Genomic DNA, 115343 nt, shown 5'->3' on the forward strand with positions numbered 1-115343 from the left:
CGCGCAGATCTCTTCGCCGCGGCGGCAAAACCGCCGGCAACGGGTTTGGTCGCAGAAGAGCAACTGGCAACCTTCTATGATACGCCACCGCAGGATGAGCAGAATGGAAGCCGCACCTGGTATGTCAGGGGTTGCAATTTCGTCCTCGCTTATTCCGAAACGCAGGACGGGGCGACCCTGGAGCGCAAGGGACAAGCTGACGAATACGTTCTCTATCTTGCCAATCCGGCTGACAGGGCGATCGTCGAGTGGGGTGGTCAGAAGGTCGAGGTTGCGGGTTATTCCATCACCTTCATACCGCCGGGCGATAGCCGGATCGTCCTGCCGTCTGGCGGAAAGCTCGCACGGCTTTTCACCACGGCCTCGAAGGATCTGGTCAAGGCATGCCCCAATGCCGACGCTTACGATGTGCCGCGCCAGCACATCCCCGCATTCGAGCCCTGGCCGGAACCAGTGGGTGGGTGGAAAGTACGCCAGTATTCGCTGAACGTTCCCGATGAGCCGGGTCGTTTCGGGCGAATCTTCCGCTGCACGACATTCATGGTGAATGCCCTTCCGTCCCAGGTCGGACCGCGCGATCCGGCAAAGATGTCGCCGCATCATCACGACGATTTCGAACAGTGCTCGCTGGCATTGGGCGGGAGCTTTACACACTACCTGCGCTGGGCCTGGACGACCGATATGGCCGATTGGCGCGAGGACAAGGCGATTGATGTCGGCTCGCCATCGGTGCTCGTCATCCCGCCTCCGGTCATTCACACGACGCGGGCCAGCAGCGACGGCAACAACGATCTGGTCGATATCTTCTGCCCGCCGCGCGTGGACTTTTCGCTTAAGCCCGGCTGGGTTTTGAACGATGCCGACTATCCAATGCCGGGCACCCGGTAATCCAGCAGGAGAGGGCCAGGCTGGCAGCAGTCGGCCCTCTGCTGGAATGTGCCTGTTCGAAAGTGCGCAAGGCGCTGCCTCGGGCGGGCGTTCCAGCACGGCAGCAAAGCTTCAGCTCTTTAGAAATCAAAGGTCTCAAAAATGTATAAGGTGAATACCGCCGAGGAAGCCGTGCGACGGATACCGGATGGAGCCGTCCTGATGATCGGTGGCTTCGTCGGCATTGGGACGCCTCAGGATCTTGTCGATGAACTGGTCCGTCAGGGAAAGAAGGATCTGACGCTCATCGCCAACGATACAGCGCGCCCGAATGTGGGCGTTGGCAAGCTGATCGACGCCGGGCTGGTGAAAAAGGCCATCGTCAGCCACATCGGCACCAATCCGGTCACGCAGAAGCAGATGATCAGCGGAGCGATCGAGGTCGAACTGGTTCCGCAGGGCACGCTCGCCGAGCGGGTACGCGCCGGAGGTTCCGGGCTTGGCGGCGTGTTGACGCCAACCGGTGTCGGCACGGATGCAGCGATCGGCAAGGAAACGATCGAAATCAACGGTATCGCCTATCTGTTGGAAACGGCGCTCAAGGCTGACTTCGCCCTGATCAAGGCACGCAGCGCGGATTACTCCGGGAACCTCCGCTATTCGCTGACATCGCGTAATTTTAATCCGCTGATGGCCATGGCTGCTGAAATCGTTATCGCGGAGCCGGACGAAATCGTGCCGGTTGGCTGCATCGAGCCCGATGCCGTCGTCACGCCGCATGTTCTTGTTGACTTGCTGATTGCGAAGGGAGCCTCGCTGTGAACGAGAAAGAGATCATCGCGAGGCGGGTTGCTCAGGAACTCAAGGCCGGCACGCTCGTCAATCTCGGGATCGGCTTGCCCACCATGGTCGCCTCCTACCTGCCTGCCGGGCTCGACGTTTCGTTCCAGTCGGAAAACGGCATTATCGGCATGAGCGCTTTGCCTGATCCGGGTCTTGCCGGAAGCAATCTCACGGATGCCGGAGGGACACCTGCAGGCGCGTTGCCGGGAGCCTGTGCCTTCGACAGCGCCATGTCGTTCGCACTGGTTCGCGGCGGCCATCTCGATGTCACTGTACTGGGGGGGCTTCAGGTCGACGAAGAAGGACACCTTGCCAACTGGATGGTGCCCGGCAAGATCGTGCCGGGCATGGGCGGCGCAATGGATCTCGTATCCGGCGCCAAGCGCGTCATCGTTGCGATGACGCATACCGCCAAGGGCGAACCCAAGATCCTGAAGAGATGCACCTTGCCGCTGACATCCGTTCGCCGCGTTGACCTGATTGTCACGGAGATGGGCGTCATCCAGCCAACAGAAGAAGGCCTTGTGCTTCTCGAGACAGCGCCGGGCGTGACAGTCGAACAGATTGTCGCCGCGTCGGAAGCCAAACTGTTAATGCCGAAGGTTCCAGGCGTGATGGGCATCGCAGCCTGAACTATCGGTTCGCGGGAGCGGTGTATCCTCCTCCGTCGCCGCTCCCGCTTCATTCCGCCTCATCCCGAGGCATCATCATGTCCCGGCGTCAGCTTTCCTCTTTCGCCAACGCTACGCCACACCGATCAAGGGTCGCATGCCCGCTATTTCACAATCGGCGCCATTCGGGGGATTTGCGTCTCAAGGTTTGAGCGAGCGCACCATATTGGCCAGCCTTTCGCAGGCACTTTCGAGTTCAGGTTCTGATGCCGCGATCGATAGTCGAATAAAGCCGGGCGCAGCAAACGCAGCCCCCGGCACACTCGACAGGCCGAATGTCTGCAACAGACACGCCGCAAACGCCGTATCGTCGCCGAGAACGTCTCCTTCGGCGGTCTTGCGGCCCATCAGTCGCTGCACGCCGATGAAAGCGTAAAAGGCTCCATCGGGCGCTATGAAATCGATACCCTCGATCTCGGCCAGCCGGCCGGCCACGATCTTCGCGCGCCTGGCAAATGTTCGGGCGCCCTCGCCGACAAAAGCCTGATCTCCGGTGAGGGCCGCGATTGCTGCCGCCTGAGCGACCGGAGAAACACATGAGACGCTTTGCGACTGCATCTTGTTGAGCGTCGAAATCAGCGCTTTCGGGCCGGCGGCATAACCCAGCCGCCAACCCGTCATGGCGTAAGCCTTGGAGACGCCGTTGACGATCAAGGTCCGGTCCCGCAACTGCGGGCAGGCCTTGCCGAAGGAAACGAAGGGCTTGTCGTTCAACAGCACATGTTCGTAGATCTCGTCGGAGACGACGAGCACACGCGGATGGCGCGCCAGCACATCTGCAAGCTTGCGATATTCTTCGCCAGAATAGATCGCTCCTGTCGGATTGGACGGAGAATTCAGCATCAGCCATCTGGTCTTCGGCGTGATCGCTGCTTCGAGCTGCTCGGCCGATAACTTGAAACCGGCATCCGCACCGCAGGTCAGATAGACCGGTGTGCCCCCATGCAGCGAGACGATGTCTCCGTAGGATACCCAGCAAGGTGTGGGAATGATGACTTCATCGCCCGCTTCCAGCGTTGCGAGAAACACGTCGAACAGGATTTGCTTGGCGCCATTGGCAACCATCACCTCGTCGGTGGAATAATCCAGTCCGTTTTCCGTCTTGAACTTCTTCACGATCGCCTGACGCAGGCTTTCCATCCCCGCGGGCGCGCCATAGCGGATACCGCCCTTGCGGATCGCTTCGACGGCCGCTTCCGCAACATGCGGCGGCGGTTCGAAATCCGGCTCGCCCAGTGACAGGTCTATAATGTCACGGCCTTCTGATGCCAGCTTCTTTGCCGCCATGGCAATCGCCATGCTCGGAGACGACTTGATGCCCGCGGCACGGCGGTTCTCGAAACTCATTTTCGGCTTCCCTGGAGGATTTGACTTGATCGAAACCGGGCGAGGCCTCTGCCTCGCCCGACACTCTTGGGAGAGTTATTTCGAAGCGACGTAGTCAAAGGCGATATCGCGTTCTGCCGCAGCGACATCCCGTTTGTCAGCCGACCCGTAACCGCCGCCGCCCGGAAGCTGCAGGATTAGCCTGCGACCGGCCGGAACATGCTGGCGACCCTTGGAAGCGAGACGGGTTCCGTCATCCAGCAGCACGGCACCGGCGGCACCGTTTTCACCACCTTCGCGACCGCGCGGGGGATGATCGACACGGTCGAACATGGCGTTGAAGTGCATCTCGTGACCCTCGGTCGGCGAGATCTCCACCACCTGGCCGAGACCGCCGCGGAACTGGCCGGCGCCGCCGGACCCGTCACGCAGCTCCTTGCGCCAGAAGATGACCGGACCGACATGTTCGGTTGCTTCGATCGACATGGAATGCACGCCGCTCGGGAATGCCGTGGCACTCATTCCGTCGAGTGTCGGGCGCGCACCGGAACCACCGCTGTTGAACAGCAGAACCTCGGCACGCTGGCCGCCATCGGCCGGAGCCTTGTCGCCCTGAAGCGGGCGAACGCTGACATGCAGGTTCCACAGCGCGCCAGCACCTTCCGCCGGTACCTTGCCCGGCAACATCTTGTGCACGGCACCGAGCACGGCATCGGGCACCAGATGGCCAAGCACGTGGCGAACCGAAACCGGAGCCGGATGCTGTGCATTCAGGATGCAATCCTTCGGCGCGACGACGCGGAACGGCAGGAGCGAATAGTGGTTATTTGGAATATCGGGGGCGATCGCGACCTTCATGCCGTAGCATGCATAGGCCGCCGAATAGATGATCGGGCAATTGATGCCTTTCGGGCTAGGCGGCGAGGTGCCGTCGAAATCGGCGAGGATGTGATCGCCTTCCACATCGAGGCGCACGGCGATATCGATCGGCGAGCCGTAGCCATCAACCCGCATCGTGTTGGAATACGAGCCCTTCGGCAGCGCGGCGATCCGCTCGATCGTCGCATCATAGCTACGCTTGAAGATGAATTCGCCGAGCGTCTCCAGATCGTCGAGTTCGAACTCTTCCATCATGTCCATCAGGCGGCGATGGCCGATCTCGTTGCAGGCCGCCAACGAATAGACGTCACCGACAACCTGATGGCTCTCGCGCACGTTGTTGTGTAGGATGTTGACGAGATCCTTGTTGACCTTGCCGCGCTCGGCAAATTTCATGATCGGAACGAAGATACCCTCTTCATAGACTTCGTTCGCATCCGGCCCGAAACCGCGGCCACCGACATCGACCACGTGTGCCGTGCAGGCGAAATAACCGACAAGCGCGCCGTTGCGGAAGCTCGGCGAAACGACGGTGAAGTCGTGCAGGTGGCCGGTGCCCTTCCATGGATCGTTGGTGATATAGACGTCGCCTTCGAAAATGTTTTCAGGCCCGATATCGCGGATGAAGTGACCGACGGCTTCCGCCATCGCGTTGACATGGCCGGGCGTGCCGGTGACTGCCTGGGCGATCATCAGGCCACCGCGGTTGAAGACGCCGGCGGACAAGTCGCCCGACTCACGCACGCTGGTGGAGAATGCGGTGCGGATGAGGGTGACGGCCTGCTCTTCAACGACGGAGATCAGCCGGTTCCACATGATCTGCATGTGAACGTCGGAAAGTGCATTGGTTTTCATGGATAGTATCCTCCGTTCAAGCGCTCTGCTTGACGCGTACGAGCAGGCAGCCATCGGCCTGCATGATGACTTCGCGGCTGGCGGTGATGATGGTTGAGGTTTCGCGTTCGGTGATCACGGCAGGACCGGAGACGAAGTCGCCCGGTTTCATGTCGGCGCGGTCGACGATCGAAGCGTTCTGGAAGCTGCCTTCCTGCACGTCGAAGATCTCGCGCCTGCCGCGAACCTTGGCTTCACCGGCCTTTGCCGTCTTGCCGATCCGCTCTGGCGGCGCGACCTTGGAAGTGGCCCGCAGCGACCAGCTGACGATCTCGACATCGAGCCCGTCGATGACGCGGCCGAAGAAGTGTTCGTACTGCTCGTCGAACAGTTTGCGGAACAGGTCGCCATCGGCATCCGCGTAATCACGAACCTCGATCGTTACCGGCACTTCCCAGCCCTGCCCGACGTAACGCATGTAGGCGATGCATTCGAGGTCCGGATCGGCATCCGGCGCGCCGGAGCGCACGAAGGATGTCGCTTCCGCGATCAGCTCAGACACCGTATGGTTGATCGCAGCCGCATCGAAGCGGCTGAGGCGGCTATAGGCGCTGCGAACGCTTTCGAAACCGAAGGGTGCTCGCAGGAAGCCGATAGCCGAGCCGACACCGGCGCCCGGCGGGATCAGAAGTTCGGCCATGCCGAGCTTTTCGCAAAGGCGCGCAGCGTGGATGGGGGCTGCACCGCCGAAGGCGATCATGGTGAACTCGGAGAGTTCCTTGCCATTTTCCACTGCGTGCATGCGCGCCGCATTGCTCATGTTTTCATCGACCACTTCGCTCAGGCCATAGGCAGCGGTCGCGATATCCGTATCCAGCTTGGAGGCAAGATCCGTATCCATCGCCTTGTCGGATGCCGGACGGTCGAGCTTCATCGCACCACCGGCAAACTCGTCGGCATCCAGACGGCCAAGGATGAGATCGGCATCGGTGACGGTCGGGTTTGCGCCGCCGCGGCCGTAGCAGGCCGGACCCGGCTCGGAGCCGGCGCTGTGAGGGCCGACGCGGATCTGACGCATGCTGTCGATCGTCGCGATCGAGCCGCCGCCTGCGCCGATTTCCACCATTTCGATGACGGGAATAGAGATCGGCATGCCGCTGCCCTTCTTGAAGCGCCAGGTACGTGCCACTTCGAAGGTCTTTGAGGTTTTCGGCGTCTGCTTTTCGATCAGGCAGATTTTTGCCGTGGTGCCGCCCATGTCGTAGGAGAGCACCTGATCGAGACCATAGCTGCTGGCGATATGGGCTGCGAAGATCGCGCCGCCGGCAGGGCCGGATTCAAGCAGGCGTACCGGAAATTCGATGGCGCTTTCAACGCTGATGATGCCGCCGCCCGAGTGGATCATGAAGACCGGGCAACGCGTGCCCTCTTCGGTCAGGCGACCGACGAGGCGGTTCAGATAGGACGCCATCAGCGGCTTGACGAAGGCATTGGCGCAGACGGTGTTGAAACGCTGGAACTCGCGCATCTGCGGCGAGACTTCCGAAGAGATCGAAACGGAAATGTCTGCCTTCTTGGAGAGAAGCCGGTCTCTCACGAGCTTCTCGTGTGTGCCGTTCAGGTAGGAGTGGATGAAGCCGATGGCGACGCTCTCATAGCCGGCAGCGATGATGTGATCGCACAGGGCATCGACTTCATCGAGATCAAGCGGCTTCAGCACGAGACCATCGGCGCCGATACGTTCATCGACGACAAACCGTTCATTGCGCGGCACGAGCGGCGCCGGCAGAACGATATCAAGATCATACTGCTCGAAACGGCTTTCGGTGCGCATCTCGATGACGTCGCGAAAACCCTTGGTGGTGATGAAGGCGGTGCGTGCACCCCGCCGTTCGATCAGCGCATTGGTGGCAAGCGTCGTGCCGTGAATGATCGTGTCGATTTCGGAAAGCTCGACACCGGCGACTTCGGCGACCTGCCGGATGCCCTTGACGATCGCATTCTCGGGATAGGAATAGTCGGTCAGCACTTTGATCGAATGGAGCGTGATGCCTACCTCCATCGCAACGTCGGTGAAGGTGCCACCGATATCGACACCGACCCTGATCTGCTTGCCATCTTTCGCCATTGTCTGTCTCATGCTCCATAAGCGAGCTGTTGTTGCGTGCTGCTCGAAAACCCAGTTTTCGGCGTGCAGCGACCTGTCCCCGCCCGCGCGAACAGGCGGGGGCCAAGAGCTCTTCAGTTGTTGATGTTTTCTGTCCGGCGCGACGGCCTTCAGCGGTCGCGCTGGATCGGGATGTTACTGCTTGCCTGTAAAGTCGACGCCCGGCAGCGTGGTCGGGAGTTTTGCGCGATCGACGCCGATCCACTTCTTGTAGAGCGCGTCGAGCGTGCCGTCAGCGGTGTGACGGGTCACGAAATCGGTGAGGAAGGCGAGCATTTCCTGGTCGCCCTTGCGAACTGCCATGCCCTGAAAGTTGTCGGCAACCTTGTACTTGCGCTCGAACTGCGCGTCATAACCCGCCTGCTTTATGACGAGGCCATAAGTAATGCTGCCGACGATAGCGTCGACCTGGTCGGACAGCAGCGACTGAACCGTCGTCGCGTCATCGTCGAAACGCTTGATCTGCGTATTCGGCGGGGCAACCTTGACGAGAAGCGGATCGAAGGCGCTGCCGCGGTTGACGCCAATCACGTATTTGCCGAGATCTTCATTGGCCTTGATGGCCGCATCCTTCTTGCCCCAGACGGTGATGTCGTTCGACGAGTAGGGAATGACATACTGGATGACCTTGGCGCGCTCCTCGGTGATCGTCATCGACGGCACGAGGAAATCGACATTGCCGTTGACCAGCAGGGGAATGCGGTTCTGGCCGGTGATGCGCTCGAACTTCACCTCGACGCCGAGTTCCTTGCCGATCAGCTTGGCGATCTCGATGTCAAACCCGTCGTTCTGGCCCTTGGGATCGATGAAGCCCCAGGGAAACTGGTCCATCTGCACACCGATCGTGGCAGTACCCTTGGCCTTGATCTCTTCCGGCGTCACAGCAAAAGCCGTTGTGGCAAAGGAGGTCGCGGCCAGAAGCACGGCGGCGAACCCGCCCATGACTTTCGAACGCGAAAGGGTCAATGCTGTATTGAACATGTGGTCACCTCTGGTTGGTTTCTTTTTCATGCGTTCTTGTTTTACCGAGCGGCGTTGAGGCGCCTTTCGATCCTTGCGCTGCAATAGGTCAGGGGTACGCAGATGATGAAGTAGATCAGTGCGACCGCTCCATAGACCTGCAGCGGCTGAAAGGTGATGTTGGCCATCAGCTGCCCGGATCGGGTAAGCTCGGTCAGGCCAAGCAGGGCGGCGAGCGCCGTGCCCTTGATCAGGTTGACGAGGAAGCTGATGGTCGCCGGCAGGCCGATGCGGAAGGCTTGCGGCAGGACGACATCGATCATCCGATGCATGTAGCCGATGCCGAGCGCTCGCGCCGCTTCGCTTTGACCATCCGGCACCGCCTGGATGCTGCCGCGCCAGATTTCGCCGAGAAAGGCGCTCGTGTGCAAGGACAGGCCGATCGTCAGCGCCACCCAGATATCCACTTTGAGCCCCAGAAGCGGCAGGCCGAAATAGACGAAGAAAAGCTGGATCAGCAGCGGAGTGCCCTGGAAAATCTGGATATAGGTCGCCATCAGGATGCGCAGCCAGGCCCATTTGCTGGTTCGCCCGAGTGCCACGGCAAGCCCGAGCGCGCCGCCCAGGGTGAAGGCAAGCAGCGACAAGACAACCGTCCAGCGTGCGCCTTCGAGCAGAAAGAGGAACTCACCCCAACCGAATTGACGGATCATCTCGCTGCCTCACTTTGCCGGATAGGAGAAATAGACCCGGCCGATCACGCCGAGAGCGATGGAGAAGAACTGCGACAGCGCCAGGTAGATGACGCCGAGCGTGAGATAGATCTCGAAGCTGCGGAATGTCTGGGCATCGAGCGTCTGGGCGAAATAGGTCAGTTCTTCCGCGGAAACCGATGACATTAGGCTGGAGTTCAACATCATGAGGATGAACTGGCTGCACAGAGCCGGATAGACAGCGCGGATCGCCGGGCGAAACACGATGAAGCGGTAGATGTCGACCGCATGCATGCCGAGCGCCCTACCCGCCTCGATCTGGCCGGGGCGGATAGACTGGACGCCGCCGCGGACGATCTCGGCCGCATAGGCCGCACAGTTGAGCGTCATTGCAAGGATTGCGGCCTGTTCGCCGCTCAGGCGAATGCCGATCGCCGGCATGCCGAAGAAGACGAAGAACACCTGCACGAGGATCGGCGTGTTGCGGATCATCTCGATGTAGCCGACGGCGATTGCTTTCAGCGCCGGCTTCTTGCTCATCCGCATCATCATGAAGACGATGCCGAGCGACAGGCCGAAGATCATCGATAGCGACGACATCTTCAGAGTACCGATCACGCCATCGACCAGCGACGGCCAGGCGGTAAAAACGGGGGCGAAGTCGAATGTGTAATTCATCACCCGCCCCTCAGTGATTGAGGATCTGGCTGAGGAAGGTCTTGGTGCGCTCATGGCTCGGATTGCTGAAGAACACATCCGGCTTGGCGCTTTCAATGATCTCTCCGCGATCCATGAAGATGACGCGATGCGCCACGGCGCGGGCGAAGCCCATTTCATGCGTCACGCAGATCATCGTGATGCCATCGTCTGCAAGCGAGATCATCGTGTCGAGCACTTCCTTGACCATTTCCGGATCGAGCGCCGAGGTCGGCTCGTCGAACAGCATGATCTGTGGATCCATGCAAAGCGCCCTAGCGATTGCGACGCGCTGCTGCTGGCCACCGGAGAGCTGAGCGGGATATTTCTGTGCCTGCTCGGCAATATGCACCCGTTCCAGATGGCGCATCGCCTGGTCCTTTGCCTCTGCTGCGGAAGCCTTGCGGACGCGGCGCTGCGCCAGCATGCAGTTCTGCAATACCGTCAAATGCGGGAAGAGATTGAACTGCTGGAACACCATGCCGACATCGCGGCGGATGTGGTCGGCATTGGAGCCCTTCTGGCTGAGCGTCGTGCCGTTGACGGCGATGCTGCCTTCCTGGATTTCCTCCAGATGGTTGATGCAGCGGATCAGCGTCGACTTACCGGATCCGGATGGGCCGCAAAGCACGATATGCTCGCCGCGCCCGACTTCGAGGTTGATCCCCTTCAGCACCTGCAGGTGGCCGTACCACTTGTTAACGCCGCTCATGGAGATGGCTTTTTCCGAAATGCTGGTCTCGTTCATGGCCAGTTCCCCTTTTTGTCAGGCTTCAGGTGCGATTTCGAAGATCGCATCGACTTCGACGGATGATCCGCGCGGCAGCGAACCGGCACCGAGTGCCGTGCGTACATGGCGACCCTTGTCGCCAAAGATCTCGACGAGAAGATCGGACGCACCATCGATGACTGCGGGATGTCCCTTGAAGTTCGCGGGTGCATTGACGAAACCGCGCAACTGGACGCAGGCGACAACGCGATCCAAATCTCCCTCCAGCGCTGCATTGACCCGCGCCAGGATGTTCAGCGCGCAAAGCCGGGCAGCCTTGTAGCCATCCTCTGGTGGAATATCCCTGCCGACGACACCGACATAATGCTCGACGCCATCGATCCGCGGTATCTGACCTGATACGAAGAGAAGGCTTCCAACGATGCGATGCGAGATGTAATTCCCAGAGGCTGGCGCGATCGTAGGCAATACGATACCGAGCTCTGAGAGGCGTGCGGAGACGACACCCATAGCGACTTTCCATCCGATTTTTAAAGATGCGCCAGAAGCGCAACCATGTTCCCGGAGCAGGTCGTCATAGGCTTGATGGCCTTGGCTGATCGCCTGCTCACTTCTTATGGGTTGAGATTATTGAAATACTATCTCTTGTCAATAAGAAAATTAGTGATGCTATCACTTGATGAATTAAGGCGATTTATTAAATTTAACTATCTGATTTATAGGTATTTAAATGTGATAGTACGACATTAAGATTGCATCATTTAAAGCATTTCTAGGATTCTTTTTCACCGCTATCGCAGGGATCGCAACACACAGAAAAATCCAGTGTGCGCACTCTATCAAACAAAAGATGTATTAAAGAGATAGCATCACTACGATAGGTCGTGCTACCTTGCTGCTTATCAAGACATGCGCAGACCGCCAGCGCTTCACAAGACGGGTGATTTTTGGACACTTTGACGGGCCGAACCATACAGGCACTGAAAACGCATATCAGCGACAACCAGCTTTCGGCCGGCATAAAGCTCGGCTCGCTCAACGAGCTGTCACAGCAATTCGGAGTGAGCAGAACCGTTATCCGAGAGGCGGTCTCGGCGCTGCGTTCTGAAGGTGTCGTCGAAGCACGGCATGGCGTCGGCGTGTTTGTCCGCGATATCCCACGTGCCGGCGCCGAAGACCCGGGCACATTCGATGCCGATGTCGCCCTCGCCCCTTTATCGCGGCTCAAAACATCCTTCATGGATCTTCTCGAACTCAGGATGGCATTCGAGGTGCATGCGGCAGGCCTCGCCGCTGTCCGGCGCTCTTGGGCGCAGGAATCGAACATATGGAATGCCGCGCGTCAGTTCGAGGCTTCATTGGATGACGAGGCGGCACTCGATCATCTCGATTTCGTCTTCCACCGCTCCATTGCGGAAGCGACCAACAACGGCGCCTTCATCGAATTCTTCAGCCTCATGAGCCTGCAGATCCTGCCACAGCCCGCTTTTTCCAAAGAGCTGAACCCTGCGCTCATAACGTCTGACTACGTGCAGAACACCGTTGTCGAACACCGCGCAATTTGCGAGGCGATCAGCACCGGAAGCCCGGAAAAGGCGCGTGAGGCCATGCGGGCGCACTTGAACCGAAGCCATCTGCGCTATCGCGGCTTTGCGGATGGCGGCGCATCGCCGCTCAGCAATGTGGCAAGAGATGACTGAGAAGCCGCAATTGCAAAAATACTGCACTGGAGCTGATGTTGTTTAGAAAACTGAGACATCCCGAGCGGCAGGATAATACGGCGCAGCAACCAAAACTTCGCTGTCCAACCTATACGGCAACAGGCCAAGAAATTTCCTCAGAAGAAATCCGCATCCGAGCGCTTATCTAAAAGCGAAGCGGCGCAGATAGGCTGACCTTAACCCGCCGGCAGCGGCAATGTGCTCGGGTGAGATTTTCTCGCCCATTACCTCAATGGCTCCGATGACCTTATAGGCCACCGGGATCACTTGCTCATCTTCGACTGTCAACGAGAGCGCGTTGACCGAATGGTGAAACAGTAGTGTGTCGTAATGGTCTTCCAATGCCTATACCTGCGGAGAAGGCGCTAGATCCAAAGCCGCCCGAACCGAAACTGTTGGGAGCGCAGATAAGCGGCGATTGACGGGCTCGGCGTGAAGTGTAGACCTGCATCGACACTGCCCAACCGGAGACCGCCCGCATTTCCAAAACCCTGACCCTTCACCGCAAGATCCTGGCGGATATCGAGGAAAAGATCGTTTCCGGCACCTGGCCGCCCGGCCACCGGATCCCTTTCGAGGTCGATCTTGCCGCGCATTACGACGTCTCGCGGATGACTGTGAACAAGGTGATGGGCCAGCTGGCGCAGGCGGGCCTGATCGAGCGCCGGAAGAAAGGCGGAAGTTTCGTCTCCCAGCCCAAGGCGCAATCGGCCGTGCTGGAGATCCACGATATTGCCGACGAGGTGCGCTCCCTCAATCTTGAATATTCCTATCAGCGGTTGTCAATCACCCGCCGCAAGGCGATCGGGGAAGAGCTGGCATGGTTTGCGACCGGCACGCCCGGCGACGTCCTCTTCGTCACCTGCCTGCATCTTGCCGCCGGCCAGCCGTTCTGCCTCGAAGAGCGGGCAATCAATCTTGCCACCGTACCGGCAGCACTTGAAAACGATTTTGCCTCGGTCGCACCCGGTCCCTGGCTCTCTTCGCAAATTCCCTGGATCACCGCCCAGCACCGCATCCAGGCCGTGCCTGCCGACCGCAAGGAACACAAGCTCCTCAATCTCACCCCGAAAAATGCCTGCATCGTCATCGAGCGCCGCACCTGGAATACATCGGGAGCGGTGACCTGGGTGCGCATGACCTATCCCGGCAATCGCCACGTCGTCACCGCGGATTTTCGTCCGGCGTCCGCCTGAGTGAATGTAACGCAGCGGCAGCAAGACCGGAATGCGATTGTTCCAACAGCCTCCAGACAGCAAAGAAACTTCCGCGCTTGCCTTCAAAATAGAATAGCAAATCCATAGAAATCTGAAGCAACTGGATAGGCTCATGGTCATCGATCAACCGCGAGACCGGACCTATGACGCGCTATCGGAAACTTCTTTCTCTCAGCCTCGGACTGCTGGCTGCCACGACACTTGCAACGGCCAGCCTCGCGGCAGACGCGCCGGTCAAGGGCGGCACGCTCGTCTATCTTGAGCAGCAAGCCCACACCAATCTCTACCCGCCGGCCGGCGGCTTTTACCCTAACGGTGGTATTCTTAACCAGATCACCGACAAGCTGACCTACCAGAACCCCAAGACGCTGGAGATCGAACCCTGGCTGGCAGAATCCTGGACGGTCAACGACAACGCCACCGAATACACGTTCAAGCTCCGTCCCGGCGTCACCTTCTCCGATGGCACACCGGTTGATGCCGCAGCCGTCGCGAAGAACTTCGACACCTACGGCCTCGGCAACAAGGAGTTGAAACAGCCGGTTTCCGAAGTGGTCAACAATTACGAGCGTAGCGAAGTCATCGATCCGCTGACGGTAAAGTTCACCTTCAAGAAGCCCTCTCCCGGCTTCCTGCAGGGCACATCGGTGATCGGCTCCGGCATTGTCTCACTGTCGACCCTGGCGCTCCCCTTCGAACAGCTTGGCGATGCGACGAAGATCATCGGCTCCGGCCCCTTCGTGGTCAATGCCGAGACGCTGGGCAAGTCGCTCGATCTGAAGGTTCGCGAGGACTATAACTGGGGACCGGCAAAGCTCGAACATCAGGGCCGGGCATATCTCGACGAGATCAATTACATCATCACCGCCGAAGACAGCGTGCGCATCGGCGCCCTTCTCGCCGGTCAGGCGGATTTCATTCGCCAGATCCAGGCCTATGACGAAGGCCAGGTCGAGGCGCAAAGCTTCACCATCTATGCGCCCGGCACGCGTGGCGTGAACAACTCGATCGTCTTCCGCCCGGATAACCCACTGGTCGCGGATATTAAGGTGCGCAAGGCACTGTCGCTTGCGGTCAACCGCGACGAGATCCTTTCGACGATCTTCTCGAAGAACTACCCGAAGGCAACCTCGATCATCGCATCGACCGCCATCGGTTATGTGCCGCAGGAAGACAAGCTCGGCTATGATCCGGAAAAGGCGGAAGCGCTGCTCGACGAAGCCGGCTACAAGCTCGGTGCAGACGGCATCCGCGCCAATGATGGCCAGAAGCTCGTCCTGACTTCCTATGAATCGCTGCCACAGCCGCAGAGCCGTGCGGTTCTGCAGCTGATTGCACAGCAATGGTCGAAACTCGGCGTCAAGCTGAACGTTTTGGCCGGTGACGCCGGCAGCAAAGTGGTTGACGAACTCGACCCGCTGAAAACGCCGGTCGCCGTCGCCATGGTCGGCCGTGCAGATCCGGACGTGATCAAGAGCCAGTATTATCCGACAAACCGCAACGTGCTGGTGCAGAAGGGCGGCGTCAGCGACAAGGTAAAGACCTTCTCCGACGACAAGCTGAACGCCATCCTGAACGAAATCGCGTCGCAGCCGGATCGCGAAAAGCGCCTGAAGGCGGTGGCGGATGCGCAGGCCTATGTTCTCGATCAGGCCTATGCCGTTCCGATTTTCGAGGAGCCGCAGGCCTTCGCTGGAGCACCCTATGTCAAGGGCGTCGCCTTCGAAGCGGTCGGCCGTCCGGCATTCTACAGCACCTGGCTCGACAAGTAAGCGCAACAACCAACAGGCCTCCCAAGCCGCACGGATGGCAGCCTTAAGGCTGCCATCCACCCTTTGCTGGAGATATGAAATGACGCGATATGTCATAGGACGGATCGGCCAGGCGCTGCTCGTTCTCTGGGCGGCCTTCACGCTGTCCTTCATCCTGCTGCAGGCCATGCCCGGCGATGCGGTGCTGATCAAGTTCCTCAATCCGGAATTCGGCCTGAGCGCCGATCAGGTCGCGGAAATCCGCGCCGCCTATGCAGTGGATTCCAGCGTGGTCGTGCAATACGGGCACACACTCGTCAATTTCCTGCAAGGCGATTTTGGTTATTCGCTGCAGGCGGGCGTTCCGGTCTCGGCCCAGCTTGCCACCAACCTGCCACCGACATTGAAGCTTGCCGGCCTCGGCTTTCTTGCCGCGACCCTGCTTGCCGTCTTCATCGCCTTTCTCTCCTCGATGGCGCCTTTCGCGTGGCTGAGAAACGCCATCCAGTCGCTGCCGTCGCTGTTTATTTCGGTCCCGGTCTTCTGGCTGGCGATCATGCTGATACAGATTTTTTCCTTCCGCTTCCGGCTGGTATCGGTCATCAATCCCGGCCCGTGGGAAAGCCTCATCCTGCCGGTCGCAACGCTTGCCGTTCCGATCGCAGCGCCGCTGGCGCAAATCCTTATCCGCAATATCGATGAAATCCGCACTCGTCCGTTCGTATCTGTCGCCCGCGCCAAGGGCGCCAGCGAGACGCGGCTGCTCTGGCGGCATGTCGCCCGCAACGCCATCCTTCCGACGCTGACGATCGCCGGCGTGCTGTTCGGCGAACTGATTGCCGGCGCGGTTGTCACCGAAACCGTTTTCGGCCTCAACGGTATCGGCGGACTGACCGAAAAAGCGGTCGGCAATCAGGATCTATCGGTACTTCAGGCGGTCGTCGTCATCTCCGCTGCCGCTTTCGTCACCATCAATCTGGCGGTCGATCTTGCCTATCCGCTGCTCGACCCGCGCCTCAGAAACGGACAGGGAGCTGCAGCATGACCAGCCTCGACACTTTCGTTCACCTCACTCCAACGGTGGCTGCCGAAACCGCGAGCCGCCCCGGCAATCGTCGCGACGTGCTGAGCGTCCTGCGCAACTTCCCTTACAGCCTCGCGCTTGCCTGGCTGGTGCTTGCCCTTGTTCTTCTGTGGGCAACCGTGCCTTGGGTATTTACCAGCTATGATCCGCTGCAGGGCACGCCCGGCGGCCAGCTCAAGGCGCCCTCGGCCCTGCATATTCTGGGCACGGATTCGCTTGGCCGCGACCTCTTTGCCCGCATCGTCTACGGCGCTGTTCATTCGCTCTCGGGAGCCATTGCTGCCGTCGGCGTCGGGCTTGTCGTCGGCAGCGGGCTCGGCCTGATCGCAGGTTCGGTCCGCGGACGTGTCGATGAAGTCCTGATGCGGCTGGTCGATGTGCTCCTGTCGATCCCGACCCTGCTGCTGTCGCTCAGCATCATCATCCTGCTCGGCTTCGGCACGCTCAATGCGGCAATCGCGGTCGGCGCGACGGCAATTGCCGGCTTTGCCCGCCTCATGCGGTCGGAAGTCGTGCGCGTGCGCAATGCCGAATTCGTCGAGGCGGCCTTCGGAAGCGGCGGCACGTTCGGCAAGGTTCTGTGGCGGCATATCTTGCCCAATTCGCTAACCTCGGTCGTCGCGTATACCGCTGTCCAGTTTGGCTGGGCGATCCTACAGATCTCAACCCTCGGCTTCCTTGGTTACGGCGCACCGCCGCCGACGCCGGAATGGGGCCTGCTGATCGCCGAAGGCCGCAACTACCTCGCCACCGCCTGGTGGCTGACCGCCGCCCCCGGCCTGATCGTCGTCGCCGTCGTTCTGTCGGCCAACCGCATCAGCCAGTCCATTGGAAGGAGCACGCGATGAGCACATCCCCAAATCCTGTACTCGACGTTCGTGACCTCCATATTTCCTACAGCCAGGGCGATGAGCGCCCGACGGTCGTGCATGGCGTCTCCTTCACTGTCGAGCCGGGCGAAGTCGTGGCTCTGGTCGGCGAAAGCGGATCCGGCAAGACTTCGACCGCACAGGCCGTCATCGGCCTGCTTGCAGAGAACGGTCGGGTCGAAAGCGGTTCCATTCTCCTCAATGGCGAGGATATCAGCCGCTGGAGCGCAAGGCGCCTGCGATCGATCCGCGGCGCAGTCGTCAGCCTCGTTCCGCAGGATCCGGGCAGTTCGCTCAATCCTGTCCTCACCATCGGCGCGCAGGTGCGCGAGATACTCCAGATTCACGGACGGCTCGACCGCCGCACAGCAGATCGCAAGGTCATCGAGCTTCTCGCCAATGTCGGCCTCTCCCAGCCGGAGCTACGGATACATCAATATCCGCACGAGCTCTCCGGTGGCATGAAGCAGCGCGTGCTGATCGCCATTGCCATCGCTCTGCGTCCAGCCCTGATCATCGCCGACGAGCCGACATCGGCACTCGATGTCACCGTACAGCGCCGTATCCTCGACCTGATCGATGATCTGCGCCGCGAACACGGCACCTCGGTCCTGCTTGTCACCCATGATCTCGGCGTTGCCGCGGACCGGTCGGACCGGCTCATCGTGCTGCAGGGCGGGCGTATTCAGGAACAGGGCAAGACCGCAGACGTGCTGGCCTCGCCGCAAAGCGCCTATACCCGCAAGCTGCTTTCCGATGCACCATCGCTTTCTGTCGCCAAGCCGCGTCCGCCGGTGGAACCGGGTCGGCCGGCCGCACTGACGGTCACCAATCTGGTTCAGGATTTTTCGCTGCCGACAGGCAAGAGTTTTCGCGCCGTCGATAACATTTCCTTCAGTGTCGCGCGTGGCACGACCCATGCCGTGGTTGGCGAAAGCGGCTCGGGCAAGACCACGACGATCCGCTCGATCGCCGGTTTTCAGAAACCGACATCCGGCGAAATCCGCCTCGGCGATCTCGATGTAGCAAGCCTGCGTTCCGAAGCACTGCGGCAGTTCCGGCGCAAGGTGCAGCTCGTCTACCAGAACCCTTGGGCGTCGCTCGATCCGCGCCAGACGGCGCAGGCGATCGTCGAAGAACCGCTGCTAAATTTCGATCCGTTGCCACGGGCCGAGCGTGAAGCCCGCGTCCGTGCCATCATTGAACGCGTCGGCCTGCCCGCCACAGTCCTTTCCCGTCTGCCGCACGCCCTTTCCGGAGGCCAGCGCCAGCGTGTGGCAATCGCCCGCGCGTTGGTTCTGGAGCCGGAAGTCGTGGTGCTTGACGAAGCTGTCTCTGCACTCGACGTGACCGTGCAGGCGCAGATTCTTGAACTGCTGGCCGAACTACAGCGGGATCTCGGCCTTACCTATGTCTTCGTCTCCCATGATCTCGCGGTCGTACGCCAGATCGCCGACACGGTTTCTGTCCTGCACAATGGCAGGCAGGTCGATTACGGCACCGTTGACGAGGTCTTCTCCTCAACCTCGACCGCATACACGCGCGAACTCATCGAAGCCATTCCCGGACAGAAATTTCCACGCGCCGAGATATCGCGCCAGCCTATAAAAACAGGACTTTTATCATGACCAGCAAGATTGCCCCCAAACGTCTCGGCTTTTTCACCCGTCTACTCGACGATGTTCCGGCCGGCGAACGTTATCGGCTGGCGGCGGAGCAGATCATCCATGCCGAAGAAAACGGTTTCGACAGCGCCTGGATCGCGCAGCACCATTTTCACGCGGAAGAAGGCGGGCTTCCCTCCCCCGCGGTCTTCCTTTCGCATGTCGCTGCCCGCACATCGACCATCCGCCTCGGTACCGGCGTGATCACGCTGCCGATGGAGAATGCGCTGCGCGTGGCCGAAGATACAGCCGTGCTCGATCTGCTGTCAGGCGGACGGTTGGAGGTAGGCTTCGGCACCGGCGGCACGAAGGAATCCTTCGAGGCCTTCGGCATCGACGCTGACCGTCGTGGGGAGGTCTATGCCGAAAACCTCGCCGTGGTTCGCGATGCCTGGGCCGGAAAGGTTCTGCATGGCGGCAACCGCCTTTATCCCGATGCCCCGCATCTGCTCGATCGGGTCTGGCTCGCCACCTTCTCCGCCAATGGCGCACGCCTCGCGGGACTTAGCGGCGATGGCCTGATGCTGTCGAGAACCCAGCCCCGCCCGGCCGACAATCCCGATGCGACGCTGGACGATATCCAGAACCCGATCATCGACGCCTATCTTGCCGGCCTGCCTCAGGGCCGCGCACCGCGCATTCTCGGCTCGCGCAGCCTGTTCGTCGCCGACGATCGCAAGCGAGCGCTCGCCTTTGCCGAAACCGGCCTTCGCCGTGTCGCCGATCGTTTCGCTGCTGCCGGTCACCGGATTGAAGGAGACAGGCTCGAAGATCTGATCAAGGCGCTCGACAGCCATGTCGGCACGCCGGACGATGTTATCGCATCGCTGAAGAAGGACACGGCCCTTGCACGCGCGACGGACATCGTTTTCCAGGTCCATTCCATAGACCCGCCTCATGCAGAAATCCTGCGCTCGATCGAACTGATCGCTGCAGAAGTCGCGCCGGCCCTGGGCTGGACGCGGTCTTCAGCGCCGCAGCTCGTTGCCGCCCAGTAATAGCCGATAATCGAAAGAGACATTCATGACCGATACGATCGACGTTATCGACCACCTCGTCGGGATCACGCCGGGCGCACCTGCCGACGCGCTGCGTAGCCGGCGCCCGATCACCAAGGAGCACGCACAGAAAAGCTGGACGGCTCTTTTCGAACCCGTAGATGAAAGCCAGGCATCTCTTGTCGAGCGTTTTGCCGTCGCAGTCTTTGTTGCAGTCCTGCATGGCGACAAAAGCATCAAGGAATTCTACGGGACAAAACTGGCAGGGCTCGAAAACGGTACGGTCATTCTCGCGACCGTGAAGGCTCTGGCCGAGCTCAATGCGGCGAAAGGCCCTTATGGTCAGTATCCCGAAGGGCCTTTGAGCGCGGAAAACACCGATGGGCCGGCTCTTGATATCGGCCCCACCGATCGCGCCATCCTCGGGGATCGGCTCTCCGCAGCGCTCGAACACGCCTATTTGCTGACATACCACCCTCGCGACGCCAGCCCCGCGGAACTGCAAAAACTGCTTTCAGCCGGATGGAGCACGACGGGCGTGGTCACACTATCCCAGCTCGTCTCCTTCCTCGCCTTCCAGATCCGCGTCGTCGCCGGCCTTCGGGTCCTGGCTGCGGCCTAACGGAGAACCTTCCATGTCTGATACCGTTATCGAACCCACCGTCGAAAACCCGCCGGTCGCCTTCACCCAGGACAAGATCGGCTGGACCGCCTGGCTTCAGCCGCTGGCAGAGAGCGAACTCACCGATCGCCATTACGAGGCGCTGGTCGACAAGGCGCGCGCCAAGTCTGCCTATTTCGCGCTTCTGGTCCGCGATCCGGATATTCTCGAAGCCCGCACCAAGACAGACAACGATATCTTCTACAACACCAAGGACGGCCTGCCGCGTGCGGAACGCGAACTTGCAGCCACTGCCGCATCAAGGCTGAATGGCTGCATTCTCTGCGCCTCGGTTCATTCGCGCTTTGCCTCGCAATATTCAAAGCGTGAAGCGGATGTGCAGAAGCTGCTGGACGAAGGAGTGGGTGCCGATCTTGGCGAACGCTGGAACGCAATCATCTCGGCCTCCGTTGCGCTCAGCACCACGCCGCCCAGCTTCACTGCAGATCACGCAAAGCGTCTGCGTGAAGCCGGATTGTCAGACGAAGAAATTTCCGACGTCGTTCATGGCGCCGCGTTCTTCAACTGGGCAAACAGGCTGATGCTCTCGATCGGCGAGCCGACCCCTGCGGGCTGACCATATCCGAACACATTCGCAACACTCGAGCTGTTGATCACGGATCAATGGCGTCGGCATGGTAGACCATTCTTGCCATGCCGACCTGTTGTCGTCATATACGGGCCATGACGTCTGATTCAAAAATTTTCGTAAGCCTGAAGTCCACTAAGAAGCGGGCTGCCAAGCCTGCTGAACCCGTTGGCCCCAAGTGTCAGTGGGATGGTTGCGACAAGGTCGCTCCGCATCGCGCGCCTGTCGGCGGCGCGGCGGATGGGTTGTATCTGTCCTTCTGTATCGAGCATGTGAAGGAATACAACAAGGGTTATAACTACTCCCCGGCCCTCTCCACGCCTGAAGTTGCCCGTTACCAAAAGGAAGCTGCGGCAGGCAGCCGGGTAACATCCGGCACGGCCTTTACCGAGGCGAAAGAGGCTCCGCTTCCTTCCACCGCCCGGTCCGGCTCGGCCAAGTCGATCAACGCCCGCAAGTCCGCGGCGCAGCGCCTGCTTGAGAAACGACAAACTCAAGCGCGCAAGCTGAAGGTCCTCGAAGCAAAAGCTTTCGAGGTGCTCGGACTTTCTGAGGATGCGACGCCTGAGGAAATCAGAACCCGTTACAAGGAACGTCTGAAGATGCACCATCCTGATGCAAATCAGGGCAATCGCAATTCAGAAGACCTGCTTCGAGCGTCAATCGAGGCACATAAAATCCTGAAGCTGAACGGATTTTGCTAGAGGTAGCGTTCAAACGGTTTACCTGAGCACCCAGTTCGGGATATGTAACGATTAAGCGTCTTGCGGCGTGGTATCTGTATGGCGAGGCTTTCAGCGTCGCCATATAAAATGGTGGGGCGAGTTCCCCAAGTGAACAGGGATTTCTGATGGCGACCGGCACAGTTAAATTTTTCAACCAAGACAAGGGCTTCGGCTTTATCACGCCTGAAAATGGCGGCGCGGACGTGTTCGTGCATATTTCGGCAGTAGCCTACGGCGCCGCTCTGCGTGACGGCCAGAAGGTCAGCTACGAACTGGGCCAGGATCGCAAGACCGGCAAGTCGAAGGCTGAGAACGTCAACCCGCTGTAAGCGGCTTCCTTGACGGAATAGATGATGTCGCGTGCAAAAACGCGGCATCATTTCCGAAGGCGGGTTCAGATATTCAGCTCCCGGTGAGCTTAAGAACGTCGACCTTCCGCTGATTGGGCGAATACATTTCCCGTCAGCTGTGTCGTAGATGATGTCTGCACACAACGAACACTGCGGCGCCTGAGGGCCTGAGTGTCTTATTTCCCAAAAGAATTCGATTGTCGGGCGATACGCTATCAGCCCCCGAATTAGCAGATTTGAAGGGCCACGGAATGCTGATCAAGCAGAGCGACTATCATCGAATCTACAGGGTCATCAACAGCCTTCTTGTTAATGAAAATGCTGACCCCGCAACAGCTTCCATGTATTTCAGCACATTCGGAGCCTTTATCCTAAAACAGCACTATAAGCTGGATGCGACACCGAAGGGTGGTTTGGCGGCCTATAATCTTGGCGGAACCGTCATCCTTTTTGCCGATCACCGCGAGGACGGTTTTGTAACCGGAGCCGGTGAAAACTTTCATTGCTGGGTGGAAGCGGATGGCTGGGCAATCGATTTCATGGCGCCTGCATTTTCCGAAAGCGCAAAAGAACTCTCGGTTTCCTCCAGGATGTTTCAACGTCCGATGTCCGATATGGCGATCTCGATCAATCAGATCGAAAAGTCGGGCGACTTCTTCTATCTGTCGGAACCTGAAGCAACTGCCCGGCGCTTCGCCGAATGGCGCAAACACGCGATGATCGGAGATCTCGCTACGATTGCTGCAAAATGGTTTCGCAAATCGCCGAGACAAATTCCGTCATCCATTTCGATTGAGGGGCAGCATGGGGCGATCAAGGAAGTTCCGCTTGTCGGCCACAGTCTCGTTGGGACATGGTGACAGAGCCTCGGAGAAGAGGATGCCCCATTTCCTACCTTGGCAGACCGGGAGCTCACTGTTTCCCATAAACACATTCAGCTTCATCGATGAAAGCAAGGAAAAGTGCGATTGACGCGTGCTGACCACCATGGTCAGAACAGTTCGCCCAAGGCGAGGAAATGATATGATCGGTGAACGCCAACTGCTGAAGATGCTGTTCGATGCCGCTGTAAAGGCCGCTGATCCTCTTAACGGAATTCGCAAGCATCTACCTAATCCACCCGCGAACGCTCGCACAGTCGTGATCGGTGCAGGCAAGGGAGCCGCACAGATGGCCGCGGCGCTGGAGACCGTCTGGAATGGCCCTCCGCTCAGCGGCCTGGTCGTCACGCGATACGGTTATGGCTGCGAGACAAAGAGTATCGAGATCATCGAAGCTGCCCACCCGGTACCGGATGAGGCAGGACTTACGGCAAGCCGCCGGCTGATCGAGACTATTTCAGGCCTCTCGGAAGGTGATCTGGTCATAGCGCTTGTCTGCGGTGGTGGGTCCGCCTTGCTTCCGTCACCTCCGGAAGGGCTGACGCTTCAGGACGAGATTGCCCTGAACGAGGTGCTGCTAGCCTCCGGCGCACCCATTTCGGCCATGAACGTGGTGCGCAAGCACGTCTCGACAATCAAGGGGGGCCGGTTGGCGGCAGCGACGAAGGCACGTGTCGTCAGCCTGATCGTCTCGGATATACCAGGCGACAATCCAGCCTTCGTCGCCTCCGGCCCGACCGTACCTGATGACAGCACGCGCCATGAGGCTCTGGCAATTATAGAACAATATCGAATGAACCTGCCGTCGGCCATCATTGCCCATCTGAATTCGCAGGCCGCCGACGCGCCGATGCCGCAAGAGCCACATTTTGCGAAAAACGAACACTACATCATTGCCTCTGCCGGCGTCTCGCTTCGCGCTGCAGCGGATCTCGCCCGCAGCAATGGCGTCGAAGCGCATATCCTCTCGGATTCCATTGAAGGAGAGGCACGCGATGTCGCCCTCGTTCATGCTGCCATCGCCCGAGAAGTTGCCTTGAAAGACCAGCCATTTGCCAAGCCGACCGTGCTGCTCTCCGGTGGAGAGACAACCGTAACCATCCGCTCGAAAGGCGGCAGAGGCGGACGGAACGGTGAATTCGCCCTATCTTTTGCTTTGGCAATTGGCGGCACCGGGATCGTGGCGCTTGCCGCCGACACGGACGGGATCGATGGTTCGGAAGATAATGCCGGCGCCTTTGTTGATGGCACGACTGCACAACGCCTGCTGCATGCCGGAACCGACGGCCGCGCTCTGCTCGAGCGCAACGACAGCTATTCAGGCTTCGTTGCAATCGGCGACCTGTTCGAAACCGGACCAACAGGAACAAATGTCAATGATTTCAGGGCTATCCTGATACGCTAGACTATTATTGCAACGACGGCTTTATCAAGAAGTCGTTTCTGTCTGCAGATTTCACTCTGAGCCAGGCTTCACGTCCGTCACGAAGTATGCGCATAGGAATTTCGGCGCCCGGTGAGCCGCTCTCCCAAACTTTCCGATAGAAGTCCGCCAATCCATCGACTTCGCCGTCCCGGATTTCGGAAATGACATCGCCGCTCCGCAAACCCGCCTTGGCGGCCGGCCCGTTTTCCGTAACGCTCATGACCACGACTTCGCCATTGGTCTCAGCCGAATATGCCCCAAGCCAGGGTCTTGGCGGTTTATTGATTATTCCCTGGCTCAGGACGTCATCGAGTATAGGCTTCAGCAGATTGATGGGGACCGCCATATTGATGTCGGCGATCTCACCGCCCTTGCTCATCTGTAATCGCAGTGATCCCAGCCCGACGAGCTTGCCTTCACTGTCGATCAAAGCAGCTCCCCCCCACGACGGATGGGCAGGCGTGATAAAGATCGCTTCCTCCAGCAAGTATTCCCAATAACCGGCGAATTCCTGTTTTGCGACTATATGCCCCCGCACATATTGTCCCTCACCGTCGGCAAAGACGATAGCATCTTCGATAGATGCCTCATCTGAATCACCGATGGGAAGCGCCGGCAGTTCGAGTGGCGCAAGCGCCTGAACCAAACCGAAACCGCTTTCCTGATCATAGGCCGTAACATAAGCCGGCACGACGCGACCGTCGTAACGTGTCAACCAGACTTCCGTTGCCTCTGTAATCAGGTAACCGATTGTAAGCACCAAGCCGTTTTCGCGGATCACCACGCCGCTACCTTCCCGGCGCGTGCCGAGCGTGCCAGCCGTGAAGGCCTTTTCCGGAACGGAGGCACGGACAGCAACGAGCGACCGCAAGGTTTTTTCGAAATCCATTGTGCAAATCCTCAAAACAAGCCGGGGAGGATCCCGGAAGATATTGCCGTATCATGATAAATTTCGCGCACGAGAAGCGTAAGCTAACCAGCATCGGACGTCCAGGCGAGCAATTTGTTCCATGAGATACGCCCGAGTGTTCCTTACCATTTACTGGTCGGTATAGCGTCTGCCTGGCAATCCGTCTGGAGCATATGCAAACCCGGCATTCAACCAGGATATCGAAGCCTGCAGATTATCTGCAGATTAAGGATATACTGATCGATACCTTTGAAAGCAGTATCCTCAATGACTTGGGGAGGTGTCCAATCCTTATCACCTTTGACGCTGCTATGCCCAAGCTCTGCAAGACGGAGCTCTATAAGGCCCGCTCTAAGGCCCTCCCGGATGCGCTGAACCTGCAACTGTCTTTCAATGCAAGCGCTGCTGCTTGACCAAAAATATTCGGCGGCATTGCCGGGGCCGGCCAGGGCCAGTGAACAGGCGAGAAATGCGGAGAGCTCCGGCCGGACTTTCATGTTTGCACCGCGGCGAATCCGCAGGTTTTTCTTATGGTGACACCCATGTTTGACATTGATGCTCCTCTGCGAGAATGCAGAAAACCGATTTGGATCGGGATAAAACAAAATTCAAGAAGAGTCTCGATTAATCTTGCGTTTCTTACGCCTTCGATCCATCATATATTCGAATAAGTCGATCTTAAACTCTGCAATATCATATAAAAACAAGAATTTAACTTAAATAAAACACACGTTACGTTGCTTGCCATGAATACATAGACACATCTCTTCTGTTAAATCAGATCCGATGTTTCTTCTGGGACAGTCAATCGAAATCAGAAGGCCGCAAGGCAGGCCTTCGACCATGTAACGAGGCGATATCGGTCATGTTGGGCGCACTATCGGCGCATGAACAATATGACTGACCAGTGACGGGGGTATCTTCATGCTGTCCAGCCGCGACGTCCTGAATAGCGGGTTCGATGTATGCGTTGTCGGCGCCGGCCCTGTCGGTGTCTGTATTGCAATTACTCTCAGCCAGGCCGGCGTTCGAACACTCCTTCTCGAACGTGGTGCACGGAATGCAATACCGCCCAAGAGACGGGAAGGAGTGCGATTGGATGATACTGTTCCTCACGCACCCGATCACGATACGCTGGCATTTGGCCTGGGAGGCACTTCAAGCAGATGGGGAGGGCGATGCGTCGAACTCGACGACATTGATTTCGAGCATCGCGACTATCTTGGCGAGGATGCACGCTGGCCAATCAGTCATAGCGAACTTGAGCCGCATTACATGGAAGCGGCGAAACTCATGAAGGCGCCTCGCCCGCACAATACGCCGCTGGCAAACGAAGCATTTCTGGAATCGATGGAAAGCTGGGCTTTTCCTCGAAACACTGCGACAGCAAATCGCTCTGCTCTTCTGTCCTCGAAATCTCTGCACATTCTTCTCGACGCCCAACTGATCAAATTGAATTTTGATAGTGCAACGGGCAGGGCGACCTCGGCGGCCATTCGATGCGACAAGCAATTGGGTACGGTTCGCGCGAACCACTTCGTTCTGGCATGTGGAGGCAGAGAGAATTCGCGTCTCCTGCTGAACCTGCAGGCCCAATTTCCAGATCTGTTTGCCGGCAAGGAAGGGCCGCTCGGGCGTTATTACATGGGGCATCTGACGGGCCAGATTGCTCAAATCCGGTTTCAGTCAGAGGCAATCGCAGAGCAGTTTTTCTTCAGGCGGCAGCAGGATGGTCGCTTCACGCGCAGACGCCTGCAGCCATCTCCACAGACCCAACGAAATCTAGGCGTACTGAACACGGTAATGTGGCCACACAATTCAGACGTAGGCAAACTACCTCCGCGTCAGCCGTTGGCTTCCGCCGTATTCCTGCGAGAAGTGCTGCAGGGCAAACGCAGTGCATCCCGCCAGGACTGCATTACGCATGGAATGTACCTGATGCGGCATCCAATCAACGGTCTGGCTTCGATTTCCAAGGTTGCGCATGAAAGATATTTTTACGGACTGCCGCACCTTCAGATGCGTGACGTCCATAACGAATACAGCCTGACCTATCATGCAGAGCAGGCGCCGCGCAGGCAAAGCCGTGTTGGCTTGATCAAAGATGCCGACCGGGATGGTCAATTCGGGATAAGCACCGAATTCAGTTACTGCCCGGAGGATTATCAATCCGTGCTGAAGATACATCATAGTTTTGACGAGTGGTTGAGGGCAACGGGCCTCGGTTCACTTCGTTTCCTGGAAGGTGACCTCGAAGAAATGGTGATATCGCAGGCTCATGACGGTTATCATCAGATCGGACTGACGCGAATGGGCACTAACCGTCGGGAGGGTGTCGTTGATGCCGACTGCCGTGCCTTCGACATCGATAACCTCTTCGTTGCAGGCAGCTCGGTTTTCCCGACTTCGGGACAAGCCAATCCGACATTTCCTGCTGTCGCTTTCGGGATTCGACTGGCTCATCATCTCGTGCAGATCGTCGGTCGTGTCCAACCGGCAAGGACTGCCTGAGCGCAAAGCGTGATGCAATCAATCCGCAGCCGCGACGAGATTGCAAATGGCCTTGCCTTTTGCGGACATGGATCCGCGAAAGGAAGGCCATTTCAAAGTTTTACTCAGCGGCAATCTTCGGCTGACTGGCGTTGAGAGCCATCAGCCGTTTTGCACGTTCAAGGCTTTCGGGCTGTTCCGCATGGTAACGGCGGCCGATTTCCATCATCAGCACGGTACCCGGCAGGAAGCTGAGTTCTGAAAAGATATCTTCCCAATCAATATCACCCCAACCGAGCGGCATATGCAAATCGCCGATACCGAGCGCGGTGTTTTCCTGAACATGGAAGGGCTTGTAGAAAGCCTGTGGGCGGCCAAACGAGTCATGGACATGCAGATGGCCGGCTACCGATGCCATGGCCCGCAGTTCTTCGCGGAAATTCAGGCCGCGATAGGTGGATTCGAGATAGGCGTGGCTGAAGTCGATCAGTGCCACGAGGTTGGGATGATTGACCGCCTTGACCGTTTCAGCAACCTGCGTCGGTGTCTGGCGATATTGGCCAAGCTCGGTGGTGAAGATGTTCTCGAACGCGATGCGAACGCCATAGGGCCTGCAGAATTCGGCAAGCTCGAACAGTGCTTCACGCTCTCTTCTGTCAGCTTCAGCGCGTTCCGCCAACTGGTCGGCACGCAGATTGCCGCCGTGCTGGACGAGGATGCGCGCGCCGATCCGGTCGCAGACCTGAGCCAATGCCTTGGCGGCATCGATCTGGTACCGGCAGGTGTCGGGATCCATGAAATTGGAGGAAACGAGGCCGTGTACGGTATAGCGGAAATCGAACTGCTTGGTGATCGCGACCAGTCGCTCGGCGCGCTCCTCGATGATGCGGCCGCCGGAAATCAGATCGAGGCTGGTGAGGCCCAATTCGACCGTATCGACGCCGATCCCAGCCAGGACCCGCAGTTCCTCTTCAAGGCTTGCCAGTTCCCCGTTGACGGAGCCGGCGTTGAAGCCAGTGCCTATAATATTGCCCATGGTTGATCTTCCTCTTCAGGCAGGTTCGGATTGCGATTGGATTTTTCCGCGTAGGGTCAACGCGAGATCGGGACTGTCGGAAGTCAGGTGACCGATGCCGCGTTCCAGCCACGGCCGTATCAGCGCCTCTTCATTCAGCGTCCAGACACAGAGACGATCGAGCGGCAGCTTGGAGGTGATGAGGTCCCACTCGGCTGCCATCAGTTCGTGATGAATGGCGACGATATCGACGAGGCCATCGACATTATCGATGAAGCTTGAAAGGCCGCCCTGTTTGGCTGCCCATTCCGCATTGACCGATACGAGGCGCTCGACCTTCGGCGCCACGCGGCGGCATTCCTCCAGCACCGACACATCGAACGAGGTCAGGTGGCAGCGATGAGCGAGGCCGAAGCGTTCGATCTCGGCGACCACCTTTTCGGTGATGCCGGGATAGGGCTTCTTTGCCTCATCGGACTTGATCTCGACATGCAGCTGACGCTCGCCGGCATCGACCAGGATGGCCAGCACTTCGGCAAGCGTCGGCACCGTATCCGTCGTGGCCTCAAGATACGTCTCGGTGCGCGACTGCGCCGTCAGATGACGTACGAGGCCGGACTTGTCTGTGGTGCGCTCCAGCGTCGCGTCATGGATGACGACCAGTTCGCCAGCATCAGTCAGATGCACGTCGAATTCGATCGCGTCAACGCCAAGCGCCAGCACGTTGCGAAAGCCGGTCAGTGAGTTTTCCGGCCACAGATTACGGGCGCCGCGGTGGCCGGTGATCTTGGTTCTGGTCATGAGAAATTCCTTGGATGAAACGGAAGAGATTATCGAAGTGTCGGATCTAGCTTGTCGCGCAGCCAGTCGCCGACCAGCGAGATTGAGAGGGTCGTCATCATGATGACGAAGGCGGGGGCAAGCATGATCCATGGCGCACGCGTGAGATATTCGCGGCCAAAGCCCACCATGTTGCCGAGGCTGGTTTCCGGCGGCTGAACGCCGAGCCCGAGGAAGGAAAGCCCGCTTTCCATCAAGATGATTTCCGGAAAAGTCAGCGTCATCGAGACGATCAGCGTCGAGGCGACGTTGGGCAGGATGTGCTTCATGTAGACACGGGTCGGCGTCGCACCGAGCTGCACGACTGCCGCGGCATATCCTTGCGCGCTTGCCGAGATCGCCAGACCGCGGGCAATGCGGGCGTAACGCTCCCAGCCGTAGAAACCCATCAGGCCGATCAGAAGCGGCATGGACGAACCGAAGAAGGCCAGAACCGCAAGCGACATGATGAGAAACGGTAGAGCCGCCTGGAAATCGGCTAGGACCAGAACGAGATGTTCGACCGCACCGCGGAACTTTGCGGCGGCAAAACCAAGTGCCGTGCCGAAGACAGCCGAGATGATGGTTGCGCCGAAGGCAATGGCGAGCGACACGCGGATCGACTGGATGAGGCGGGACAAGACATCTCGCCCGAGCTCATCGGTTCCCAGAAGATGCGCCGGGGTGCCGGGCAGCGACAGACGCGCACGTAAATCCATGGCGGTAATGCCATAGGGACGGATCAGGTCGGCGAAGAAGGCGACGAGCACCATGGCAACGAGCCATGCGATCCCGAAACCGACGGAGAAAGGCAGTTTGCGCACCTGCTTGATGAAGCGGATGAAGAAGGACAGTTCGGAGGCCGGCTGACGGGATGTATCGACGATGGTCATGTCCGTCTCTCCTTAATGGGCGCTTTGGGCACGAAGCCGCGGGTCGAGCCAGCCATAGAGCAGGTCGACGATCAGGTTGGACACGACCATGGTGGCGGCGATCATCAGGAGGATGCACTGGACGACTGCAAGATCGCGGTTGGTGACCGAGACGACCAGAAGGCGGCCGATGCCGGGCCAGGAGAAGATCGATTCCACCACGACCGCACCGGCGATCAGCGAGCCGACCATGAAGCCGACAATGGTGACGATCGGCACGGCGGCATTGGGAAGCGCATGACGCCAGACGACATCCTGCCATGCCATGCCCTTGGCCGAGGCCGTGCGGATATAGGGCTGGCTCATCACTTCGATCATCGCGCTGCGCGAGAAGCGGGCGAGGATGCCTATGCCACCGATGCTCATCGTCAGCGTCGGGAGAATGCCGTGCTGCCAGGTGTCCTGACCGCCGGAGGGGAGCAGGCCGAGCGTGATCGAGAAGATCAGCACCAAAAGCAGGCCCATGACGAAGGACGGAATGGTGAAGCCGAAGATGGCGGCCAGGATGACGCCGCGATCGACGGCGCTCTGACGATGCAGCGCGGCATAGACGCCGGCCGGAATGCCGATCACGACCTTGAGGAACAGCGCCGGAATGGTGAGCTGCAGGGTGGCGGGAATGCGATCGATGACTAGCTGCATGGCAGACGCCTTGTCGCGCATGGATACGCCGAAATCGCCGGTAAAGATCGCCTTGATATAGGCGAGATACTGGATCCACAGCGGCTGATCGAGACCCCAGGCCTTGCGGAAGGCATCGACGGATTCCTGCGGCACGTCAGGCCCGAGCATGACCTGCGCCGGATCACCGGACATGCGCAGCACCACGAAGGCGAAGGTCAACACCGCCAGAATGGTAATCATCGCGCGGAGAAGACGGATGGAGGCAAAACGCAACATGTCTCTGGCGCTCCTTATGCAGCAGCAGGCTGATCGGCGCCGACCACCAGATGGCAGGCGGCAGTGCGGCCATCTGCAACCTGACGGAGCTGAGGCACGCTTGTGCGGCAGATATCGGTCGCCAGCGGACAGCGAGGATGAAAGGCACATCCGGACGGACGATTGGCCGGGTTCGGCGGTTCGCCCTGCAGGATCACGCGCCCTTTGAGAGGTTTGCCCGGCACCGGCACGCTGGACACCAGAGCCTTGGTATAGGGATGCAGCGGTGCTGAGAAAATGACATCGGAGGAGGCTTCTTCGACGATCCGCCCCAGATACATGACCGCAACCCGGTCAGCCATGTTGCGCACCACCTTCAGGTCATGGCTGATGAACACCATGGCGATGCCGTTCTTTTCCTGCAGGTCGCGCAGCATGTTGACGACCTGCGCCTGGATCGACACATCCAGCGCCGAAACCGGTTCGTCGCAGACGAGAAGTTTCGGGCGTGATGCGAGTGCGCGGGCAATGACAACGCGCTGGCGCTGTCCGCCGGAAAGCTCATGCGGATAACGATCCGACTGATCGGGACGCAGGCCTACGGCGGTCATCAGTTCGGCCACGCGGGTCGCACGATGTTCCTTCGGCACCAGCTTGTGGATCGCAAGCGGCTCACCGATCTGCTCTGCTATCGTCAGCCGCCGATCGAGAGCCGCGAGCGGGTCCTGATAGACAAGCTGCATCCTGGCCCGTAACGCGCGCCATTCCGGCGTGCCGAGCTTCGGCATCGGTTTGCCTTCAAAGAAGGTCTCACCTCCCTGCGACGGGTCGATGCCGAGCAACATGCGCCCGAGCGTCGACTTGCCTGAACCGGACTCGCCTACCACGCCAAGCGTTTCGCCCGGCATGACAGTGAGATTGATGCCATCAACGGCGCGCACCGGCGTCGCCTTGCCGAACATGCCCTGGCGAACCTCATAGGTCCTGACCAGATCTCTCGCCTCAATCAGAGGAGCATTCGCAGAATGAGAAGTCACGATACGGCCTCCGCAACGCGGCTTGCCGCAACAGTCGCCAGATCGGAGGACTGGCTGACCGGGTGAAAACAGGAAAGAAGGCGGCCATCATCCATCGGAGAGAGATCAGGCCTGCGGCTGCGACAGTCTATGGCAGCATGCGAGCATCGCGGCGAGAAGGCACAGCCTTCCGGCAGATCCCGCGGATGGGGAACGGTGCCCGGAATGGGGATCAGCCGTTCGCGCGGACCATCAAGCCGTGGAATGGCATCGAACAGGCCACGCGTATAGGGATGGCGCGGATTGTCGAACAGTGCCTCGATCGTGCCCTGTTCGACGATGCGGCCGGCATACATGACGCAGGCGCGTTCGCAGACCTGGGAAACGGCACCGAGATCATGGCTGATGAAGATCGTCGCCATACCGGTTTCGGCGCGAAGCTCGATCAGAAGGTCAAGAATCTGCGCCTGAATAGTCGCGTCGAGTGCCGTTGTCGGCTCATCAGCCACCAGCAGGTCAGGTTCGCCGGCAAGCGCCATGGCGATCATCAGGCGCTGACACTGGCCGCCGGAAAATTCATGCGGAAAAAGATCGAAACGCCGGCGTGCATCGGGGATACCGACCATGTCCATCAGGCGCAGGGCTTCGGCCTTTGCCGCCTGGCCGGTCAAGGCACGGTGAAGGACGAGCGCTTCGGTAATCTGACGGCCGATCTTCAGAACGGGATTGAGCGAGCTGGATGGATCCTGAAAGATCATCGCGATCCGTTTGCCTCGCACACTTTCGAGTACGCTGCGCGGAGTGCCGAGGATCTCCTGTCCGTCGACGCGCACCGAACCGGAAACCGTTGCCTTGCCCGGGAGCAGACCGAGTGCTGCAAGCCATGTGACCGACTTGCCGCAACCGGATTCGCCGACAAGGCCTATCGCCTCGCCACGGCGGACCGTGAGATCGATGCCGTGCAGCACCTGGACACCGTCGAAAGCAACCTTCAGGTCGCGCAGTTCCACGAGGTTGTTGGAAACCATCGGAGCTCATCTCCATTTCAGCAATAGAAGACGCCGGCCGCTGGGGGCGGCCGGCGCGCGATATCGAACGGTTAGGAGGCGTTCCAGTTACCGGTGCGGAAATCCATGGCGAAAGCCGGGGCGGCCTTCCACTTCAGCGAGGACTTCATGCCGGTGAAGACGGCGTTCTGGTGCAGGACCTGATAGGCAGGGTCTTCGCGTTCGGCGATTTCCAGCATGCGGGTGACGGCCTTCTTGCGAAGATCGCGATCGGTGGAGGTTTCCATGACGACGGAAAGCTTGTTCAGCTCCTCGTTGCTCCAGTCCTTCTTCTGCTGAGCTTCACCGTTCGGGCCAAACTGGACGACAAGCGGGGTGATCGGGTCGTTGATCGTGTTCGAAGCCGACCAGTCACGTACACCCTTGACGCCTGCCGGGTCGTGGATCTGCGCCCAGTTTTCCTTCATCTGGATCTCGACATTGAGACCGACCTGCTTCCACATCTCGACCATGATCTGCGCATTGGCAGTCTGGTTGGTGTAGTAGTTGTTGAGCAGGCGATAGGGGATCGCATCACCCTTGTAGTTCGCTTCCTTGAGAAGCTTCTTGGCGAGATCCGGATTGTATTCCGGCGCTGCCCAGCCTTCGACGAACATGTTCGAGGTCTTGAAGGATTCGAACTGGAGGCCGGCGGGAACGACGGTCTGACCGGCCCAGAGTGCTTCGACAATCGCCTGGCGATCGATCGAATGGGTCATGGCGCGGCGAACCAGCGGGTTTGCCAGAATGGGGTTCTGGGTATTGAAAGTAGAAACGCGATGGTTCCAGATCGTCGAGCTCTGCACTTCAAGGCCGGGAGCAGCCTTGACCGTGGCAATCTGATCCGGCGGCAGGTCGCAGGCAAAGTCATATTCGCCCGACAGAAGGCCGTTGACGCGGGACGCCACTTCCGGAACCTCGACGAAACGGATCTGCTGCAGCGGCGGACGACCACCCCAGTATTCATCGAAGGCAACCAGCGTCAGCGAGACGTCCGGCTTGTATTCGCCAACCATGTAAGGGCCGGTGGTGATCGGCTTGCGCGCCCAGTCAGTATAGCTTTTGGCTTCATCCCAGGAACGGCGGCTGGTGATCTGGCTGCCGAAGGAATAAAGACGACCTTCAAGCGTCACGTCCGGCGTCGCGTTGTGGAAACGGACAGTGTACTTGTCCACCACTTCGACGCCGGTGAGTGCCGGCCACAGGCGACGGGCAACGCCCGGAACGATCGCCGGCAGTTCCTTGACAGTGGTCGGCTTGTTATCGGCTTCAAAAATGGTCTTGCCGCCGACTGGTTCGGTATTGCCGAACACGCGCTCCTTCGAGAAGGAGAAGGCAACATCTTCGGCGGTCAGCTCGTCGCCGTTATGGAACTTCACACCCTGGCGCAGCTTCAGTTCCAGCGTCTTGTCGTCAATACGCTTCCATTCGGTGGCCAGACCCGCAACCGGACCCTGATTGCCCATCCAGTCACGGTTAATCAGGCCTTCCCAGAGGTTAGGGAAGAACACGCGTTCGCCGACGTTGGACTGTTCATTCCAAACATCGAGCGTGTTGTTGTTGGTGATCTTCTGTACGGCGATCGTGATCGACGGACGTGCACCCTGGCTGAACGACATGCGTGGCAGGATGATGGTGCCGGCCGCAGCAGACATCAGTCCCAGCGCATGGCGACGGTTGATAGAAAGCATGGATCTCTCCTGTTGAACCAAATGAACGATATGGGCGCGCGGACACCTTCGCCGGTCGGGAGGACCTCGGCGTCGGGCGTCGCATGGAAATCGACAGACAAAATTTCGTCAGGAGGCTGTGGTTGATGAAAGCCGCTTTACCGCCCCGCCGACTTCGCGTAGCTCTAGGTTACAAATGTTACGCTGATGTGACATTTGGGCGGGAGGCAACATGTCCAATCAGCAGCTCATGGTAAGAGCGTCGTGGCTCTATCACGTGGAAGGATTGACGCAGGCGCAGATTGCCGAGCGGATGCTGCTCACACGCCGCAAGGTCAACGAGCTGCTCTCAGCAGCGCTTGATCAGGGTGTCGTCAAGATCAGCTTCAACTCTCCACTGACCGAAAACATCGAGCTGGAGGCTGAGCTGCGGCAGCGATTTGGCCTGACTGACGTGGTCATCGTTCCGACTCCCGAGGACAAAAAACAGATGGCGACCGTGATCGGTCGCGCGGCTGCAATGTTTCTGGAGCGACTGATCCAGGCAAGCGAGCCGGCGTCACTTGGGGTCGGTTGGGGCGCAACGCTACGCGAGACCGTCCACCATATGGCGCCGGCGAATGTACCGAACGTCAAGGTTCGATCGATGATGGGTGGCTTGACGCGCGGCTCGGAAATCAACACGTTCGAAATCGTGCGGCGCTTCGCCAAGGTCATGAATGCGGAATGTCACTATCTGGCAGCACCGATCTATGCGGACGATCCGGCTTCGCGTGACACGATCGTTGCGCAGACGGTGTTCCAGAGCCTGCTTCAAGAAGCAACCGCGGTAGATGTCTCTATCCTCAGCATCGGCGACATTTCACCGGAATCGCTTCAGGTTCGATACGGCCTGCCCACTGGTACCGATGTTGAGAAATTGACGGATGCCGGTGCTGTCGGCGATCTTCTGGGACGATATCTCGACGGTAACGGCCAGGAGATTGATCACCCCTTGAACCGACAGGTCATATCTCCATCGATCGACGATTATCGCCGCATTCCAACACGGATCATTGCGTCCGGAGGAGCGCATAAGAGGGCGATTTTGACTGCGTGCCTCCGTGCAGGCCTGGCGACCACAGTGATTACCGATACGGATAGCGCTTATCGCCTGTTGGGCAGGAACCTATCTGAATAAGCGGTGAGGCTCGGCAATCACATTTATCATCTACGGCGAGCGAGCTGCGGAATGACCTGCCTTCGAGCCAATTCATGAATTTCAAGCATAAGTTCATGCCGTATCCAGCGCCTAATAGAATGACTGCTTAAGGTTTACATCTCCATCCGCGGTGAGGTGATCGCCAGCGAAAACTGGCCGGAAGACACCCGCTCGTTATTGTCCGTGAATGGAGACAGGATATGAAAAAGCGCGTCCTCGGAAAGGCCGGCCTTGAAGTGTCGGCACTCGGTTTTGGCTGCATGGGGCTGGATTTTGGTTATGCCAATAAGGTCAGCAAAGAGGAAGGCATCACCCTGATCCGTCAGGCGGTCGAACGCGGCGTAACGTTTTTCGACACGGCTGAGGTCTACGGCCCCTTTACCAACGAGGAAATGGTCGGCGAGGCATTGAAGCCTTTCCGCGATCAGGTCGTCATCGCCACCAAGTTTGCCTTCAACTTCGTCGACGGCAAGCAGTCCGGCCTGAACAGCCAGCCGGCGCATATCAGGCAAGCCGTCGAAGGCAGCCTGAAGCGCCTCGGCGTCGAGGTGATCGATCTGCTCTATCAGCATCGCGTCGATCCCAATGTGCCGATCGAGGATGTCGCCGGCACGGTGAAAGACCTGATTGCCGAGGGCAAGGTCAAGCATTTCGGCATGTCGGAACCGGGCGCCAAAACCGTGCGCCGCGCCCATGCGGTGCAGCCGGTCACCGTGCTGCAGAACGAGTATTCGCTGTGGACCCGCGGTGTCGAGACCAACGGCATTCTTGAAACCTGCGAGGAACTCGGCATCGGCCTCGTTCCCTACAGCCCGCTCGGCAAGGGGTTCCTCACCGGCGCTATGAACAAGGATACGAAGCTCGGCGAAGGCGATTTCCGCAATATCCTGCCGCGCTTCACGCCGGAGGCGATGGAGAAAAACCAGGCGCTGGTCGATCTTTTGAAGACGATTGCCGATGAAAAGGGTGGTACGCCTGCCCAGATCGCGCTTGCATGGCTTTTGGCGCAGAAGCCATGGATCGTTCCGATCCCCGGTACCACCAAGCTGCACCGGCTCGAAGAGAACCTAGCAGCCGCGGATGTCGAACTGACATCGGGTGAGTTTGCACGGATAGAAAAAGCCGCCGCCGAGATCCGGATCGAGGGTGAGCGTTATCCCGAACATCTGCTCAGGACGACCGGTCTCTAACATTCCCGCGTTATTTCAGGCCGGCAGGAGCAGCATGCCCTGCCGGGCGCTGGCACTTATCCGGCAACAGGACACCCACACCATCATGCCATCCCAAACTCAGCTCTGTTCGGCCGAAAGCATCGCCGACAGCGCCCCCACACCACATACACAGCGCTGGCAGGTGCTCGCCATCCTAAGCGCATTGATGGGCTTTGCGTCGATCTCGACCGATTTTTATCTGCCGGCGATGCCGGAAATGGCCGATCAGCTGGGCGCCGATGCAGGCAGTGTCGAGTTCACCATTTCAGGCTTCCTGATCGGCTTCAGCCTTGGACAGCTTTTATGGGGAGCCCTGAGCGACAAATACGGTCGGAGGATTCCGGTTGCGATCGGCCTTGTCCTGTTTGTCATTGGCTCGATCGGTTGTGCGCTCTCGGCAAGTGTCCAGGAAATAATTCTGTGGCGCATCCTCCAGGCACTCGGCGCCTGTGCGGGCGTGGTTCTGTCACGCGCCATCGTCCGTGATCTCTATCAGGGCGCGCGCGCCGCGCAGATGCTCTCGACGCTGATTGCCGTGATGGCGATCGCTCCGTTGCTCGGTCCCATCCTCGGAAGTCAGATCGCAGCCATCGCCGGCTGGCGGGCGATCTTCTGGGTGCTTGTACTGCTCGGGCTTCTGGCCCTTGCAGGCCTTTTTACCCTGCCTGAAACATTGCCGGCCGAGCGACGGCGCACGGAACCACTAATGGGGGCTTTCCGCCGTTACGCGGATCTGCTCACCCATAAGAAGATCATCGGTTATGCCGGTGCAGGCGCCTTCTTCTATTCGGGCATGTATGCCTATATTGCCGGAACCCCGTTCGCCTTCATCACCTACCACAAGGTTCCGGCCGAATATTACGGGCTGCTCTTCGGTTCAGGCATAATCGGCATGGTCATCACCAACCTGATCAATGCCCGGCTCGCCCATCGCTTCGGCATGAACCGGATTCTCGCGGGCGGTACGGCCTTTGCGATGATCTCGGGCATCGTCCTTGCGATAAATTCCTATTCCGATTTCGGCGGATTATGGGGCTGTTCCTGCCGCTCCTGGCTTTCGTTTCCGTCACAGGCTTCGTCGTCGCCAATTCGATTGCGAGTGCGATGGCCGATTACCCCGAACAGGCCGGCTCGGTTTCGGCGCTTGTCGGCGCCATTCAATATGGCAGCGGCATTGCCGGGTCGGGATTGGTCGGCACTCTTGCGGACGGTACGCCCTGGCCGATGGGCTGGGTCATCGCGGTGATGGCGACAGGTGCGGCACTCTGCGCCTGGCTCGTCATCTCGACATCTTCGAAGGGCTGATCGAACCCCTCATCCATTCCCGACAACAAAATTTAAATCAGAAGGAAGCACATAATGCTTGCGACAATTCTCCATGGTCCCGGCGACGTTCGCTGCGAGGAAGTCTCCGAACCGAAGATCCTCAAGCCAACGGATGCCATCATCAAACTGTCCGCATCCTGCATCTGCGGATCGGATCTGTGGCCCTATCGCGGCGCCAACGAAGTCACCTCGCCGCTCTCCATGGGCCATGAATATTGCGGCGTGGTGGTTGAAGTCGGCAGTGCGGTCAAGACCGTCAAGCCGGGCCAGTTCGTCGTCGGCTCCTTCTGCCTCTCGGACAATACCTGCCCGCATTGCCGCTTCGGTTTCCAGTCGTCCTGCGAGCAGCGCGAATTCATGACCGGTGCTCAGGCGCCCTATGCCCGCGTGCCTCTGGCCGACGGAACGCTTGTCGCAACCGCCGACCTGCCCGCTGACGATCTGATCCCGAGCCTTCTCGCCACTTCCGACGTGCTGGGTACAGGCTGGTATGCAGCCGACGCGGCAGGCGTCCAGGAAGGCTCGACCGCCGTCGTCGTCGGTGATGGCGCTGTCGGCCTCATGGGCGTTCTCGCCGCCAGACAGATGGGTGCCGAACGCATCATCGCGATGAGCCGCCACAAGACCCGCCAGGATCTGGCGATGGAATTCGGCGCAACCGATATCGTTTCTGAACGTGGTGACGCAGGCGTGGCCCGCATCAAGGAACTGACCGAGGGCGTAGGTGCTGCTTCCGTTCTGGAATGCGTCGGAACGCAGGAATCCATGTCCCAGGCGCTCGCCTGCGCCCGTCCAGGCGGCAAGATCGGCTTTGTCGGTGTTCCGCATGGCGTTACATTCGATGGCCAGAACCTGTTCTTCCAGCAGAAGAGCTTGCTTGGCGGCCCCGCCCCGGTGCGCCGCTTCCTACCCTATCTGATGGATCTGGTTCTCGACCGCACGATCAATCCCGGCAAGGTTTTCGACCTCGAACTGCCTTTGGCCGACGTGGCGGAGGGATACAGGGCGATGGACGAGCGCCGGGCGATCAAGACCCTGCTGCGTTTCTAAAACTCCTGCGCTTCTAAAAAGAGACCGGTCGCGTCGCCGATATCGATGGCGCGACCGGCCGACCATTCATGAACCCGTCGCATAGGCCCAATCGGTTTCAGCCATCTAATCCCGCGGGACTTCCGACCCACATCAAGGGTCAGGGAAATCCGCGCTTTTAGCCAACCGAGACCGTATGAAGAGGAAAATCCGGACGAAGAACATCGCCGCCAGTATCGCCATGTCCACGCTCGCCGTCACAGGCGTCGAAGCGCAGGAGGAGCGGCGGCGCGTCGCTCCTCCTGCGGTCTATGACGTTGCACCGGGGCTTGGCCATTTCACCGATAGCATCCTCTTCGGCGAGGTGTGGGAGCGAACCGAACTTGCGCCCCGCGACCGCAGCCTCGTGACGGTCGCGGTTCTCGTTTCCACCGGCAAGTCGGCACAGATCGGCAGCCATGTGCGGCGCGCGCTCGATAACGGTGTAAAGCCCGAGGAGATCGGTGAACTGATCACCCAACTCGCGCTTTATTCCGGCTGGCCCAATGCGATTTCAGCGGTGCAGGAAGTCGCCCAGGTCTTCGGTGAACGCAATATCGCGCCGGTGAGAAACAGCGATGCCGCACGCATCGAACTTGAAGCGGCGGCGGAAGCTGCCCGTACAGCGACCGTCAACACGGCGGTCGCCCCGACAGCCCCTGCCCTTGCCGACCTGACCAACCGCGTGCTGTTCGGTGATCTCTGGCAGAGGCCGGATATTTCCGCCCGCGACCGCAGCCTGATTACCATGGTCGCACTCGTGGCGATCGGCCAGCCGGAACAGCTGCCATTTCACGCCAACCGCGCGATGGATAACGGCCTGACAGCTTCCGAGGCATCCGAAGCGATAACCCATGTCGCCTTTTATGCAGGCTGGCCACGCGCCATGTCCGCAGTCCCCGTGCTGAAAGCAGTCTTCGAAAGCCGTAACGCTGCGGCTCAAGCAAAGCCTACACCACTCAATTCCGAAGGAGCAGACATGGACCTTCAGGTCACACGCGCCAACAGCAATCCCGGCCCCGGACCGGACGCCTATTTCACCGGAGAAGTGAGCGTTGCCGGCCACTACAAGGGCACCGATCCAGCGCGCATCAGTGGCGCAACCGTATCCTTCTCGGCCGGCGCGCGCACCGCATGGCATACCCACCCTCTCGGACAGACGCTTTTTATCACCTCCGGCAAGGGCTGGGTGCAGAAGGAAGGCGGTCCTGTCGAAACGGTCGGTCCCGGTGATGTCGTCTGGATCCCGCCGCATCTGAAACATTGGCATGGCGCGTCCGCCGATGAAGCCATGACGCATTTCGCCGTGGCCGAAGCCGAAAACGGCAGCGTCGTCACCTGGATGGAAAAGGTCTCCGACGAGGATTACGCCAAGGCCGGTGCCATAGACTGACGAAACCGGAAGCCGGAGGCGGTCGATCATGGGAACAGAATTGCCGAGAAGAAACCTGCTGAAGGCTCTGCCTCTGACGGCCGCCGGTCTGGTGCTGGCAGCATCCGAGACATCGGCCGATCAGCGCCCTGCTGAAGCGGGGCGCATCCTCGTCGCCTATTATTCGCGAACGGGAAACACCGCCGTCATAGCCCGCCAGATCAGGCGGGCAATGGATGCGACGCTGTTCGAGATCAAGACGGAGACGCCCTATCCGGAGGACTACGAAGCGACGGTAGAACAGGCGCGCCGCGAAACGCAGTCGCAATACCTGCCGCCGCTTGGGCATTTCGTCGCCGATATCGGTCGCTATGATACGATCTATCTGGGCATGCCGATCTGGGGCATGACCGCCCCGCCGGTGATCCGCTCGTTCCTTCGCGCCCACGACCTGTCCGGCAAGGTGGTCATTCCCTTCATGACCCATGGAGGATATGGGCTGGGCAACAGTATCGACGTGCTGCGCGCCCATATGCCGGGCGCCGACCTGCGCCCGGCCTTTTCGATGGAGGCTGACCAGGAGCGGAGAACCCTGGAGCAGGTCTCCAGCTGGCTGGCGGAAAACTAACCCAGCTCGCCGCTCCTACTCCGCCGCCAGGTAACCTCCCGCCGTCGGCGTCACGACCGTGACGGCTTCGCCCGCCTCGATCAGCGTTTGTGCGCAACCGGCAAGTTCTTCCACCGAGCCGTCGAGACGGCGTACGGTGGTAAGGCCGAGTTCGCCTTCTCCGCCACCGGCAAGCCCATGCGGCTTGATCGTGCGATGCGACGAGAGGATGGCGCAATCCATCTTTTCCAGAAAGCGGATCGTCCGCTTCGTGCCGTCACCGGCAGAAAACCCGCCCCTGCCGCCGGATGCTTCACGGATATGAAAATCTTCCAGCAGCACCGGATAACGCGTCTCGAGAATTTCCGGGTCGGTCAGGCGGGAATTGGTCATGTGGACATGCACCGCATCCGTACCGGCAAAACCGGTGCCGTCGTTGAACCTGCCTGCCGGCGAGCCGGAGCACAGGGTTTCGTAATACTGGTAGGTGGCGTTGCCGAAGGTGAGATTGTTCATCGTTCCTTGGCTGGCCGCAATCGCACCGAGAGCGCCGAACAGCGCGTTGGTGACATGCTGCGAGGTCTCCACATTACCGGCAACGACGGCTGCCGGATATTGCGGCTTCAGCATCGAGCCATCCGGCACGATGATCCTGATCGGCTTCAGGCAGCCGGCATTCATCGGGATCGAGCTTTCCACCATGACGCGGAAGACATAGAGAACCGCCGCCCGCGTCACCGGCTCGGGCGCGTTGAAATTGTTCTTTTTCTGCTCGCTGGTTCCTGTGAAATCGACGGTCGCCTCGCGCTTCTCTCTGTCGACAGTGATCTTCACCCTGATCGTGCTGCCCTGGTCGGTCGCGTAGGAGAATTCGGCATCGCCGAGCTTTTCCAGTACCCGGCGTACGCTCTCTTCCGCGTTATCCTGCACATGGCCCATATAGGCCTGAACCACATCCAGCCCGAACTGCGAGATCATCTCGCGCATCTCGTGCACGCCCTTTTCGTTGGCGGCGATCTGGGCGCGAAGGTCGGCGACATTCTGGGCGACGTTGCGGGCCGGATAGGGATGATCGGAAAGCAGTTTCGTGATGCCCGCCTCGTCGAACCTGCCGCGATCGACCAGCAGGACGTTGTCAAACAGCACGCCTTCCTCATCGACCGTCGTCGCAAGCGGCGTCATCGAGCCGGGAGCCGTGCCGCCGACATCAGCATGGTGACCGCGCGAGGCAACGTAGAACAGGATTTTTTCACCTGCCTCATCGAAAACCGGCGTGACCACCGTGATATCCGGCAGATGCGTGCCGCCATTATAGGGCGCGTTGAGCGCGAAAACGTCGCCGGGACGGATCCTGCCCTTGTTCTGCGCGATGATGCTTTCGACAGAACGGTCCATCGAGCCGAGATGCACCGGCATATGCGGAGCATTAGCGACAAGCGCACCGTTTTCGTCGAACACCGCGCAGGAGAAGTCCAGCCGTTCCTTGATATTGACCGAAGACGCCGTGTTCTGCAGCGTCACGCCCATCTGCTCGGCAATCGACATGAACAGGTTGTTGAAGACTTCGAGCAGGACCGGATCGGCCTGAGTGCCGACGGCCTTTGCATGGGAAAGCTCCGCGACGCGTTTCAGCACCACATGGTTGAGTTTTGTGATCTCGAAAGCCCAGCCGTCTTCGACCACGATCGTCTGGTGCGGCTCGACGATCAGGCAGGGGCCATTAGCGCGGGCACCAGGCGAAATGTAGGCGCGGCGATAGATGGGAGCATCCCGCCATGCCCCACCGGAGAAGAATTTCGTCGCTTCCGTCGATGTCGGTACTGCAGTCTCAAGCGCGAATTCCGGTTCGGAACTATCCGCCCCACCACCAATCGCCTCGACTTCATAGGCTTCGAAAATGATCTCGCGGTTCTCGAAGATGAAACCGAACTGCTTTTTATGCGCGGTCTCGAAAGCGGCGGTCATTTCTTCCGTGTCGGAGACAGCAATGGACAAGGTCGTGTCCGTGCCCTGATAGCGCAGATGGGCGCGATGCAGGACTTCGATATCCGTCTCCGCCACACCCTGGCTTTTCATCTCGCCAAGCACGGCGGCCGTCAGCTCGTCACGAACCGGGACAAGCGAGGCAAGTGCGACGGAAAGCCCTTCAGAGACCGTACGCTGGCGGGTGGCGCGGATATCGGCAAGCCCCATGCCATAGGCCGACAGAATGCCGGAAAACGGATGGATCAGCACGGTCGAAATGCCAAGCGCATCGGCCGTCAGGCAGGCATGCTGACCGCCGGCACCGCCGAAGCAGGTCAGCGCATAATGGGTGACATCATAACCGCGCTGAACGCTAATCTTCTTCACCGCATTCGCCATGTTTTCCACCGCAATGGCGAGAAAACCGTCGGCCACCTGTTCGGGCGAGCGGCCATCGCCGACCACCTCGGCCATCTCCTCGAAAGCCTTGCGGACGGCCGCTGCATCGAGCGGCTGGTCACGGTTGGGACCGAAGATTTTCGGGAAAAGATCGGGAGAGAGCTTGCCGAGCATCACGTTTGCGTCGGTGACGGTGAGCGGCCCGCCGCGGCGGTAGGCCTTCGGTCCGGGATTGGCGCCGGCGGAATCCGGGCCGGCGCGAAAACGGCCATTCTCGAAATGCAGGATCGAGCCACCACCGGCAGCAACAGTGTGGATCGACATCATCGGCGCGCGCATGCGCACACCCGCCACTTCCGTCTCGAAGGAGCGTTCGAGTTCTCCGTCATAGTGGGAAACGTCTGTCGACGTTCCGCCCATGTCGAGGCCGACCATCTTGTCGAACCCGGCAAGCCGTGATGTCTCCACCGCGCCCACCACACCGCCGGCGGGACCGGAAAGGATCGCATCCTTGCCCTGGAACAGCCGTGCGGCGGTGAGGCCGCCGGAAGACTGCATGAACATCAGTTGCGGGCCATCGTCACCCGACCCGTTCGCATCCGCCCCGAGTTCTTCCGCCACCTGCTCGACGTAACGGCGCAGGATCGGCGACAGATAGGCATCGACCACCGTCGTATCACCGCGGCCGACAAGCTTGATCAGCGGTGAGACTTGGTTGCTGACGGAAATCTGGGTAAAGCCGATCTCGCCGGCAATACGCGAGACAAGCTGCTCGTGAGCCGGATACCGATAGGCATGCATGAAGACGATGGCGATGGCGCGGTAACCGGCATCGAACTCAGCCTGCAGGTTGGCGCGGACGGTTGCTTCATCCGGCACCGCCTCGACCTGGCCATCGGCACGGACACGCTCATCGACTTCGACGACGGAACTGTAGAGCAATTCGGGCTTGATGATCTTCTTGGCAAAAATGTCGGCACGGGCCTGATAACCGATCGCCAGCGCACCGCGGAAACCGCGTGTGGTGACGAGCAGCGTCTTTTCGCCCTTGCGCTCCAGAAGCGCATTGGTAGCGACCGTCGTGCCCATCTTCACCGCGCCGATCAACCCTGAGGGGATCGGCTCTCCGGTGGAGACGCCCAGAAGCTCGCGAATGCCCTGTACCGCCGCATCCCGGTAAGCCTCCGGATTTTCGGAGAGAACCTTGTGCGCAACCAGGGTTCCGTCAGGTTTGCGGCCGACGATATCGGTGAATGTGCCGCCACGATCGACCCAGAAATCCCACTTACTGCCGGTTGCGTTGCCAGCCATGCCGTCCCCCTTGGAAGCTCGATCTGGCTTAACGAAAACAGTTCGTCGACAAAACGTCAATGATTAGTTGACAGGAAAATGCACAATGCTGCATCATGCCTATCGAACAGGCAAAGGGCCGCAAAGAGCCTTGCCTGCAACGGCAACCGAGGGGAAGCCACATGAGCGATTTCCGCATTTTCGAGCGGAGGACACGTCATGTCCGCCGCTGATCCGCATCACAGCATATTGCCCGAATGGCTCCGGAAGGGGCTGGATGGGTTGTATCTCGTCTCCGGCTGGCTGGCCGGGCTTTTCCTCATCTCGATCTTCGTCATCATGCTGGCGCTTTCCGCCGGCCGCCCCTTGGGCATCGACGTCCCGGCCGGTGACGACTTCGCCTCCTGGGCGATGGCGGCTTCCGCCTTTCTCGGCCTGGCGCATACTTTTCGTTCAGGAGAAATGATCCGCGTCGGCCTGCTGATCGAGCGGATGACCGGACGCACCCGCCAGCTCTTCGAGGTCGTGGCCCTGCTGATCGGGTCTGCTGCTGCGGTCTATTTCGCCTGGTATGCGTTTGACATGAACCGCACCTCATGGGCGTTTAACGACCTAGCCCAGGGCGTGATCGCCATGCCTTTATGGATCCCGCAGATCGGCTTTTCCGGCGGTCTGATCATTCTTGCCGTCGCCATGGTCGACGAGCTTGTGCATGTGCTGTTCGGCGGCCTGCCCCGTTACGAAAAACCCGCGCCGGACACACCGGAAGAAGCCATCGAACGCGCCATCCAGAGCGGGGCCTGATCTCATGGGTACAGTCGAACTCGTCGAAATTTCCGGCATCATTCTGGTTGCCCTTCTCGCGCTTCTGGCAAGCGGCGTGTGGATCGGCTTTTCGCTGCTGATCTGCGGTTTCATCGCCATGCTGTTCATGCCGGGTATCCCGATCGGCGCCGTGCTTGCCACCAATTCCTGGAGCAATGGCGCCTCCTGGTCGCTTGCAGCGCTGCCGCTCTTCGTCTGGATGGGCGAAATCCTGTTTCGGACAAAACTTTCGGAAGAAATGTTCCGCGGCCTGGCTCCCTGGCTCGGCTGGCTTCCGGGCCGGCTCATGCATGTCAACGTGCTCGGCTGCGGCCTGTTCGGCTCGATTTCCGGATCGTCGGCCGCAACGACGGCGATGATCGCCAAGATCGCCCTGCCGGAACTGAAGAAGCGCGGTTATGACGAAATGGTCAGCCTCGGTTCGCTTGCCGGCGCCGGCACGCTTGGCATCCTCATTCCGCCGTCGATCACCATGGTCGTTTATGCGGTGGCCGCCAACGTCTCGATCATCCAGATTTTTCTCGCCGGCTTCCTGCCGAGCCTGATCGTCATGGTTCTCTATTGCGGCTATATCGCCGTCTGGTCGCTACTCAACCCGGACAAGACCCCGCCTGCCCCGCCGAAGATGAGCTTCAAGGAAAAGCTGAAGGAATCGGCCAACCTCATTCCGGTCACGCTGCTGATTATCCTCGTCTTTGCAACGCTGTTGCTCGGCTGGGCGACGGCAACGGAATGCGCGGCATGGGGCGTGCTCGGTTCGCTCGGCATTGCCGCATGGTCGAAATCGCTCACCTGGAAATCCTTCTGGGACAGCGTGATGGGTGCGACCCGGCTGACCTGCATGATCATGCTGATCCTCACCGGCGCCGGCTTCATGTCGATCGCCATGGGCTATACCGGCATTCCAAACGCGCTCGCAGCCTGGGTCGACAGCTTCAACCTCAGCCCCTTCGCGCTGATCGCCGTGCTGACGGTCATGTATATCCTGCTCGGTGCCGCGCTCGATGGGCTTTCGATGATCGTATTGACCACCGTCGTCGTCTTGCCGATGATCCAGCAGGCCGGTTTCGACCTTGTCTGGTTCGGCATCTTCCTCGTGCTGATCGTCGAAATGGCCGAGGTCTCGCCGCCTGTCGGTTTCAATCTCTTCGTCCTCCAGACGATGAGCGGCCGTGACAGCCTGACGGTAGCGAAGGCTTCGCTGCCGTTCTTCTTCCTGCTCGTGGCGACAGTCGCCATCATCACGGTCTTCCCGGAAATCGTGATGGTTCTGCCGCAAATGGCGTTTCCGGGATAACAAGAGAGGGAACTGAACACGATGAACGTAACTGGAAAATTTGCGCGATGGGGCCTTGCTGCGGCTGCGCTTCTCGCCACCACCGCACCGTCCTTCGCGGCCAACTGGGTCCTGCCGTCGGCCTATCCGCCGGCAAACTACCATGTCGAGAACCTCAACCAGTTCGCCAAGGATATCGACGAGGCGACCAAGGGCGAGTTGAAGATCACCGTCCATCCGAACGCCTCGCTGTTCAAGGCACCGGACATCAAGCGCGCCGTCCAGACCGGCCAGGCGCAGGTCGGCGAAGTTCTGCTGTCGCTGCATGAAAACGAAAACCCCGTCTTCGGCCTCGATGTCGTCCCCTTCCTGGCAACCAGCTTCGATCAGTCGAAGAAGCTTTACGACGCTTCCAAGCCGGCTATCGAACAGGCGCTCGACAAGCAGGGTCTGAAGCTTCTCTACGCCACACCGTGGCCGCCGCAGGGCATCTTCACCAAGAAGGACGTCAATTCCGTTGCCGACCTCAAGGGTCTGAAGTGGCGCGCCTACAATGTCGGCACATCGCGCATTGCCGAAATCGTTGGCGCACAGCCGGTCACCGTTCAGGCGGCCGAACTGCCGCAGGCACTCGCCACCGGCGTGGTCGACGGCCTGATGACCTCATCGGCGACCGGTGTCGATTCGAAGATCTGGGAATCCCTCACCCACTATTACGACACGCAGGCCTGGATCCCGAAGAACGCCATCTTCGTCAACAAGGCTGCCTTCGCGGCACTTGATCCTGCCACGCAGAAGGCCGTAACGGACGCAGCGGCGGCGGCCGAAAGCCGCGGCTGGGCGCTCGCTGCTGAAAGGACAAAGTCTTATATGGACACGCTCAAGAAGAACGGCATGCAGGTTCTTGAGCCGAGCGCCGAACTGAAGACTGGCCTGTCGGAAGTCGGCGCCAAGCTGACGGAAGACTGGTCAAAGAAGGCCGGAGCCGACGGCCAGGCCATTCTCGACGCATACAAGAGATAATCGGACGGCGCTGCGGCAGCCATGCCGTGGCGCCTCTCCTTCGTGGGACAGGAGGAAGCATGTCACAGGAAAAGCAGCCTCTGGCGGAGCATAGCCTCGGCCCCATCGTATCCTCGGAACATCTGGCAAGCGGCGCGCTGCCCGCACTCTCCGAGATCGAGTTCGGCCTCGTCATGCTCAACCACGCCTTCAGCCGCTGGATGGTCCGCTGCATGGCGGCGGCCGGCGTGCCGGATCTGTCGCCGGTCGATATTCTCGTGCTGCACAATATCAACAGCCGCAACAAGCCGAAAACTCTAGCCGACATCGCCCTCGTCCTCAATATCGAGGACACGCATGTGGTTACCTACGCGCTGAAAAAGCTGGAGCGAATGAAGCTGATAAAGTCCGGCCGTCGCGGCAAGGAAAAGCTGGTCATGGTCACCGAAGCCGGTGCCGATGCCTGCGCCCGCTACAAGTCGACCCGCGAGAGCCTGCTCGTCAAGTCGGTGCTGTCGACGGAGGTTGCTATCGACAGCCTGTCTCAGGTTGCCGCAAGGCTACGCGCGCTTTCCGGTCACTATGATCAGGCCGCGCGTGCCGCAGCGTCGCTTTGAATCGAAATAATCGCTGAAAAACCAATAATTACATCGGTCATAATTTCGACCTGCCTCACGAAAATCGCGAGGCAGGTCGATTGATCAGATTACATTGCTGCAGGCGACAGCGTTACAGACGTGCCGGTGGCAGCAAGGTTGAGGCCGAGCTGACCCGTCACGCTCACCGTCTGCAGGTGGATCGATCCGGACGTGCCACCGACCAGGATGTTTGCGCCGATGCCTGCGCCAACCGTGGCTTCCGCCGTTGCGCCCTGATAAAGGCCGCCGAGCGAACCGTGGTGGTAGCCTGCGGTCGGTGCGAAGACCGCCCAGATCAAACGGCTGCGGGTGGTGAAACCGAGATCGACGCCCATCTTGCGAACGACGCCGGTATAGCGGTCAAGCGGCTCGCTGCCCATTGTCGACTTGAAGACGCAGTCTGCTTCCTTGGCGGAACCGAGAACGTAGCCAACACCGCCGCCGATCGAGCAATCCAGGTAACCGATGCGAACACCGCCGCGCTGATCATTTTCCTGATAGGTCGGCACGCTGTCGCGCCGGCTGATGACGTCGGCTGCGGATGCGGCCGTTGCAACAAATGCGACCGGGAGGGCTGCGAGGGCCACGGCAATTGTCTTTTTCATCCCTGTACTCCTTGTAATATTATGTTCATCCGTTCGGGTGCGGATGACACACAGCGATTACTAACGCATGTGGCAGAAGAATGATCCAAAGATAGCGAAACACGAAATATCTCGTCCTGCGCGCCAACGTGACTGTGCGTATCAGGAGATTGTATCAAGGCTTGCGAGAACCAAGCCGAGCTTCTTGCTCACTGGTTTCACGCTCTCCCTCCTGGACAATGGCCAGCTTTGTCACCGACTCGGCAATATAACGATCACGGTTTGCGCCAGTTAGACGGATCCAACGCTATGTCCAGGCATAGCGGACAATATGGAAAAAGACGGGCGCTGCAAAAACCAGGCTGTCGGCCCGGTCCAGCATGCCGCCATGGCCTTCGATCATGTGGCCCCAGTCCTTGACGCCACGATCACGCTTAATGGCGGAGGCAACAAGGCCGCCGAAAAAGCCCATGACGCAGGAAAGTGCGGCCAGCACTCCTGCCTCAACAGGCGAGAAGGGAGTAAGCCAGTAAAGCCCTGCACCCATCAGCGAGGCACTGGCGATCCCGCCGATTAGTCCCTCCCAGGTCTTGGAGGGCGAGATGCTCGGAGCGACCTTGTGACGACCGAAAAGCTTGCCGAAGACATATTGCAGCACATCGCTGCCCTGCACTGTCGCGATCAGGAATGCGATCAACAGCAGTCCCCGCCCTTCATTGCCCGGTATTGGCAAGGTCACCAGCGCCGGAACGTGGCTGATGCAGTAGACGGAGAGCATGATGCCCCATTGCTGCTCGCTGACCCGCTCGAGGAAACGGGACGTGTCGCCGCGCATTGCCGTCAGCGCAGGCATGGCCAGGAAGCAGTAGACCGGAATGAAAATCGAATAGAGCCCGTACCAGTCGATCCATATCAGATAATACTGCACCGGGTTGACGATCAGGAACATTCCGAGCAGCGTCCAGCGGTCCGCATGGCGCGTATTGGTCAGCGTCACATATTCCCGCAGCGCGGCAAAGGACACGAAGGCGAAAAGCAGGATCACCCCGCCTGTGCCGAACAGGAAGGCGAAGCTGATGCCCGCCACCATGATCCACCACGCCTTGATCCGCGCATTGAGATTGTCGAGCGTCGACGGCAGCGGTTTCGGGCTGCGCCAGGATAAAACGCCGGCGATAACGCTTGCCGTCAAAAGCACGCCGACCAGACCGATAAAAAGGCGCGTCGTGTCATCGCTCATCGGCTATCTCCATCCCTTTGGGGTGCAAGCGCAAGAAGGGCTTGCCGGGCGCGGTCGAGAAAGATCTTGCGGTCTTCGCCTTCGCTGAGCGCCACCGGCTCGCCGAAAACGACCCGGCAGAGAAGCGGGATCGGCAGAAGCGCGCCCTTGGGCAGGACGCGCGACATGTTCTCGATCCAGCAGGGCACCAGCTCCACATCCGGCCGGGCAGCCGCAAGATTGTAGAGGCCGGACCGAAACCGCAAGAGCGGCTCTTCCGTCATGTTGCGCGTGCCTTCCGGAAAGAAGATCAGCGACTGCCCCGTACCAAGCGCATCGAGCATCACCTGCATGGGATCGGCCGTTCGCTCCACCCAGTTGCGCTCGACAAGCACGGTGCGCAGCAGCCGGCGGGAGATGAATCGGCGCACACGGCCCGAATCCCAGTAATCCGCCCCGGCAACCGCAGCCGTCCGGCTGCGTTCGACGGGCGTCAGGCAGGTCGAGACAAGAATGAAATCGCCATGGCTGGCGTGATTGGCGAAATAGATGCGCTGGCGGCCATTCGGCGCGGATCCCGCCCATATGGGACGCACTCCGGTTACCGCCCGCGCGAATACGGCGAGCAAGGAACCGGACACGATCTGAAGCAGGGATGCACCGCCTCTCATGCAAGACCTCCATTCATCGCATCGAGGAGAAGAATGCCGTAAAGTACAATGCCGGCGACAAGGCTCATCCATTGCAGCAGGATAAGCCGACGGCATCCGAAAAACCGTTGCGACAAGGGTGCCGGAACGGCAGGCTTCGCCCTCAGCCCCATTCGCACCAGAACGTCATCGATCGCAGCCAGGCCCGCCTCTTCGCCATCATGCGAAAGCGCTATGCGAAACAGTGCGGCATCGAACAGGAGATGAACCGTCAGTGCGAGAGCGACAAGGCAGAAAGCGAGCAGAAGCAACCAGCCAAGTGCCGAGCCGAACCCGTTTGAACCTGCCGTCAATGGTGCGATGGCCAGCAGAAACAGAGCGACCAGGCCACCACCGATGCCGTTGCAGCATAATCGCCGGACCGCTTTTGCCGTCGCTGGTTTCCAGTCGCTCATCGCGCCGCCTCGTCGATTGCCGCATAGGTTTGCGGCTTGAGATGAACAGGACGGCCGAGCGCCTTGATCTGCTCAGTTGCCGCAGCAGCATTAGCCGCATGACCGGACCGCACGAGCCAGCATGCGACGACCGCCGCACTACGCTGAAACCCGAGTGCACAGCAGACGAGCACCGGGCCACGGCTGCGGACGTCCTCGACAGCAAGCGCCCCATCACGAATACTTGCCACCGATAGCGGCAGCAGATCGAGCGACGGTATCGCACGCCAAACGAGACCGGCAGCGCGGCGCGCCGGAAATTCAGCCGTCATGTCGACGACCGAGGCATAGGCCCTAAGTTCGTCACGGCCCGGAGCGCGCCCGAGGAACACCCCGTCGCCAACTTTGACCGCAGCCGGAAGCCTGTGCGTCCACCACCAGCGGTTCACCCGCGCGCCAAGACGATAGGGCCAGAGCAGAAAGCGGCTCGCAAGGCTCGTCACCCCGTTACTTTGCTTTTGAAAGATCTGCGGTCCCGCTCCGGCATAACCGATGGCAACGATCGCCAGGGCAAGGCTCGGCCACAGCCACAAAAGGCTTGCGCCGTTGCTGTGCAACGAAACCACCGCAATCAGCAGGAAGATTGTAGCGCCAACCGCATAAACGATCGCCAGCCGCCGCGCCTTTCGATCCTTCGTGAGGCGGAAGTCGGCAAGCGGCGAGGCTTTGTCCGCAGGAAACAACCAGAGCGCAAACAGGCCGAGCAACATTCCGGTCGGAATGTCGATGACATGGTGCTGCCAGGTGGTCAGCACCGAAAGCCCAATCAGCACACACCAGACATGCCAGACTGTGCGCGGAAAACCCTTCAAGCGGCAGCGCCAATGGTCCCAGATGATCACCAGAAGGGCGATATGCAGCGACGGCGCTTGGTTGAACGGTTTGTCGAAACCGCCGAGAACATCGAACATGAAGCCCGGAAGGCCATCGGTTTCCGGCCGCACGAAAATCGCCTGCAGGGGAAACGCGATGAAGCAGATAACCGCCACGACCTGCGCAGTCAGATACCGGCGCGCCAGACGGCCGACATCCTGCGGCGTATCGTTGACGAAGAGAGACAGCGCATAAAACGCGTTGATTGACCAATAGGGAATGATCGTCCAGGCGAAGAACGGAATGTATTTTTCCCAGCCGAAGGCAAGGTTCGGCACGTCGGCGCGCAGCGAAGCCAGCCAGTTAGCCACGCCATAGGTGAGATAGAAGAACGGCGCGAGGAAAAGCAGCCAGAGCGCTGCCGTTCGCATCACGGCGCCACGTGTACCAACCGGAACCGATGTAACCCTCTCCCCCATGCAGGCCTCAGATACGCTCGGCCAGCGACACGGTGAAAATTCCCCATTTGTCGATGCGCTGCTCGATCTTGCGGAAACCGGCAGCGGCGACCAGTTGGTCCATTTCCTGCTGGGTGCGCCGGCGCATGATCCATGCCTCGCCGCCGCGGTGAGAGGTGAGCGCCCGCGCGATCATCTCGAGCTGCGGATGCCATGGCTGGCCGGTATAGAGCAGCAGCGATCCCGGCTCCAGCGCCTGCGAAAGACCGCGCAGAGAGGCTTCGATGGCGTGATTATCCGGGAACAGTTCGTAAAGGCCGGAAACCACGGCGAGCGTAGGCCTGGGCTCGATCGACGCCAGTCCGGCCGTATCGAAGGCATCGGCGCGATGGAAACTCGCGATGTCACTCAGGCCGCGCTCGGCAATGAGCGCCGTGCCTTTCTCGACATTGATCGGCGAATAATCCTGCAACCGGATGCTGTCAGGCTTCACCTCGGATGCCGCCACCGCGTCGAGAATATAGCGCCCGTGACCGGCCGCGATATCGAGCACCTTTACAGGCTTATCTTGGGCTTTCAAGCGCGCAAACGCCTTGCCGATCAGCTCTTCCAGATGAACCTTGCGCTGCCGGATACCGCGCCAGCCGATCGCATCGAGAAACTGCCGATCGATCAGCCGGCCGCCGGGCCCAAGACCCCGCGCATCGTTCTCATAAATGTAATCGAGTGTCGAACCGGAATCGAAACCGGTGCGCAGGCCCGTCTTGATGCCGTCGGAAAAGAGACCACCGAAACGGATCGAGGCGCGCGTCAAAGCCCAATACAATCCGCGCGGCGAGGCGATCGACAACGGCGTCGCCAACCGGTCGGCCTCGTCGCGGCTGTAACCGGATAGGTGAGCCTGCCGAAGATCAGCAACGACCGGCGCCTCCTCGAAGCGTTCGGTAATGAACGAACGCACCTTTTTCACGGCCTTGGCCCGGTCCCGTTCGCCCAGCGTATCGTGATAGAAACCGGGCAGGACATAACGTTCCTTTATCGTGCTGCCAAGGTTTTCGAAAAAGCGATGTTGCGGCGCATGGCGCACGACGAAATCGCTGCCGGAAATCAGCAATTGCGTCGGCACCATGATCGCACGGGCGTCCGCGACAACCCTGTCGGCAGCCTCGTACAGCTCGAGAAGAATATTGGACGCGATCGGCCGGGTAATCAGCGAATCGCTCTCGAAGGAGGCGATGCGCTCGGCATCATGCGTCAGGAACCGCGCCTTGACATAGGAATTGACGAAGAACGTGCCTTTCAGCTTCTGCCACAGCGCAATGCCCTCCCGGGCGAAGGGCACGTAAAGCTTGACGTCGAAGGCCGGGGAAGCCAGCACCAGGGCGCGGATGCTAGGCGCGTAATCATGCACCCAGGTGGACGCCAGCACCGCGCCGACACTTTGGGCCACGACCGCGACCTGATCCATGGCAAAGCCGCCGGTCTCGCGGATATGACGAACGAAGCAGTCGAGATCGCGCACCGAATGAGCAAACGACGGCGAGTGGCCGCGTTCGCCGGGAGAGCGGCCATGCCCGCGCGCATCCCAAGCGTAGAAGGCGAAATCGTCGAGACCGAGTTCTTCCACCAGATGAACTACCCTGCCGCCATGCTCGTGGCCGCGGTGCAGAAGCACGATTGCACCCTTCGCCGTGCCGGAGCGGGCGGGCCAGTAGCGATAGAAAAGTTCGACGCCGTCATGGCTCGCAAACGCGGTTTCGATCATGCTTTTGTCACTCCCGCCCATCTGTTCCTTAACCCTATACGGATGAAAGCCCCAGTTTTGCAGTTGATTTCTTCAACTTGCGTCTGCATTTGTTGAACGCAATCAAGCGGATTCGAGCTTTCATGTCGATCTACAAACTGAAGTCGTCATTCCAGGCCCTCCTTCGCCCGCTGGTCGTGCGGCTCGCAGCAATAGGGGTGACAGCCAACCAGGTGACACTGTTCGCCTCGTTCGTTTCCGTCGCGATCGGCGTCCTGTTGATCATCGTGCCTTTACCGGCACTGTTTGCGCTAGTGCCGATCTGGATGTTTCTCCGCATGGCCTTCAATGCCGTCGATGGCATGCTGGCGCGCGAACATGGCCAGCAATCCGCACTTGGCGGCTATCTCAACGAGATTACCGACGTCGTGTCGGACGCAGCGCTTTACATCCCCTTCGCGCTGATTGCGCCTTTCTCCCTGCCATGGATCGCAACCATAGTCTTTCTTGCGGTGCTGACGGAATTTGCCGGCGTTCTCGGCATCGCGCATGGCACGGGACGCAATTACGAAGGGCCGATGGGCAAGAGCGACCGTGCCCTGCTCTTCGGAGCCCTGGGCGCGCTCGTCGCCATATTCGAGACCCTGCCCGACTGGACATGGCATATCCAGCCCATGGCCTGCGTCCTGCTGATCTGGACGGTGGTCAACCGCGTGCGAGCCGGTCTGGTCGATCCGCGCTGATCGGTTAAGCCAATATCAGCGTTTGTCGCCGAAACGCCGCGCCGAGGCGCGGCCGGTCACCTGCTCCCAATGTTCGTCCGCCCGCCGCTCGAAGGTTGCGGCATCGCGCGCATCGCTCTGGTAGAAGGAGCCACGCGGCACGTCCGGCGCATAGACCTGATCGCTCCAGCCGCGACCGTCATCATGCGGAAAGGCGTAACCGACATGGCCGAGCGTCGCTGCCCCCTTGTAATGCGCGTCGCGTAAATACATTGGCACAGATGACGGCGCCTCGCTTGCCACATGGGCAAGCGCCAGCGAAATGCCGCGGCAGGCGGAATTCGATTTCGGCGCGCGCGCCACATGAAGGGCTGCATGCGCAAGCACGATCTGCGCCTCCGGATAACCGATCTTCTCCACCGCATGAAGTGCGGCAACAGCCGTCTGCAATGCGGTATTATCCGCTAACCCGACATCTTCCGAGGCGTGGATCATGATGCGGCGGGCGATGTAGCGCGGATCCTCGCCGCCATGCACCAACCGCGCCAGCCAGTAGAGCGTTGCATCCGGATCCGAGCCACGCATGGATTTCACGAAGGCCGACACCACATCATAATGCGCGTCACCGGACCGGTCGTGATTGACCGGCGCCGCCGAATAGGCCTCATCGACCATCTCCTCCGTGATCACCACAGGCTTTCCCGAAGGATGGCCGACGGCAAGGCTTTCGAGCACGGTGAGAGCACGGCGCGCGTCTCCGCCGGAGCGACCGGCAATGCGCCGCAGCAGTGCCGGGGCAAGCTCAACCGCAATGCCTTTGCCGGCGAGATGATCGAGGCCGCGCCGCACGACCTCCTCCATCTCCTCGATCGCCAGGGGCTCCAGCTTCAGGATGGTCGATCGGGAAATCAGAGCGGGCGTCAGCGAGTGATAGGGGTTGCCGGTCGTCGCGCCGATGAAATCGGCAATCCCTTCCTCGCAGAGCGCCAGAAGATGATCCTGTTGCGTCGCACTGAACCGATGCACCTCGTCGGCGAACAGCAGCGTCGGCCGCATGCGCGCCTCGTCGGCAATCTTGCGGATATCGGCGACATTGTTATGCGCCGCATGCAGAGGCCTGAAATTCTTGCCCAGCATGTTGCCGATGGCGCGGGCAATCGAGGTCTTTCCAAGCCCGGGCGGGCCATAGAGAATGATACTGCCAAGCCGCCCGGCGGCGATGCGCCGGCGCAGCATGGTTCCCTCGCCAAGAACCTTCTCCTGACCGATCACATCATCAAGCGTCGCAGGGCGCAACTCCGCAGCAAGCGGCATGGAGCCGGTACGGGGTGCGGCATCGAAAAGATCGGTCATGGGAGCCTCGTCGAAAGGATTTCCATTCCAACGGCCGCATCTAAATTGCTGCCCGCCGGATCAGGTTCGTCTACCGGCCTCCGCAGGCTGGGTCAAATACAGCAATTCGCTCCGCGATCTGGTGCGGGTATTCAACTGGTTCATCCTCCGTCGCATTGACTGGCACGGTCAGGCTCTATGATCTCACGTCCCTGAACAACAACAGATATCCCCAATGCATTCATTCCCAAATTCTGCCTGCTCTGATAGCAGATCAAAGGGGAGATATGACGATAGATTTGAGACCAGACAGGACCTCGTTTGCCGGATAGCCAAACACATATCGAGCTCATTGCCGCACTGACTGCCGTGACGAGCGACGTTCCGCGTGTCATGACGGTAAAATCGGGAGAGGCGCTACCGTCTGGTCCGTTCGAGCTGGGGCACCGCAGCCTGCAATCGGGTTTGCGCGAATGGATTGGCGACCAGACCGGGCACCCGATCGGCTATCTCGAGCAACTCTACACATTCGCCGACCGGGATCGTTCATCGGCAGGGAGCGATGACGGCAGGACGATTTCGATCAGCTACCTTGGGCTTGTTCGCGAACAGGCCGCGCCCGGTGCAGGCAAGCCCGGCTGGCATGGCTGGTACGAATATTTTCCCTGGGAAGATCATCGCAATGGAAGACCCAATAGTCTGCAGTCCATCGCAGAAAGTCTGCACGCATGGATCATCGCCGAACCCTCCCGGCGCGAACATCGCCAGCGCCGAACCGATTTCGCCTTCGGGCTGGACGGCAGCCCTTGGAACGAAGACCTGACATTGCAGCGATATGAATTGCTTTACGAGGCCGGGATCGTGGCCGAGGCTGGGGGAAAAGCCGACCCTGCGACCGGACGCCCGATGTTTGCGGATCATCGCCGTATTCTTGCGACTGGAATCGCAAGGCTGCGCGCCAAGATCAAATATCGACCGGTCGTCTTCGAACTGATGCCGGAAAATTTCACACTGCTGCAGCTGCAGCGAACCGTCGAGTCGCTGGCGGGGCTGACACTGCACAAACCAAATTTCCGGCGGCTCATAGATCAACAGGAGTTGATCGAGGAAACCGGCGGCATGAGCAGCGAAAGTGGCGGCCGTCCGGCTAAGCTCTTTCGTTATCGGCACGCGGTCCTCGAAGAACGAGCCATGTCGGGTTCAAGACTTCCTCTCTCGCGCAATTGACATAATCTCAAATCGAGAATAACTAGCGTGACGTGGATATACTCAAACTGAGTATTAACGGAGGCTATCGATGAATTCGCCGATTTCCATGTCGTCGCTCTATGAGCGCGTTCGCAGAGTCATGCCTGAAGCGGAGTGGTTGTCGCACCAGAAAGACGTTGAAGCGATCCTCGAGTTGAAACGAAGCCGTAATGCGGTAATCCTCGCACATAATTATCAGACACCGGAAATCTTCCATGGCGTTGCCGATATCGTTGGCGACAGTCTGGCGCTCGCTCGCAAGGCAATCGATGTAGAGGCAGACGTCATCGTTCTGGCCGGCGTTCATTTCATGGCGGAAACCGCAAAGCTGCTCAACCCGAAAAAAACCGTGCTCATCCCGGACATGGGCGCCGGCTGTTCGCTGGCAGAATCCATCACGCCGGAAGACGTGGCGCTTCTGCGTCAGGCCCATCCCGGCGTGCCGGTCATCACCTATGTCAACACGTCGGCGGCCGTCAAAGCGGCATCGGATATATGCTGCACGTCAGGCAATGCAAAGAAGGTTGTAGAATCCCTCGGTGTGTCGAAAGTCCTGATGATCCCGGATGAATATCTGGCACAAAACGTGGCCCGCGAGACAGATGTCGAGATCATAGCCTGGCACGGCCATTGCGAAGTGCATGAGCTTTTTACCTCCCAGGATGTACGCGACCTGCGTGATGCGCATCCCGGCATCACCATTCTGGCGCATCCCGAATGTCCGCCTGACGTGGTGGCTGCAGCTGATTTTGCTGGCTCCACGGCTGTCATGTCGGACTATGTCGGAGCCAGGAGCCCGGCGCGCGTCGTTCTTCTGACGGAGTGCTCGATGAGCGACAACGTCGCGGTCGACCATCCAGGCGTGGAATTCATCAGACCCTGCAACCTCTGCCCGCATATGAAGCGCATCACGCTCTCCAATATCCGCCAGGCGTTGGAAGAAAATCGCCACGAAGTGACGGTCGATCCCGCCGTGGCAGCAGACGCACGGCTTGCTGTCGAAAGGATGCTGGCGATATGATGGAGTATCTCGATCGCTTCGCCAGCCATGTCGTGGTGGTCGGCAGCGGACTTGCGGGGTTGGTCACAGCGTTGACGCTGGCGCCGCAGCCGGTTCTGCTCCTGACACGGGCGGCACTGGGGGCCGAAAGCTCCAGCGCATGGGCGCAAGGCGGCATCGCCGCAAGCCTTGGCGATGACGACAGCGTCGGCCTGCATCTAGCAGACACGCTGGCAGCAGGCGACGGATTGTGTGACGCCGACGTCGCGGCTGCGATCCTCGCAGACGCACCGGCCGCGATGGCATCGCTTGAGAGTTTCGGCGTGCAGTTCGACCGGAGCCCGGACGGAGCCTATTTGCTTGGACTGGAGGCTGCACATTCACGGCATCGCATCGCGCATGTCGCCGGCGACGGATCGGGAGCCGCTATTGTGCACGCCCTCGTGGAGAAGGTTAGCCGCACGCCATCGATCACAGTCATGGAAGGCATCGAAGTCCGCCGCTTGCTGAAGACAGATGATGTGTTGTCCGGTCTTATCTGCGCAAGCCGATCGGGGCCTCTCGTCATTCCTGCAACGCGGATCGTTCTCGCCACGGGCGGACTTGGCGGTCTTTACGAAACGACCACGACCCCGAGCGGCAATTACGGGCAAGGCATCATGCTCGCCGCCCGTGCTGGCGCCAAGCTTGCCGACATGGAATTCGTACAATTCCATCCAACCGCGCTCGACGCCGCCAACTGGTCCGCCGGGCGGCCGCTGGCACTTGTCAGCGAGGCGGTGCGTGGCGAGGGCGCTATTCTTGTCAATGACAGGACGAGCGTTTTCTGGCCGATCAACCGGGGGCCGAGCTTGCCCCACGCGATGTCGTTGCCAGAGCTATCAGCGCCGAAATTGCCAAAGGCGGCCGGGTGTTCCTCGATGCGAGAGAGGCTTTGGGGCAAGGCTTTGCCAACCGTTTCCCGAGAATAACGCTTCTATGCCGAGAAGCCGGTGTTAACCCGTTGCGAGAGCGCATTCCCGTTCGGCCTGCCGTTCACTATCACATGGGCGGCATCGCAACCGATCTTCAAGGACGCAGCACTCTCGATGGCCTCTGGGTTGTCGGCGAGGCCGCCTCGACCGGCCTGCATGGCGCAAACCGCCTAGCCAGCAACTCGCTTCTTGAAGCCGCGGTCATGGGCATGAACGCCGCCCGCGATATCCTTGCGAGGCCAAGGTCAATGGCCCCGATATGCAACGCGATCGAGCTGCCGGTATCATCGGATCTTTCGTTTGTACGACCCATCGTCTCTCGCAGTCTCGGTGTGCTGCGCAATTCACAGACGATGAGATCTGCGATCGGAAGCCTGCTGCCATTGGCGGAAAAGGATGGGGCGGCGGCAGATCCCGCTCTTGTCGCTATTTCCATCGCCGTTTTCGCATTAATGCGGGAAGAGTCACGTGGCGCCCATGCCCGAACCGATTACCCGCTCAGCCTTCCGGACGCTCGGCGCCAAAGAATGACACTCAGCGCAGTGCTGGCCGCCGCGCGCCAAATGGCGCCCCTATCCCTCATTCACAGTGCTTAAAGAGCGACATACGAGATGATTGCAACGCTTCCCCGGATCGTTATCGAACCCACAGTACGCAACGCCCTAATCGAGGACTTGGGACTTGCCGGCGATATTACGTCAGCAGCTGTTATTCCCGTAGGACATCGCTCACGCCTTGCAATGGTCAGTCGCAACCCAGGCGTGATTGCCGGTCTCGATGCCGCCGAGCTTGCGTTTCAACTCATAGATCCGGCGGTTGGCATGGTTCGCCATATGGAGGACGGTTCTGTGGTGAAGCCCGGCGATGTGATCGCCACCATCGAAGGGCCTTCCCGCGCCTTGCTGACCGGCGAACGTACTGCACTGAACTTTCTCGGCCACCTCTCCGGTATAGCGACCGTGACAGCGAGCATCGTGTCAGCCATATCAGGCAGCAAAGCGTCGGTCGTCTGCACCCGCAAGACGACACCGGGATTAAGGTCGCTCGAAAAATACGCAGTACGAGCCGGGGGCGGCATGAACCATCGTTTCGCGCTGAACGATGCGGTTCTCATCAAGGACAATCATATCGCGATTGCCGGCGGCATTGCTGAAGCTATCCGGCGCGCGAAGGCGAGCGTTGGGCACATGGTCAAGATAGAAATCGAGGTTGATACGCTCGATCAGCTGCAAGACGCCATGCAGATCGGGGTAGATGCCGTCCTGCTCGACAACATGACGCCGGTCCAATTGCGTCAGGCGGTCGATCTCGTCGCCGGTCGGGCGATTACCGAGGCTTCCGGCAATATCAATCCGACGACAGCAGCTGAAATCGCCGCCTCCGGCGTGGATCTGCTCTCAGTCGGCTGGATCACCCATAGCGCACAGGTGCTGGATATCGGATTGGACTACATTTAGAGCGCAATATGCCTCGACGATATTAAGTTTGCCGTCCGAACGCCGCACAAGAAACCCGACAAGACGCCCACCCTCAAGGCGATCGGGCCAGAGCGTTGACCGGCCATCTACAGCTGCATATTTGCAAAGCCTCGCCAATGGCGAGGCTTTGAAGCGTTGGCTGCACGCGGCCAGTTAGATGGCTTCAGATATCACGAAGTGAAGACATATCTGAAGGATTTATCGACGTTCAATGTACGGTCGCGGTCTTTGCGTGATGCGACCGGCTTGGCCAAAGGCTGATCGAGCACAGAAGCGAGGCGAACAGCAGCAGCAGCGACAGGTAGAATGTCGGAAGGAAGCCGCCGAGGGCGAAGGAAACGATCGAGCCGACGACACTGCCGATGCCGAAGCCCAGATAGATCAGGCCGTAGTTACGGGCGAGGTTGGTCAAGCCGAAGAAGTCGCTGACGAGGCCGGGATAGACGGTGATCGTTCCGCCGAACGAGAAGGCAACGCAGGCGACCGCGAAGAAGAACGAATATTCATTCAGCGGCACGAAAAGCAGCATGGCCATGCCGGTCAGGGCGCAGGCAAGCGCGATACTGATGATGTGGATACGGGCAATCTTGTCCGACAAGATGCCGAGAACGAGCCTGCCCAGCAGGTTGGCGGCAGCGATGATGGCGACGGTATCGGCTGCAACCGAAGTCGACAGGCCGACGTAACGCTCACCGACATCCTTTGCGACACCGATCAGGTATAGGCCGCTCATGCAGACGGTGAGGAACATCAAGGCAAGCAGCCAGTATCTTGGCTGACTGACGGCTTCCGCCAGCGTATAGTCCCTGGCTCCGGCACCGGCTGTCTGAGCACGGGCTTGCGGAGCTTCGCTGATGAGCAGCGCGCCACCGACAACCAGCACCAAGGCGGCAATCGCCCACAGGCCGAAGGCGTTGTCCATGCCGAAACGGTTGATCAACTCGAGGTTCAGGTATTTGAAGCCGAGACTGCCGAGACCATAGGCGCCGATCGAAAATGCCGAAGCCAAGCCCTTGCGCTCGGGGAACCATTTGACGCAATTCGACAGGGTGAGCAGATAGCCGGCACCGTCAGCCGCGCCGACCAGAATGCCGCCATAGATATAGAGCAGCGCAAGATTGCTTGCCGTCGAGGTCAGATAAAGGCCAAGGCCAAGCGCAAGGCCGGCGGTGATTGCGACGCTGCGAAGCCCGAACTTCTCCTGCAGTTTGCCCGAGAGCGACGAGCCGAAGGCAAGTGCCAGGCTCAGCAGACCGAAGGTGAACGCAACCTGGGTAAGCGGCTGCGAAAGCTTGGCTGAAAGTCCCTCGTTGAACAGGCTCCATGTGTAGACCGAACCGAGGCCGAACTGGCACAAAATGGTGCCGACAAGTGTGAAATAACGCTTTGAATTGGAAAGAGCGGTCATCCGCGTTTCCTCCTTTATGAATATGGAGGAAACCTAGGCCGCTCTTTATTCCGCCTGTTCGAAAAAGGCGTGAACTGCACGATCGGTGGAATGAATGGCAGTCAGAGCTGCATGAGTTGCTTGAACTCTTTCAAATGAGACCGGCTGACCGGAATTTCGACATCATCGAAATTGTGCAGCTTGATGACATAGGTACCATTGAACCACGGTGAGATCTCGCGGATCTTGGACGTGTTGATGCACCAGGAGCGATGGCAGCGGAAGAATGTGTCTGCCGGCAGTTTTTCGGCGAAATCGCCGATACTGGTCGGAATGACGAAATGCCCTTTGACGGTATGTACATAGGTCAGCTTCTCGTCGGCACGGGCGTAATAGATAAGGTCCGCCGGCAGCACGAGGATACTGTCCTTGCGCGGAATGTTGACCGTGCGCTTGGCTGCGGTAACCGGCTGGGGTGCCGGCTCCGCCGCTGCTGCCGGGGCCGGTTGATTTTCCAGCTTCTTCAGCGTGTTGGCGACACGCTGCTCATTGAAGGGCTTCAGGATATAATCGAACACTTCGAGCTCGAAGGCTTCGGCCGCATGTTCCTTGTAAGCCGTGACGATGACGATCTTGGGCGGATTGCTCTGCTTGTGAAGGCTGCGCGCCAGCGTCATTCCGTCGATCGACGGAATGTTGATGTCGAGAAACACGACGTCGAGATCATGTTCCTGCATATAGCGCAGGGCAGCAAGGCCATCTTCCTGCGTTGCCACGACCTCGATGGAACTGTGGTTCTCGATCAGCCATTTCAACTCGTCCCGCGCCAGATATTCGTCTTCAACGATCAGGGCCTTCATGCGGCTTCCTTGTTTTCGAGCGGCAGATCGAAGCTCACGGACGTACCCGGTTCAAGCCTCTGGATCGTCAACCCCTGGCCATGCAGCAGCTTCAGGCGCTCATTCACGTTCATCAGACCGATCCGGTCGCGCACGGCCTCGCCATTGGCAACCGCTTCGATGACTTCGGGATCGATACCTTTGCCCGTATCGCGAATGGTGACATTGACCCGATCGGTAAGGCGCTTCACCGCGATATGGACTTCGCCCGGCTTCGGCTGTGACTGGATGCCGTGCAGGATGGCGTTTTCGACCAGCGGCTGAAGTGAGAGGCTTGGGATCTCGACATTCACGTCATCAACATCAAACGTGACCGTCAATTTTGGCCCGAAACGCGCCTGCTCGATCGCCACATAGTCCTGCACCTGCCGCAACTCGTCCTTTATGTCGATCATGCCGTCGCTGAGCGAGAGGTTCTGGCGCAGATAATCCGCCAGCTTGGCAATCACCTGCCGCGCCTCGTCAGGGCGAAGCCTTACAAGAGACGAGATGGCGTTGAGCGCATTGAAAAGGAAATGCGGATTGATCTTGCTCTGGAGCGCGCGGAATTCCGCCTTTGCCGCCATCTCGCGCAAAGCTTTTACGCGTGACAGTTCCATCTGCGTCGAGATCAGCTGTGAGAGACCGACGCCGAGTTCACGCAGTGAATCCGTGATCATGTCCGGCTTGGCGAAGAAGATCTTCAGCGTGCCGGTGACAAGGCCGTTCTCGCGCAGCGGCACGATCGCCACGGAACGGAAATCCGCCGCCGGATAACGATGCAGGTTGTTGTCGATGGTGATCCGGTCATTGCGGATGGCATCGGCCGTCAGCCCACTCAGATGCTTGTGCTTTTTCTCGTCGTAATATTCGTGACCGATACCGACATAGGCAAGTACATGGTCGCGGTCGGTGATCGCCACCGCGTCCGCCCCCAGGCATTCGTGAATCACGCCGCAGACCTTTGCGAAAGTATCATCCTGCACGTTCTGGAAAAACGGCAGGGTTCGGTTGGCGATGATGAGTGCAAGCTTTGCCTCATGGGCTGCCGTCAGTTCCTTTTCATCCTCGATGTCCTGAATGCGCTTGATGATCATCCCGGTGCACATCGAGCCGATGATCATCGGCCAGGCGATTTCCGCGACGATCGCGCTGCCGACACCAACGGGAGCCAGAAGCAGGATGAGCAGCATGGTCAGACATTCGCAGGCCATGCCGGCAAGGCTGCCGGTCAGCCAAAGCCACCTGCGGCGACCGCGATAGTGGATAACGGTCGATAGAAGCCCGGCGCAGATGCTGCTGATCAGGCAGGCGGTTGCCGACGGGCCGTGGATGTCGATCAGGAAACGGTGCAGGCCGGAAATGATGCCTGCGGGGATGCCGACCCACGGCCCAAATAGAATACCGCCGGACATGATGGCGATGGTGCGGACGTTGACGAGCGCGCCTTCGACCGGAATGCCCATATAGGTGCCGCCGACCGCAAAGCCGGAAAACAGTGCGGACAGAAAGGCAAGTTCAAGCCCGCTGAGCCTGCCTTTCCAGAGCACGTTCTTGAAAAGGCGCGTGCGTCCGAGAAAGAACAGCACCATCAGCATCAGCGCTGCGCGTTCGAAAAGAGCAAGTAGAATCATAATGAACCGAAAAACGAGCGAGTGAACCGAATCTCGGCCGCTCTGAATGGGTCGGATTGAGAAACTGATGGGATTGTGCGACTTTTGAGCAGGAATTGAAACTGGCTATTTCTGCCGGATATGCCGCTCGACGAGCGTCTTCAGCCGCATCTCGTCCTTCCCTTCGATCGCATCGACCATCTCGTGGTGTTCCGCAGCCGAAACCTCGATCCTCGATCGCGTATGCCACTGCGACACCGGGGCAGAGGACGTACGCTGCCGCAGTTCCGCAATCACGCTGTGCAGTTCCACGTTTCCGGCAAGATCGACATAGGCGCGGTGAAAAGCGAGGTTTGCCTCGTAAAGCTCGAGCACCGTGCCCGAAAGAAGCAGGCCCTGAAACCGGTTCGCCAGATCTCTGAGACCCGCGATATCCGCCGTCGTCGCATGTGCAATGACCTTAGCGGCAATACCGGTCTCCAGCATGATGCGGATCTCGGCGATATCGTCCCACTGCTTTCCATCACTCAGATAGACATGATAGCCGCGATTGGGGACATGTTCGACAACCCGTTTGAGGGCGAGACGATCGAGTGCGCGGCGAATTTCGTTGCGGCCACGGCCATAACGGGTCTCGAGGTCGATCTGCTTGAGCCAGGTTCCGGGCCCATATATGCCGGACTGAATATCCTGCAGGATCAACTGGGTCGCATCCCGCTCTCCATCCACTTCGGTAATCGTCTGGGAACCCGTCATCACCACTCTCGAAGCCCGCATACCTGCTCAATAAATAATCAAAAAGAAATGTTGCGCAAATGTTATTCCGTAAATAGGATTGGTACCAATTTTGTCAACAAAAGACCGATAGCATGAAAAACTCCGACGCCGTCTGGGAAATGATCGACAGCAAGACGCCCGATTATGCCCGCCTCGCCGACCAGGTATGGGACACACCAGAGGTGAATTACGAGGAATTTTCTTCCAGTGAAGCGCATGCGGCACAGCTTGAGGCGGAAGGCTTTCGCATCACCCGCAATGTCGCAGGCATGCCGACAGCGGTGATGGGCGAAGCGGGCGAAGGCGGTCCGGTCATTGCCATCCTTGGCGAATACGACGCCCTTCCCGGCCTTAGCCAGGAAGCCGGTCTCGCCGAAGAGCGCCCGCTGGTCGCCGGCGGTCACGGCCATGGCTGCGGGCATAACCTGCTTGGTTCCGGCTCCCTGCTCGCGGCAGCCGCCGTCAAGGATTACCTCGCCGCCAACAACCTGCCCGGCCGTATCCGTTATTATGGCTGCCCGGCGGAAGAAGGCGGCTCCTCGAAGGGCTTCATGGTTCGCGCCGGCGTATTCGATGATGTCGATATCGCCATCTGCTGGCATCCGGCCGCTTTCGTCGGCGTCAACAATCCAGTTTCGCTCGCCTGCAACGAGCTGAATTTCCATTTTTCCGGCCGCGCATCGCATGCGGCTGCCACGCCCCACCTCGGACGCTCCGCTCTCGATGCTGTCGAGCTGATGAATGTCGGCGTCAATTATCTGCGCGAACACATGCCGTCGAGCGCACGCATTCACTACGCCGTCACGGATACTGGCGGCCATGCCCCGAACGTCGTCCAGGCCCGTGCCACGGTCCGTTATCTGGTGCGCGCCCGTGATCTGCCCGACCTCCTCGAACTCGTTGATCGCGTCAAGGATGTGGCAGCCGGTGCTGCCCTGATGACCGGTACGACAGTCAGAAGCGAAATCATCAGCGGTGACGCCAACCTCGTCGGCAACACGCCGCTCGAAACCCTGATGCACGGCCATATCGAGCGCATCGGCCTGCCGGATTTCGACGACGCCGACCGCGCCAAGGCTGCCGAATTCCAGAAGACCTTCACACCGGCAGACATCAAGTCGTCCTTCCAGCGTTTCGGCCTCAAGCCCCGCCCCGGCGTATCGCTCTGCGACGTGATCTTCCCGCCGGAAAGCGGCGATACATCGATCGTCGGCTCGACCGATGTCGGCACCGTCAGCTGGGTGGTTCCGACCGTTCAGGTGCGCGGTGCCACTTACGCGATCGGCACGCCCGGCCATTCCTGGCAGCTGGTCGCACAGGGCAAGCTGCCGGCAGCCCATAAAGGTATGGCTCATGCCGCCAAGGTCATGGCCTCGACGGCTGCGGATCTTTTCGCAAATCCCGAACGGATTGCCGAGGCAAAGGCTGATTTCGCCTACCGCCTCGAAGGCACGCCCTTCGTCAACCCGATCCCGGATGACGTCGATCCTCCGATCCCGCTCGTCCAGGATGCCGCATGACACAGCCCACCTTTCTCGATCTGATCGGCAGCGGGCCGGACGGCTGGGGACCGGCGCTTGCCGCCGGTGCGATGATGACGATCCTGATCGCGCTCGCAGGCTATGCCATCGGCATGGTCTTCGGCGCGCTTGGCGCATGGGCAAAGATCGCCGGCGGACCGGTTGCACGCGGCGTTGCCGGCACCTACACCACAGTGCTGCGCGGCATTCCTGATCTGCTCGTCATCTACCTCTTCTATTTCGGCGGCAGCACGGTCATCTCCGCCTTCGGCCATCTCTTCGGCGCAACGGGCTTCATCAGCTTTCCCGGCTTTCTCGCCGGTGCACTCGCCGTCGGCGTCACCTCCGGCGCCCAGCAGACGGAAGTGTTTCGCGGCGCCTACAAGGCCGTCCATGCCGGCGAGCTTGAAGCGGCGATTGCCTGCGGCATGCCTCCCTTCCTGCGCTTTCGCCGCATCATCGCGCCGCTGACCTTGCGCTACGCCCTGCCCGGCATGGGCAATGTCTGGCAGATCGTGCTGAAGGAATCCGCCCTCGTGTCGATCACCGGCGTTGTCGAATTGCTGCGTCAGTCGCAGATTGGTGCCGGCTCCACCGGTCGCCCCTTCGACTTCTATTTCATCGCCGCCATGATCTATCTCGCCATCTCGACCCTGTCGGGCGCGCTGCTGCAGTTCAGCGAAAAGCGGTTCACCCGCGGTATCCGGAGGGGCTGATGGATTTCGTGTTTCTCTCCGAGACGTTTGTCACGCTGATCTCGGCCATTCCGACGACGCTGCAACTGGCTGCAACGTCGGTGGCATTGGGAACGGTTCTCGCGCTCGGCCTGGCGCTCTGCCGCCTTTCCGGCATTGCGCCGCTCGACTGGTTTGCGCGCGCCTATATTTTCGTCTTCCGCGGCACGCCGCTGCTCGTGCAGATCTTCCTGATCTATTACGGCCTCAGCCAGTTCCGCGGCGTGCGCCGCAGCATGTTCTGGTTCATCCTGCGCGATCCCTACTGGTGCGCGATCATCGCGCTGATGCTGTGCACCGCCGCCTATTCCGCCGAAATCATCCGCGGCGGCCTGCTGTCCGTACCGCATGGCCAGGTGGAAGCCGGCCGCGCCTGCGGAATGTCACGTTTTCTGGTGTTCCGCCGCATCGTCATGCCGCTGGCAATCCGCCAGTCGCTGCCGGCCTATTCCAACGAGATCATCTCCATGGTCAAGGCGACCTCGCTCGCCTCGATCATCACCATCATGGAAGTGACGGGCGTTGCCGCGAAGCTGATTTCCGAAACCTACCGGGCGATCGAAGTCTTTATCGTTGCAGGCGCGATCTATCTCGCCATCAATTTCCTGCTCACCCGCATCGTCGTCCTGATCGAATATCGCCTGAGCCCGCATTTGCGACAAGCGCCCAGCCTTCAGCCCGTTGCGGCAGGAGAAATGAAATGACCGCAATGACACCCAATACTACACCTGCGATCGAGGTCCGCGGACTGCGCAAGAGCTTCGGCCCGGTCGAAGTGCTGAAAGGCATAGACCTGACCGCGCATGAAGGCGAAGTCATCTCCATTCTCGGTTCGTCCGGTTCCGGCAAATCGACCATGCTTCGCTGCATCAACATGCTGGAAACGCCTGATGCCGGCGATATCAGCGTGGCCGGCGAAAAAATCGGTCTCAAGCGCGATGCGAAGGGCCACGGGCATATTGTCGACCGTCGGCAGGTCGAACGCATCCGCTCCGAACTCGGCATGGTGTTCCAGAGCTTCAATCTCTGGTCCTACAAGACGGTGATCGAGAACATCATCGAGGCGCCGATCCATGTGCAAAAACGGCCGAAGGCGGATGTGATCGCCGAAGCCGAAGCGCTGCTCGAAAAGGTCGGCATTGCCGACAAGCGCAATCATTATCCCTCGCATCTTTCCGGCGGCCAGCAGCAGCGTGCGGCAATTGCACGGGCGCTCGCCATGCGCCCCAAGGTCATGCTGTTCGACGAACCGACATCGGCGCTCGACCCGGAACTGGTCGGCGAGGTCCTGCGTGTCATGCGCTCGCTTGCCGACGAGGGCCGCACGATGCTGGTCGTCACCCACGAAATGGGCTTTGCCCGCGACGTGTCCAGCCGGGTGATCTTCCTCCATCAGGGCGCCATCGAGGAACAGGGCAGCCCGGAGGAAATGTTCACCAACGCGCAGTCGGAGCGCTTCCGCAAATTCATCAGCGCCTGAGACCAATTCATACCCAACAAGGAGACGGGGAACGACAATGAAAATCTTCAAGACACTGGCTGCCGGCATGTTCGCGGCGATGACGCTTGCGCCCGGCGCATTCGCGCAGGAAAAGACGGAAATCACCATCGCCACCGAAGGTGCATTTCCTCCCTATAACCTTACCCGCCCGGATGGCACGCTGGACGGGTACGATGTCGAGCTGGCGCACTATCTGTGCGATCACATGAAGATCAAGTGCACCATCGTTGCCCAGGCTTTCGACGGCATGATCCCCGCGCTTAACGCCGGCAAGTTCGACGCCATCATGGCCGGCATGTCCGCCACCGAAAAGCGCAAGGAGGTCATCGACTTCTCGATGTCCTACGGCAGCACCGGCCAGGCTTTCGCCGTGCTGAAGGACAGCGACCTTTCCAACATGCCGCTGAAGGACGCGCTTTATTCGCTCTCCAGCAATGAAGAAGGCGCACGCAAGGCCGTCGAAGAGCTGAAGCCGCTTTTGAAGGGCAAGATCATCGGCGTGCAGACCGCCTCGATCGCGTCGCGCTTCATCGACGAATATCTCAAGGACACCGTCGAAAAGCGCGAATACAAGACCACCGAACAGCATGACCTCGACCTGATCGCCGGCCGCGTCGACGTGATCATGGCGTCGATGGGTTATCTGAAGACCGCCGTCGAAAAGCCGACCAACAGCGATATCGAAATCGTCGGCCCGCGCTTCCAGGGCGGCTTCCTCGGCGCCGGCAGCTCGGTCGGCCTGCGCAAGAGCGACATGGCTCTGAAGGCCAAGTTCGACGAAGCAATCACCGCCGCCAAGGCTGACGGCACGCTGAAGGCCTTGTCGATGAAGTGGTTCGGCTTCGACCTGACCCCGCAATAATTCTGCGATCGAGGGGCAGGCGCCGCTGAAAGCGCGGCGCCTGCCCCTCGCGAAAGTTTTTCTTACCGATATTAAGGACGGTAATCACACTACGAATGATCGCCTGCGACGCATTCCGGAATTTATCGATCGCCTTGAATATCTTCCATTTTCTGGACCCCGCGCCACGTTGCGCCAGGAGCAAGAGAGATAGGCGCGTCAATAGCCGCAGCCTCGATGCAGACAAAATGCCGCCAGGCATCATCGGGCAGATCGGCGATGGTGGCGCAACGTTCCGGGCCTGGATTCCACACCACGGTATCGGGCATGCCCTGCGTAGAAATCCGTAACTGACGAGCGCCCTCTTCGAGGGTGAGCGCCCCCGTGGTGTTGTAATAAATGCGATCGAGCGGGCGGTCGATCAGCAGTCGCGCGCTCGTCTCAGTATCGATGACATTTTCCTTTAGCTTGTCCAGATAGCGGACATTCTGCAAGCCGGCGATGGCTACGTTCGCGATCTCCGTCACCCGGAAGTAGGTGTGGAGCGCTGCGGTAAAGGAGAAAACCTCGGCCCCTGTATTCGATACCGAAAACGCGATCTCCAGGCTGTGATCCGCAACTGTCACTTGAAGTTCAGCTTGGAAAGCGTGCGGCCACAGCGCGCGAGTCTCGTCTGTATCGCGAAGCTGTAACCGCACAATCTCGGTGCCATCTGCACCACCCGGAACCGGCGTCCAGATCTGGTTGCGGAAGAAACCGTGCAGCGGCAGATCGCCGAGGGTGGAGAATTGCGGAAAGCAGATTGGCACGCCGCCACGCACCGCGCTACCCGGAAAAAAATCGGCCAGCTCCGACAGATAGATGTTTTCCGTACCTTTCGCAGACTGCCAGGAAGCCAGTTGAGCGCCATGATGCAGAACGGCGGCCGCCGCGCCTCCCGCTGTCGCCAGGTACGATTTCGAGGGAGCTGGTTGAAATGAATTCATGATGTCTTTCTCTTCCCATGGAGCCGCGCCAGGCGACGTTGTCATTTTTGTACAGCAGACGCATGGAGTTGAGTATGCGGCAAAGCTACCACTTACGGTCTGTAGATCTTGGCTGTGCGATCCTGATTCAAGCCGTCCCGCGCCATTTGCGGAAAGCCTGTTCGAAGATTATCTGTCGGAGAACATGCGTTCTCCCAAAGGCATCTCGATGAAGTCGGCTCGGTTCGGACTAAAATCCTGAATATCTCCTCATGGCCTGCACATAATCTGCAAATGCCATGGGCATTCTGCCGACATGAAAAAGCACCTCATTCCCGATCGCTCCACCCTTCCCCACTTGCCCTATCGCCTCCTCGCCGAGGACTGGTGGCTTGGAGAAGATTTTCGCCGTGAAGGCCCAGATCCATCTGTCGGCCGCGGTGAGGAAATTCATCTCCATTGGCATGAGCGGGGAATTCAACCATGCAACTGACCCATCCCCAATTCATCATTACGAACGCCTTCTCCCACGGCAGGAGGCGTGTAGCCGTTCTTGCCGCGACAGTCGCACTTGTGGATTTTCTCTCTTTCAGACAAGCATTTGGCCTAAACCTTTTTCTTCTTTCGATCTTGCTCACCTTCGCCATTCTGATTTCGGCACGCAAACCGCCGCACCCGATTACCGCCACCGTCTATCTCAGCCTCTCCGCCATCGCTTCAGCACCATTGCTGGAAGCGCCGACGGCGAGCGGGTTCATTATCTCGATGGCGGCAGTGATCCTTATCGCCCTCAAAGCCGCAAAACTTCTGCCGAAAAGACCGAGCGCAATCCCTCTCGTTCTTCTGCGTTTCATGCCATCGATGTTGACCGGATTGCCGAAAACCTACCGACGATATTCACGTTCCCTATCCGGTCGAACGATCTTTGGTGCGGTACTGAAATCTCTTACCGGCTGGATGCTGCCACTCGGTATGGGGCTGGTTTTCCTGCTTCTGTTCAGCGCCGCCAATCCGTTGATCGAGATGGGCCTTCACAATATCGATCTGCGGTTCATGTTGAACCTGCTCGATATCAGCCGGCTGGCGTTCTGGCTGGCTGCGGCAAGCTTGATCTGGGCTATGATACGCCCACGATTGACACCAAAACGCAGGCGATCGTCGATAGATCCCGTGGGGGATAGCCCAATAACGGGCCTCCTCGATCACAGGGCACTTATCCGCTCCCTGGCGATATTCAATCTGCTCTTTGCCATGCAAACCGCGCTCGACCTCATCTACCTTTGGGGCGGTGCAGAATTGCCGGCAGGAATGAGCCATGCCGAATATGCACATCGTGGCGCCTATCCATTGGTGGCAACCGCATTGCTGGCCGCAGCATTCGTGCTCATTGCCATGCGCCGGGGCGGGCCGGGGGACGCGAGCCGATTAATTCGGGCTCTCGTCATTGCATGGATCATCCAGAACGTCCTTCTCTGCCTGTCATCCATTCTAAGGCTCGATCTTTACGTGGAAGCCTATTCGCTGACGCATCTGCGGCTTGCTGCCGGTGTGTGGATGGGCCTGGTCGCAATCGGTCTGATATTCATCCTGGCGAGGATCGCATTGCGACGCTCCAACGAATGGCTGATTTCGATGAACCTCTTAACTTTGGCAACAGTTCTATATTTTGGCGCATTCTTCGACTCTTCAGCGTTTATCGCGCGGTTCAATGTCGAGAACAGTCTGGAATTTTCCCAATATGGAACGCCACTGGATATCCACTATCTTGCCTCGCTTGGCCCCTCAGCCATTCCGGCGCTTGATCTTTACCTATCCGCCGCGCCCGAAGATGGCGACAAACGACGTCTGGCAAGCTTTGCGAGACAGCGGCTTGCTTTCCCGATCACATCGCGGCCCCAGGCGTGGCGCAGTTGGAGCTACCGGCAAGAGAGGATGAAAAACTATTTGCTGACAAGGCTTTGATTGGAACATGAAACGACGATATCACCGACATGGTCGAATATCTGGGGAGACATCATGCCACTCCGCATCCTTGTCGTTGATGACGAGCCGAACATCCGCGACGTCATCTGCTTTGCGCTGGAACGCGCCGGCATGATGACCGAAACGGCAGGGAACGGATCTCAGGCCATGATGGCGTTTCGTTCCGGCAGGATTGACCTCATCATTCTCGACATCGGCATGCCGGATATGGACGGGCTGGATCTCTGCCGAGAGATCCGAAAGACTTCTTCGATCCCGATCCTTTTCCTCTCTGCACGGGATGAAGAGATCGATCGGGTTTTGGGATTGGAAATCGGCGGAGATGACTATGTTACAAAACCTTTCAGCCCGCGCGAATTGGTTGCGCGGGTCAAAACCATCCTCAAGCGCAGCGGCGTTTCGGGCATAACCGAAAAAAATGAGCAGGGTGTGGTCGCTGGTGGTCTGCGGCTGGAACGAGCTAGCCGCACTGTAAACGTCAATGGCACTCCCATGACGCCCACCGCTCTCGAATTTTCGATCCTCGAAACCCTGATGACGCGCCCAGACATGGTTTTCAGTCGCGAGCAATTGATGCAGGCCGCCTACGGACCCGGAACGTATGTCTCCGACCGTACGATCGACAGTCATATCCGCAATATAAGGGCGAAGCTGGCAGCGACCGGCGCCGATAACATCATCACAACGGTCCATGGCGTCGGCTTCAAGCTGCGCGCGAACAATGAGCGAGACAGCTGAAATGCCGGCTCCGCAGGTCAAATCGAAATGGCGGCCACCGATCGCACTCATCGTCTATTCGGTGCTTCTATCGATCATGATGTTGCCAATCATCAGCATCATCTGGTTTCGAGCAACAGACAGCGCTTCCTTGACGACGTCGACGGAGGCCGCCGTACTTCTTGTTGTGTTTCTCGTAACCCTAGCGGTTGCCTATGTTCTCAATCGAAACATTGCCGGCCCTATCAATGCGCTGATTGTGCGATCGAACGAGATTGCCCAAGGCGGGAGAGCCGCGATCCGGCCGCTTGAAAGCTACGGCACGCGCGAAGTCGCAACCTTGTCCCAGAGCTTTCTGGATCTCGCCGGCAAACTTGTCGATCGCAGCGAATATGTGCGTTCCTTTGCTGCACATGTGTCGCATGAACTAAAATCGCCCCTGACCTCGATCCGCGGGGCGGCAGAGTTGATGCTCGACGATGGTGACGATCAGGTTATGACCAAGGCCGAACGCCTGCATTTTCTCGAAAACATCATCGACGATTCGAAGCGGCTTGACCTGTTGCTGGAGAGACTTCGCGAACTCGCTCAAGCAGAAACAGCGCTCCCCGTCGACAAAATCTGTGCCGACGAGATCCAGAGCGTGCTTCAGGTCCGCTTTCCCGATTATGTGATTGCTGTATCAGGTCAATCGGCGGCTCGCTTCGCGCTTCCGATTGAGGCGGCCAATGTGGTCTTCGCAAACCTCGCGGAAAATGCTTTCCAGAATGGTGCAACGTGCCTCGATCTTAGGGTGGAAGCCAACCGGCTTTCCACCAAGATCTTCGTAGCGGACGATGGGAGCGGGATATCGGACGCAAACAAGGACCGTGTATTCCAGCCATTTTTCTCGACCCGGCGACTGGATGGCGGAACAGGAATGGGGCTTGAAATCGCCCGCACGATGCTCGCCTCGCACGGAGCAACAATCACGCTGCAAAAATCATCCTGCCAGGGCACCGTTTTCCTGGTTACCGTTCCGCAATCGAGAGGCTAGATGGTTGGTCCAGGCACTTCCGGCACTTCTCCGCCAAGAATGCGGTCCGCAAACGAGATTTTGGAGATGCCATGGCGAGTGAGAAGCTCCTGGTCCTCATGCGAACGGAATTCCGCCTGCTGGGTCGGTGACGAGTAATATTTGCCGATCAGCATCGGCAGACGCACCATTTTTAGTCCTTTTTGATGCACCGCGCCCCAAAACAACGTATCGCCAATCGATTTGATGATCGATCCATCGTTGAAATAACTCGGATAATATTTCCCCACCGCTGCGGCATGCCAGAGGGTCGCCGGACCAAAAGTGCCGCGTTCACCGGACCCCGAGCCCAATCTCAGCCGCGAATGTGGTTTGGGCGGCCACTCGGATACGAATTCCGAAGCGATAAGCAAAGGCGCCTTGAACGGCTGATCCAGATGGGAGTCATCGAAACAGATCAGCCACTCGCCGCCAACGAGCGCCGCCGACGAGGCGCAGGACGCTCCAACCATCATTTCCACTGCATTGGTGGCCAGGCGATCGTCAAGATTGAGGTTCATGACATAGAACGACTTGTTGAGCGCCACGGCGGCAGCCCACGCTTCGTAGATCGAAAGTGGACCTGAGAACACGTAGCAATCCGCATCCAGCCAATCCGGCGGCGTATCACCATTGTCGAAAATGTAGATCATGCGCACGCCAATACTCTGGCGGCGCAGATTAACATAATGGGATTTTAGAAGATCGAGCTTGTTTTGCTGCCGATGCCAGACCGCGCAATACACGGTAACCAGAGCGCCCTCAAAATCGCTCTGCGTCCTCACTCGGGTATAATGCATATGGGGGAATTCCTTCGCCGTAAGGTTCGCGCATGGAACAAGCGTCATTTATTGTCAACGAGGGATGGCATGCGTCGGGCGTTCACGTCAATTGCCATAACCACGATTTCTGGGGCCTGAACCGTGAGTCTTCAAGCCTGTTACTTGGATGAATCTCTGCGCTGCGAAACCCTTCGTCACGCATAACAAGGGCATAGAATGCAGCAGGCAGTCGGCTCCACTTCTTATTGTCGATGGGCTTCGTCTCCGGCCCATGCCCGTAGATGGTGTGATCAATGCGAATCCTGGTGACCGGTGCAGGCGGGATACTGGGACGGCATGTGATTTCACATCTGGCCCGCCTGTCTCCTGACGCGGAAGTAATCATCAACAAGATCGACCTGACCAGCCTGGATGCCGTGCGGGCGCAGTATACGGCAGCCTCAGTCGATAAGATTATCCACCTTGCTGCTCTGGTTCCTGTCGCCTCGGTCAAGGCAGATCCTGCTCGTGCCTACGCGGTGAATGTCGGCGGCACGATCAACCTTCTTTCCGCGCTGGAAGGGCAGAAGGCTGCGTTTGTGTTTTGCTCTTCAAGCCACATTTACGCGCCATCAGCGGAGCCAATTTGCGAAGAAGCGGAGAAGACGCCGGCATCGCTTTACGGTCGCACCAAGTGGCAGGCTGAAAGCGTTGCTGCAGATATATGCGACGCCACAGGGCGGGCCTTTCTCGCAACGCGGCTTTTCTCCATTCACGACCCTGCCCAGACGGGCTCGTTCCTGCGCCCTTCTGTAGAACGTCGTCTTGCCAATGAAGATTTGACGCAGCCTTTCGAACTGCCTGGCGCAGACAGCATCCGTGATTTTCTGCCTGCCGAGAAAGCAGCTGAATACGTGGTGCGCCTTGCCCTTTCTTCAGCAACCGGTCCTGTCAATGTCGCCTCTGGCAATGGCACGACCATACGCGATTTTGTTCAGGGATTGAGCCCGCATCCTCTCGAAATCCGAGCTACCGGCAGCGCCGATACTCTCGTTGCCAATATTTCGCGGCTTAGACAGATCCTAGGAGACCTTAATGTCTGAGACTGTTTCCATTGTCATTCCAACCTTCAATCGCGCAGGCATGCTACCTGTGGCGATAGAGAGCTCGCTGAACCAGACGCGACCCGTCGAGGTTATCGTTGTCGACCACGGATCGACAGATAACACAGCGGAGGTGGCGTCATCCTACGGTGATCGTATCATCTACATTCGCCGCGAACGCGACTTCGGCCCGCATTTTTGCTGGCTGGAAGGCGTGCTTCATGCCAAAGGTGACTTCGTGCACCTTCAGTATGACGACGACTGGATCGCTCCGAATTTCATCGAGGCTTGCCTTTCCGTTATCGGCGAAGACACCGGCTTTGCATTCAGCGGCGCGGATGTGGTCGATGGGCCGGGGCTTCCGACCAAGCTTCGCCAGTTCGTGGAGTGGCTACCCGAAACCGGCATATTCCCTGTCGAGGCTGTCGAGAAACAGATCCTCGGCTCGCTGATTTCGCCAGGTGCAGCCGTCTATCGCCGCCAGATCCTGCTCGATGCTCTCTATCAAGGCCGGTTGCCGCTGCAGACGCACGAATATCGCGGCGTCGGCCCTGACGCCTTTGTCTCACTGCTCTCGATGCTGCGTTATCCCAAGGTCGGCTTTGTCAAAGAGCCGCTCGCCTTCTTCCGCGCCCATGAAGGATCCATCACCATCGATGCTTTTGCCTCCGGCGAGAAGACCCTGAAACTTCGCGCCGCGTATGCCGAAGTCACCCGCTATTATCTGGAAATGAAAGTGATGCGCTCGGTGCGCATCAGGGAGGCATCTTGATGTCCGCACTTCGTCCTATCCGCCTCGCCGAGGAAACCATTGCCCAGGACGAGCTTGAGGCGCTCTCCGAATGGATGCTCGCGGGCAACCGACTGACCAAGGCCGAACAGACGCTCGCCTTCGAAGAAGAGTTCGCGACCTGGATGGGCAGCCGGCATGCGGTCTATGTGAATTCCGGTTCCTCCGCCAACCTCCTGATGATCGCCGCCCTGAAGGAAGCCGGCCGTCTGCGCAATAACAAGGCGATCGCCGCCGGCGTCAGCTGGGTCACCACTGTCTCGCCCCTGCTGCAATTGGGCTTCGACGTCCGCCTGTGCGATTGCGATCCGAATTCGCTCGGTATCGACCTCAATCACCTGGAGGATCTGTGCCGCACTGATCCGCCGTCGCTGCTGATCCTTGTTCATGTGCTCGGCCACTCTGGCGACATGGATGCGATCCGCGACATCTGCCAGCGCTATGATATCGAGCTTTTAGAAGATTCGTGCGAAGCGCTAGGCTCGACCTACAAGGGCCGGAAACTCGGCTCGATCGGGACTGCAGGCAGCTTCTCGTTCTATTATGGCCACCATATTTCGACGATTGAGGGCGGCATGGTCGTCACCGACGACAGCGACCTGCACCAGCTGATGCTATCGCTGCGATCGCATGGATGGAGCCGCGACCTGCGGCCGGACCTGCGCAAGTCTCTGGCTGACGAGAATGGTATCGACGAGTTCAAGAACCTCTACACCTTCTATCACGCCGGATATAACCTGCGCTCGACCGACCTTCAGGCGTTCCTCGGCCGTTCGCAGCTGAAAAAGCTTGACCATATCGTTGAGCGCCGGCGCATCAATTTCGAGCTCTATCGCAAGGCATTGCCGGACTTCTTCTGCCAGTCGGGCGATACAGAAGTTCTTTCCTCCTTCGCTTATGGGACGTTCATTGAAAACCGGCTTGAAACCTACAAGCACATCAACGCGCTCGATATCGAATGCCGTCCGTTGATCTGCGGCAACATCGCGCGCCATCCCTTCTGGCTCAGGGACCATTCGCAGCCCGCGCTGCCGAACGCAGACAAGGTGCACGATTACGGTATCTACCTGCCGAACCATCATAACCTGAACGAGGCGGATATTGCGCGTGTGGCTGAAGCCTTCGCAGCAGTCGCTCGTCCCTGCTAAGGAATGACTACCATGACCAACAAGGCTGCGAAACGCGCACTGATTACCGGCGTCACCGGACAGGACGGTTCCTATCTGGCTGAACTCCTGCTCGAGAAAGGTTATGATGTTCACGCCATCAAGCGCCGTTCATCGAGCTTCAATTCCGGGCGCATCGACCATCTTTACGAAGACCCGCACGAAACCGAACGCCATTTTACCCTGCATTACGGCGACATGACCGACTCCACCAACCTGATCCGTATCATTCAGGAAGTGCAGCCGGATGAGATTTATAACCTTGCCGCACAGAGTCACGTGCATGTGAGCTTCGAAACGCCGGAATACACGGCAAACGCGGACGGCATGGGCACATTGCGCATCCTCGAAGCGATCCGCATTCTGGGCATGGAAAAGAAGACCCGTTTCTATCAGGCTTCGACCTCCGAACTTTACGGCAAGGTGGTCGAGACACCCCAGAAGGAAACCACCCCGTTTTATCCGCGTTCGCCTTACGGCGTCGCCAAGCTCTACGCCTTCTGGATCACGGTCAATTACCGTGAATCCTATGGCATGCATGCGTCCAATGGCATCCTTTTCAATCATGAGAGCCCGCGTCGCGGCGAAACTTTCGTGACCCGCAAGATCACCCGCGCCGTGGCCGCCATCGCTGCCGGCGATCAGGATCGGTTGTATCTCGGCAATCTCGACGCCAAGCGCGACTGGGGCCACGCCCGTGACTATGTCGAAGGCATGTGGCGGATTCTCCAGCAGGATGAACCAGACGACTACGTCCTGGCCACCGGCCGCACCGTCAGCGTGCGTGATTTTGTCAGTACGGCCTTCAAGGTCGCCGGCATCGAGATCGAATGGAAGGGCGAAGGTGTGGATGAGCGCGGCTTCGAGCGTGGCACGAATCGCTGCCTCATCGAGGTCGATCCGCGTTACTTCCGCCCGACGGAAGTCGATCTCTTGCTGGGTGACCCTGCCAAGGCTAAGGAAAAGCTCGGCTGGACAGCAACCACCACGCTGGAAGAAATGATTACCGAGATGGTCCAGTCCGATATTCGCGAACATTCGAATTCGGTGCATCAAAGGGACAAGGACTGACAGATGAAGCCGCTGTTCGAGCTTGAGGGAAAACGGGTCTGGGTGGCTGGCCATCGCGGTATGGTCGGCTCAGCGCTCGTGCGGCTTCTCTCAAGGGAAAACTGCGAGGTACTGACCGTGCCGCGCAGCGAAGTGGACCTGCGGGATCAGGCTGCGACGCGGCGCTGGCTTGTGGACACAAAGCCGGATGCCGTCATCATGGCGGCAGCCCGTGTTGGCGGCATTGCGGCCAACAGCGCGTCGCCAGTCTCCTTTCTCTACGACAATCTGATGATCGAGGCGAATGTCATCGAGGGTTCGGCACGCGCCGGCGTGGAGAAGCTTCTCCTTCTCGGCTCGACCTGCATCTATCCGCGTGACGCGGAACAGCCGATCCGCGAGGAATCGCTGCTGACAGGTCCATTGGAAAAGACCAACGAATGGTACGCCATTGCCAAGATTGCCGGCATCAAGCTTTGCCAGGCCTATCGGCAGGAGCAGGGACTGGATTTCATTTCGGCTCAGCCCACCAACCTTTACGGTCCCGGCGACAATTACGACCTGGAAACAAGTCATGTCCTGCCGGCGCTGATCCGCAAGGCACATGAGGCCAAGCTGAACAATGCAGACAGTCTGACGATCTGGGGTAGCGGTAAGCCGCTTCGGGAGTTTCTTCACGTCGACGATCTGGCAGAGGCAGTCGTTTTCCTGCTGCGTAACTATTCCGACACTTTACCGGTCAATATTGGCTCGGGCGAAGAGCTGTCGATCGCCGATGTCGCCCATCTTGTCTGTGAAACCGTAGGCTTCGAGGGACCGCTCTCCTTTGATCGTTCGCGACCGGACGGTACGCCGCGCAAGCTTGCCGATCTCACTCGCCTGCATGGCCTCGGCTGGGACAATGCCCGGCCGCTGAGAGTGGGCTTGAAGCAGACCTACGAGAATTTTCTGGCCAGCCAGTAGGCAAGTGGGGAGCCGTTCAAAGTCCGGAGCGGAAGACGCTCAGGCCTTTCGGCGCATCATCAGCATCAGGAACGGCGCGCCGATGAGTGCTGAAACGAGCCCGGCCGGGATCTGGTAGGGCGACACGATCGTCCGGCCGACGAAATCGGCGGCCACCATCAATCCGCCGCCGATCAGGGATGCGCCGATCATTTGCGGCATGGCACGCGTCAGGCCGGCCTCCCGCGCCAGATGCGGTCCCATCAGCCCGACAAAGGACAGAGGGCCTATTGTCAGCGTTGCAGTGGCAGTCAGCAATCCGGCAAGCCCGAACAGTGCCAGTCTGGCGCGCTCCAGAGGTACACCGACCGCAGCGGATGGCGCGGGTCCGAGCGGCAGGATATCAAGCCAGCGCCGTGCGGCAAATGCAATAGCGATGAGGATAACTGCAATCACTGTCTCTGCTGCGGCACTCATGCCGTCGACCAGATAGGTGGAACCGCTCATCCAGCGCATCAAAAGCACAGCGCGCGGATCCCCCGTCGAACTCAGCACCCCCACAACGGCATCCACCATTGCACTGAGCGCGATACCGGCAAGCAATACCCGCTCAGGTGCGAAGGATGATCGACGGGAACCGAGCAGGATAAGTGAAAGCACGATGAGCGCCCCAATCACCGCAAAAAGGAATTGGCCCGAAAATCCAGGCGCAATCGCGAAAAGTGCGATCGCAACACCAAATGTCGACCCGGCGCTGATCCCGAGAACCTCCGGGCTTGCCATCTCGTTTCCGGTCAGCCGTTGGAGGATCGCGCCCGCGACGGCGAGCATCGCCCCGGATGCCAGGACAGCGAATATCTTCGGTATTCGGATGGACAGGATATCGAGAGAATATTCACCGAAAACAAGCGTCCAGTTTCCATCGATACCTCGCCCGACAAACATGCTGAACAGCAACAGAAGTACGAGTATTGAAAACGCGATGATGATCGGGATTTTTGTATCCCATTGACGCGACCGTTTTTGTGTCGCGGCCTGTTGAATTCGGTGGCGGATTTTCAGTCGCGGCAAAAGCGCCAGAAGTAGAGGCGAGCCGAAGATCGCCGTGACCGCTCCGGTCGGCAGGAAATCGCCAAGCTCGCCTGCGACAAGCTGCAGGACGGAATCGGCAAAGAAGAGCAGCCCGGCGCCGACCAGCGGAGACCATAAGATCAATTGCGCCGGCCGCCGCGCGCCGGCAAGCCGGGTAATCGTCGGCGCCACCAGTCCGATAAAGCCGATCACACCCACAGCGCTGGTGACGAAGGCCGCAAGCGCAACGGCGCAGACAATAACGATGGTACGAAGACGGACCAGCTTCACCCCGAGCGCCGAGGAGCTGCTCTCCCCCAAATCAAGCAGGGACAGCGGCCGGATGAGCATGGCGCAGATGATGGAAACGACGGCAAGTTTCCAGATCAGCGACACGGGAATGACCCAGCTTTGCTGTGCGAGCGAACCCGCGCCCCAGATGAACAGGCTCGCAAGGTATTTCTGGTTCAGATAGGTCAGGATGGCCGCAAGACCCCCGCACCAGAGGCTCAGCACAAGGCCGGACAGCACGAGCGAATAGGGTGAGAACCTCCGGCGTGCGCCGAGACTGACGACGATCGCGGCCGCAACGCCACTGCCAGCCAGAGCGACGAGATCACGACCCGCTCCCAATAAACCGGGCAGGAAAAGCGACGCGACGACCAAGGCGAGGTTTGCTCCTGCCGAAACGCCGAGCGTCGTCGGATCGGCCAGCGGATTGCGCAGGACCTGCTGGAAAAGCGCGCCCGACAAGGCAAGAGCCGCACCGGCAAGCAGCGCCGTCGCGAGCCGTGGGAGCGTTGAATAATAGAGCACCATCCGCTCGATATCGTATGCGGACCCCGTTGGCGCGGACAAGGCGGGGGCGGCAAGAAACCAGGATGCCACTCCGCCGGAGCAGAACAGCAATAACGTCACGAGGGCCGGCCCGAGAATGTCGCGACGGGATGCAGTCATGAATCTTTTTCCAGAAGCTCGGTCAACAGGGCGGCGAAGCGCACGGCCTCGTTCACCATGCCGAACATCAGGGCCGGTGGAAGAACTGAAAAATGTCCCGGCTGTGAAAATGGAAGACGTTGCCAGAGCGGACTATCAGCGAGCCTCGGCAATACATCCGGCGGGATGGGAGCGAAGGCGATCAGGTGCGCATCCGGATCCTTGATCGTCGACAATTCCTCGATGCCGATCGTCTCAAATCCCCAGTAGTTCGACTGCTTTTCCCAGGCGTTGCGCACACCGATGCGCTCCAGCGCATTGTGAAACAGGCCGGGCGCCGAGTAGATCCGGGCGTGGCGGGCGTCCATGAAATTGACCAGCGCCACCGGCGGCAATTTCCTGCCGGAAAGTCTATTCCTGCAGGATTCGAAAAAGGCGTCGGAACGCGCCAGAAACTCTTCAGCCTCGTTCTGCCGTCCGATTTCCGCCGCAAGCCTGCGTGTCGCGGCAATGGCCGCCGGCAGGATAGGACCGGCGCCTGGCGTAAAAACTTCCAATCGAACGACCTTTGCGAAGGGCTGGAGCCTGGACAAAAGTTCATTGAGATAAGGTGTCGTCAGGATGATATCGGGCTTCAACTGCACGAGGATTTCGAAATTGATCTCGTTGGCGCTGCCGATATCGATCACGGAGGATGGCAGAACCGGCTCGACGACCCATCGGCCCCAATCGGCGAGATCCGAAATTCCGACAGGCGGCAGACCAAGCGACAGAAGCGTGGATGATAGCCCATAATCAAGGCTGACAATTCGCAATCCGGCCATTTCGGCAAATACCGGCTTCGGCATCATTGCGGCTGCCGCCGCCGCGCATTGCAGGAAAGATCGCCGCAAGATCGTCATCGTGTCAGGGCCTCAGCGGGCATAGGCAAGGGGATGCGACAGGTTGGAAGCGGCAATCACATCCATGTCGATCCCATAAATGCTGCGTAAGGTCTCGGGCACGAGTATGCCATCCGGCGTTCCACTGGCGACCACGCGCCCGCCCTTCAGCGCATGGATCCGATCGCAGAAACGCGCCGCCATGTTGATATCGTGAAGCACGATGACGACGCTTCGACCACCCTCATGCGCAAGCCGCCGCACCAACGACAGGACTTCGATCTGATGGGCGATATCGAGTGCAGCAGTCGGCTCGTCGAGCAACAGGCAGTTTGCGTCCTGTGCGATCAGCATGGCGATCCATGCCCGTTGGCGCTCCCCGCCGGACAACGTGCCCACCATACGGTCGGCAAATCTTTCGATATGCGTCGCCTCGATCGCGGCCTCGACCTTCTGCCGGTCGAGATCGGAAAACCGGCCGAGTGCCCCATGCCAGGGATAACGCCCGCAGGCGACAAGCTCGCGGATCGTCATGTCCGATCCGGTGCTCAGATCCTGCGGCAGATAGGCGACGGACCGTGCGAAATCGCGGCCGTCATACTGCTTGAGATCGCGGCCAGCATAAGCGGCGGATCCCGCGGTTGGCGTCAGCTGCCGTGCAAGTATTTTCAAAAGGCTTGATTTGCCCGAGCCATTATGGCCGACCAAAGCCACAACTTCTCCCGCCGGAAAGTCGAGGCCGACATCCGACAGGATCGCATTGCCATCGATCGAAAGACCGAGGTTCTGCACGGTAAAGGCTTTCGTCATATCGAGCATTTCCTGCGCGAGCTGAACCAAGGTCATGCCGCTCGCCCGTATGTCTAGGATGACATCGGAAGGACGGCTGCCAGTTTTACCACTTGTACTTGAGCGAACCCAGGACCGTGCGGCCTCGGCCGGTATAGCAATAACCGTCTGTGCAAACCTGTTCGCGTCGATCCGCAAGATTGGTGGCACTGACAGCAAGCGATAGTCCCTTGAGGTCGGGAGCGGTGGTGCCGAAGTCATAGGACAGTGCGGCATCGAGATAGGCAACGCCTGCATTCTTGCCGGTATTCGCGTCGCTGGTGAAGGATTCGCTCATCGCACGTACGCCACCACCGATGCTAAGACCGCTCAATGCAGTGTCTTCCGGCACGGCATAGTTCACCCATAGAGATGCGACGTGACGCGGCACCGTTGAAGGCGTGTTGCCGATCAAGGTTGGGTCGAAGTTTTCTGTGATTTCGGCGTGAGCATAGGTATAGGCAGCGATCAGGCTGATGCCGTTATCGAACTCGGTACGTCCTTCGATTTCAAAGCCGGTATAGGTGTTTTCGCCGGAATTGTGTGAGAACAGGTAGCTCGGGACATCGTACTGAGGCTTGCCCGTTTCCACCAGCCTGTAGACGGCGCCACTCAAAGAGTAGTTCTCGCCCTGCGGCTGGTATTTCAAGCCAACTTCGATCTGGCGGCCCTTGGTTGGTTCGAGAACCGAACCATCGGCTGCAAGCGCTGTGGATGGAATGAATGATGTTCCATAGCTGATATAGGGCGCAAGACCGTTGTCAAACAGGTAAAGCAGTCCCACTTGGCCAGAGAGGACACCGTCATCCTTCTCGCTGGTGGAGCCGCCCTCTACAGCGGTCTTCTGGTGCGCCCAGTCATAGCGAAGACCCGCCACAGCGCGCCATTTGCCGAATTCAATCTGGTCCTGGGCATAGATGCCTGTCTGGCTGAGGCTGCTATCGGTGAAGTCGGTGAGCGCGGGGATTGCCACCGTGGAGCCGGGAGTACCTGGCGCAACCTCATCATCGCCCATGGCGAACTCCGACATGACCCGGGTGTAGTCAAGCCCCATGAGCAGCGTATGCGAAAGGCTGCCGGTGTCAAACTGGCTTTCGAGCTGGTTGTCTATCTGATAGGCGCGCATGTCCTCCGTCACCGCAGTCGTTGGCCAATTGCCAGCGGCATTAAGATATACGCGGTTGAGGTAATGCGCCTTGAGATCGACATCGCCAACACGCGCATTCTGGCGGAAGGTCAGGCCGTTATCGAACTTGTGCTCAAACTGATAGCCGAGCTGATACTGCTCGACCTTCTGGCTGTTGAAGTCCGGATCGGTATAGAGGAAGACGTCCTTGCCCTGAAGGTAGCTCCACGCGCTCGCGCCAGTTTCGCCCTTCTGCGCCAGACCGTAGACCGTGAGGGTGGTGTCGTCGCTTGGCTTCCAGGTAAACGATGGCTGGAGGAGGTAGCGATCATCGGGGATGTCGTAGCTTCCCTCTCCCTCTCGGGCAAGGCCGACCAAGCGGTAGAACAGCTCGTCACTCTCGCCAACTGGACCACCGAAATCGAAGGCAGCCTGCTTGCGGCCAACAGTGCCGTATTGCAATTCGACTTCGTGGTGAGCCTCTTCCTGCGGCATCTTGGAGATACGGTTGACGATACCCGCGGCGCTCGCCGCACCATACATTACCGAAACTGGCCCCTTGAGGATCTCGATGCGATCCAGCGTATAGACTTCAGTAGCAAACGAGCCGTAGTTCATGATCGGCTGGCGTAGACTGTCGCGAAAGTCACCGGTGGTCGTGGTTTCGATACCGCGGATGTAGATCTGGTCAAAACGAGGATCGTAACCGAACGCGCCAGTGGTGACGCCCGAGCTGTAGCGAGCTGCCTGGATCATGTCGGTGACGGCACGCTGCTCCATTTCCTCGTGTGTCACCACCGAAATGGCGCGTGGCGTTTCTACCAAAGGCGTGTCCGTCTTGGTGGCTGAAACGGTGCGCCTGGGCACCACCGTGTCGTTGTCTTCGCCGATTGTCGTTGCTCCGCTTTGGAGAACGATCGGAGCAAGCTGAGTTGCCTCACCAGCTGCGTCCTGCGCAATAGCCGTGGCCGGCACGAAAGCTACGGTCATTGCACCAACCAGTATAGTGGAACCAAGAAGACGATGGCGCGCGTGGAACCGGTGAAGAGAGAACGTCATTGCCCGATCCTTTTGACAAGGGACAAACTGAATTGAATGATCCGAAAAGATCGTGGATGTGAGACGCGCGAAAGCGAGTTTCTCTCGACGAAGTCAGCTCACGGGGGCAGCTATAAAAGCTCGATTTCGAGCGATCAATAAAATATGACGTATATAGTCATCTTTTTCTCAAGCGGCGTAAATTTGTCACGCCTCAGCCGAGGCACATATGCCAGAGGCCTTTGATATTAAAGATCACTTTCTGACTGTGAATGCGATGTTGACGGCCCGGTTTACAGCAGGTCCAAGCACCGACATGTGCGTCTCACCAGGGAAAATTTCAAATTCGGTGCGAATGCTGTCTGCAGTGCCGTTCAGACGAACAGCCATTTCCCTGGCAAGCGATATAGTCCTCTCCGTTTTCCGCTTTTCGAGGCGTGCCTCGGCATCCTCGTTCCGGTACTGAAACGGTGCCAGTTCATCGCCTTCGTACTCCCCGGCAGATAGATGCAGGAATGGTGCGTTACCGGGTGCATCCTGTCGCCGCGCCTCATTATTGAGGATTTCGCTTCCTTCCCAATAAATGGTCGGGCTGGCGGCAATCCAATTTTTGAAAAGGCCCGGCCGCTCGAACAGCGAAAAAAGCGTGAAGAGGCCGCCGAACGAATGGCCGAAAAGCGATCGACGCGCAGGATCGAGCCGCACCATGTCCGCGATTTTCGGCAGCAGTTCGTGTTCGATGAAATCGAGCAATTCTCCCGTGCCGCCGATCAGAACCGGAGGACCACCTTCGAAATAAGGCGGATAGGATTTGACTGGCGGAGGTCCGAGATCCCAGGCTCGGCGCATCGCATTATAGGGCTCATCCGAAGGATAACCGATGGCTACAACGACGCCCCAACCGACATTCGTTCCCGTGGAATAGGGGGCCTGAGTAACAAGGCTCGCTACCGCGAAGGGAAAGGTGGCATTGCCGTCGGTCGTCACCAGAAGCGGCCATCCCTCCGCAGGCGGCTCGCCGGTCGGAATTGAAAGGAAGATCCGATAGCGTTCACCACCCTTTGCGGGCATCAGATCGAAAAAACATGTCCCGGACATCGCATAGACTTGTGTCCCCTCGGTCATGTTCTCTCCCATCAGTCAATCCGGCATCACGTAAGTGATCGCTAGGGGATCGATCGAATGGCTGCAAGCCACCCGGTCTAAATCTTGACAAGAAATCACAGGTATTGAGCGGTCATTTCAATCGCCAAGGCGGATGGGCAGGATGACTACGGCTGCCCCTCAGCACCCGATCAGTGCCCGCAATCTCCCCATGGTGCGACATACAGCCTCGCAATGGCATTTGCCAAAGCCGGACAGTGGCACTTCGGCTACGCTGAAAATTATCGGAACGTCGTTCTATAATATAGAACATATGAGAAATTTCTAACGTCCAACCATTTCGCATGTTCCGATATCGCTTTTGACAAAAGGAGGTTTGTTAATGTCCAGGTTGATGAAATTTTCCGGCATCATTCCACCCGTACCCACGGTCTTCAAAGATGATGGCAGCTTTGACACGGCCGGCATGGCACTGGTCATTGACCATCTCGTCAATGCAGGCGTGGACGGCATGTTCTTCCTCGGCACCGGGGGCGAGTTCTCACAGATGTCCCATGAGGAACGTCTGGCGGTTGCCGAATTTGTCGTCGGTTACACCGCCGGCCGGGTGCCGGTACTGATCGGCACCGGCAGCACCAATACGCGCGAGGCAGTCACGCTCAGCCGGCACGCCCAGTCGATCGGCGCCAACGGCGTCGTGGCCATCAATCCCTACTACTGGAAGGTGACGGAAGAAAACCTGTTCGCTTATTTCTCGACGATTGCCAAATCGGTCGAACTGCCGGTGCTGCTCTATAACTTCCCGGCTCTTACAGGCCAGGACCTCTATCCCGCCTTCGTCAAGCGGCTGGTCGATGCACATCCCAATATCGTCGGCCTTAAGGATACGATCGATTCGGTGGCGCATCTGCGAGACATGGTCGATATCGTGAAGGGCGCGCATCCCGAATTCAGCGTCTTCTGCGGCTATGACGATCATCTGTTGAATACGCTGCTTCTGGGCGGTGACGGCGCCATTTCTGCCAGCGCAAATTTCGCGCCGAATGTTTCGACGGGCATTTATCGCGCGGTCAAGGACGGCGATCTTGCAAGGGCCACCGCTCTCCATCGCACCATCCTGCAGCTGCCGCGCATCTACAAGGTCGATGTGCCCTTCGTCGGCGTGGTCAAGGAAGCGATGAAAGCCTGCGGGCTGCCGATCTCCTCCTATTCGCTGCCACCGGCAGCGCCGCTCAGTGAGGAGAAGATCGCGGTGGTCCGTCGCGTGCTCACCGATGCGGGCATCAACTGAGCCTGCCTTGGCGAGATCGGGACCATTGAGGTAAACGTTCCCATTCGCCCGACTCGGTGTTGCGAGCCGGGCCATATGTCGCGCACCTGCAAGAGAGCAGGAACTGTGCTAGACATCACGGCATTCAATTTTAGGCGAGCCGGTGGCCACCGGCTTGTACTCATCCCAGCGGGTAAGCATGCCGACCATCCAGTCCGTAGACAGAGCATTGCAGATTCTCGACCTGTTCGACGATCAGAACAGGGAGATCAAGATAACTGACATCAGCGCCCGGACCGGATTGAACAAAAGCACGCTGCATGCACTGCTCAAGACCATGCAGGCGCGCGGTTATATCGACCAGAATGAGGATAACGGGCGTTATCGCCTGGGGATGAAACTGGTCGAACGCGGCAATTTTGTCATCAGTTCGATAGACATCCGCAAGATCTGCAACAGCTTTCTTGTCAGCCTCTCTGAACAGACCGGCCAGACGGTGCATCTCGGCATCCTCGATGGAAAGCATGGCGTCTATATCGACAAGGTGGAGGGGCAGGCAGCCGTCATCACTTATTCACGGATAGGTCGGCAGCTCCCGCTTCACTGCACGGCAATCGGCAAGGTGCTGGTTGCCTTTCAGGATCGGGAGACCCGAGACCGCATCCTGACAGGATATTCCTACGAGGCGGCGACACCGCGTTCCATCGGCAGCGAAGCAGCCTTTGTCAAAGAGCTTACCAGCGTTCGTGAGCAGGGATATGCGATCGACGACCAGGAACATGTAAAAGGCGTGCGCTGCACCGCCGTGCCGATCTTCGACGACAAGGGTAAGATTGCCGCAGCCATCAGCCTCTCCACGCTCACGCCGATCGTCAACAATCGTGACTTCGAACGTTACATCGGCCTGTTGAATTCCGTCAGTAGCGAAATTTCTGCCCTGATCGGGCACCGTTCCTAACGCGAGCTGGCCTGCTTGGCTTGCCACGGTATGGACGGGTGATCCAGGCAACTGCATTTCACTGCCACCGGAAATTTGAGGCCGGGCGTCGAGACATCAACCAATCATTGCTGTGGGCAAGTCATCCAACTGTCACATGGCGGGACTAGGAGGGGGCGTCGTTTTTTCACATGTCCGTGAGGGGAATATGCGCAAACTCTTTTCCGCCTTGGTCGCTACGACCATTCTCGCCGGCGCCGCTCAGGCTGCCGAAGTCTACCCGCTCGATCGCGCGACGATCCTGACCGGCTCGCCGTTCGATTTCAAAGTCGAGTTCGATAAAGTCGTAAAGCCGGAAGACGTCAAGATCACCGTCAACGGCCAGGATTACAAGGCAGCTCTCGGCAAGGAAGTCGAATTCGTCGCCGAAGAAAAGAACAAGGACAAGGTCCTCGGTTCGGCCGTCATCCTGCGCGGCGTGACGCTTGCAAAAGCCGGCGACTACAAGGTTGAAGTTGCCGCCGGCAGCGAGACCAAGAGCATCACCTGGAACGTCTATGGCACGCCGGAACAGGCCAAGGCCAAGAACGTCATCTTCCTGATCGCCGACGGCCTGTCGGTTGCTCACCGCACCGCTGCCCGCATCATGTCCAAGGGCATGACCGAGGGCAAGGCCAATGGCCGCCTGAACATGGACGACGTTCCGCCGGCAGCCTTCATCGGCACCTCGGCCACCGACGCCGTCGCCACCGACAGCGCCAACACGATGTCGGCCTACATGACAGGTCACAAGACCGCCGTGAACGCCATCGGCGTTTATGCCGACCGTACTCCTTCCTCGATGGACGACCCGAAGGTCGAGAACATCGCGGAAGCGCTGCGCCGCCAGACCAAGAAGTCGATCGGCATCATCTCCACTGCCGAACTGCAGGACGCAACCCCTGCTGCCGTCGTCGCCCATACCCGCAAGCGCGGCGACAAGGCCGAAATCAACGGCATGCTGTTCGACGTCAAGCCGGACGTTCTGCTCGGCGGCGGTTCCGCCTACTTCCTGCCACAGGCAACTGCTGGCTCGAAGCGCAAGGACGACAAGGACTATATCGCCATGTTCAAGGATGCCGGTTACACGCTGGCAACCAGCAAGAGTGAACTTGCAACGGCTGCCGGGACCAACACCGGCAAGATCCTCGGCCTGTTCCACACCGGCAACATGGACACGACGCTTGACCGCGAGTTCCTGAAGAAGGGCACCGTCGGCAAATTCCCGGAACAGCCGGGCCTCGTCGAAATGACCAAGGTTGCTCTCGACAACCTGTCGAAGAACCCGGAAGGCTTCTTCCTGATGGTTGAAGCGGCAAACGTCGACAAGATGTCCCATCCGCTGGATTGGGATCGCGCTGTCGTCGACACGATCGAATTCGACAAGGCGATCGGCGTTGCCCGCGAATTTGCTGCCAAGAACCCGGACACGCTGATCATCGTCACCGGCGACCACACCCACGGCGTTTCCATCATCGGCACCGTCGATGACGAAAAGCCGGGCACCGAGATGCGCGAAAAAGTCGGCACCTATGCCGAAGCCGGCTTCCCGAACTACGAAGACAAGGACGGTGACGGCTATCCGGACAAGGTCGACGTATCGCGTCGCCTGTTCCTCAACGCCAATAACGGCCCGGACCATTACGAAACCTTCCGCCCGAAGCTTGATGCTCCGTTCGTTCCGGCCATCCAGAACGAAAAGAAGGAATATGTCGCCAACGAAGCCTATAAGGATGTTCCTGGCGCAGTTCTCGTAACCGGCATCATCCCGAAGAGCGCAGACAGCGGTGTTCACGCCGTTGACGATATCGTTCTGCAGGCCGAAGGCCCCGGCGCCGAAGGCTTTCGTGGCTACATGGAACAGAGCGACGTCTACAAGGCTCTGGCCGAAGCTTTTGCGCTTGGCGCAAAGCAGACCAACTAAGACTTGAAAACAATGAGGGTACGCCGCCGTGGCGTGCCCTCATCATATTTTTCCGGGTTCAACTGTCCCTGGTTTTGCCCGGCTTGCATTGTCAGCCGTCCCGCATGACGATGAGCGAATATTTCAGGAAGGAGAAAGGTCATGAAGCAGCTTAATCCGGCGCGTTTCAATCGCCGCCAGGCGCTCACCATGACACTCGGCCTCATGTCCGGCCTGCCCCTGCTCGCCGCTGCCGGCCGTGCAAGTGCCAATAGCGACATCACCTTCGACGAGCTTTACGGCAAGGTCAGCGTCCTCGGCTTGGAATTCTCCGAAAAAGTCAAGCAGCTGAATGGCAAGGACATCGCCATGCGCGGTTTCATGGCCCCACCGCTGAAAGCCGAAGCGCAGTTCTTCGTGCTCACCGAAATTCCAATGTCGATCTGCCCCTTCTGCTCGACCGATAGCGACTGGCCCGACAACATCGTCGTCGTCTATCTCGATGAAAAACAGACCTTCACCCAGCCCAGCCAGACGATCGAAGTGCGCGGCAAGCTGGAAATGGGCTCCTGGACGGATCCGGAAACCGGCTTCGTCAGTCTTCTTCGTATTCGCCAGGCCGAATACGCCACGGTTTGAAAACATGCTGTCGCTGAAAATTGAAAATCTCGCCGTCGCGTTTCCCGGCCTGACGGCACCGGTGCTCGCCATAGATCATCTCGAAATCGCAGCAGGCAGCGGTGTTGCGCTGACCGGTGGTTCCGGCTCGGGAAAAAGCACGCTCATCAACATCATTGCCGGCCTTGAACGCACGCGTGCAGGTCACGTCTTCTGGGGTGATCAAAACTTTGCGGATCTTTCCGAAGGCAGGCGCGACCGCTGGCGCTCCGCCAATATCGGCTTGGTCATGCAGGATTTTCACCTGTTTCCCGGCCTGTCGGCGCTCGACAACATTCTGCTGCCGGCACGCTTGTCGCGCGTGGCGACGGCCGATCTTGTGAAGCGCGCCCTCATGTTATTCGAAACGGTCGGCCTCAAGCGGACAGCACAACATGTCGAGACCATGTCCCGTGGCGAGATGCAGCGTGTCGCGATTGCCCGCGCGCTTCTGCGCAAGCCGGGTGTGATCATCGCCGACGAACCGACGGCCAGCCTCGATCTCGAAAGCGGCGAGGCAGTCGGTGATCTTCTTCTGTCGGTCGCTGCGGATGCCGGCTCGACCCTGATCGTCGCCAGCCATGATCAGCGCCTGGTTGAGCGGCTTGGTCGCCGCCTGTCGCTGAAGGGCGGCCAGATCGTCGGCGACACGCAGACCGGGGAGATGGCGGCATGATCAGGTTCATCCTTGCAGATCTGCGTCGCCTTTGGCTCGGCGGTGCCGTCGTGGTGCTTCTGGTGGCGCTCGCCACCGCACTCGGCGTTGCCGTCACACTTCAGGAGCGCTCGCTGCGCCTCGGCAGCGCTCGCGCTGCAGACAAGTTCGATCTGGTTGTCGGCGCCGCCGGCAGCGAAACCCAGCTTGTCCTCTCCTCCATCTTCCTGCAGGCCGCCCCTCTGCCTCTGGTCGATGGTTCTGTCTTGACCAAGCTTTCCGCCGATCCGCGCGTCGATTGGGCTGCCCCGGTCGGTTTTGGCGACAGTTTTGCCGGTTATCCGATCATCGGTACGACCACTAAACTCGTTGCGGGCACCACGCCCGGCTTTGCCGAAGGCAGGATGTTTGCCTTGGAAGGTGAAGCGGTTCTCGGCGCTGCCGTCAATCTGCCGCTCGGCGCGGAAATCAAGCCGATGCACGGCACGGCCGAGACGGGTGGCCACACCCATGCCGGCCCGGCCTATAAAGTCACTGGAAAGCTGCAACCGACCGGCACGCCTTGGGACCGCGCCATTCTTGTGCCCATTCAGGCAGTCTGGCACGTCCATGGTCTTGGCGAAGAGCACGGACACGAGGAAGAGCATCACGACGGGGATGGTCACGACCACGCCCATGAAGGCGAGGAACACCACGAGGACGGCGAAACGCATGTCGAGGGCGAGGCGGAGGAACACGCCACACCGGTCGCGGAGACACCCCCCGCGCAGCCTGCCAAACCAGCCTTCGCCCTCGGTGCAGCATCCTCCGCTCATATCGAAGAGGATCATCACGGCAGCATCGATCCGGATGCGCTGATAGTCGAAACCTTTGGTCCCTCCACGCCCGGCCTGCCGGCCATTCTCGTTAAGCCGAAAACGATTGCCGATGCCTATCGGCTGCGTCAGGAATATCGAACCGGCAGCACGCTTGGCGTCTTTCCCGGCGAAGTGCTAACGAGGCTTTATGCGACGCTCGGCGATGCCAAGATGATCCTGAGCGCGGTTGCAGCCGGCTCTCAAGGGCTCGTCGCGGCAGCACTGGTTCTGGTCACGGTCATCCATGTGGGCCAAAGGCGTCGCCAGATCGGTGCGTTGCGCGCTTTCGGTGCGCCGCGCGCCTCTGTCTTCACCATCGTCTGGCTGGAGCTTTTCCTGCTCGTCGCGCTCGGCATCGGCATCGGCTTCCTGATCGGGCTCACGGCTGCACAAATCGGCGCTCAGATGTTCGCGGCCAAAAGCGGCGTCATCCTGCCGGTCGGGTTTACGCGTGAGGATATGCGTCTGGCGCTGGTATTCCTCGGCTTCGCCGCCATTCTGGCAGCCGTGCCGGCACTGCTTGCCTATCGCCAGCCTCCGGCAACCGCCCTGCGCGCCTGATCGGCGCGCAGGATTTCGTCTTCACAGTCGCTTGCCGGCTTCGTCGAAACGATGCGTCATCTCCGGAGCGTAGGAGAGCCATATAGTCTCTCCTGCCCCATAAACCGCGTCGCCCACCGCACGGGCAATAACGATCCCAATGCCATCTATTGCAACATGCAGATAGGTGTCGCTGCCCAGCCGTTCCGAGAACTGCACGCTGCCGGAAAGAAGTCCGTCCTTGCGATCAACGTCCAGATGCTCGGGCCGGACACCAAGCGTATGCGCGCCGACCGCCGCAGCCAGCGGCCCGGTGAAGAAGTTCATCTTCGGAGAGCCGATGAAGCCGGCGACGAACAGGGTCTCCGGCTTGTTGTAGAGATCGATCGGCGCGCCGACCTGCTCGATCAGCCCCTTGTTGAGCACGACAATCTGGTCAGCCAGCGTCATGGCCTCTACCTGGTCATGGGTCACGTAGATCATCGTCGCGCCAAGCCGCTTGTGCAACTGCGCCAGTTCTACGCGCATCTGCGTGCGTAGCGCCGCATCGAGGTTCGACAGCGGTTCGTCGAACAGAAAAACCTTCGGCTGGCGCACGATGGCGCGGCCGATGGCGACACGCTGCCGCTGGCCACCGGATAGCTCCGCCGGCTTGCGTTTCAGAAGCGGCGTTAATTGCAGCACATCGGCGGCGGCTTCAACCTTCGCCTTGATTTCCGCCTTAGGAACCTTGGCCATTTTCAGCGCGAAGCCGATATTTTCGGCCACATCCATATGCGGGTAAAGCGCATAGGACTGGAAGACCATGGCAATGCCGCGTTCGGTCGGGCGTTCCTCGGTCACATCGCGCGCGTCGATGAAGATCTTTCCGTCGGTCGCATCTTCCAGCCCCGCCGTGAGGCGCAGCAAGGTCGATTTTCCGCAGCCCGACGGACCGACGAAGACGGTGAAGGAACCGTCCGGAATATGCAGCGAGGCATCCGGAATGACGGTGACCGCACCGAAAACCTTCTTGATGTTTTGATATTCGACAACGGCCATCGGATCATTCCTTGGGAAGGTTCTTGTAGGTGAAATGCGAGAAGTCGGCCGGCATCGCCAGCCCACCGAGATCGTGGGCCGCCATGCCCACAAAGGCGCCTGTAAAATTACCGATGCCTACGAAGGAGCCGGTGATCTTGCTCTGCTCGCCCTCGCCGCTTTCGTCGGAAAGCACGGAATTGTCGAGAACCGGGCCGATGCGGGTCCAGGCGCCATCCTTCATGTAGAAGAAGCGCAACGCCGCCCCGCGCACCTCGACCCGGAGGCGCACCGGGCCGTCCGGAACGGAAATCGGATTGTCCAGTCCTAGCATCGTCATGCCGTTCGGCCATTGGCCGTTGCAGTAGAAGATCTGCAGCGAACGCCCGGCCTTCTCGTCCTGGCTGACGCAGAGATAGTGATAGGCGAAGCGATTGTAGTAGGCGATCAGGCCAGCCATCTGCAGATGCGAGGTCGGATCGCAATCGACTTCCGTCTCGGCATCGTAATCGAAATCCGTCTGGCGTCGTGCAACAAGCGACTGTTCGAACCATGAGCCGACCGACTCGCGCCCGAACAGACGCAGATGGCCGAGGCGTTCCGTCAGGGAAAAAAGCCGTTCGGGATAAGGAGAACGCAGCCACTGGAAAGCCAGCGGCAATCCGCTGTCCGGGTTGAACTCATACCGCTCCGGTTCTGCCGGGAACGGATGCGCCGGCAGGTTCGGGGCCGGCACCTCGTCCTGCGGCACGAATTTTTCGCCATCCAGACGCAGCCAACCGTCATCCCCCCATACGCATTTCTGGATGGATGTCTCGCGGCCCAGAACCGAGCGGTAGAGGCCGGGCAGCGGTCGGCTGCACAGATGCACCATGTAGGTACCGCCATCCGGCGTCTCGACGAAATCGCCGTGCCCGCCGCGCTGCAGCGTTGCATCCGGGTGGAAGCGTGAAGTGACGACATGGGTGTCGGGATGCAGTTCGTAAGGGCCGGTCAGATTGCGCGAACGCGCCATCGTCACGGCGTGGCTATACCCCGTGCCGCCTTCGGCGACGATCAGGTAATACCAGCCGTCACGCTTGTAGAGATGCGGCCCTTCCGAAAGACCGAGCGGCGAGCCCTTGAAGATGTTGGAGATAGGCCCGACCAGCTTCTTCTCGACCGGATCATATTCCTGCAGCACGATGCCGCCGAAGCGGGATGGACGTCCGCGATGATCCCAAAGCAGGTTCACGTGCCATTTGCGGCCATCGTCATCATGAAAGAGCGACGGATCGAAACCGGAAGAATTCAGATAGACCGGATCCGACCACGGACCTTCGATCGAAGGCGCGGTGACCACATAGTTATGCGCATCCTTGAACGAGCCGCTCTTGCGCTTCACATCCGTATAGACCAGCCAGAACAGACCGTCGGAATATGTGAGGCATGGTGCCCAGATGCCGCAGCTGTCGGGATCGCCGCGCATGTCGAGCTGCGAGGCCCGGTTGAGCGGCCGCGTAACCAGACGCCAGTTCACGAGATCGCGCGAATGATGGATCTGCACGCCCGGATACCATTCGAAGGTCGAAACGGCGATGTAGTAATCGTCGCCGGCGCGGCAGATCGAAGGGTCGGCATTGAAGCCGGGCAGGATCGGGTTTCGGATTACGGGTGTCATGAGGTCATCCTTTCACGGAGCCGCGGGTGAGACCGGCTACGATGTATTTCTGGGTGAAGGTGAAGAAGATCAGCGCCGGCAGGATGGTCAGCGACACGAAGGCGAGGATGCGGTTCCACTCGACCATGAACTCGCCGCGATAGCGCATGATGCCGAGCGGCCAGGTGTAGCCAGCGCTGTCGTTGATCACGACCAGAGGCAGAAGATAGTTGTTCCAGCTCTGGACGAAGACGAAGGTGCCGACTGTGGCAAGGATCGGCGTCGACAGCGGCAGAGTGAATCGGAAGAAGAAGCCGATATAACCGCAGCCATCCACATAGGCGGCCTCGAACAGTTCCTTCGGCAATTGCTGGAAGAAACTGCGCAGAAGCACGATCGCAAAAGCCATCGAGAAAGCCGTCTGGGGCAGGATCACACCGAGCGGATTGTCCAGCAGGCCGAAATTGCGGATCTGCAGGAAGAGCGGCACGATCGCCGTGGCAAACGGGAACATCAGCCCCAGCAGCAGATAGGCCTGGATATATTTCGAGCCGAAGAAATGGATCTGCGCGAAGATATAGGCTGCCATCGAGGCCAGCATCAGGGTGAGAAACACCGCCGAAAACGAGATGATCAGCGAGTTCTGGATATAACCCCAGAAGACCGGTCCACCGAGAATATCCGTATAGGTCTCAAAGCGCCAAACGGGCGGCAGGCCAAAGGGGGAGGCCCTCAGTTCGCCGACCGATTTGAAACCGCCGAGAAAGGTTGCGATGAGCGGCACGATGACCAGCGCTGCGACGATCGAGAGCACTGCGGCGCGGACAAGCGCCAGGAAAAAGCCTGGGCGGTTCATAATGCGCCTCCTTTACCCATGGCAAGGCGCCGGTAGCTGAAAGCGGTCACCATGCAGAGAATGAACAGGACGACACCGACGGCAGCGCCATAACCGACATTCAGCTGCGCGAGCCCATAGGTGTAGAGATAGCTGACGATCGAATGGGTGGAGTTCGACGGGCCGCCATTGGTGAGCGGAATGATGATGTCGAAGACCTGCAGCGCACCGACGATCGCGAAGAACGCGGAAAGCTTGATCGCATGCATGATCAGCGGCAGCTTGACGTAGAATACCTTCTGCCAGCGCCCCGCGCCGTCGATCTCGGCGGCTTCAAGCAAATCTTCAGGCACGGCCTGGAGCGCCGCGATGAAGATCATCATGTGGTAGCCGAAATATTTCCACACCACGACGGTTATGATCGCCAGGAAGGCGAATTGCCGGTCGGCGAGGATATAGAAAGGCTCGATCCCGAGTGCGGTGGCGATCTGGCCGGATACCCCGAAGTCACCATCGAAAATGAAGCTCCAGATCACACCGGAGGCGATCTCGGCGAGAATATAGGGGGCGAAGAAGATCAGCCGGAACGCCGTGTTGATCGAAGTCTTCTTGTAGATGAGCAGAGCCAGGGTAAGGGCCAGCGGAATCTGGATGAACAGCGACGCCAGGATCAGCTTTACCGAATTCCACAAGGACTGGTGAAAGACAGAATGGTTGGCAAGCCGCTGATAGTTCTGCGTGCCGACAAAATTGTCGATCGCGCCGTAACCGCTCCACTTGAAGAAGCTGAGATTGGCGGCGTTGAAGATCGGCCAGATGACGAAAAGGGTGAACAGCACCAGAGCCGGCGGCAGAAACAGCAGGAGAGCGGTGAGCTTCCCCTGTCTATGCATGCGCGCAATGCGCGCCGCCGGGCTCAGCTGTGGGCGTGAGCCGGTCATGGTCGTCATGTCATTCCTCGATATGTCCGGTGTTGGGTGAGGCGCGGCGAGTGTTCGCCACGCCCACTTCTGGCTAGGCTCAGCGCATTTCGCGTGCTTCTTCCACGAGCGCTGCAGCTTCTTCCGGCGAGATATCGCCAGTGACGATCTGGGCTGCAGCGTCGTTCAAGGCCGCACCGACGCTCGCCCCGAGCATCTGGTCGAGATAGAGCTGGTGATGTGGTGCCTTGGAAAGGCCTTCAGCGATCCGGCGCAGACGCGGATCAGCAATGCCGGACTGGGCATCTGTGCCGATCGGCAGCCAGATCTTCAGGCGACCGCCTTCGGTCTGGTTCTTGTTGTTGGTCAGGAATTTGAGGAAATCGACAGTCGATTTACCCGCATCCTTGGTGACCAGCCAGCCGTTGACGCCGCCGAACGTGTCGGCCGGATCGCCCTTGCCGCCGTCAACTGCCGGGAAGGTGATGAAGTCGAGGTCGTCTCCAAGCCCCTTGCCCGAGGCGGAATTCTGCGCCTGTGCGCCGACCAGGAAGTTTCCGGCCAGATAAAACGCTCCCTTGCCGTCACCGAACAGGCCAGCCGCCTTGGGCTGAGTCGTATCCATGTAACCTGGCTGGAACGGTTTCAGATCGGCCAATTGCTTCAGCGCTTCGCCGGCCTGAACGAAAGCCGGATTGTTAAAGCCTTCGTTCTCGCCCTTATCTGCCGCGGCTACGCCATCGGTCCCCGCGATACGGGCAGCGAGCTGGCCATAAAAGAGAGCGATCGGCCACTTGTCCTTGCCGCCCACGACGATCGGCACGATGCCGGCGCCCTGGATTTTCTTGGAAGCGGCAAGCAGGTCTTCCCAGTTCTTGATCGCCTTGGGATCGACACCGGCTTTTTCGACAAGCGCCTTGTTGTACCAAAGCACGACGCTCGCGGCATACATCGGCACGCCATAGAGCTTGCCATCATGGCTCATCGACTGGATGCCGGAGGGCGAATAGTTCTTGCGGTCCGCATCCGTGAAGTCCGCCGAAATATCCTTCAGCACGCCGGCCTTGGCCTGTTCATAGAACACACCGCCGGTCCAGGTGAAAAAGGCGTCAGGACGTGCGGAAGACTGCAGCAGGGTCGGCAGCTTGGATTTGAACGACGTGTCGTCGAGAAAGTCGAACTGCACCTTTGTGCCCGGATTTGCAGCCTCATATGCCTTCGCGACATCGAGATAATATTGCCGTCCTTCCGGAACATTCGGCTCGATCGCCAGCATGCGGACGTCATCGGCCAACGCCGAGCCAGCCAGGGTCAATCCCAGGACCGTAGCGGCCCCGAGGCGAAATGATTTCATGACAATTTCCTCCAATAAGCCTGGCAGATGACGCCAGATCCCTCCGAGCCGAGGCTCCACCCCCGGTTCATTCTCGGAGCCTAGACCATGCGGTTTTGCACCCCCCGTTATAATTTTTAACAGTCTTGATGAATGCGAAGGTTTTTCTTGCAAACGGCGCCAAGTTGATAGCGTTGAGGAATCGGGGTCTGACGGAGGAGAAGATGACCGCGAAAAAACGCAACGAGTTTCAGGTCGCACTGCTTTTCAAGGCACGCGGAAGTTACGGGCGGGAGATCATCGCAGGCGTCTGCGATTATGTGAAATCGACGCGTGCCGTCTGGGACATGCTGCTGCACGAGGATTTTCGTGACAGCGTTGCAGGGATTGCTGATTGGTCGGGAAACGGCATCATCGCGGATTTCGACGATCCCGATTTCGTCAAGGCGCTGTCGGAAGTGTCGATACCGGTTATCGGCGTCGGCGGCTCCTATCACCGGGACACCGATTATCCCCGCAACTTCCCCTACGTGGCGACGGATAACGAAAAGCTGGTCACGGAAGCCTATACCCATCTCGTCGATATGGGCCTGCCGCGCTTTGCGTTTTACGGGCTGCCGGAGACCCGTTCATATCGCTGGTCGGAAGAACGCGAGAAAGCCTATCTGAAGCTCTGCGCGCGGGATCGTGCCAAGCCGGAAGTTTTCAAGGGTCAAGGTACATTCGGGCCGGACTGGGACGACATCCTTGCCGATGTGATCGCATGGCTGAAAGGCCTGCCGAAGCCGATCGGTGTGATCGCCGTGACAGACTCCCGTGCGCGCCACATCCTGCAGGCCTGCATTCTCGCGGATATCGCGGTTCCTGAGCAGGTCTCGATCGTCGGTATCGACGACGACCCGCTGCTGCGCATGCTCACACGTATTCCGATCAGCTCCGTGCGGCAGGGGACCCGCATCATGGGGCGCACGGCCGCCGCGATGCTGCACCGCAGGCTGATCGGCGCCACATTGGATGAGACCCGTGTAATCGTCCCGCCGGAAGGTTTGAATGCTCAAATGTCTTCCCGTTACCAGCCGATCTACGACCCTTACGTGATGCGGGCGCGTCATTATATTCGCCAGTTCGCCGGCCAGGGGATCAAGGTGGCGCAGGTCGCCGCCTATGTCGGCGTCTCCCGAACGACGCTGGAGACTCATTTCCGCCGCACCTTCGGTTACACAGTTCACGACGACATGCTCGCCTATCGGCTGCAGCTTGCGCAGGAGATGCTCGGCGACGAGAGCCTGCCTCTGGAACGTGTCGCGGAACTCAGCGGCTTCAACAACAGCCAGTATATGCACACGGTCTTCAAGCGCGAGCTGGGCTGCAGCCCACGCGAATATCAGCGAAACAGTTTCACCCGCTAGGCTGCTGATCGGGTTATGCCCGCACGGAGCGGGCTTCCCGATGAGGCCAAAACCTGCCATTTCTTAAGCCTTTTCGTACCTCAACTGCGACAAATTGTCGCAGTTGAGGTACGTGCATCAAAACCGCTTCCCAACCCGTGGGAACAGCCGTATCAAATACACCAAGAGGAGGTAACTGCCGCATCTTCGCGGAATGGTTACGACGTGGCGGCAGCCACGATAGGAGGCAACAACCACATACTGGCATCTTGCATGGGTCTGTGGGCTGCATGCTCGGGGAGCATGGGCGTTGGGAGCGTGCCGGTCTCGGCCGCATCATAGAGGAGGTAAGTTCATGAAGAAATTTCTTTTGTTGACGACTGCAGCACTTGGTTTCGCGGCAGGCACCTTTGCCGGCATCAGCACTGCGGCCGCATCACCCGACAAACCGGTCATCGGTTTCTCGATCGACGATCTGCGCGTCGAACGGTGGGGGCGTGACCGTGACTATTTCATCCAGGCAGCTGAAGGGCTGGGCGCCAAGGTCAGCGTCCAGTCTGCGGATGGAAATGAGGAAAAGCAGGTCAAGCAGGTTGAAAACCTGATCGCCCAAGGCGTTGACGCGATCGTCATCGTGCCGATGAACTCCAAGGTTTTCGACGCGGTTGTCGCAGATGCCAAGGCATCCGGTATCAAGGTCCTGTCCTATGACCGCCTGATCCTCAATGCCGATATCGACGCCTATATTTCCTTCGACAACGAGCGCGTCGGTTTCATGCAGGCCGAAAACGTTCTGAAGGTGAAGCCGGAAGGCAATTATTACCTGCTTGGTGGCTCTCCAACCGACAATAACGCCAAATATCTGCGTGCCGGGCAGGAAAAGGCCCTTAAGGCAGCAGTAGATTCCGGGAAGGTAAAGATCGTCGGCTCGCAGTGGGTCAAGGAATGGAGCCCGACCGAAGCGCTTTCGATCATGGAAAACGCGCTGACGGCCGCCGATAACAAGATTGATGCCGTGGTCGCCTCCAATGATGGTACGGCAGGTGGTGCAATCCAGGCGCTTGCCGCCCAAGGCCTTGCCGGCAAGACTGCCGTTTCCGGGCAGGATTCCGACCTTGCCGCCGTCAAGCGGCTGCTCGACGGAACCCAGACGGTCACCGTCTACAAGCCGCTGAAGCTGATCGCCTCCGAAGCTGCAAAACTTACGGTACAGCTGGTTAAGGGTGAAAAGCCGGCATTCACCTCGAAAATCAACAACGGGACCAAGGATGTGGACACCCTGTTGCTGACGCCGACCGCCGTCACCAAGGAAAATATCGACATCTATGTGAAGGATGGGTTCTACACCAAGGAACAGATCGGCCTGAAGTAAACGAGCGAACGGCCCCGGGACATCAACCGGTTCCGGGGCCTTCAAGCATTACGAGGGTACGATGAGTGAATTTCTTCTCGAAATGAAGAACATCTCCAAGAGCTTTTCCGGTGTGAAGGCTCTGGATGGGATTCATCTTCAGGTCCGCCGTGGGGAATGTGTCGGCCTGTGCGGTGAAAATGGGGCCGGCAAATCGACGCTGATGAAGGTCCTGTCCGCAGTCTATCCCTATGGCACCTGGGAAGGCGAAATCCTATGGGAGGGGCACGAACTGAAGGCCTCGTCCATCCGCGAAACGGAAAAGGCGGGCATCGCCATCATCCACCAGGAATTGATGATGGTTCCGCATCTGTCTGTTGCGGAAAACATCTTCCTTGGGTCCGAAATCAGCAATCACGGTTTTCTCGACTATGATGCGATGAACGCTCGGGCGCAGGAATTGCTCGCCAAGTTGAATGTCCATGACATCAATCCGGCGCTGCCCGTTCTCAACTATTCCGGCGGCAAGCAGCAGCTCATCGAGATCGCCAAGGCGCTCAACAAGGACGCCAAGCTGCTGATCCTCGATGAGCCCACATCGGCACTGACCGCAACCGAAATCCGAACCCTGCTCGATCTGATCAAGAGTTTGAAGGCCGGAGGTCTCGCTTGTGTCTACATTTCTCACAAGCTCGAGGAAGTGGCCGAGATTTCCGACACCGTCACCGTCATTCGCGACGGCACACATATCGCCACACGTCCGATCAGCGAGCTGACGACGGCCAACATCGTGACGATGATGGTCGGCCGGGAGATGAAGAACCTCTATCCCAAGGAAGAGCATGCGATCGGCGAAGTCGTTCTCGAGGCCCACAATGTCTCCTGCTGGGATGTCACCAATCCCGACCGGAAGGTGGTCGACGATGTTTCCTTCCAGATCCGCAAGGGTGAAATCTTGGGCATAGCGGGATTGGTCGGCGCCGGTCGGACCGAACTGGTCTCAACGCTATTCGGCGCTTATGCCGGCAGCCACAAGGGAAGTGTCCATCTCGACGGGCGCGAGATCACGATCCGTTCGCCGCGCGATGCCGTCAAGGCCGGGATCTGCATGGTGCCGGAAGATCGCAAGCGAAGCGGCATTCTTCCGATCATCGGCGTCGGACATAACATGACGATCTCAGTGCTCAGCCGTTTTGCCGCTTTCGGGCTTATCGACGAGCATGAGGAGCTTGCCCAGATCCAGGCGGAAATCCTGCGTCTAAAGATCAAGACGGCCGATCCGATGCTGCCCATTGCCTCCCTTTCCGGCGGCAACCAGCAAAAGGCGGTGCTTTCCAAAATGATGCTGCCCGATCCGCGCATACTCATCCTCGACGAACCGACCCGTGGCGTCGATGTCGGCGCAAAATACGAAATCTACAAACTGATCTTCGCGCTAGCCAAGGCCGGGGTGGCGGTTCTGATGGTGTCGTCTGAACTGACCGAAGTTCTGGGGATATCCGACCGTGTCCTTGTGATCGGGGAAGGCCGGCTGCGCGGCGATTTCGTCAATGACAACCTGACCCAGGAACACGTGCTGGCTGCGGCTTTGGGCCAGTCCACGCAGATGGCCTGAATTTGCGGTTACCGCTGTAGAAGGCGCTTTAAACATGGCGAATGTAAATCTTCGAAAATTCCTTTCCGAAAACAAGATTGTAGCCCTGCTGATCGTGGTCGGCCTGATCTGGGCTCTGTTTGGATATCTCACCTATAATGCCGATACGGGTGTCTCAGGCTTCCTGACCGCGCGTAACTTCTCCAACCTGCTGCGCCAGATGGCGATCACCGGGATATTGGCGGCCGCGATGGTCTTCGTCATCGTGGCGGGCGAAATCGATCTTTCCGTAGGCTCCCTGCTTGGCCTTCTGGGCGGTATCGCAGCCATTCTTGATGCGGTGTATGGCTGGCCCTTGGCCGGCACGATCTCCTTCGTTCTGCTTGCCGGCGCGGCCCTTGGCCTGATGAACGGCTGGTTGACGGCCTATCTCGGTATTCCTTCCTTCATCGTCACTCTAGGCGGGCAGCTTGCCTTTCGAGGGGCGGTACTGGGCCTGACCGGCGGCATCACCATCGCCCCCGTTTCTCCCAGCCTGCGCTATATCGGCCAGGGCTATCTTCCCGGCTGGCTCGGCAACGGATGCGCCGTTCTGCTCTTCCTTGTCCTGCTTGTCATGGCATTCAGGACGCGCCGCAAACGGCTGCAGCATAACCTGCAAGTGCCGACCCCGGTGATGGAAGCGGTCAAGCTCGTCGTCATCGGCCTGTTCATCCTCGGCTTCGTGCTGGTGTTGAATTCCTATCAGGGCATTCCAGTCCCCGTCCTGATGCTGCTCTTCGTGCTGGGCATCTTCACAATTATCGCCAAGGGAACAGTATTCGGCCGCTATATCTATGCCGTCGGCTCGAATTCCGAAGCCACGCGTCTCTCCGGCGTCAACGTCAATCTGGTCAAGATGGTGGTGTTCGGCCTGATGGGCCTGATGGCGGCACTGGCCGGGATCACGACAACGGCACGCCTCGCCGCTGGTACGCCATCGGCCGGTTTCGGCGGCGAGCTGGATGCAATCGCGTCCTGCTTCATCGGCGGCACCTCGATGCGCGGCGGTGTGGGTTCCGTCATCGGTGCGCTTGTCGGTGCATTGATCATGGCCAGCCTCGACAATGGCATGTCCATGCTCGGCGTCGATACGTTCTGGCAGCAGATCATCAAGGGCATCATCCTTGTCATCGCTGTCTATCTCGACATCATTTCCTCGGGCGTGAAGCGCCTCTGAGCGCTACGTTCCCGACGAAAGACATGTCGCCAAGACCTACCCTGTCGAACTTTACCCGGTTCGGCAGGGTGTCTGTTTCGTTAGAAAGTCGGACTTCACGGTTTCCGAAGAAAAGATCTGAGCGACATCTCCTTCCAACCGCTGCGAAAAGCCCCAGATTTAAGACAGAGCTAGGCGGTATTTTCCGCCGCAAGTCGTATCAGGAGAGCATAATGACCTCGCCGCATCCCTCGAAGACCAGCATCGGCAATCACGAGCTGCACCCGGAAACGCAGATGCTGAACTACGGCTACGATCCGGAGCTTTCCGAAGGCGCGGTCAAGCCGCCGGTATTCCTCACATCAACCTTCGTCTTCAAATCGGCCGAAGATGGTCGCGATTTCTTCGACTACGTATCGGGCCGCAAGGTCCCGCCGGAGGGCCGCGGCGCGGGACTGGTCTATTCGCGCTTCAACCATCCCAATAGCGAGATCGTCGAGGATCGTCTTGCGGTCTATGAGCGGGCGGAAAGCGGAGCCGTCTTTTCCTCGGGCATGGCTGCGATCTCGACCACTCTGCTGGCCTTCGTCCGTCCCGGCGATGTGATCCTGCATTCCCAGCCACTTTACGGCGGAACGGAAACCCTGCTTTCGAAGACATTTGCGAACGTCGGCGTTGCGGCCGTCGGTTTTGCCGATGGCGTCGATGAGAGTTCGATCAATGCGGCGGCGGAAGAGGCGATGAAAAAAGGGCGTGTCTCGGTGATTCTTATCGAGACGCCGGCCAATCCGACCAACGGCCTCGTTGATGTCGCGCTGGTCAGACGGATCGCCGACCGGATCGGGGAGAAACAGGGCCACACACCCATCGTCGCCTGCGACAATACCCTTCTCGGGCCCGTCTTTCAGAGACCTCTGCAGCATGGTGCCGATATCTCGCTTTATTCCTTGACCAAATATGTCGGCGGTCATTCGGACCTGATCGCCGGAGCCGCTCTCGGCAGCAAGGCGATCATCACGCAGATACGGTCCTTGCGGGGATCGATCGGAACACAGCTCGACCCTCATTCATGCTGGATGCTCGGCCGTTCGCTGGAGACGCTGCAGATCCGGATGGAGCGCGCGAACAGCAATGCGAAAGCCACTGCCGATTTCCTGAAGGATCATCCCAAGGTCGGCAAGCTTCACTATCTCGGTTTTGCCGAACCTGAATCCGCCATCGGGCGCGTCTACGCCTCCCAGTGCAGCGGTGCCGGCTCGACATTTTCGTTCGATATAGAGGGCGGCCAGCCCGCAGCTTTCCGGTTTCTCAACGCGCTGCAGATCATCAAGCTCGCGGTAAGTCTCGGAGGCACGGAATCTCTCGGTTCCCACCCCGCCAGCATGACGCATTCAGGTGTACCTGCAGACGTGCGTCAGCGCATCGGTGTACTCGATTCGACGATCCGGTTGTCGATCGGCATTGAGCATCCGGACGACCTAATTGCCGACCTTGCTCAGGCGCTCGACAAGGCGTGAAGCCCCGCGCCGGCGCTGCATGTCGGCTCGCTCGATCACGCCCGGATCAGAATGCCCGCTTCGCGCGCAGCATCGACGAAAGCCTGCCGAGCATCTTCAGGCTTTTTCCTGCCGGCATCCACTGCGGCGCAGATTTCCAGTGCCTTGTCGAGAAACGTGCCATCCTCGGTTGGCCAGTCCTCGATCATCGCCCAGGCAGCGGCTTGCGTCGTCTCGATGACTGTCTCTTCCGGTGGCTCTCCAACGGATACGACAACCGGCTTTTTCCAGGGCGTGTTCATAGGTCTCGTTTCATCGCTTCGATCGCAGGCCTCTTAGCTCAATTCAATTCAGCTGGCGAGGCCACAAATATAAAGCGGCATGACCGGATCGGACATTCAAGGCTTGGGTGCAGGCGTTGGTGACGCGAGACAACTTATCGCGCGGCGATCTCTTTCTCGACCGATGATCCTTTGGCAACCATCTGCTCAAGCGTCATGTTATCCAGAACCGCTGAAATCGCATCGCGAACTTCCACCATTGAATGGCGCACCTGACAGTCTTCCGGATGATCGCAATCGTCACAAGGCTCGAAAGCAGTCTTGCTGGCACAGAGGATCGGCGCAAGCGGGCCGTCGAGAATTCTGACGGCATGGCCGATGGAAATTTCCGATGCTGGCTTGGACAAGGCGTAACCGCCGCCCGGCCCCTTTTTGGAGCGCAGTATTCCGCCCTTGCGCAATTCCAGAAGGATCGCGTCGAGAAACTTCTTGGAGATATTGTTCTCCTGGGCAATGTCGCTCACGAACGCGGTCTTGCCAGGTTCGAGTTGCGCCAGATGGACAAGCGCCTTGAGCCCGTATTTTCCTTTTTTGGTCAGCATCGATGCCTGAGAACCCGGTTTGCCGGCATGATTGCCGGCCTACCAATGACCGATACAGGACGGGAGCAAAAGCTTCAATAATCGCTTGTCGGTAACAGTTTCGACAGACTGCCCCTTTGTATTTGCGACAATCAAGCCGCGGTGCCCATTCAAGGTGCCTGAACCTCGAAAACCTCGCCGTGTGTTGCAACGAAGAACTGGCCCTCCGATGTCACCCAGCCACGGAACATTCCATCCGTGTTGTAAGGCGCGGCGATTGATCCGTCCGCAGCAACTGCAACCAGCCCAGCGCCGATATTGTGGGGTTTGAGGTCCTCCATGATGACCTTGCCAGCTGCCTTTTCCAGATCTTCTCCGAGATAGTTTATCCGGCTCGCCACTTCATGGCCGACAGCATAACGGATGAAGAATTCCCCTTTGCCCGTTCCCGAAACGGCGCAGACGCCGTCGCGCGCATAGGTCCCTGCCCCGACGATCGGTGTGTCGCCAATACGGCCGGCCGGCTTGTTGTTATAGCCGCCAGTAGATGTCGCAGCCGCAAGATGACCTGCGCGGTCGAGCGCCACTGCCCCGACCGTGCCGTGTTTTTCAGCCTCACTCGCCTTGACTGCGGTCCCAGCTGTAACATGCGCCTTCATCGCGGCCAGTGCCTTCACGCGGCGCTCGGTGGTAAAATAATCGGGTTCGACGATATCGAGGCCTTCTGCTTGCGCGAATGCGTCCGCTGCCGGGCCTCCGAGAAGAACAGCCTCACCCTTTTCCATGACGCGGCGCGCCGCCTTGATCGGATTGCGGATGCGCTTGGCGAGTGTCACGGCACCGGCTTCCAATGTCCTGCCATCCATGATCGATGCATCGAGCTCATGCTCGCCATCGGTATTCAGCGCCGCCCCATAACCGGCATTGAAATGCGGGCTGTTTTCCATAACGACAACAGCGGCCTGAACCGCGTCAAGCGCAGAACCGCCGGTATTCAGCACTGCCCAGCCAGCCTGCAACGAGCGATGAAGGTCTGCACGGGCGGCCGTCCATTCCTCCTCACTCAGATCGAGCTTCGCCATAACTCCGCAGCCACCGTGAATGGCGAGTGCAATCCTGTTCATCGTCTGTCCGGTCCTCAACCTGCAAAAAGCCGGGCAAAGCGCCCGGCCGATTGTTCTTGTGTCCTACCCGTTATTGCGCCGGGCGAATATTCATCGCAAGCGTATCTTCGTCCGAACGCGGCGTGATCTTGATCGCTTTTTTCATGCCCCAGGCCGAGACGATCGAAGCAATCGACAGGTTGGGACGGTCGCTGGCGACCAGCGCATTGGCATCCTTCAGAAACTGCTCGCGCTTCTTGGCATCCATCTCGACGCCAGCATCCTCGATCAGCTTGTCCATCGAAGGATTGGAATAACCGCGGATGTTGAAGGCGCCCAGCTTTTTCGCCGGATCGTTTGTGTGGACGAGCGAGGACAGCGTGTAGTTCGCTTCGCCCGTCAGCGTGCCCCAGCCCGACATGGTCAGCGAATAGTCGCCGCGCGTATTTGCCGGGAAGTAGACGGCACCCGGTTGGGCATTGGCCTCGACCTGAATTCCGATCGCCGTCAGCATCTGGGCAATCGTCGTGCCCGTATCCTTGTCGCCCGGAAGGCGGTCGTTGGTGAAGCTGAACACGACCTTGAACCCGTCCGGATAACCGGCCTCGGTCAGGAGCTTCTTGGCCTTCTCGACATCCGATGCTGGTGCCTTCACATCAGGATTGTAGCCGAAGATGTTGGGGGTCACGAGCTGCGACTGTACGGTTCCCATGCCTTCCATCGCGATTTCTGTGATGGTCTCACGATCGATGGCAAGATCGAAAGCCTCACGAACCTTCGGGTCGAGGAAGGGGTTCTTCGGCAGAGGCGAACCGTCCTTGGCCGTGACCTGCGGCGGCTTTTCGCGGAAATCGAAGGCGATGTTGAAGAGGTAGACGCTATCCTGGCGGACGATGCTGAGTTTGCTGTCGGTTTCGAGCGTCGGAACGTCCGATGCGGGAATGCGGGCGATCAAATCGACCTGGCCGGCCTTCAGCTGTGCAACGCGGGCTGCGTCATTCGGGATTTCCTTGCGGGTCACCTTGCCCCAAGGCTCCTTGCCACCCCAGTAGCCGTCGAAGCTCTCCAGCACGAGCTGTTCCTTCGGCGTCCAGGACACGAATTTGTAGGGACCGGTACCGATCGCGGCCTTGCCGGAATTGAAGCCTTCGGCTGCCTTTTCAGCGCTATCGGAATAATCCTTGGCTGCGACATGCGACACGACGAAGAGGCGGATGAAATCGTTCGGCAGGTTCGGAGCGGGACCATCGGTCTTGACCCGAATGGTATGTGCATCGACGATCTCGGTGCTTTTCACGCGGCGAACATAGATCGTCGTCGGATTGGGGCCGGCAACTTTCGGAATGCGCTCGATGGAGAATTTAACGTCTTCCGCGGTGAAGTCGGAACCGTCATGGAATTTCACGCCTTCGCGCAGCTTGAACTCCCAGGTCGTATCGTCGATCGCCGTCCAGGAGGTGGCGAGACCCGGTTCCAGTTCGAGATTGTTACCCGACTTGATGAGTGAATCGTAGATATGCTTCATCGCCTCGGCATGGGTACCGGCAGCGGTGAAATCCGGATCGATGGACAGCGGACCGGCGCGGACACCGATAGTGAGATCAGCTGCCAAAGCCGAGCCCGAAACGCCGCTGAGCAGCATCGTTGCAAGCGCAACTGTGCGAAATGTCTTGGAAATCGTCATTCCTCGTTCTCCTCAATACTTGTGATTAATGGCCAGTTCGGTGAATCCACGACGATCTTGGCGAGCAGCTCCGACAGCATAAGCTGTTCGGCCGGTGTCAGCGCGGAAGCCATGGCCTTTTCCCGCTCCACCATCGGCTGCATGGCCTGATCGACGATACGTCTGCCTTCGTCCGTGATGTAGAGAACGAAGCTTCTCAGATCCGCCTGATCGACTTCTCGGCGGATGATGTTCTTGTCGATCAGCTTCTGTATCGCCCGGCTGATCGTATTCTTGGGAAAGCCCGAGGAACTGCAGATGGCGCTTGCCGTCAGCCCATCCGACAGGCCGAGCGAATAGAGCACCACGAATTCGGGACGGGGGAGCCCGTACTCCTTCTCGAACCGGCGATAGATCGGCTCGTTGAACTGAAGTGCCAGGAAGTTGATGCGGAACGACAGCCAGCATGGATTTTGCCAGAGCTTGACGGCGACGAGATCTTCCACATGGCGATGGCCGGCCGCAGCCAGACCGCCTTCACGCAAAAGATTATTCAGCGCCTTTTCATCCGTTTCACGCACGCGTCGATTTCCATCCACATCCAATTTAGTCCCGTATGGAACTTGACGCTGCATTAATTGGCTGTCAATTTCTTTTTTTAGTCCCGTATGGAACTTTGCATTTGGCGCAACATCGCGCCTGAAAGCATATTTTTTGTGCGTTTTGGCTGTACTCAGCAAATTCTTTGCGCATGCCGGCCGAAACGGAGAATGGAGATGAGATAAGTGAAGATCGCGGATATGAACTGGATGCAGGTGGAGACGCGAACCGCTAGCGACGATCGTTGTATTTTGCCGATCGGCAGCGTCGAACAGCATGCCTATCTCAGCCTCGCGACCGACATGATCCTGGCGGAAAAAGTCTCAGTCGATGCCGCCGAGCCGCTCGGTGTCCCGGTCTTTCCGGCCCTGCCCTACGGCCTCGCCTCATCCTTCGCGAGCTTTCCCGGCACGCTCACTCTGTCGCTCGCGACCTATATCAGCATCATCCGTGATCTTCTCGACAGTATGTATCGCTCAGGTTTTCGCCGTATCCTGGTGGTCAACGGCCATGGCGGCAACACCCCGGCAATGACGGTGATCTCCGAATGGCTGAACGATCACCCCGACGCATCGGTGAAATTCCACGACTGGTGGCGCGCGCCGAAGACGATGGCGAAAGTTCTCGAAATCGATCCGGCAGCTTCGCACGCCTCCTGGATGGAGAACTTCCCTTGGACACGCACCGGTGATCCGCGCCAACCCTCGACGCAGAAGCCGAGAATAGACTTTGCCGCGCTGGCGCGGGTCGATACGGAGCGCAAGCGCGCCCTGCTCGGCGACGGCAACTATCACGGTCTCTATCAGCGCCCCGATGAGGACATGCTGGCAATCTGGTCGGTCGCGGTTTCGGAGACACGTGAACTTCTGGAGAGTGACTGGCACTAAACGCCACCATCAAGGGCCGCGAAGGCGCGCCGCACTTTGAAACCCGCACGAGACGGGAGAACGGGAACAGATGTTGGGCTTCATCTTGCAAAGACTTTGGCAGGCGGCGATCGTCGTGCTGGCCATGTCGGCGCTGGTTTTCTGCGGCGTCTATGCCGTGGGCAACCCGATCGACGTGTTGATCTCGCCGGATGCGACACAGGACATCCGCGCCGCCGTCATCGCGCAATACGGATTGGACCTGCCGATCTGGCAGCAATATTTCGGCTTTCTCGGCCGGGTGTTCGAAGGCGATTTCGGCCGTTCCTTCGTTTATAACATGCCTGTCAGTGAGTTGATCCTGTCGCGCCTGCCGGCAACGCTGGAACTGACGCTGGCGGCCGTGCTTTTTGCCAGCCTCGTCGGCATCCCGATCGGGATGTATGCCGGTTACCGGCCCAACAGCCCGGTGTCGCGGGCCATCATGGCGCTCTCCATTCTCGGCTTTTCCGTGCCTACATTTTGGTTCGGCCTGATGCTGATCATGCTGTTTGCCGTGCAATGCGGTTGCATGCCCGCGGGCGGGCGCGGTGATACGGTGAGCCTGTTCGGCGTCGATTTCAGTTTTCTGACGGCTGACGGCCTGTCGCACATCATCCTGCCGGCCTTGAACCTCGCACTTTTCAAGTTCTCGCTGATGATCCGGCTGGCGCGCGCAGGCACCCGCGAACTGATGCTCAGCGATACGGTCAAGTTCGCCCGCGCCGCCGGCATTTCGGAATTCACCATTCTTAGCCGCCATGTGCTGAGATTGATTTCGATCCCGCTCGTCACCGTCTTCGGCCTGGAACTCGGCTCCACGCTCGCCTTTGCAGTGGTAACCGAGACGATCTTCTCCTGGCCCGGCCTCGGCAAGCTCATCATCGACAGCATCACATCGCTCGATCGTCCCGTTATGGTCGCCTATCTTATGCTGGTCGCCATGCTGTTTATCGTCATCAATCTTGTGGTCGACCTTACCTATGCGCTGCTCGACCCGCGCCTGCGGAAGGGAAGAGCCTGATGCGCGACACGCCATTTTTCCACTTTCTTGAAGAGTTCCGTCGCAACAGGGTCGCGTTCGGTGCGGCCATCGTTGTCGGCCTCATCGTCATCATCGCGCTTGTCGCTCCGCTGGTAACTCCGCAGGACCCTTACGATCTTGCCCATCTCGTGCTGCGCGATGCAAGAAGGCCCCCGGGTTATGTCGGCACGGGCGGCTATACCCATTGGCTGGGCACGGATTCGCAAGGGCGCGATCTCCTATCGGCGATTATCTACGGTCTGCGTATTTCGCTGCAGATGGGCGTGATTGCCGGCGGCATCGCGCTCGTCATTGGCGCGGTCGTCGGCTGTGCTGCGGCCTATATCGGCGGGCGGTTCGAAAGCCTCGTCATGCGCATCGTCGATCTGCAGCTTTCGTTTCCGGCAATCCTGCTCGCCTTCGTCATCGCCGCCATTCTCGGCCAGGGGCGTTATCAGCTCATTCTCGCGCTGATCTTCGCCCAATATGCCTA

At 59.2% G+C, this 115343-nt stretch carries 105 protein-coding genes and 2 pseudogenes (2 of these 107 only partly in view); 60 read left to right on the forward strand and 47 right to left on the reverse strand.

What is annotated here, in order from left to right; translation table 11 throughout:
- The 3 genes from GGE33_RS16550 to GGE33_RS16560 form a co-directional block, all read left to right on the forward strand.
- On the forward strand, positions 1–888 hold the 3' portion of the coding sequence (locus tag GGE33_RS16550) for a cupin domain-containing protein (RefSeq protein ID WP_183825162.1). It extends 21 nt beyond the left edge of the window; 888 of the gene's 909 nt are visible here — the last part of the coding sequence; its start codon lies off the left edge, out of view; its stop codon occupies positions 886–888.
- A gap of 141 nt (positions 889–1029) precedes the next feature.
- The gene (locus tag GGE33_RS16555; RefSeq protein ID WP_183825165.1) at positions 1030–1689 is read left to right on the forward strand and encodes a CoA transferase subunit A; all 660 of its coding nucleotides are present in this window, start codon (positions 1030–1032) and stop codon (positions 1687–1689) included.
- Entirely contained in the window at positions 1686–2342 is a 657-nt protein-coding gene (locus GGE33_RS16560) for a 3-oxoacid CoA-transferase subunit B (protein WP_183825168.1), read from the forward strand. The genes GGE33_RS16555 and GGE33_RS16560 overlap by 4 nt, the downstream gene beginning before the upstream one ends.
- Before the next feature lie 180 nt (positions 2343–2522).
- On the opposite strand, the gene GGE33_RS16565 is transcribed toward GGE33_RS16560, so the two are convergent.
- The 8 genes from GGE33_RS16565 to GGE33_RS16600 all read right to left on the reverse strand — a co-directional run bounded on the left by GGE33_RS16565 (position 2523) and on the right by GGE33_RS16600 (position 11196).
- Positions 2523–3728, reverse strand: a complete 1206-nt coding sequence (locus tag GGE33_RS16565) for a pyridoxal phosphate-dependent aminotransferase (RefSeq protein ID WP_183825171.1) — start codon at positions 3726–3728, stop codon at positions 2523–2525.
- Between the two features lie 75 nt (positions 3729–3803).
- Entirely contained in the window at positions 3804–5441 is a 1638-nt protein-coding gene (locus GGE33_RS16570) for a hydantoinase B/oxoprolinase family protein (RefSeq protein WP_183825174.1), read from the reverse strand.
- A 16-nt stretch (positions 5442–5457) separates the two neighbouring features.
- Positions 5458–7548 carry a hydantoinase/oxoprolinase family protein gene (locus GGE33_RS16575; RefSeq protein ID WP_183825177.1) on the reverse strand — a complete coding sequence of 697 codons (2091 nt, stop codon included), beginning with the start codon at positions 7546–7548 and terminating at the stop codon, positions 5458–5460.
- A gap of 174 nt (positions 7549–7722) precedes the next feature.
- Positions 7723–8568 (reverse strand): transporter substrate-binding domain-containing protein, encoded by an 846-nt coding sequence (locus GGE33_RS16580; protein ID WP_183825180.1) that lies wholly within the window; start codon positions 8566–8568, stop codon positions 7723–7725.
- A 41-nt stretch (positions 8569–8609) separates the two neighbouring features.
- Positions 8610–9260: an amino acid ABC transporter permease gene (locus GGE33_RS16585; protein ID WP_183825183.1), complete on the reverse strand. Its 651-nt coding sequence runs from the start codon at positions 9258–9260 to the stop codon at positions 8610–8612.
- Positions 9261–9269: 9 nt separating this feature from the next.
- Positions 9270–9938, reverse strand: a complete 669-nt coding sequence (locus GGE33_RS16590; RefSeq protein WP_183825186.1) for an amino acid ABC transporter permease — start codon at positions 9936–9938, stop codon at positions 9270–9272.
- 10 nt (positions 9939–9948) lie between these two features.
- Positions 9949–10704 carry an amino acid ABC transporter ATP-binding protein gene (locus GGE33_RS16595; RefSeq protein WP_183825189.1) on the reverse strand — a complete coding sequence of 252 codons (756 nt, stop codon included), beginning with the start codon at positions 10702–10704 and terminating at the stop codon, positions 9949–9951.
- An 18-nt stretch (positions 10705–10722) separates the two neighbouring features.
- Positions 10723–11196: a RidA family protein gene (locus GGE33_RS16600; RefSeq protein WP_183825192.1), complete on the reverse strand. Its 474-nt coding sequence runs from the start codon at positions 11194–11196 to the stop codon at positions 10723–10725.
- 437 nt (positions 11197–11633) lie between these two features.
- Here GGE33_RS16600 and GGE33_RS16605 point away from each other — a divergent pair, with 437 nt between their 5' ends.
- Positions 11634–12386, forward strand: a complete 753-nt coding sequence (locus GGE33_RS16605) for a FadR/GntR family transcriptional regulator (RefSeq protein ID WP_148144567.1) — start codon at positions 11634–11636, stop codon at positions 12384–12386.
- 162 nt (positions 12387–12548) lie between these two features.
- Here the strand turns inward: GGE33_RS16605 and GGE33_RS16610 are convergent, their stop codons facing one another.
- Both GGE33_RS16610 and GGE33_RS27390 read right to left on the reverse strand, forming a co-directional pair.
- Positions 12549–12749: a hypothetical protein gene (locus tag GGE33_RS16610; protein WP_183825194.1), complete on the reverse strand. Its 201-nt coding sequence runs from the start codon at positions 12747–12749 to the stop codon at positions 12549–12551.
- A 23-nt stretch (positions 12750–12772) separates the two neighbouring features.
- Positions 12773–13003 (reverse strand): hypothetical protein, encoded by a 231-nt coding sequence (locus tag GGE33_RS27390; protein ID WP_210303698.1) that lies wholly within the window; start codon positions 13001–13003, stop codon positions 12773–12775.
- Here GGE33_RS27390 and hutC point away from each other — a divergent pair.
- From hutC to GGE33_RS16670, 12 genes are all read left to right on the forward strand, one after another.
- Positions 12899–13603 carry a histidine utilization transcriptional repressor HutC gene (hutC, locus tag GGE33_RS16615; protein WP_210303743.1) on the forward strand — a complete coding sequence of 235 codons (705 nt, stop codon included), beginning with the start codon at positions 12899–12901 and terminating at the stop codon, positions 13601–13603. The genes GGE33_RS27390 and hutC overlap by 105 nt on opposite strands.
- Positions 13604–13767: 164 nt before the next feature.
- A complete protein-coding gene (locus tag GGE33_RS16620) occupies positions 13768–15396 on the forward strand; it encodes a TIGR04028 family ABC transporter substrate-binding protein (protein ID WP_183825197.1) in 1629 nt (542 codons plus the stop codon).
- Between the two features lie 79 nt (positions 15397–15475).
- Positions 15476–16420, forward strand: a complete 945-nt coding sequence (locus tag GGE33_RS16625) for an ABC transporter permease (protein ID WP_183825201.1) — start codon at positions 15476–15478, stop codon at positions 16418–16420.
- Complete coding sequence (locus GGE33_RS16630; protein WP_183825205.1) at positions 16417–17307, forward strand: ABC transporter permease; 891 nt, start codon at positions 16417–16419, stop codon at positions 17305–17307. Before GGE33_RS16625 ends, GGE33_RS16630 begins: the two co-directional genes overlap by 4 nt.
- Complete coding sequence (locus tag GGE33_RS16635; RefSeq protein WP_183825208.1) at positions 17304–18956, forward strand: dipeptide ABC transporter ATP-binding protein; 1653 nt, start codon at positions 17304–17306, stop codon at positions 18954–18956. Before GGE33_RS16630 ends, GGE33_RS16635 begins: the two co-directional genes overlap by 4 nt.
- Positions 18953–19990, forward strand: a complete 1038-nt coding sequence (locus tag GGE33_RS16640; RefSeq protein ID WP_183825211.1) for a putative FMN-dependent luciferase-like monooxygenase — start codon at positions 18953–18955, stop codon at positions 19988–19990. The genes GGE33_RS16635 and GGE33_RS16640 overlap by 4 nt, the downstream gene beginning before the upstream one ends.
- Before the next feature lie 25 nt (positions 19991–20015).
- Entirely contained in the window at positions 20016–20612 is a 597-nt protein-coding gene (locus GGE33_RS16645) for a CMD domain protein (protein ID WP_183825214.1), read from the forward strand.
- A gap of 13 nt (positions 20613–20625) precedes the next feature.
- Positions 20626–21228, forward strand: coding sequence for an alkylhydroperoxidase domain protein (locus GGE33_RS16650; RefSeq protein ID WP_183825217.1), 603 nt, complete (start codon positions 20626–20628; stop codon positions 21226–21228).
- Positions 21229–21335: 107 nt separating this feature from the next.
- Positions 21336–21944: a J domain-containing protein gene (locus GGE33_RS16655; RefSeq protein ID WP_183825220.1), complete on the forward strand. Its 609-nt coding sequence runs from the start codon at positions 21336–21338 to the stop codon at positions 21942–21944.
- A gap of 146 nt (positions 21945–22090) precedes the next feature.
- Positions 22091–22294 (forward strand): cold-shock protein, encoded by a 204-nt coding sequence (locus tag GGE33_RS16660; RefSeq protein ID WP_112456227.1) that lies wholly within the window; start codon positions 22091–22093, stop codon positions 22292–22294.
- A gap of 272 nt (positions 22295–22566) precedes the next feature.
- Positions 22567–23175: a DUF2026 family protein gene (locus GGE33_RS16665; protein WP_183825223.1), complete on the forward strand. Its 609-nt coding sequence runs from the start codon at positions 22567–22569 to the stop codon at positions 23173–23175.
- Between the two features lie 163 nt (positions 23176–23338).
- Positions 23339–24601 carry a glycerate kinase type-2 family protein gene (locus GGE33_RS16670; RefSeq protein WP_183825226.1) on the forward strand — a complete coding sequence of 421 codons (1263 nt, stop codon included), beginning with the start codon at positions 23339–23341 and terminating at the stop codon, positions 24599–24601.
- 4 nt (positions 24602–24605) lie between these two features.
- Here GGE33_RS16670 and GGE33_RS16675 read toward each other — a convergent pair whose 3' ends face one another.
- Positions 24606–25511 carry a S1C family serine protease gene (locus GGE33_RS16675; RefSeq protein WP_183825229.1) on the reverse strand — a complete coding sequence of 302 codons (906 nt, stop codon included), beginning with the start codon at positions 25509–25511 and terminating at the stop codon, positions 24606–24608.
- Positions 25512–26456: 945 nt separating this feature from the next.
- Here GGE33_RS16675 and GGE33_RS28020 point away from each other — a divergent pair.
- Positions 26457–26594 (forward strand): annotated as a pseudogene (locus GGE33_RS28020) (FAD-dependent oxidoreductase); the annotation flags it as partial.
- Between the two features lie 33 nt (positions 26595–26627).
- Positions 26628–28043, forward strand: coding sequence for a GMC oxidoreductase (locus GGE33_RS16680; RefSeq protein WP_246436160.1), 1416 nt, complete (start codon positions 26628–26630; stop codon positions 28041–28043).
- 100 nt (positions 28044–28143) lie between these two features.
- On the opposite strand, the gene GGE33_RS16685 is transcribed toward GGE33_RS16680, so the two are convergent.
- The 7 genes from GGE33_RS16685 to GGE33_RS16715 all read right to left on the reverse strand — a co-directional run bounded on the left by GGE33_RS16685 (position 28144) and on the right by GGE33_RS16715 (position 35420).
- On the reverse strand, positions 28144–29058 hold the full coding sequence (locus GGE33_RS16685) for a TIM barrel protein (RefSeq protein ID WP_183825235.1): 915 nt from the start codon (positions 29056–29058) through the stop codon (positions 28144–28146).
- 15 nt (positions 29059–29073) lie between these two features.
- Positions 29074–29838, reverse strand: coding sequence for a glycerophosphodiester phosphodiesterase family protein (locus GGE33_RS16690; RefSeq protein WP_183825238.1), 765 nt, complete (start codon positions 29836–29838; stop codon positions 29074–29076).
- A gap of 29 nt (positions 29839–29867) precedes the next feature.
- Positions 29868–30749: an ABC transporter permease gene (locus GGE33_RS16695; protein WP_183825241.1), complete on the reverse strand. Its 882-nt coding sequence runs from the start codon at positions 30747–30749 to the stop codon at positions 29868–29870.
- A 12-nt stretch (positions 30750–30761) separates the two neighbouring features.
- Entirely contained in the window at positions 30762–31688 is a 927-nt protein-coding gene (locus tag GGE33_RS16700) for an ABC transporter permease (protein WP_148144552.1), read from the reverse strand.
- Positions 31689–31702: 14 nt separating this feature from the next.
- Positions 31703–32629, reverse strand: coding sequence for an ABC transporter ATP-binding protein (locus tag GGE33_RS16705; protein WP_183825660.1), 927 nt, complete (start codon positions 32627–32629; stop codon positions 31703–31705).
- A gap of 71 nt (positions 32630–32700) precedes the next feature.
- Complete coding sequence (locus GGE33_RS16710) at positions 32701–33711, reverse strand: ABC transporter ATP-binding protein (RefSeq protein WP_183825244.1); 1011 nt, start codon at positions 33709–33711, stop codon at positions 32701–32703.
- Positions 33712–33782: 71 nt separating this feature from the next.
- Complete coding sequence (locus GGE33_RS16715; RefSeq protein WP_183825247.1) at positions 33783–35420, reverse strand: ABC transporter substrate-binding protein; 1638 nt, start codon at positions 35418–35420, stop codon at positions 33783–33785.
- Between the two features lie 211 nt (positions 35421–35631).
- Between GGE33_RS16715 and GGE33_RS16720 the strand changes: the two genes are divergently transcribed.
- The 6 genes from GGE33_RS16720 (at position 35632) to GGE33_RS16745 (ending at position 42205) form a co-directional block, all read left to right on the forward strand.
- Entirely contained in the window at positions 35632–36579 is a 948-nt protein-coding gene (locus GGE33_RS16720) for a sugar-binding transcriptional regulator (RefSeq protein ID WP_183825250.1), read from the forward strand.
- Positions 36580–36800: 221 nt separating this feature from the next.
- Positions 36801–37790 (forward strand): aldo/keto reductase, encoded by a 990-nt coding sequence (locus GGE33_RS16725; protein WP_183825253.1) that lies wholly within the window; start codon positions 36801–36803, stop codon positions 37788–37790.
- An 85-nt stretch (positions 37791–37875) separates the two neighbouring features.
- Entirely contained in the window at positions 37876–39057 is a 1182-nt protein-coding gene (locus GGE33_RS16730) for a multidrug effflux MFS transporter (protein WP_246436163.1), read from the forward strand.
- Positions 39058–39170: 113 nt separating this feature from the next.
- A complete protein-coding gene (locus GGE33_RS16735; RefSeq protein ID WP_183825256.1) occupies positions 39171–40187 on the forward strand; it encodes a zinc-dependent alcohol dehydrogenase family protein in 1017 nt (338 codons plus the stop codon).
- Positions 40188–40362: 175 nt separating this feature from the next.
- Positions 40363–41598 carry a (R)-mandelonitrile lyase gene (locus GGE33_RS16740; protein ID WP_183825259.1) on the forward strand — a complete coding sequence of 412 codons (1236 nt, stop codon included), beginning with the start codon at positions 40363–40365 and terminating at the stop codon, positions 41596–41598.
- A gap of 28 nt (positions 41599–41626) precedes the next feature.
- Positions 41627–42205 (forward strand): flavodoxin, encoded by a 579-nt coding sequence (locus tag GGE33_RS16745; protein WP_183825262.1) that lies wholly within the window; start codon positions 41627–41629, stop codon positions 42203–42205.
- Between the two features lie 15 nt (positions 42206–42220).
- Here GGE33_RS16745 and GGE33_RS16750 read toward each other — a convergent pair whose 3' ends face one another.
- Positions 42221–45859, reverse strand: coding sequence for a hydantoinase B/oxoprolinase family protein (locus GGE33_RS16750; protein WP_183825265.1), 3639 nt, complete (start codon positions 45857–45859; stop codon positions 42221–42223).
- Positions 45860–46057: 198 nt separating this feature from the next.
- On the opposite strand from GGE33_RS16750, the gene GGE33_RS16755 reads away from it, so the two are divergent.
- From GGE33_RS16755 to GGE33_RS16770, 4 genes are read left to right on the forward strand one after another with little or no spacing between them, the layout of a single operon-like run.
- Positions 46058–46642, forward strand: coding sequence for a TRAP transporter small permease (locus GGE33_RS16755; RefSeq protein WP_183825268.1), 585 nt, complete (start codon positions 46058–46060; stop codon positions 46640–46642).
- A gap of 4 nt (positions 46643–46646) precedes the next feature.
- The gene (locus GGE33_RS16760) at positions 46647–47960 is read left to right on the forward strand and encodes a TRAP transporter large permease (RefSeq protein ID WP_183825271.1); all 1314 of its coding nucleotides are present in this window, start codon (positions 46647–46649) and stop codon (positions 47958–47960) included.
- Between the two features lie 21 nt (positions 47961–47981).
- The gene (locus GGE33_RS16765) at positions 47982–48962 is read left to right on the forward strand and encodes a TRAP transporter substrate-binding protein (protein WP_183825275.1); all 981 of its coding nucleotides are present in this window, start codon (positions 47982–47984) and stop codon (positions 48960–48962) included.
- 59 nt (positions 48963–49021) lie between these two features.
- Positions 49022–49558 carry a winged helix DNA-binding protein gene (locus tag GGE33_RS16770; RefSeq protein WP_183825278.1) on the forward strand — a complete coding sequence of 179 codons (537 nt, stop codon included), beginning with the start codon at positions 49022–49024 and terminating at the stop codon, positions 49556–49558.
- Positions 49559–49647: 89 nt separating this feature from the next.
- Here the strand turns inward: GGE33_RS16770 and GGE33_RS16775 are convergent, their stop codons facing one another.
- From GGE33_RS16775 to GGE33_RS16800, 6 genes are all read right to left on the reverse strand, one after another.
- Positions 49648–50184, reverse strand: coding sequence for a DUF992 domain-containing protein (locus GGE33_RS16775; RefSeq protein WP_148144538.1), 537 nt, complete (start codon positions 50182–50184; stop codon positions 49648–49650).
- Between the two features lie 286 nt (positions 50185–50470).
- Entirely contained in the window at positions 50471–51403 is a 933-nt protein-coding gene (locus GGE33_RS16780; protein WP_183825282.1) for a phosphatidate cytidylyltransferase, read from the reverse strand.
- A complete protein-coding gene (locus GGE33_RS16785) occupies positions 51400–52053 on the reverse strand; it encodes a lysophospholipid acyltransferase family protein (protein ID WP_183825285.1) in 654 nt (217 codons plus the stop codon). The genes GGE33_RS16780 and GGE33_RS16785 overlap by 4 nt, the downstream gene beginning before the upstream one ends.
- Entirely contained in the window at positions 52050–52487 is a 438-nt protein-coding gene (locus tag GGE33_RS16790) for a hypothetical protein (protein WP_148144535.1), read from the reverse strand. The genes GGE33_RS16785 and GGE33_RS16790 overlap by 4 nt, the downstream gene beginning before the upstream one ends.
- Positions 52484–53818 carry a phosphatase PAP2/dual specificity phosphatase family protein gene (locus GGE33_RS16795; protein WP_246436165.1) on the reverse strand — a complete coding sequence of 445 codons (1335 nt, stop codon included), beginning with the start codon at positions 53816–53818 and terminating at the stop codon, positions 52484–52486. The genes GGE33_RS16790 and GGE33_RS16795 overlap by 4 nt, the downstream gene beginning before the upstream one ends.
- A gap of 7 nt (positions 53819–53825) precedes the next feature.
- Positions 53826–55562, reverse strand: coding sequence for a bifunctional alpha/beta hydrolase/class I SAM-dependent methyltransferase (locus GGE33_RS16800; protein ID WP_183825289.1), 1737 nt, complete (start codon positions 55560–55562; stop codon positions 53826–53828).
- Between the two features lie 122 nt (positions 55563–55684).
- Here GGE33_RS16800 and GGE33_RS16805 point away from each other — a divergent pair, with 122 nt between their 5' ends.
- Positions 55685–56284, forward strand: a complete 600-nt coding sequence (locus tag GGE33_RS16805; RefSeq protein WP_183825292.1) for a CDP-alcohol phosphatidyltransferase family protein — start codon at positions 55685–55687, stop codon at positions 56282–56284.
- Positions 56285–56299: 15 nt separating this feature from the next.
- Here GGE33_RS16805 and GGE33_RS16810 read toward each other — a convergent pair whose 3' ends face one another.
- Entirely contained in the window at positions 56300–57616 is a 1317-nt protein-coding gene (locus GGE33_RS16810) for a replication-associated recombination protein A (protein ID WP_183825295.1), read from the reverse strand.
- 300 nt (positions 57617–57916) lie between these two features.
- Between GGE33_RS16810 and GGE33_RS16815 the strand changes: the two genes are divergently transcribed.
- From GGE33_RS16815 to nadC, 4 genes and pseudogenes are all read left to right on the forward strand, one after another.
- Positions 57917–58822, forward strand: a complete 906-nt coding sequence (locus tag GGE33_RS16815) for an NUDIX hydrolase (RefSeq protein ID WP_183825298.1) — start codon at positions 57917–57919, stop codon at positions 58820–58822.
- Between the two features lie 70 nt (positions 58823–58892).
- Positions 58893–59864, forward strand: a complete 972-nt coding sequence (nadA, locus tag GGE33_RS16820) for a quinolinate synthase NadA (protein ID WP_183825301.1) — start codon at positions 58893–58895, stop codon at positions 59862–59864.
- Positions 59861–61413 (forward strand): annotated as a pseudogene (locus GGE33_RS16825) (L-aspartate oxidase). The gene nadA and the pseudogene GGE33_RS16825 overlap by 4 nt, the downstream one beginning before the upstream one ends.
- 15 nt (positions 61414–61428) lie before the next feature.
- Positions 61429–62274, forward strand: coding sequence for a carboxylating nicotinate-nucleotide diphosphorylase (nadC, locus tag GGE33_RS16830; protein WP_183825304.1), 846 nt, complete (start codon positions 61429–61431; stop codon positions 62272–62274).
- A 229-nt stretch (positions 62275–62503) separates the two neighbouring features.
- Here the strand turns inward: nadC and GGE33_RS16835 are convergent, their stop codons facing one another.
- The 4 genes from GGE33_RS16835 to GGE33_RS16850 form a co-directional block, all read right to left on the reverse strand.
- Complete coding sequence (locus GGE33_RS16835; RefSeq protein WP_183825307.1) at positions 62504–63703, reverse strand: OFA family MFS transporter; 1200 nt, start codon at positions 63701–63703, stop codon at positions 62504–62506.
- Positions 63704–63804: 101 nt separating this feature from the next.
- Positions 63805–64542 (reverse strand): LytR/AlgR family response regulator transcription factor, encoded by a 738-nt coding sequence (locus GGE33_RS16840; protein ID WP_183825311.1) that lies wholly within the window; start codon positions 64540–64542, stop codon positions 63805–63807.
- On the reverse strand, positions 64539–66194 hold the full coding sequence (locus GGE33_RS16845; RefSeq protein WP_183825314.1) for a LytS/YhcK type 5TM receptor domain-containing protein: 1656 nt from the start codon (positions 66192–66194) through the stop codon (positions 64539–64541). The genes GGE33_RS16840 and GGE33_RS16845 overlap by 4 nt, the downstream gene beginning before the upstream one ends.
- Before the next feature lie 105 nt (positions 66195–66299).
- Positions 66300–66929, reverse strand: coding sequence for a GntR family transcriptional regulator (locus GGE33_RS16850; RefSeq protein ID WP_183825317.1), 630 nt, complete (start codon positions 66927–66929; stop codon positions 66300–66302).
- A gap of 113 nt (positions 66930–67042) precedes the next feature.
- On the opposite strand from GGE33_RS16850, the gene GGE33_RS16855 reads away from it, so the two are divergent.
- From GGE33_RS16855 to GGE33_RS16875, 5 genes are read left to right on the forward strand one after another with little or no spacing between them, the layout of a single operon-like run.
- A complete protein-coding gene (locus tag GGE33_RS16855) occupies positions 67043–68470 on the forward strand; it encodes a M20 family metallopeptidase (RefSeq protein ID WP_183825320.1) in 1428 nt (475 codons plus the stop codon).
- A complete protein-coding gene (locus GGE33_RS16860) occupies positions 68467–69186 on the forward strand; it encodes an ABC transporter permease (protein ID WP_183825323.1) in 720 nt (239 codons plus the stop codon). The genes GGE33_RS16855 and GGE33_RS16860 overlap by 4 nt, the downstream gene beginning before the upstream one ends.
- On the forward strand, positions 69186–69908 hold the full coding sequence (locus GGE33_RS16865; RefSeq protein ID WP_183825326.1) for an ABC transporter permease: 723 nt from the start codon (positions 69186–69188) through the stop codon (positions 69906–69908). Before GGE33_RS16860 ends, GGE33_RS16865 begins: the two co-directional genes overlap by 1 nt.
- Positions 69905–70684, forward strand: coding sequence for an ABC transporter ATP-binding protein (locus GGE33_RS16870; protein WP_394353650.1), 780 nt, complete (start codon positions 69905–69907; stop codon positions 70682–70684). Before GGE33_RS16865 ends, GGE33_RS16870 begins: the two co-directional genes overlap by 4 nt.
- A 37-nt stretch (positions 70685–70721) precedes the next feature.
- The gene (locus GGE33_RS16875; RefSeq protein ID WP_183825329.1) at positions 70722–71567 is read left to right on the forward strand and encodes a transporter substrate-binding domain-containing protein; all 846 of its coding nucleotides are present in this window, start codon (positions 70722–70724) and stop codon (positions 71565–71567) included.
- A 122-nt stretch (positions 71568–71689) separates the two neighbouring features.
- Here GGE33_RS16875 and GGE33_RS16880 read toward each other — a convergent pair whose 3' ends face one another.
- Positions 71690–72532 (reverse strand): D-hexose-6-phosphate mutarotase, encoded by an 843-nt coding sequence (locus GGE33_RS16880; RefSeq protein WP_183825333.1) that lies wholly within the window; start codon positions 72530–72532, stop codon positions 71690–71692.
- A 462-nt stretch (positions 72533–72994) separates the two neighbouring features.
- On the opposite strand from GGE33_RS16880, the gene GGE33_RS27870 reads away from it, so the two are divergent.
- Genes GGE33_RS27870 through GGE33_RS16895 form a run of 3 tightly spaced genes read left to right on the forward strand, consistent with a single transcriptional unit; the run spans position 72995 to position 76247 of the window.
- A complete protein-coding gene (locus GGE33_RS27870; protein WP_183825336.1) occupies positions 72995–74473 on the forward strand; it encodes a DUF4153 domain-containing protein in 1479 nt (492 codons plus the stop codon).
- A 54-nt stretch (positions 74474–74527) separates the two neighbouring features.
- On the forward strand, positions 74528–75232 hold the full coding sequence (locus tag GGE33_RS16890) for a response regulator transcription factor (protein WP_183825339.1): 705 nt from the start codon (positions 74528–74530) through the stop codon (positions 75230–75232).
- A gap of 1 nt (position 75233) precedes the next feature.
- Positions 75234–76247, forward strand: a complete 1014-nt coding sequence (locus GGE33_RS16895) for a sensor histidine kinase (protein ID WP_183825669.1) — start codon at positions 75234–75236, stop codon at positions 76245–76247.
- Here the strand turns inward: GGE33_RS16895 and GGE33_RS16900 are convergent.
- A complete protein-coding gene (locus GGE33_RS16900; RefSeq protein WP_183825342.1) occupies positions 76244–77065 on the reverse strand; it encodes a glycosyltransferase family 2 protein in 822 nt (273 codons plus the stop codon). The two genes, GGE33_RS16895 and GGE33_RS16900, sit on opposite strands and share 4 nt — an antisense overlap.
- A 275-nt stretch (positions 77066–77340) precedes the next feature.
- Between GGE33_RS16900 and GGE33_RS16905 the strand changes: the two genes are divergently transcribed.
- Genes GGE33_RS16905 through GGE33_RS16925 form a run of 5 tightly spaced genes read left to right on the forward strand, consistent with a single transcriptional unit; the run spans position 77341 to position 82098 of the window.
- Positions 77341–78129, forward strand: coding sequence for an NAD-dependent epimerase/dehydratase family protein (locus tag GGE33_RS16905; RefSeq protein WP_183825345.1), 789 nt, complete (start codon positions 77341–77343; stop codon positions 78127–78129).
- Positions 78122–78901 (forward strand): glycosyltransferase family 2 protein, encoded by a 780-nt coding sequence (locus tag GGE33_RS16910; RefSeq protein WP_183825348.1) that lies wholly within the window; start codon positions 78122–78124, stop codon positions 78899–78901. Before GGE33_RS16905 ends, GGE33_RS16910 begins: the two co-directional genes overlap by 8 nt.
- Positions 78901–80067: a DegT/DnrJ/EryC1/StrS family aminotransferase gene (locus tag GGE33_RS16915; protein WP_183825352.1), complete on the forward strand. Its 1167-nt coding sequence runs from the start codon at positions 78901–78903 to the stop codon at positions 80065–80067. Before GGE33_RS16910 ends, GGE33_RS16915 begins: the two co-directional genes overlap by 1 nt.
- Positions 80068–80070: 3 nt before the next feature.
- Positions 80071–81156 carry a GDP-mannose 4,6-dehydratase gene (gene gmd, locus GGE33_RS16920; protein WP_394353649.1) on the forward strand — a complete coding sequence of 362 codons (1086 nt, stop codon included), beginning with the start codon at positions 80071–80073 and terminating at the stop codon, positions 81154–81156.
- A 3-nt stretch (positions 81157–81159) separates the two neighbouring features.
- A complete protein-coding gene (locus GGE33_RS16925; RefSeq protein ID WP_183825360.1) occupies positions 81160–82098 on the forward strand; it encodes a GDP-L-fucose synthase family protein in 939 nt (312 codons plus the stop codon).
- Between the two features lie 39 nt (positions 82099–82137).
- Here the strand turns inward: GGE33_RS16925 and fhuB are convergent, their stop codons facing one another.
- From fhuB to GGE33_RS16950, 5 genes are all read right to left on the reverse strand, one after another.
- Entirely contained in the window at positions 82138–84105 is a 1968-nt protein-coding gene (fhuB, locus tag GGE33_RS16930; RefSeq protein WP_183825363.1) for a Fe(3+)-hydroxamate ABC transporter permease FhuB, read from the reverse strand.
- Positions 84102–84986, reverse strand: a complete 885-nt coding sequence (locus GGE33_RS16935) for an iron-siderophore ABC transporter substrate-binding protein (protein ID WP_183825366.1) — start codon at positions 84984–84986, stop codon at positions 84102–84104. Before GGE33_RS16935 ends, fhuB begins: the two co-directional genes overlap by 4 nt.
- A gap of 12 nt (positions 84987–84998) precedes the next feature.
- The gene (locus tag GGE33_RS16940) at positions 84999–85775 is read right to left on the reverse strand and encodes an ABC transporter ATP-binding protein (RefSeq protein ID WP_183825672.1); all 777 of its coding nucleotides are present in this window, start codon (positions 85773–85775) and stop codon (positions 84999–85001) included.
- Positions 85776–85860: 85 nt separating this feature from the next.
- Positions 85861–87978 carry a TonB-dependent siderophore receptor gene (locus GGE33_RS16945; protein ID WP_183825369.1) on the reverse strand — a complete coding sequence of 706 codons (2118 nt, stop codon included), beginning with the start codon at positions 87976–87978 and terminating at the stop codon, positions 85861–85863.
- Positions 87979–88212: 234 nt separating this feature from the next.
- Positions 88213–89082, reverse strand: a complete 870-nt coding sequence (locus tag GGE33_RS16950) for an alpha/beta hydrolase (RefSeq protein WP_183825372.1) — start codon at positions 89080–89082, stop codon at positions 88213–88215.
- 361 nt (positions 89083–89443) lie between these two features.
- Here GGE33_RS16950 and GGE33_RS16955 point away from each other — a divergent pair, with 361 nt between their 5' ends.
- From GGE33_RS16955 to GGE33_RS16980, 6 genes are all read left to right on the forward strand, one after another.
- On the forward strand, positions 89444–90352 hold the full coding sequence (locus GGE33_RS16955) for a dihydrodipicolinate synthase family protein (protein WP_183825375.1): 909 nt from the start codon (positions 89444–89446) through the stop codon (positions 90350–90352).
- 178 nt (positions 90353–90530) lie between these two features.
- The gene (locus GGE33_RS16960) at positions 90531–91289 is read left to right on the forward strand and encodes an IclR family transcriptional regulator (RefSeq protein ID WP_183825378.1); all 759 of its coding nucleotides are present in this window, start codon (positions 90531–90533) and stop codon (positions 91287–91289) included.
- Positions 91290–91476: 187 nt separating this feature from the next.
- The gene (locus GGE33_RS16965; RefSeq protein WP_183825381.1) at positions 91477–93231 is read left to right on the forward strand and encodes an alkaline phosphatase; all 1755 of its coding nucleotides are present in this window, start codon (positions 91477–91479) and stop codon (positions 93229–93231) included.
- 141 nt (positions 93232–93372) lie between these two features.
- A complete protein-coding gene (locus tag GGE33_RS16970; protein WP_394353648.1) occupies positions 93373–93849 on the forward strand; it encodes a hypothetical protein in 477 nt (158 codons plus the stop codon).
- 4 nt (positions 93850–93853) lie between these two features.
- On the forward strand, positions 93854–94543 hold the full coding sequence (locus GGE33_RS16975; RefSeq protein ID WP_183825384.1) for an ABC transporter ATP-binding protein: 690 nt from the start codon (positions 93854–93856) through the stop codon (positions 94541–94543).
- Positions 94540–95940, forward strand: a complete 1401-nt coding sequence (locus GGE33_RS16980; protein WP_183825387.1) for an ABC transporter permease — start codon at positions 94540–94542, stop codon at positions 95938–95940. The genes GGE33_RS16975 and GGE33_RS16980 overlap by 4 nt, the downstream gene beginning before the upstream one ends.
- Positions 95941–95961: 21 nt before the next feature.
- Here the strand turns inward: GGE33_RS16980 and GGE33_RS16985 are convergent, their stop codons facing one another.
- The 5 genes from GGE33_RS16985 to GGE33_RS17005 all read right to left on the reverse strand — a co-directional run bounded on the left by GGE33_RS16985 (position 95962) and on the right by GGE33_RS17005 (position 101687).
- Positions 95962–96960, reverse strand: coding sequence for an ABC transporter ATP-binding protein (locus GGE33_RS16985; RefSeq protein WP_183825390.1), 999 nt, complete (start codon positions 96958–96960; stop codon positions 95962–95964).
- A gap of 4 nt (positions 96961–96964) precedes the next feature.
- Entirely contained in the window at positions 96965–98599 is a 1635-nt protein-coding gene (locus tag GGE33_RS16990; RefSeq protein WP_183825393.1) for a glycoside hydrolase family 43 protein, read from the reverse strand.
- A gap of 4 nt (positions 98600–98603) precedes the next feature.
- The gene (locus GGE33_RS16995) at positions 98604–99434 is read right to left on the reverse strand and encodes a carbohydrate ABC transporter permease (RefSeq protein WP_183825396.1); all 831 of its coding nucleotides are present in this window, start codon (positions 99432–99434) and stop codon (positions 98604–98606) included.
- Positions 99431–100363, reverse strand: coding sequence for a carbohydrate ABC transporter permease (locus tag GGE33_RS17000; RefSeq protein ID WP_183825400.1), 933 nt, complete (start codon positions 100361–100363; stop codon positions 99431–99433). The genes GGE33_RS16995 and GGE33_RS17000 overlap by 4 nt, the downstream gene beginning before the upstream one ends.
- Before the next feature lie 70 nt (positions 100364–100433).
- Positions 100434–101687 (reverse strand): ABC transporter substrate-binding protein, encoded by a 1254-nt coding sequence (locus tag GGE33_RS17005; RefSeq protein ID WP_183825403.1) that lies wholly within the window; start codon positions 101685–101687, stop codon positions 100434–100436.
- Between the two features lie 203 nt (positions 101688–101890).
- Here GGE33_RS17005 and GGE33_RS17010 point away from each other — a divergent pair, with 203 nt between their 5' ends.
- From GGE33_RS17010 to GGE33_RS17030, 5 genes are all read left to right on the forward strand, one after another.
- Entirely contained in the window at positions 101891–103075 is a 1185-nt protein-coding gene (locus tag GGE33_RS17010) for an AraC family transcriptional regulator (RefSeq protein WP_183825406.1), read from the forward strand.
- 334 nt (positions 103076–103409) lie between these two features.
- A complete protein-coding gene (xylF, locus tag GGE33_RS17015; protein ID WP_183825409.1) occupies positions 103410–104426 on the forward strand; it encodes a D-xylose ABC transporter substrate-binding protein in 1017 nt (338 codons plus the stop codon).
- A gap of 61 nt (positions 104427–104487) precedes the next feature.
- Complete coding sequence (locus GGE33_RS17020; protein ID WP_183825412.1) at positions 104488–106020, forward strand: xylose ABC transporter ATP-binding protein; 1533 nt, start codon at positions 104488–104490, stop codon at positions 106018–106020.
- Between the two features lie 34 nt (positions 106021–106054).
- Positions 106055–107218 carry a sugar ABC transporter permease gene (locus tag GGE33_RS17025; protein WP_183825415.1) on the forward strand — a complete coding sequence of 388 codons (1164 nt, stop codon included), beginning with the start codon at positions 106055–106057 and terminating at the stop codon, positions 107216–107218.
- 212 nt (positions 107219–107430) lie between these two features.
- A complete protein-coding gene (locus tag GGE33_RS17030; RefSeq protein WP_183825418.1) occupies positions 107431–108714 on the forward strand; it encodes a cystathionine gamma-synthase family protein in 1284 nt (427 codons plus the stop codon).
- A 35-nt stretch (positions 108715–108749) separates the two neighbouring features.
- On the opposite strand, the gene GGE33_RS17035 is transcribed toward GGE33_RS17030, so the two are convergent.
- From GGE33_RS17035 to GGE33_RS17055, 5 genes are all read right to left on the reverse strand, one after another.
- Positions 108750–108995 (reverse strand): DUF982 domain-containing protein, encoded by a 246-nt coding sequence (locus GGE33_RS17035; RefSeq protein WP_183825422.1) that lies wholly within the window; start codon positions 108993–108995, stop codon positions 108750–108752.
- 134 nt (positions 108996–109129) lie between these two features.
- Entirely contained in the window at positions 109130–109576 is a 447-nt protein-coding gene (locus GGE33_RS17040; RefSeq protein WP_183825425.1) for an RrF2 family transcriptional regulator, read from the reverse strand.
- A 149-nt stretch (positions 109577–109725) separates the two neighbouring features.
- Entirely contained in the window at positions 109726–110679 is a 954-nt protein-coding gene (locus GGE33_RS17045; protein WP_183825429.1) for an isoaspartyl peptidase/L-asparaginase family protein, read from the reverse strand.
- A 70-nt stretch (positions 110680–110749) separates the two neighbouring features.
- A complete protein-coding gene (locus GGE33_RS17050; RefSeq protein ID WP_148144488.1) occupies positions 110750–112342 on the reverse strand; it encodes an ABC transporter substrate-binding protein in 1593 nt (530 codons plus the stop codon).
- Complete coding sequence (locus tag GGE33_RS17055; protein WP_343062492.1) at positions 112339–112902, reverse strand: MarR family winged helix-turn-helix transcriptional regulator; 564 nt, start codon at positions 112900–112902, stop codon at positions 112339–112341. Before GGE33_RS17055 ends, GGE33_RS17050 begins: the two co-directional genes overlap by 4 nt.
- A gap of 204 nt (positions 112903–113106) precedes the next feature.
- Between GGE33_RS17055 and GGE33_RS17060 the strand changes: the two genes are divergently transcribed.
- The 3 genes from GGE33_RS17060 to GGE33_RS17070 all read left to right on the forward strand — a co-directional run.
- Positions 113107–113808 carry a creatininase family protein gene (locus GGE33_RS17060; protein ID WP_183825433.1) on the forward strand — a complete coding sequence of 234 codons (702 nt, stop codon included), beginning with the start codon at positions 113107–113109 and terminating at the stop codon, positions 113806–113808.
- 70 nt (positions 113809–113878) lie between these two features.
- The gene (locus GGE33_RS17065) at positions 113879–114850 is read left to right on the forward strand and encodes an ABC transporter permease (protein WP_183825437.1); all 972 of its coding nucleotides are present in this window, start codon (positions 113879–113881) and stop codon (positions 114848–114850) included.
- On the forward strand, positions 114850–115343 hold the 5' portion of the coding sequence (locus tag GGE33_RS17070; protein ID WP_148144485.1) for an ABC transporter permease. It continues 382 nt past the right edge of the window; only the first 494 of its 876 coding nucleotides appear in the window; the start codon lies at positions 114850–114852; its stop codon lies beyond the right edge, outside the window. Before GGE33_RS17065 ends, GGE33_RS17070 begins: the two co-directional genes overlap by 1 nt.

Source organism: Aliirhizobium cellulosilyticum (genome assembly GCF_014198105.1).
GTDB classification, from domain to species: Bacteria; Pseudomonadota; Alphaproteobacteria; order Rhizobiales; family Rhizobiaceae; genus Neorhizobium; species Neorhizobium cellulosilyticum.

What these genes read in the sequence shown, in the direction of transcription:
- GGE33_RS16785 (WP_183825285.1), bottom strand. Translation starts at nt 52,053, where the DNA reads ATGAGAGGCGGTGCATCCCTGCTTCAGATCGTGTCCGGTTCCTTGCTC.
- GGE33_RS16955 (WP_183825375.1), top strand. Translation starts at nt 89,444, where the DNA reads ATGTCCAGGTTGATGAAATTTTCCGGCATCATTCCACCCGTACCCACG.
- GGE33_RS16875 (WP_183825329.1), top strand. Translation starts at nt 70,722, where the DNA reads ATGAAAATCTTCAAGACACTGGCTGCCGGCATGTTCGCGGCGATGACG.
- GGE33_RS16795 (WP_246436165.1), bottom strand. Translation starts at nt 53,818, where the DNA reads ATGGGGGAGAGGGTTACATCGGTTCCGGTTGGTACACGTGGCGCCGTG.
- GGE33_RS16750 (WP_183825265.1), bottom strand. Translation starts at nt 45,859, where the DNA reads ATGGCTGGCAACGCAACCGGCAGTAAGTGGGATTTCTGGGTCGATCGT.
- GGE33_RS16790 (WP_148144535.1), bottom strand. Translation starts at nt 52,487, where the DNA reads ATGAGCGACTGGAAACCAGCGACGGCAAAAGCGGTCCGGCGATTATGC.
- GGE33_RS16775 (WP_148144538.1), bottom strand. Translation starts at nt 50,184, where the DNA reads ATGAAAAAGACAATTGCCGTGGCCCTCGCAGCCCTCCCGGTCGCATTT.
- GGE33_RS16685 (WP_183825235.1), bottom strand. Translation starts at nt 29,058, where the DNA reads ATGGGCAATATTATAGGCACTGGCTTCAACGCCGGCTCCGTCAACGGG.
- GGE33_RS16835 (WP_183825307.1), bottom strand. Translation starts at nt 63,703, where the DNA reads ATGACCGCTCTTTCCAATTCAAAGCGTTATTTCACACTTGTCGGCACC.
- GGE33_RS17005 (WP_183825403.1), bottom strand. Translation starts at nt 101,687, where the DNA reads ATGAAATCATTTCGCCTCGGGGCCGCTACGGTCCTGGGATTGACCCTG.
- GGE33_RS16600 (WP_183825192.1), bottom strand. Translation starts at nt 11,196, where the DNA reads ATGGGTGTCGTCTCCGCACGCCTCTCAGAGCTCGGTATCGTATTGCCT.
- GGE33_RS17035 (WP_183825422.1), bottom strand. Translation starts at nt 108,995, where the DNA reads ATGAACACGCCCTGGAAAAAGCCGGTTGTCGTATCCGTTGGAGAGCCA.
- xylF (WP_183825409.1), top strand. Translation starts at nt 103,410, where the DNA reads ATGAAGAAATTTCTTTTGTTGACGACTGCAGCACTTGGTTTCGCGGCA.
- GGE33_RS16810 (WP_183825295.1), bottom strand. Translation starts at nt 57,616, where the DNA reads ATGACCGATCTTTTCGATGCCGCACCCCGTACCGGCTCCATGCCGCTT.
- GGE33_RS16570 (WP_183825174.1), bottom strand. Translation starts at nt 5,441, where the DNA reads ATGAAAACCAATGCACTTTCCGACGTTCACATGCAGATCATGTGGAAC.
- GGE33_RS16715 (WP_183825247.1), bottom strand. Translation starts at nt 35,420, where the DNA reads ATGCTTTCTATCAACCGTCGCCATGCGCTGGGACTGATGTCTGCTGCG.
- GGE33_RS16765 (WP_183825275.1), top strand. Translation starts at nt 47,982, where the DNA reads ATGAACGTAACTGGAAAATTTGCGCGATGGGGCCTTGCTGCGGCTGCG.
- GGE33_RS16890 (WP_183825339.1), top strand. Translation starts at nt 74,528, where the DNA reads ATGCCACTCCGCATCCTTGTCGTTGATGACGAGCCGAACATCCGCGAC.
- GGE33_RS16840 (WP_183825311.1), bottom strand. Translation starts at nt 64,542, where the DNA reads ATGAAGGCCCTGATCGTTGAAGACGAATATCTGGCGCGGGACGAGTTG.
- GGE33_RS16925 (WP_183825360.1), top strand. Translation starts at nt 81,160, where the DNA reads ATGAAGCCGCTGTTCGAGCTTGAGGGAAAACGGGTCTGGGTGGCTGGC.
- GGE33_RS16880 (WP_183825333.1), bottom strand. Translation starts at nt 72,532, where the DNA reads ATGAATTCATTTCAACCAGCTCCCTCGAAATCGTACCTGGCGACAGCG.
- GGE33_RS17050 (WP_148144488.1), bottom strand. Translation starts at nt 112,342, where the DNA reads ATGACGATTTCCAAGACATTTCGCACAGTTGCGCTTGCAACGATGCTG.
- GGE33_RS16630 (WP_183825205.1), top strand. Translation starts at nt 16,417, where the DNA reads ATGACCAGCCTCGACACTTTCGTTCACCTCACTCCAACGGTGGCTGCC.
- GGE33_RS16565 (WP_183825171.1), bottom strand. Translation starts at nt 3,728, where the DNA reads ATGAGTTTCGAGAACCGCCGTGCCGCGGGCATCAAGTCGTCTCCGAGC.
- GGE33_RS17030 (WP_183825418.1), top strand. Translation starts at nt 107,431, where the DNA reads ATGACCTCGCCGCATCCCTCGAAGACCAGCATCGGCAATCACGAGCTG.
- GGE33_RS16745 (WP_183825262.1), top strand. Translation starts at nt 41,627, where the DNA reads ATGGGAACAGAATTGCCGAGAAGAAACCTGCTGAAGGCTCTGCCTCTG.
- GGE33_RS16780 (WP_183825282.1), bottom strand. Translation starts at nt 51,403, where the DNA reads ATGAGCGATGACACGACGCGCCTTTTTATCGGTCTGGTCGGCGTGCTT.
- GGE33_RS16980 (WP_183825387.1), top strand. Translation starts at nt 94,540, where the DNA reads ATGATCAGGTTCATCCTTGCAGATCTGCGTCGCCTTTGGCTCGGCGGT.
- GGE33_RS16900 (WP_183825342.1), bottom strand. Translation starts at nt 77,065, where the DNA reads ATGCATTATACCCGAGTGAGGACGCAGAGCGATTTTGAGGGCGCTCTG.
- GGE33_RS16950 (WP_183825372.1), bottom strand. Translation starts at nt 89,082, where the DNA reads ATGACCGAGGGGACACAAGTCTATGCGATGTCCGGGACATGTTTTTTC.
- GGE33_RS17045 (WP_183825429.1), bottom strand. Translation starts at nt 110,679, where the DNA reads ATGAACAGGATTGCACTCGCCATTCACGGTGGCTGCGGAGTTATGGCG.
- GGE33_RS16845 (WP_183825314.1), bottom strand. Translation starts at nt 66,194, where the DNA reads ATGATTCTACTTGCTCTTTTCGAACGCGCAGCGCTGATGCTGATGGTG.
- GGE33_RS16650 (WP_183825217.1), top strand. Translation starts at nt 20,626, where the DNA reads ATGTCTGATACCGTTATCGAACCCACCGTCGAAAACCCGCCGGTCGCC.
- GGE33_RS16660 (WP_112456227.1), top strand. Translation starts at nt 22,091, where the DNA reads ATGGCGACCGGCACAGTTAAATTTTTCAACCAAGACAAGGGCTTCGGC.
- GGE33_RS17000 (WP_183825400.1), bottom strand. Translation starts at nt 100,363, where the DNA reads ATGACGACCATGACCGGCTCACGCCCACAGCTGAGCCCGGCGGCGCGC.
- GGE33_RS16710 (WP_183825244.1), bottom strand. Translation starts at nt 33,711, where the DNA reads ATGGTTTCCAACAACCTCGTGGAACTGCGCGACCTGAAGGTTGCTTTC.
- GGE33_RS16635 (WP_183825208.1), top strand. Translation starts at nt 17,304, where the DNA reads ATGAGCACATCCCCAAATCCTGTACTCGACGTTCGTGACCTCCATATT.
- GGE33_RS16645 (WP_183825214.1), top strand. Translation starts at nt 20,016, where the DNA reads ATGACCGATACGATCGACGTTATCGACCACCTCGTCGGGATCACGCCG.
- GGE33_RS16870 (WP_394353650.1), top strand. Translation starts at nt 69,905, where the DNA reads ATGACCGCAATGACACCCAATACTACACCTGCGATCGAGGTCCGCGGA.
- GGE33_RS16720 (WP_183825250.1), top strand. Translation starts at nt 35,632, where the DNA reads ATGTCCAATCAGCAGCTCATGGTAAGAGCGTCGTGGCTCTATCACGTG.
- GGE33_RS27870 (WP_183825336.1), top strand. Translation starts at nt 72,995, where the DNA reads ATGCAACTGACCCATCCCCAATTCATCATTACGAACGCCTTCTCCCAC.
- GGE33_RS16805 (WP_183825292.1), top strand. Translation starts at nt 55,685, where the DNA reads ATGTCGATCTACAAACTGAAGTCGTCATTCCAGGCCCTCCTTCGCCCG.
- GGE33_RS16670 (WP_183825226.1), top strand. Translation starts at nt 23,339, where the DNA reads ATGATCGGTGAACGCCAACTGCTGAAGATGCTGTTCGATGCCGCTGTA.
- GGE33_RS16770 (WP_183825278.1), top strand. Translation starts at nt 49,022, where the DNA reads ATGTCACAGGAAAAGCAGCCTCTGGCGGAGCATAGCCTCGGCCCCATC.
- GGE33_RS16905 (WP_183825345.1), top strand. Translation starts at nt 77,341, where the DNA reads ATGCGAATCCTGGTGACCGGTGCAGGCGGGATACTGGGACGGCATGTG.
- GGE33_RS16695 (WP_183825241.1), bottom strand. Translation starts at nt 30,749, where the DNA reads ATGACCATCGTCGATACATCCCGTCAGCCGGCCTCCGAACTGTCCTTC.
- GGE33_RS16855 (WP_183825320.1), top strand. Translation starts at nt 67,043, where the DNA reads ATGAAAAACTCCGACGCCGTCTGGGAAATGATCGACAGCAAGACGCCC.
- GGE33_RS16760 (WP_183825271.1), top strand. Translation starts at nt 46,647, where the DNA reads ATGGGTACAGTCGAACTCGTCGAAATTTCCGGCATCATTCTGGTTGCC.
- GGE33_RS16580 (WP_183825180.1), bottom strand. Translation starts at nt 8,568, where the DNA reads ATGTTCAATACAGCATTGACCCTTTCGCGTTCGAAAGTCATGGGCGGG.
- GGE33_RS16595 (WP_183825189.1), bottom strand. Translation starts at nt 10,704, where the DNA reads ATGAACGAGACCAGCATTTCGGAAAAAGCCATCTCCATGAGCGGCGTT.
- GGE33_RS16575 (WP_183825177.1), bottom strand. Translation starts at nt 7,548, where the DNA reads ATGGCGAAAGATGGCAAGCAGATCAGGGTCGGTGTCGATATCGGTGGC.
- GGE33_RS16910 (WP_183825348.1), top strand. Translation starts at nt 78,122, where the DNA reads ATGTCTGAGACTGTTTCCATTGTCATTCCAACCTTCAATCGCGCAGGC.
- GGE33_RS16895 (WP_183825669.1), top strand. Translation starts at nt 75,234, where the DNA reads ATGCCGGCTCCGCAGGTCAAATCGAAATGGCGGCCACCGATCGCACTC.
- GGE33_RS16970 (WP_394353648.1), top strand. Translation starts at nt 93,373, where the DNA reads ATGAAGCAGCTTAATCCGGCGCGTTTCAATCGCCGCCAGGCGCTCACC.
- GGE33_RS16945 (WP_183825369.1), bottom strand. Translation starts at nt 87,978, where the DNA reads ATGACGTTCTCTCTTCACCGGTTCCACGCGCGCCATCGTCTTCTTGGT.
- GGE33_RS16590 (WP_183825186.1), bottom strand. Translation starts at nt 9,938, where the DNA reads ATGAATTACACATTCGACTTCGCCCCCGTTTTTACCGCCTGGCCGTCG.
- GGE33_RS17010 (WP_183825406.1), top strand. Translation starts at nt 101,891, where the DNA reads ATGACCGCGAAAAAACGCAACGAGTTTCAGGTCGCACTGCTTTTCAAG.
- GGE33_RS16915 (WP_183825352.1), top strand. Translation starts at nt 78,901, where the DNA reads ATGTCCGCACTTCGTCCTATCCGCCTCGCCGAGGAAACCATTGCCCAG.
- GGE33_RS16620 (WP_183825197.1), top strand. Translation starts at nt 13,768, where the DNA reads ATGACGCGCTATCGGAAACTTCTTTCTCTCAGCCTCGGACTGCTGGCT.
- fhuB (WP_183825363.1), bottom strand. Translation starts at nt 84,105, where the DNA reads ATGACTGCATCCCGTCGCGACATTCTCGGGCCGGCCCTCGTGACGTTA.
- nadC (WP_183825304.1), top strand. Translation starts at nt 61,429, where the DNA reads ATGATTGCAACGCTTCCCCGGATCGTTATCGAACCCACAGTACGCAAC.
- GGE33_RS16985 (WP_183825390.1), bottom strand. Translation starts at nt 96,960, where the DNA reads ATGGCCGTTGTCGAATATCAAAACATCAAGAAGGTTTTCGGTGCGGTC.
- GGE33_RS16625 (WP_183825201.1), top strand. Translation starts at nt 15,476, where the DNA reads ATGACGCGATATGTCATAGGACGGATCGGCCAGGCGCTGCTCGTTCTC.
- GGE33_RS16860 (WP_183825323.1), top strand. Translation starts at nt 68,467, where the DNA reads ATGACACAGCCCACCTTTCTCGATCTGATCGGCAGCGGGCCGGACGGC.
- GGE33_RS16740 (WP_183825259.1), top strand. Translation starts at nt 40,363, where the DNA reads ATGAAGAGGAAAATCCGGACGAAGAACATCGCCGCCAGTATCGCCATG.
- GGE33_RS16865 (WP_183825326.1), top strand. Translation starts at nt 69,186, where the DNA reads ATGGATTTCGTGTTTCTCTCCGAGACGTTTGTCACGCTGATCTCGGCC.
- GGE33_RS16995 (WP_183825396.1), bottom strand. Translation starts at nt 99,434, where the DNA reads ATGAACCGCCCAGGCTTTTTCCTGGCGCTTGTCCGCGCCGCAGTGCTC.
- GGE33_RS16675 (WP_183825229.1), bottom strand. Translation starts at nt 25,511, where the DNA reads ATGGATTTCGAAAAAACCTTGCGGTCGCTCGTTGCTGTCCGTGCCTCC.
- GGE33_RS16975 (WP_183825384.1), top strand. Translation starts at nt 93,854, where the DNA reads ATGCTGTCGCTGAAAATTGAAAATCTCGCCGTCGCGTTTCCCGGCCTG.
- GGE33_RS16960 (WP_183825378.1), top strand. Translation starts at nt 90,531, where the DNA reads ATGCCGACCATCCAGTCCGTAGACAGAGCATTGCAGATTCTCGACCTG.
- GGE33_RS16690 (WP_183825238.1), bottom strand. Translation starts at nt 29,838, where the DNA reads ATGACCAGAACCAAGATCACCGGCCACCGCGGCGCCCGTAATCTGTGG.
- GGE33_RS16585 (WP_183825183.1), bottom strand. Translation starts at nt 9,260, where the DNA reads ATGATCCGTCAATTCGGTTGGGGTGAGTTCCTCTTTCTGCTCGAAGGC.
- GGE33_RS17065 (WP_183825437.1), top strand. Translation starts at nt 113,879, where the DNA reads ATGTTGGGCTTCATCTTGCAAAGACTTTGGCAGGCGGCGATCGTCGTG.
- GGE33_RS16990 (WP_183825393.1), bottom strand. Translation starts at nt 98,599, where the DNA reads ATGACACCCGTAATCCGAAACCCGATCCTGCCCGGCTTCAATGCCGAC.
- GGE33_RS16705 (WP_183825660.1), bottom strand. Translation starts at nt 32,629, where the DNA reads ATGTTCGGCAAGGCGACGCCGGTGCGCGCCGTTGATGGCATCAATCTC.
- GGE33_RS16965 (WP_183825381.1), top strand. Translation starts at nt 91,477, where the DNA reads ATGCGCAAACTCTTTTCCGCCTTGGTCGCTACGACCATTCTCGCCGGC.
- GGE33_RS16725 (WP_183825253.1), top strand. Translation starts at nt 36,801, where the DNA reads ATGAAAAAGCGCGTCCTCGGAAAGGCCGGCCTTGAAGTGTCGGCACTC.
- GGE33_RS16735 (WP_183825256.1), top strand. Translation starts at nt 39,171, where the DNA reads ATGCTTGCGACAATTCTCCATGGTCCCGGCGACGTTCGCTGCGAGGAA.
- GGE33_RS16935 (WP_183825366.1), bottom strand. Translation starts at nt 84,986, where the DNA reads ATGACGATCTTGCGGCGATCTTTCCTGCAATGCGCGGCGGCGGCAGCC.
- GGE33_RS27390 (WP_210303698.1), bottom strand. Translation starts at nt 13,003, where the DNA reads ATGCGCGGCAAGATCGACCTCGAAAGGGATCCGGTGGCCGGGCGGCCA.
- GGE33_RS16665 (WP_183825223.1), top strand. Translation starts at nt 22,567, where the DNA reads ATGCTGATCAAGCAGAGCGACTATCATCGAATCTACAGGGTCATCAAC.
- GGE33_RS16700 (WP_148144552.1), bottom strand. Translation starts at nt 31,688, where the DNA reads ATGTTGCGTTTTGCCTCCATCCGTCTTCTCCGCGCGATGATTACCATT.
- GGE33_RS16850 (WP_183825317.1), bottom strand. Translation starts at nt 66,929, where the DNA reads ATGACGGGTTCCCAGACGATTACCGAAGTGGATGGAGAGCGGGATGCG.
- GGE33_RS16755 (WP_183825268.1), top strand. Translation starts at nt 46,058, where the DNA reads ATGTCCGCCGCTGATCCGCATCACAGCATATTGCCCGAATGGCTCCGG.
- GGE33_RS16640 (WP_183825211.1), top strand. Translation starts at nt 18,953, where the DNA reads ATGACCAGCAAGATTGCCCCCAAACGTCTCGGCTTTTTCACCCGTCTA.
- GGE33_RS17020 (WP_183825412.1), top strand. Translation starts at nt 104,488, where the DNA reads ATGAGTGAATTTCTTCTCGAAATGAAGAACATCTCCAAGAGCTTTTCC.
- GGE33_RS16555 (WP_183825165.1), top strand. Translation starts at nt 1,030, where the DNA reads ATGTATAAGGTGAATACCGCCGAGGAAGCCGTGCGACGGATACCGGAT.
- GGE33_RS16655 (WP_183825220.1), top strand. Translation starts at nt 21,336, where the DNA reads ATGACGTCTGATTCAAAAATTTTCGTAAGCCTGAAGTCCACTAAGAAG.
- GGE33_RS17025 (WP_183825415.1), top strand. Translation starts at nt 106,055, where the DNA reads ATGGCGAATGTAAATCTTCGAAAATTCCTTTCCGAAAACAAGATTGTA.
- nadA (WP_183825301.1), top strand. Translation starts at nt 58,893, where the DNA reads ATGAATTCGCCGATTTCCATGTCGTCGCTCTATGAGCGCGTTCGCAGA.
- gmd (WP_394353649.1), top strand. Translation starts at nt 80,071, where the DNA reads ATGACTACCATGACCAACAAGGCTGCGAAACGCGCACTGATTACCGGC.
- GGE33_RS16940 (WP_183825672.1), bottom strand. Translation starts at nt 85,775, where the DNA reads ATGACGAAAGCCTTTACCGTGCAGAACCTCGGTCTTTCGATCGATGGC.
- GGE33_RS16730 (WP_246436163.1), top strand. Translation starts at nt 37,876, where the DNA reads ATGCCATCCCAAACTCAGCTCTGTTCGGCCGAAAGCATCGCCGACAGC.
- GGE33_RS17040 (WP_183825425.1), bottom strand. Translation starts at nt 109,576, where the DNA reads ATGCTGACCAAAAAAGGAAAATACGGGCTCAAGGCGCTTGTCCATCTG.
- GGE33_RS16800 (WP_183825289.1), bottom strand. Translation starts at nt 55,562, where the DNA reads ATGATCGAAACCGCGTTTGCGAGCCATGACGGCGTCGAACTTTTCTAT.